Here is a 115,343-nt window from a genome sequence, read left to right as displayed (position 1 = left end):
TACTGTTAGTTGATGATGAACAAGCCATTTTACATATGCTCAAAACCGTCCTGCTCAAAGAGCAATTTGTAGACGTCGACACCGTTACCACTGGAGAAGAGGCGATTACCGCCTGCGAAAATAAAACCTATCACTGCATTGTGCTGGACATCATGCTGCCTGGCAAAAGCGGACTGGAGATCTGTCCCTTTCTGCGGCAAGTGACCGATGCACCGATTCTTTTTCTGACCGCCAAAACAACGGATTATGACAAGTTAACCGGATTCGCCGTTGGCGGCGATGATTATGTCGTTAAACCCTTTAATCCACTGGAAGTGGTCGCCCGGATCAAATCACTGCTGAAACGTTATTTACCTACCAAAATGGCGGCGACTACAACGGCGACTACACCCTCTTCTGACGTAACTTCGTCATCTCCTGCCGTGCAGGAAGGGGTATATGATTTTGGTCGTTTTCAAGTATTTGAACACGCCGGTGAACTTCAGGTTGAAGGCCAGCCTGTAACCTGTCCGGCTCTTGTCTATCAGCTGCTGCTCTTTTTCTGCAAGCATCCCAATCGTATTTTCACTAAATCTGAATTGTATGAGCGTGTATGGGGTTCGGAATCCATCAGCGATGACAACACCGTTATGGTTCATATTCACCGTATCCGTGAGCGGATTGAGGCTGATCCCTCTAACCCTACGTTTCTCGTCAACGTCCGGGGGCTGGGGTACAAACTCATTCAGCCTAACCAAGTGTCACGCGCATGAGTATTCGTCGCAGATTAATGACCCGATTTATCGGTATGCTTGCTGGCGCAGTCGTTCTCATCATCCTGTTGGGTTCTGCAGCCACCTATTGGGTCGTTCAAAAGGTGAATGAAGTAAGCCTGGTGGATGACTTCGCTACCAGTGGTCTTGACCAACTGATTAATACCGCAGAAATCATGCCCGATGGTACGGTTCGCTATGACCCCAGACTGCTGAAGCAGGTCGAGAAAAATCAGGGATGGCTTCAGGTTGTGGATGAAAAAGGCTACGTCATTGATGATTTTGATACACCGAATGACGTTCCGAAGCAATACATGCCTGGAGAGCTGATCGCATACTGGGAAGGCAAAAAGCCGTTCCCGTACCAGATCGTTATGCTGATCCGGGAGAAAAACGGCGAGATGTTCACCTTGCTGTACGGCGAACGCGATCAGGCCAAATCCTTACTCGATCAAGCCCGTGTGGATAGTCATTACACCAATGGAGAGCTTATGCTGCAGCCCAAACAAGAGGATGCCATTCGTTCCAAAGGTGCCTATCTGCAAATTTTGGATGCCTACGGTCAAGAGCTGGCTTCTTATAATAAACCTGCCATGGACATCCCTAGCAGTTACAACATACAGGAACTGGCTTTGCGTATTCGTTACCCCAATCGATATGGAATATCGATCGCAACCTTTTACGATGATCAGAATGGCACGACCTGGATGCTCAGTATACCTGTCGATCCAACTGCTACAGGGGATGAAAATCCCTATAACTTCATTTTGACCCCAGTGGTCATCGTGCTGATTTTATCCGTTGTCATTTTGCTAATTCTGCTGGCCCTATGGTACGCAAATCGTTTCGGTTCCCCCATGCTGCATATGCTCCAATGGCTCCAGCGCCTGGAACAGGGACATTATGAAGAGCCCAAAGGCATCGGCGGCGTACCTCGCAGCCAGCGACGAAATGGCAAATGGAAGCGGAAATACCACGTGTATGCCGAAGTGCTTCGCTCCATGCAGGCATTATCCGCAACATTGAAACAAGATGAAGAGCTTCGTAAACAGACCGAATCTCTGCGTGAGGAATGGATCGCCGGAATAACGCATGATCTCAAGACACCTCTATCCTCCATCCAGGGGTACGCCCATATGCTTGAAGCACAGAAATATAGCTGGTCCCCGGAAGAAGTGAGAGAATTTGCGGGCATTATGCTGGATAAATCCATGTATATGGATCGACTTGTGAATGACCTTGCCATGACGTACCGATTGCGAAGCGGTGGATACCAGCCACCGGTGGAAGAAACTGACGTAAATACGCTGCTGCATGATCTCGTCCAGCGTGCCGAACGCAATCCAGTATATGGCGAGGGGCGTATTGTATTCCGGCCTGCGAAAGTTCCGGTATACGGCCATGTGCATATTCCTTCGTTTGAACGTATTGTCGATAATCTGACTGCTAATGCCCTTCTACATAATCCAGCGGAGTCGACTCTGACCGTTAGTGTGCATCCGGGTAAGCAGACAGGTGAGTTCAGTGTTCATTTTGCCGATGACGGTCAAGGAATGGACCCGGAACTGGTCTGGAGGCTGTTTGAACGATATTACCGAGGGACGGATACAGGCACGTCCGATGTCGGATCAGGCCTTGGCATGGCGGTTACGAAAGGGTTAATTGAAGCGATGAAGGGCCGTATTGAAGTGCAATCGACTTCTGGTGAAGGTACTGTCATTCGATTAATATGGGATGGACAATCAGAACATGGATAAACAACATTCCGCTTGACCTTTTCATTTTCAGTCTATATAATCGACACTCAATAACACCTGTTCCAATATATTGATATGGACTTCAACGATATTAAGATCAATTTAATGGGTATCGATTTTGCATATTTGGCGATGACCAGAGACAAGATTCCGTTTGCGTGCTGCCCAGAGAGAGAAGGGATTGGTGAAACCTTCTTCAGCGAACGGACCGGAATTACCCCTCTGCAGCCGTGACCTCGAACTTCAGCTTTTCGGTCTTCTTCCCGGATTCCGAACAAAGCTGTCAGTAGAGTTCACCGCCTGATCCCCGATAACGGATTCCAATGAGGGTTATGATGTTCTTGTTTGCGGCGGCTGGTCGTGTTCAGGAGCATTCATAACCAAATTAGGGTGGAACCACGAGCTGAGCGCACTCGTCCCTTTTCCGGGACGGGTGTTTTTTGCGCTTCAAATATGAATATTGGAGAGTGGTTCACATGAGTAATCCGAATAATAACAGCCAATCCAGCAACCAATCGAATGACCAACAGCAACCTGGGCATCCAATTGAAATTCGCCTGCAAGGCGGAGCTGTACGTTCTTACAACGCAGGCATCACTGTAGGAGCGGTCGCCTCATCCATCAGCACAAGTCTGGGTAAACAAGCCATCGGCGGAATCGTAAATGGCAAAAATGTCGATCTCGACTGGCTGCTTGAGCAAGATTGCGAACTCGTCATCGTTACTTTGGACAGCGCGGAAGGTCTGTATCGCTACCGACACAGCACAGCTCATGTACTCGCGCAGGCTCTCAAACGCATCTACGGTGCGGAACAAGTGAAGCTGGGCATCGGACCTGTCATTGAAGATGGATTCTATTACGATGTCGATCTGGAGCATGCTCTATCCATCAGTGATTTGGCTTCCATTGAGCAAGAAATGAACAAAATCATAAAAGAAAATGAAAAGATTAGCCGCCGGGTAGTTAGCCGGGAGGACGCACTTCGCATCTTTGGAGAGATTCAGGACCCGTATAAGCTTGAACTCATTCAGGATTTACCAGAGGACGCTGAGCTTTCGATTTATGACCAAGGAGAATTTTTCGACCTCTGTCGAGGCCCACATCTTCCTTCCACTGGTCGGATCAAAGCATTCAAACTGCTGAATGTGGCTGGTGCATACTGGCGCGGCAACTCGGATAATAAAATGCTGCAACGCATCTACGGCACTGCTTTCCCGAGCAAAGCCCAATTGGATGAACATCTGCACATGCTGGAAGAAGCGAAAAAACGGGATCACCGCAAACTGGGCAAAGAGCTTGAATTGTTCATGTTCTCCGAAGAAGCACCCGGTATGCCGTTCTATCTGCCCAAAGGCATGACTGTGCGTACAGAACTGGAGCAATTCTCCCGTGAATTGCAACTACAGGAAGGCTATCAGGAAGTTCGCACTCCCCTCATGATGAACAACCGTCTGTGGGAGCAATCGGGGCACTGGGAACATTACAAGGACAATATGTATTTCTCGGAAGTGGACGATGCGACTTTTGCCCTGAAACCTATGAACTGCCCGGGACACATGCTGATTTTCAAAAATACACTCCATTCCTATCGTGAGCTGCCGATTCGTATGATGGAATTCGGTCAGGTCCACCGCCATGAATTCTCAGGAGCTCTGAACGGCATGATGCGGGTGCGGACTTTCTGTCAGGATGATGCCCATCTCTATGTGATGCCAGAGCAGATCGAGGAAGAGATTAACCAGGCGATTTCATTGATCGGACGTATGTACGACATCTTTGGATTTGAGTACAACATTGAGTTGTCCACTCGTCCGGAAGATTCCATGGGATCGGAAGAGCTGTGGGATCAAGCAGAGAGAGCATTGCAGAATGTACTTGATCGGCGCGGTGTGAAATACCGCATTAACGAGGGTGATGGTGCCTTTTATGGTCCGAAAATTGACTTCCACATTCTCGATGCACTGAAGCGCAGCTGGCAGTGTGGAACAATTCAACTCGATTTCCAAATGCCCGAGAAGTTCGATCTCACTTATATTGGGGAGGATAGCCTGAAACACCGTCCAGTCGTGATCCACCGTGCCATCTATGGTTCAATTGATCGGTTCATCGGCATCCTGACTGAACATTATGCAGGTGTGTTTCCACTCTGGCTCGCGCCCGTGCAAGTCAAGCTGCTGCCGGTGTCGGATCATTACGCAGACTATGCCCTTCAAGTTCAGAGCCAGCTGCGGGCTGCCGGAATTCGAGTAGAAACAGACTTGCGCAGTGAGAAGCTCGGCTACAAAATCCGTGAAGCTCAGATGGAGAAAGTGCCTTACTCGCTTGTACTGGGGGAAAATGAGAAAAATGCCTCATCCGCCTCTGTCCGTGCATACGGTCAGGGCGATCAAGGCATTCAGCGCATTGAAGCATTTATGGAGCTGATTCAGCAAGCTGTGAAGGCCAAAGCCTAAGCGCTTAATCAGGAATGGGCTGAAACTTAACGTTAGAGGCAGCCGTTAATATGGAAAACGGCTGCCTCTAATTCTGTTCCAAGAATGTCTCCCCTTCTGCTTCAAGCGGTCAGCAATTACAATTTTTCTTCAGGTCTAAGTCCGACTTGCTCTTCGCTCCATGTCCAGAAACGCTCAGCAGCTGCGACATCCAGCGCATGGGCTTTCAATTCCTGGTCCTTTTGTTGATAGAAGTAACGTCCGGTTACCCCGACGACTTCAGGACTTGTGGCGAGATAGATGGCCGTTTGTGCCCCTTCTTCAGGTGAAAGGAAAAACGGCAGCTTGCCCACCAAAGCCATAATGCGTGTGCCAAACCCCGTATTGCGGTCTACGCCAATACTTGTACCAACCGCACCGGGATGAAGGCAGTTGACCGTGATCCGGGTTTCCGCCAATTTGCGGGCCAGTACACGGGTGAACAACACATTAGCCAGCTTGGATTGAGCGTAACTTTTGATTGGATTGAAGCCTTTATGCAGATGGGGATCTTCGAAATGGATTTTGCCGGCTTTGTATGCACCAGACGAAACATTCACTATACGGCCCTGCTTGGCAGACTTCAACGGTTCGATCAGGAGTAAGGTAAGCAGGAAATGTCCAAGATGGTTAATACCGATCGCTTGCTCGAAACCATCGGAGGTTTCCTGGCGCTTCAACATGACGACACCCGCATTATTAACGAGAGCATCAAGTATATGGTAACGCTCACGGAAGGATTGGGCAAAATGACGGATGCTCTCCAGTGACCCCAGGTCACACAGCATCAGTTCAATCGCAGTAGAGCCGGACTGACGCAGCGCCTCCTCCAGTGCCTGCTGTCCGCGTTTCTCACTGCGGCACGCCATAATCACGTGATACCCTTGCCTTGCAAGTTCAATAGTGGTTGCCAGACCCATGCCTGAGTTGGCTCCCGTAACAATGGCTGTTGGAATGGTCATCAGGTACTTCCCTTCTGAACCAGAGGTTCTTCATATTTTGAGACAGTCATCCTCTTGTTTTTAAAGCACGGCTGACGTCAATATGAGATAATCAAAAGATCACATATTGGTCTTATAGGGAGGATACGTATGCTAACCAAAGAAGACTTCAAGAAACTGAAAAAAGAAGCGAAACATGAGATTGCACTCATCGAACAGGAAGTTCAAAATCTCCAGCAAAAGATAGACTCATCCCTGTATGAAAAAGATAAACTGTGGAACGATGAAGAGATTGGTGAGCTTACCCAAAAACGGAAAGAGCGAAAATATAGTTCATGGACGATTGAATTATGCTCGATCATTGAAGACCTACTGAATCAACTATACCAGCAAACGTATCAAAAAAAATTTAATTCGATTCAGCTGATGAAAACTCCTGCATACCGCTCATTATCCAATATCGAGATCCTTCAGTCTGAATTGAAAAATCAGCATCTGTCCCTGAAATCAGGAGAAGAGAAATTGGAAGAAGAAATGGCCAAAGTGTTTCAACTGAGAAATAAACTTATTCACTCCAACTTTTCTTATGCTTCCATCATTAGAGAACATCATGATGCAAATCAAGAGTTTGAATCTACCCTGGATACGGTGAAGAAGTATAGAAAATACTTGAAATATAATCAGCCAGAGAATTGACGAATGCATGATACATGCAAAATGGTCATACACGACAAAGGAGGTGCTCCGGATTCGCTCCGGAAACAAATATGAATAATCAACCCAGAGAAATTACGGTTCTAAATCTTCATATAGTTACACCTGCGGGTAAAAACCCAATCTACCCTGTTATGCTGCGCGATGAAGATGGTATTACGCTTGTGGATACAGGCATGATTGGCCAATTCGCCGAACTTCAATCCGCACTGGAGCACGAAGGCGTTCAGCTATCTGATATCAAGCGCATTATTGTAACCCATTCCGATATAGACCACATTGGTAATCTTGGTGCCCTGGTGAATGCTGTTCCCGAAGTGGAAATCTGGGCGCATAGCGATGAAATTCCGTTTATCACGGGAAAAGAGCCCATGATCAAGTTCACACCAGAACGCAAAGCGTTGCTGCCTGAACCTATAGCGGAGCTGGCGGAACAATTGATCTCACAACGGACTGAGTTCAAAATATCCAAAGTGCTAGAAGATGGTGACATGCTGCCTCTACAAGGCGGTATCCAGGTCATTCATACACCAGGACACACTCCTGGACATATCTGCCTGTACTTCCGGGAGCAACAGTCCCTGCTCGCTGCCGATGAATTGCGTGTGGTCGATGATGAATTAGTGGGTCCTGCTCCACCTGCAACACCGGACATGCCTGAAGCACTGCGCAGCTTGAAAAGGCTGCTTGGGCTGAAGCTGGAGAAGGTACTTTGTTACCATGGTGGCGAGTACACCGATGAGCCGAGTCGGCGCATTGCCGAACTCGCGGAAAGTGCGGACTAATTGGTACCTGCAACTAACTTAAATTTACGTAAATAATGAAGCGAAGGGGCTGTCCCATACGTCATGAACATGGCGGAACAACCCCTTTTCTATTGTAAATGTTACGGTTTCGGCGTCAGAACGATCAGTCGGTCATCTCCATCGCGTGGAGATCCCCGACCATCACGGTTGTTCGTCAGCACATATATTTTCCCGTCTTCTCCGGCAGTCACATTACGAATACGTCCCCACTCGTTCTTAAAAATCGGTTCCACCTGCGTTACTTGTGTACCATCTTCGGAAAGAGTAATTTTGAGCAGTTGTTCACCCCGCAGATTGGCAGCAAGCAGTGATCCGGCCCACGGACCTTCCTCTATAAAGGCTACACCTGATGGAGCCCATGTTTCATCTCCACTATGGGCAAGCGGAGCCTGATATGTGCCGTTGTCATCATCGTCTCCCTCTACCTCTGGCCAGCCATAATTCTCACCAGCTTCAATCCGGTTTATTTCATCAAAATTACGCTGACCATGCTCTGTGGCATACAGATAGCCATTGTCCAGGTTCCAAGCCAGGCCCTGTGCGTTCCGATGCCCCATGCTGTACACCGGTGAATTAGGCCAAGGGTTATCTTCTGGGATCGATCCGTCGAGACCAATCCGCAATATTTTGCCACCCAAGCTATCTTCGTTCTGAGCCAGCTCCGGCTCATAGCGTTCACCTGTCGTAATATAAAGCAGATTGTCCGGGCCAATCTTGATCCGTCCTCCATTGTGATTCACGCCGCCAGGAATGTCACTGAGCAGCTCCTTGTCTATGGTCGCCTTCCCATCACTCACTTTCAAACGCAACACCCGATTGGCAATGTCACCACCACCTTCCAGATAGGAATGGTATGCATACAGATAGCCATTATTGTCAAAGTCCGGATCAGCAGCAAGTCCAAGCAGGCCACCTTCCCCTTCTTCATTAAACGGTGCAGAAAATTCAATCAGAGGTTCAGATGCCAGCTCTCCGTTCTCGATGACCCGAATGGTACCCGGTCGCTCTGTTACAAACATCCGTCCATCAGGCACGCTTACCAACTCCCAAGGTACATTGAGTCCGTCGACCAGCACGGAAGCCTCGTAAGGAATTACAGCATTTTCATCTGTTTCCTCTTCCCCACCACCAGCAATGTTATTACCACCTTCCGCTGTCTGTCCCTGACCTGTACCCTGTCCTTGTGATGTCTGCTGCGATTCTGTCGCCGGGTCACCCGAAGCACAGGCTGTTAGCAAAGCCATACTGAGTAACGAAGCATATAACGGAACGCTTAGTCGATTATTCATGAATACATCTCCCTTCTAATTTTGTTATATCTTGTAATCCTAGTTTCAAGGACTGTCCATTTCCAAAGTAAGTCAATAAGTAAGTAAGCGAGTAAGCAAATTAGCAACCCTACGCGGTTTCGCCCTGTATTACCCTCCTCACCTACCACTCAAACGGGTAGTTAAAGCTAATTTTCGGTCATCATTCCTGCCTCCATTTGGATTTCCCCGACATTCTTCTATAATAGAAAGAAGATATATAAATTGAACTAAATATTTACACGAGAACGTAGAGGACAGAAATAACCTGAAGAAACGAAGTGTTCGCCTAAAAGCTTTCTGAAAGAAAGCTGCATCGGAAGCATACGCTATCCCCGGATTTTACCCCTTGAAAAAGATAATCCAAAAAATCTGGGGATAACAGCGATCGGAAGGTTGTTCTGTCATCGGAGTGGCAAGTGTAAATATTATTTAGTTCAATTTATATAGAACGAACTGAAAGGTGGACATATAACTAATGAATCAAACTCCTTTATCCCGGCTGGAAGCGGGTCTGTCTACACAAGGATTGGACGCCATGCTGATTACAGATCCGAAGCATATTTACTATTTAACAGGTTTTGCGAGTAATCCGCATGAACGTTTCCTTGGGCTTGTTCTTGCACGCGGCGAAGATCCGCTGTTGATCGTGCCTGCACTTGACGAGGAAGCTGCAGCAGCCGCTTCTTCGGTCTCGAACATTGCCACGCATTCCGATACGGACAATCCGTACGCCTTATTTGAGCGTTATCAAGGACGCCTGGGCCGTGTAGGTCTCGAAAAAGAATACGTGACTGTTGCACGTTATGAACAGTTGACCACCGCCCTTGGTGCTGTCAACTTTGAAGATGTCGGTCCTCTGCTTCGCACCTTGCGTGTGAAAAAAACACCGGATGAAGTCGCTCGCATTCGCCATGCCATTCATCTGATCGAGGAGACGCTTCGCCAAGGATTGTCCCACGTTCGTACGGGCGTAACCGAAATCGAACTGGTTGCCGAAATGGAATACCAGATGAAGAAACTGGGTGCAGACAGCCCTTCCTTTGATACAATGGTGCTCACTGGGCCCAAAACAGGCTTGCCACACGGCACACCGGGTGAACGCAAATTGCAGCATGGCGATCTGTTGATGTTTGATATGGGTGTCTATGCTGGTGGGTATGCATCAGATATTACGCGCACATTTGCCTTTGGTGACATTTCACCTGAACTTAAAACCATCTATAACACCGTGCTCGCAGCAAACGAAGCTGCCATTCGTGCAGTTAAGCCAGGCGTGACCTGTGCGGATATTGACCGTGCAGCACGCCAGGTTACGGAAGAAGCCGGATACGGCGAACGTTTCCTGCACAGAGTTGGACATGGCATGGGCATTGACGTGCATGAATATCCTTCATTGCATGGTCAGAACATGGACATTCTCGAGGAAGGTACAGTATTTACGATCGAACCGGGCATCTATACCGGCGCAGGCGGTGTGCGTATCGAGGATGATGTACTTGTGACAGAAACTGGTGTTGAGGTGCTGACGTCCTATCCGAAAGAGCTGCAAATTCTGACGGACTAATCCTTTTTGGCCATAACCAAAAGTCCCGCGTAACCATGAATGCATGGCTTTGCGGGACTTTTGTGTTTGAATTCAACATTTTCGGACGAATGAACTACGAATCTAGGCTTCGTCCTTGAATTTAAAGCTTCGTGCAGCATATAGAAACGGCGTTCCTACCGCAGTCAATACAAATTTGATCACATACGTCGTCAAGAAAATTTCAAGCCAGACGTCCCATGGATAGATGAAGGCAAACGCAATCGTGCAGAATACCAGCGTATCCGCAAACGAACTGATGATCGAGCTGCCGTTGGTACGTATCCACAACTGATTGCGCCCTGGTGCCACCTTGCGCAGCCAAGTGTACAGTCGCACGTCCAGGAACTGACTGATGAAATAAGCTGTCAGACTTCCGAGTGCCAGACGTGGCAGCAGACCAAACAGGGTTTTCATCGAATCCTGTGCAAAGTCCGTCGAAGCCGGTTCAAAGAACAATACCATCTGCATCAGCACTGTCGTCATGATCAATGTGAAGAACCCGAACCATACGGCTTTACGTGCCTCAGCTGGTCCATACTTCTCGTTGAGCAGATCACTGGTCAGGTACATGCTGACATACATCGTATTGCCCAGCGTTAGAACGATCCCCATAATATCTATCGTTTTGGTCACCTGTATATTGGCAATGACTGTTGCCACACCAATCCAGGCATAAAGACCCTTTTTACCGAACAAGCGGTAACACAAAAGAAAAAAGCCATACGTTACGAGAACGAAAAGCGCTCCCCATCCTAAATTAAACAATATAAATACACTGCCTTCCTAGTTTTGATTACGCGGGATGGTTACGAACCGCGGTTTGGCTCTGGGCCAAAACATGAATACTCTATCACATTTCCCCAAAGTTGAACAGCACTAAATAACTCCAGCTGGCTTCAAGTGATATTTACGGTATGCCGAGCGGATGCTAAAAGCAAAAAGCCGCCCTCCGGATTAACCCGAAGAACGGCTGCTCTTGCATGGCTTGTGGCTGTAACTGCCATCCGCCTATTATGAATCTGAATTACGCCTGAAGGGCGGAATCCAGATCACGGCTTTGATCATTGAATGTATCCTGATCGTTTTCTTTCAAAATTTTGCTGGATACGAGACCTGCGGTCATCGAATCGTTCACGTTCAGCGCTGTACGGCCCATGTCGATGAGCGGTTCAACCGAGATCAGCAAGCCTGCCAAAGCTACCGGCAGGTTCATCGTGGACAACACGATCAGGGAAGCGAAGGTTGCCCCGCCGCCTACACCGGCTACGCCGAATGAACTGATCACGACTACCAGGATCAGAGTAATGATGAAGTCCCAGCTCATCGGGTCGATCCCGACCGTAGGAGCAATCATGACCGCCAGCATGGCCGGATAGATCCCGGCACAGCCGTTTTGACCAATCGTAGCACCAAAGCTTGCCGACAGGTTCGCAATCCCGTCCGAAACACCCAATCTCTTCGTTTGTGTCTCCACGTTAAGCGGAATCGCTGCCGCACTTGAACGGGATGTGAAAGCAAAGATCAGCGTTGGGAGAACCTTTTTCACATACGTAATTGGATTGAAGCCAAACAGTGAAATAATAATCAGGTGGATGATGAACATGACGATCAACGCCACGTAGGAAGCAATGACGAATTTGATCAGCTTCAGAATCTCATCCGGGTTCGTTGTGGCGGTTACCTTCGTAATCAGCGCCAAAATCCCGTAAGGCGTCAGCCTGAGCACCAGCGTTACAATCCGCATAACCACCGCATATACCGCATCGACCATGCCGCGGAACGTTTCCGCCTGCTGTGGTTTTTTGCGATCCAATCCGAGCACTGCCACACCGATAAAGGCCGAGAAAATAACAACAGCCAGTGTGGAGGTACGACGTTCTCCGGTCATATCCGCGAATGGATTCGACGGAATGAACTCCAGTACTTGCTGTGGAATCGTCTGATCCTTCACGTCAACGAGACGTTCTTCCATCTTCTGCCCCTGTGCAAGCTCTCGGTCTCCACCTTCGATCTCAATGGACGTCAGGTTGAAGCTCAAGCTCGTCACAATACTCACGCTTGCGGCAATTGCCGTCGTGATGAGCAGGATTGCGATAATCGAAAGGCTCATTTTACCGAGATTCTGCTTGCCTTTCAGATTCATGATGGCCGAAATGATAGAAACCATAATCAATGGAATTACGACCATTTGTAACAAACGAACATATCCTGAACCGGCCAGATTAAACCAATCGACCGACTTGGTAATGATGTCAGAATCAGATGTGTAGATCAATTGCAGAATGACGCCGTATACGACCCCAATGCCCAAACCCGCAAACACACGCTTGGTAAACGAAACATGTTTCTTCTGCATCCAGAACAGGACACCCAGAAGAGCGAGCATGACCACGACGTTTAAAATGATTAAAAAGGTATTCATTTGTATAAATCCTCCTCAGTGTGAGTAACCGGATATCCCGGTTTTCTACTCGCTCAAAAGCGATAATCAACAATATATCATATATCAAACTATTCTGGTAGGTATTAATTGATATTATGTAATATGCGTGTAACAAATTCATCTATTTCTGAAAAAAATACACTGAATCGTGAAAATTATTGTATTCAACCTCCGGTTAATTTTGTAATATAGGTATATCCGCTTATTCCCAAGTTTTCTCAACGTGAAAATTAGGCCTTTCTTCGTTGGTATTTAGTCTTACGATAACGGAAAAGCGATAATGTTAATGAACTTGACGTGAAAGGATGATTCTATGTTTCGAAATCGCACCGTTGCCGGTAAAATCAGAGGCACTTTGTTCCTCGTACTGCTGGTTGCTTCCCTGTTGTTTAGTATCAGTTTCTATGCTGTCTCCATGAATATTATGCAGAGCTACGTGCTTCCACAGTTCGACAAGGTCCTGAGCACGTCCATTCAGGATATATACAAGAACACATCCGCTTCTAAAATTTTGCAAGTACAGAGTGGCGGGGCTGGCTCTGAAGGTGCTGCACTCACCGTGGAATCCTATTTGGCTGGCAAAGCCAAAGAGCATAATCTGGACGGAGCCTACGTCGTGGCCATTCAGGATGGTAAAGCTACCGTTGTCATCGCAAATACCTCCTCGGGCATGAAAGCCGGAGATGAGATTAAAGTAGAAGCAGCAATGAGTGCGGCCACTGAAAAAAAAGAAATGGAAATCAGCCAGGTTTATGCCGATTCCTTCGGTGTACATAAAGCAGCCTTTATACCGATCGCAGGAAGTAACATGATCATGGCTGTTAGCATGGATGCCCAATTCATTCAGGACAAAATTGCACAGATCTTCTGGTTGTGCCTCGGTATCACCGCATTGGTCATTGTGCTAGGATGGCTCATATCGACAAGCATGATCAAACGTGTAACCAAACCGATCATCAAGCTCGTTCAACATAGCAAACAGATATCACAAGGAGATCTGACGGCTGAACTTCAGATTAAAGGTAAGGATGAGATTGCACAGCTGGCTTCAAGCTTCCAGACGATGACTCATAATTTGAAAGAAATGATTAGCCGCGCCCTTTCCACGTCCAATGAAGTTGTAGAAGGCTCCAATGATTTGCTCAAACGGGTAGAATCCATGTCCGGTATGGTGAAAAACTCCAGTCGTTCTGCAGAAAGTGCAGAGAAAGGCAGCGTAAGTATCGCTTCCAGCGCAGCCGAAAATGCAAGAGCCATGGAAGAAATCACACAGGGCATTATGCATATTGCCTCCTCTTCTGCCGAAGTATCCGAGCAGATCGGAGATGCTGCGAACGAAGCTGTTAAGGGTAACCGTCTGGCTCAGGACGCCATTGAGCAAATGGAACGTGTCGGCCAGACCGCGAGCGAATCTCTGCGTTATGTCGAAACGATGAACGAGCGCTCGATCGCGATAGGGACCATCGTTCAATCCATTTTTGAAATCACGAAACAGATTAACATGCTGTCCCTCAACGCTTCCATTGAAGCAGCACGTGCGGGAGAACATGGACGTGGGTTCGCCGTTGTTGCCGGAGAAGTACGCAAACTGGCAGAGCAATCCAAGACAGCTACAGAGGAAATCTCCGATTACCTGGGTACTATCCGTGAAGATGCCGAACGTTCGGTTGATGCCATGAACCGTGTAACCCAAGAGATTGGATCAGGTACTCATGTAGTTCAACAGGCAGGCTCTGCGTTCCAGCAGCTTAACGAATTGATTCAGAACGTCAATCTAACCATTCAGACGGTATCGGCCTCAACACAGCAAGTATCTGCTGGAGCTGAAGAAGTCAGTGCTTCCGTGGAAGAAACGGCTCAAATTACATCTAAGTCCCGTCAAAGCATGCAAGAGATTGCTTCTACAGCGGATCTCCAACTGAATGAGATGGACTCCCATTCCAACACCGTACGTCATCTGCATGAGCAAGCGGTAGAACTGCAATCCGCCATGAAGAACTTCAAAATAAACTAACCGGAATACTTTAACCCATTATTTCCATTTTCGAATCAAACTTAACATTGGGTACACAAATACCCCCATGCTCAGCCTCGTTCCAGGTTCAAGGGAACGTTGCCACGCATGGGGGTATTCTTTTGGACTGCACACCAGATGCAGTTTTTTTATTCAGGTGCCTGAACGCCCATAATCTCGTACACACGCTGCATATCCAAGGAAGAACGTAATGATTCAGCTACACGATCGAACTCCATTTCCTTACGTTCACGTGCGCTGTACGTCTCCAGCAACGGAGCAAGTCCTTTTCCTTCACGCAGACCATTAAGCCATGAGCGCCGGAATGGATCACTTTCAAACAAACCATGCAGGTATGTTCCCCACACTTTGCCGTCAGTCGTGCCCCAGCCTTCATTGAAGGATTGACCTCCCGGATGGGCGATTTCGAATAAGGCCGTTAAACGTTCAGGCTCAATACACTCGGTAACACCCATATGAATCTCGTATCCATGGATGGGCAACGAGCTTGCTGCATCGCTTTCCTTGGGCAAACGAATTGGATGATGACTGTGTACATGCCCAGAGGCTCTCACCGTTTGTTTGTTCTGTAGGAATGTTGTCGATAGGGGCAGCCATCCCAATCCATAGGCTTCCTGGATCTGATTCGCTTCTACCGCAAATGGATCTTTGAGATGCTGACCGAGCATCTGGTATCCACCACATATCCCGACAAGCTGAACATTTTCACGCTCCGTCTGGCTGGCAATCGCTTGCTCGAGTCCCGACGCACGCAGAAATGCCAGATCCCCAATCGTATCCTTCGTACCCGGAAGCAGAATGGCATCGGGATGCCCCAGTTCAGCGGGAGAAGTCACGTATCGCACATTCACATCCGGTTCCCTGGAAAGGGCATCAAAGTCTGTAAAGTTGGAAATACGCGGATAACGAATTACCGCAAGGTCCAGCTCCTGCTGACCGGATTTGCCATGTCGCATCGAGTCCAGCACCACGGAGTCTTCCGCTTCAATCTGAATATCACTTACGTAAGGCAATACGCCCAATACAGGTATGCCTGTCCGTTCTTCAAGCCAGTCCAACCCAGGCTGCAGCAAGGACAGGTCTCCACGAAACTTGTTGATGATGAATCCTTTTACACGCCGAACCTCATGCGGCTCAAGCAGCTCCAATGTACCTACAATGGAGGCAAAGACACCACCACGATCAATATCCGAAATCAGAATTACCGGAGCATCCGCCCAGCCCGCCAAATTCATGTTAACGATATCCCGATCCTTCAGATTGATCTCAGCAGGACTGCCTGCACCTTCCATCAGCACAATATCATATGTCGCGCGCAACCGATTCAGTGCATCCATGACCGTTTGTTTGGCTTGGGGCAGGAAATGCTGCCGGTAGTCCCATGCACTCATCTGTGTAAGAGGCACACCGTGCACGACAATCTGGGAATGCATATCCCGAACCGGCTTGATCAGGATCGGGTTCATATCTGTCGTCGCTTCAATGCCGCATGCCTCGGCTTGCGCTCCCTGCGCTCTTCCGATTTCCTTTCCGTCTTCTGTGACGTAAGAATTCAGCGCCATGTTCTGTGATTTGAACGGAGCTGGCCTGAAGCCATCCTGCTTGAATATTCGGCATAAGGCCGTCGTAATTACGCTTTTCCCCACATCCGATGCTGTCCCTTGCAGCATTAATACTGCCGCCGTTTGTTCAGACGTTTGTGCAGAAGTATCTTCCACGTTCCCTCACCACCACTCTCCGCGTTATATCAAAAAGAATCCCTGCAACAGACTAAGTACCGTTAGCAGTGCGGCCTCCAGCAGCTCATTCATGGCTCCATACGTGTCCCCTGTAAGTCCACCCAGCCTTTCACTGATACGCCCGGCAACGAATTTGCCAATCACATAGCCAGCCAGCGGCACCACAATGATCGCTGCAACCGGATACAGCCACCATGGTAACGTCCCCAATCCATTCTCCGTCGCCAGTACCTGAAACATGGCTGTATCCGGCTGGAAGATCCATACAACTGCCCATGTGATCACACCTGCCAGAATGGATAGTCCTACCGCAGAGCTGCGTGCACGCTGGACTTCCCTCCGTTCACCCAATCCCTTGAACAGGACAGCGAGTCCGTCGTCCTTGCGGGCATTCGGCCAGGCCGCCATGGCATACACCATGAACCAGCGGCTCCAGATCATCGGCAGGATGAGCAAAGCTCCATACGCCCAGTTGCCACGTGCGATAAAGTCAGCAATTAATGACGCTTTCATCATCAGCAGCAGGACACAGGCGATCACGCCCATGGCCCCCACACGACTGTCTTTCATAATCTCCAGCATTCGCTCACGGGTGCGATAACTGAGCAGACCATCTGCCGTATCCATCCAACCATCCAGATGAAGGCCTCCGGTTAGCCATACCCATAACGTCAAGGTTAACACCGCAGCTGGAAACGATGGAAGCAGTGCACCGGTCAGGGCTCCACCCAGCCAGACGCATAATCCGATGATCGCACCAACCAGCGGGTAATACACTACACTCTCCCGCAGTAATGGCGGAACGAAATCAAGCTGCATTTTCACCGGAAAACGGGATAGAAATTGAAAAGCGGCCGCGGCCGCATGTTTTTGTTCAAAATCGCCTTTACTCATAAACGATACTCCCTGCTTTTCAGCTCAATGGCAATACCCACTGTCACCAGAAACACTTCGCGACAAATCGCGGCAATCCGCTGATTGAGAATGCCCGCCAGATCCCGATATCTTCTGCCCAGCGCATACTCCGGCACAATACCGTCCCCTACTTCATTGGTGACAAGCACGAGCAGACCCGGATACGAATGGATGGCCGCTACCAGCGCGTCCATATGATCGTACAGCACCTGCACCGGATCATGTTCATGCGCTAACAGCACATTACTGAGCCACAGTGTCAGACAATCTACCAGAACGGTTGGTGCAGACGTACCTGTATGGGACTCTCCCATTTGTGTAATTAACTCAGACAATGCCAGCGGTTCCTCCACCGTATGCCATAGATATCCTCCTTCATCCCGCTGGCTCTGATGCAGACGTATACGCTCACGCATCTCGTCATCATAAGCCTGAGCCGTAGCGATATACCAAGCCTCAGAGGATCGCTGCATACAGAGTCGCTCGGCAAATGAACTTTTGCCACTTCGTGCCCCGCCCGTCACGAGAACACTCATGAGGATACCTCTCCTTGAACAGATGAATCAGTAGAAACTGATGAAGACTCCGTAGGTTGAATCTCGTTCGTGCCACCAGATACCCCTGCACTTGCGAATGTCGCCATTTCGTTCAAAATACGGCATGACGCATCAATCAGATGAAGACTAAGAACGCCTCCGGTACCTTCACCCAGTCGCATGTCCAGATCCAGCATGGGCTTCAGACCAAGCTCACGCAGCAACGCTGCATGTCCACTTTCATGCGATGTGTGGGAAGCAATCATGTATTCTGTACTGAGCGGAGCAAGATGACTCGCAATCAACGCGGCAGCGGTGGAGATAAATCCATCCACGACAACCGGGCATCCGTTTGCAGCAGCTGCGAGAATCACGCCTGTCAGTCCGGCAATCTCCAGTCCGCCCACTTTGCACAGTACATCGAGTGCATCGTCTGCATTCGGAGCATTCACGCTGAGGGCTTGGCTGACCACTGCGGCTTTGCGCTGCAAACCGGCATCATCTACGCCTGTTCCCCGGCCAACCGCTGAAGCAGGTGCTGTTCCGGTTAATGCACACATCACCGCAGCGCTAGCAGTTGTATTCCCGATTCCCATCTCTCCGGTCACAAACAACTGCGTTCCCTTCGCAACCTCGGTGGAGACCACTTCAGCTCCTGCAAGAATGGCCTGAATCGCTTCGCCCCGGGTCATTGCAGCACCCTTCGCCATGTTGGCTGTTCCTTTGCGGACTTTGCGGGAGACCAGGTCTGGATGATCCAGATCCGCATTCACGCCGATATCCACACAAATCACATGAGCTCCAGCGTGGCGCGCAAGCACATTGACAGCCGCTCCCCCTGCTAGGAAATTCAGGACCATCTGCGGCGTTACCTCAGCAGGAAAAGCGCTAATCCCTTCTTCAACCACCCCATGATCCGCAGCCATAACGATGACAGCTCTTCGATCAAAGCAAGGCCGAGCCTCACCGGTGATCCCCGCCAGACGAATAACCAGCTGTTCAAGCTTGCCCAGACTGCCGGGGGGCTTCGTCAATGCATCCACATGCGCGGAAGCTTCAGCCGCAACTGCCTCATGTGGACCCACGATCCGACCCATTAACTGTTCCAACACCTGTTCATTATTCATACAGCCAGCACTTCCTTTATTAAAATATAGGGTATCCCCCGCTTCATTCATTTCTTCTCTCGTCTTAGCAAAAGCTGTGGCAATCCATTGTCGGGATGATTCACCATGGCCGGGCTCACCCGGAAAATCTCCCGGATGTTCTCTTCCGTCATCAACGAATGGGGTGTGCCACTACCTACACAAGTCCCGTCACGCAGCGCCAGAATATGATCGCAAAATTGTGCGGCCAGGTTCAGATCATGCAGCACCGCCACAATTGTAATATGATTTTTTTGACGCCACGCTGATAATAACTCCATGAATTGCAATTGATATTTGATATCGAGAAAGGTGGTTGGCTCGTCAAGCAATAATAGCCTGGGTTCCTGAGCCATGACTTTGGCAAGCGCAACCCGCTGCCGTTGTCCACCGCTAAGTGCATCCAAAGGTCGTTCGGCCATGTCACTCAGACCCAACTCCTCTAACACCTTATCAACTACCGCTGCCCCATCCGACGTTTCTTTGCCAAGCCAGTTCTGGTAAGGGTAACGTCCCATCTCGACAACATCTCTTACGGGATAAGAGATGGCTGGCAGACCATCCTGCTGCAAAACCGCAATCATACGTGACAAATCTTTACGGGTGTATGAGGAAATGTCGCGGCCATCAATCTGTATGCTGCCTGCGTTTGGCTGTTCGGTTCCGGCAAGTAGCTGAATCAGGGTCGATTTGCCACTGCCGTTTGGACCAACAACGCCCCACCATTCACCCTCTTTGACTTTCCAGTCCACTGCATGCAGAGCCCGATGGTTACCATACATTTTACCAGTTTCTTTGACTTCTATCATCGGCCGGCTCTCGGTAAGGTCTGTTTTCATGAATGCGCTCATGGCATCATCCCCTTCCGCAGCTTTTTGTTCCGGTGCAGCAGATACGCGAAGAATGGCGCTCCAACAAAAGCTGTAACCACACCCAGCGGAATTTCGGTTGGGGCCAGCAATGAGCGTGCAATCGTATCTGCCCAGACCATGAAGATGGCTCCCCCAATCGCGGACAAAGGCACCAGCAATCGATAATCAGGTCCGACGATGAGCCGAAGAATATGCGGAATGACCAACCCGACGAAGCCAATCACACCGGATACGGAGACAGCGCCTGCCGTAAGCAGTGTACCCACAGCTAACACCGACAGCTTCAATCCATCCACCTTAACCCCGATATGAGCAGCCTGTCGCTCCCCCAGGGCAAGTACATTCAACGAACGCGCACGGCTCCAGAGAAAAATCAGTCCCAGCACAAAATACGGGAAAAGGATGGCCGTATACGACCACCCACGCAGTGCTAGACTTCCCATCGTCCAGTATATAATTTCATTGATGGTCTGCTTCGACATGGTCGACAGGAAGGAGACTACGGCTCCCAGGAAACTTTGCATGACCACGCCAGCCAGAATCAGGCTGTGTGTCGGTATTTTACGTCCCTCCCGAGCGAGGGCCAGCACAAACCACAATGTGACTACTCCCGTCAGAAACGCGACCAGTGGCAGAGTCCAGATCCCAATCAGCGCATACTGCAATCCGAAAAAAATCAGAAAAGCCGCACCTACCGATGCACCAGACGATACGCCCAGGGTAAACGGATCAGCCAGAGGGTTACGAAGAACCCCCTGGAATCCAGTTCCGGCAATCGCCAGTGATGCACCTACAAGCACGGCAAGCAGTACACGTGGGAATCTGACCTTCCAGATAATCTGTTCTGCTGCTGTATTCCAGTCAGGAACAATCCAGTCGCCCAGCCAGGGAATGTGATGAAGCAAGATGCCCGCAATGTCCCGGACAGGCAGGGCAACCGAACCGATGCCCGTACAGATGAGCACGGTTAACACAAGCAGCACCATTCCGGCCGTTCCGTACACTACCAGCTTTTTACTCATTTGAACAGATCAGGGTAGATCGCTTTGGCTACAGCTTTCAAACCTTCCGTTACACGTGGTCCCGGACGACTCAGCAGGTTGCCATCCAGGCCAATGACTGCATCGTTTTTCACAGCCGTGATTTGATCCCATCCGCTGCGTGCTTTGATGATTTGATCCAATGTTTTGGAATTTTCATCAATGACATCGTTCGCATACAGAATGACGTCTGGATTAGAAGCAATAATGTTCTCTTCATTAATCTGGTTCCAGCCAGTCAAGTCGGAAGCTACGTTGTTTCCTCCGGCCAGTGTAATCAATTCATCCATGAATTCGCCTTTACCCACAGTCCAGCCTGGGGAGAATTCAACATATACTTTTTTCTTCTCTTCCGGTTTAACTGCCTTCACCGCTTCAGTTACATCAGCCACATCCTGTTTCATCTGGGTGATGATCTCCTGCGCTTTTTCCTGATGATCCGTGATTTTACCAAATGTTTCAATGTTGTTTATCACATCATCCACTGATTTAGGATCTGTTTTGAAAATGGTAATGCCCAGATCACGCAGTTTCTTCACCGACTCTTTGCTCATTGAAATGCCTGTAAATACGATATCAGCATCAGCTGCAATGATCGACTCTTCATTAGGCTTTGTTATGCCGCCCATTTTTGGTTTCTTTGTTGCTGCTTCCGGATAATCGTCATAGTCGGATACCCCTACGATCTGCTCGTCCAATCCGAGTGCGAACAGGGATTCCGTTTCAGCCGGAGATACGGATACGATTTTGGCTGGTGCTTTGTCAAACGTAAACGATTCTCCCGTAGCATCTGTAACCGTAATTGGATATTGTGTTTTGAGATCTGTCTGCGCCTGACCTTGGGATTGCTCCTGTGCAGGTTGCGAGGTTCCTGTACCCTCGTTCGTTGTTGTTGTACCACATCCGGCCAACGTCAGTGCCAGCATCGCTGCGCTCAGCAGTGACGCTACGCCTTTCCATGTCTTGAAATTCATTGTGTTCATTCTCCCCTTCTCTATCCATTCTAATGAGTAGTGCTCCTGTCCCAAATCCGCTTGAATTTGTGTTCCTATATAAGATGAACCAATAAAACTTTACACTAGGCCACTACGATTGCAGTACCATCTTCCGATCGCTGTTATCCCCAGATTTTTTTGATCCCCTTTTTGAAAAGGGAAAAATCCGGTTATAAAGGCGAACACTTCGTTTCTTCAGATTGGTTCTGCACTCTTCGTTCTCGTGTAATATTCGGTTCATCTTATATGAAAAAATAAAATCCCCAATCCTTGGGTCAGGATCAGGGATGACGTCTCGCATGTGGCGATCTGTACATGGTCAGCTTGGCGCTGTAAATGCACAGAGAACTGCCCGAAACGCTGTCCTTTCCTCGAAGGAACACCGGTTTATACGTCCAGGGCAGGTAACCTGACTTACAGGAATTCATCCTGATTTACAGTGGCGGGACCGTGCCGGATTTACACCGGCTTCCCTATTTCACCCGTTTGCCGTTCATCGCCTCATATAAAAGCATGAAACATTACTGCATGCACGCGGGACCCTTGGTCGCTAATATTGTTTAACCATTCAAGTGAGCATCCTGCATCGTTGGCAGGGCTTGTTGAACCTCCATCCGATGATGCACTTGCTAAGTCACACTTCTGTTGTGATTATAGGTTATATTGTACATCCTTACAACCCGATCTACGGAAAAGTCAATCGGGTTCCAACCCAGCTATCCCCATCGCCAGCCAGCCGGATCTTTATCGCTTGTCCTGGTACCACCTGCGTATCCCAGAAATCTTGATTCGGAATGAGACGTGACACAATATAACGAATAACACCGCCATGCGTAATCACCGCTACCTTTGGCACGTTTATGCTGGGAGAGTGAAGTATTGGTAAAAAGGACATCAGACTCTCTTCCATAAATGAATCAATACGCTCTGCAAATGCTTTCCAAGGCTCGCCATTTGGTGGCGTTACCTCCTGCGGCGCATCGATCCAGTCTCGGTACTGTGGATTGTCCTTGAGCTGATCATAGGTCAACCCCTCCCACTCACCAAAGTCGATCTCCCTTAGTCGGGCATCAAGCTTGGCCTGTCCCATTTGGGACGATGCAATGTATGTGAGTGTCTGCTGACAACGCAGCAGATCACTGCAATACAGGGCTTCGCATGTGATATTGCTAAACTGCTCACGCAGCGAAGATAGCTCCTGCTTTGCTTCAGGCAACAGTCCGATGTCAGTATGTCCAAGATACCTTTTTTCCAAGTTCCACGCCGTTGTACCATGACGTATCAAAATAATCTCGCGGCTTTGCATGCCACCATGTCCAGCTTCTATCTCCATAACAGTGCACCTCCAGCAGACCATATCCCTAAGGTGACCCACCAACATACTAAAACAAAAGAACCTGCCGACCAGAACATAAGCCGTGTTGTTCGTACGATATCTTCTGCTTCCATCCGTCTTGACGGCTCGCCCATATATGCGCGAAATGAAGCCACGCCGTGATATACGTTATGTCCGCCAAGTCTTATGCCCAGCGCTCCGGCCACCGCCGACTCGGGAAAACCGCTATTCGGGCTTGGGTGCAGTCGTGCATCCCGGGACACCATGCGTGCTGCCCCTCTGGCATCCATCTTCATGAACCAGGCTCCTATAATCAACAGCAAGGCGGTCAGCCGCGCGGGAATCCAGTTGGCCCAATCATCCAGACGGGCTGATGCCCAGCCGAGATGAAGATATTTTTCATTTTTATAACCCACCATGGAATCCAGTGTATTTACCGCCCGATAGGCCATGGCAAGTGGTGCACCACCAATCAGGGCATAGAACAGTGGAGAGACGATAGCATCCACGATATTCTCCGCCACAGTCTCTACCGTTCCTCGCACAATCTCCTTTTCATCCAGATGAGCCGTATCACGTCCTACAATCATACCCAGTGAACGTCTCGCCGCAGGCCAATCTTGTTGACTCAGATGGCGGTAAACTTCCATACCTGCATCCTTCAAACCTTTCGAGGCAATGGTGGTTGCGATTAACACCACTTCTGCCACAACCGCAACAACGGGATGTATAAGACCCAGCACATAGATTAATCCCCAAGTCAGTGCAAAAGAACCGCCTGCAATCAAAAGTGGAAATAAAACGCCAGCTCTTTGGAGAGCCTGGTTCGAATCCACCCGCGATCTTATCGCCCGCTCCAGTGCAGAGATGGCCTTTCCCATGCCAATCACCGGATGAGGAATCCAGCGTGGATCTCCGATGCAGCGATCCAATATGTATGCTCCTACAATAATCCAGGCTCCAGCCATTCCCGTCCAGATCGGCCAAGAAGCCCATTGAATCAGCAGAGATGTCATTGCTTGTTATTCCTCTCTTTCCACTCCTGCGCGGCTTGCAGGCTTTCCGTTATCGTGTCATACACCAGCCTGCCGATCGCTGCACCCATGACCGTAGCCGTCCCGGCGTAACTGATGAGCGGTTTATTTACTTCAGCCTGACTTACCGCGAGTACGATGGCATCCGTTGTTGTTCCGGTTGCGGTTAGACCATTCTCTGAATCGGCCACACCGAAATCAGCTAACGCAGCGGCCTTCGCCTCTACCGCAGTCTGAATGGCATTCACCATCGCTCCAGCAGTCATACGCCCATTCATCCACAACATGATATTGATCGTACCGGGAGTATAGGTTGAAGCCGAAACCTTCCCAATTTTCTGGGACACCGTCCCATTGCTCATCTCATTCCCCGCAGCATCAAACACGGTTCTTGCAGAACCCGCCCGTGCAGCATTGGATACCCCTGCTGTAGTGCAGCAAAGTAATCCGAACTCATCACTTTCGTATTCCTGGATCGCTGTGTGCTCCAATCGAACCGCAGTCAGAAGACCGGCACATTGATCCTGCTGCTCCTGCCATTCACTCAACAGATCAGCAATATCACGTGGGGGATCGTCACAGCGATAATGTCTGTCCACATAGATGTTGAATATGCGATCAATTTCAATCATGCCGCCCCCATACACGGCACTGGAAAGGGCTGTTACAGCAGAAGGACTGGACGCTTTAATATGCCGCTCATGTGCGGAGACGTGTAATCCAGGCCACACAGAAGATCTGTATTCGTTCTGGTCCTTTTGGTCCTTTTGTAAATGGGAGTAATAATTATAGAATGGCAGTGCCATCGCTTTGTCCCCCTGCCTCTAATCCGGTTGTCGGATTAGACGTAATTACATTTCCTATCGTTTCCAGCAAACGTCCGTTAGCCTCCGCGTCCTTGACCGCAAAACGTACATGTCGTTCCCCAAGTCCGGGATACATTGCGCAGCTTCGGATCAGTATACCGCGTTCACCGAGGGCAGCCTGGATGGACGTCGCTGTCCACGGCTCTGGCAGAGCTGCCAGTATAAAGTTCGCTTCCCCTCGCGTCACCTTACATCCCAAAGCCTTCAGGCCTTCCGTTAATCTCTCCCGCTCGTGTGACACCAGTGCTAATGTCTCCTGTTCAAAATTATCCCCACTGCGCAGACAGGCTTCTCCTGCGATCAGTGCAAGCCCGTTCACACTCCAGGTGACCTGTTTCTCTGTCATGGCACGAATCAGTTCAGGACGCCCCATCGCATAACCCAGACGCAGGCCTGGAATCGCATAAAACTTGGTCATCGAACGAATGATGATCACTTGAGGATACTCTTTCAAGCTGGGTGCAAGCGATTGCCGCTGTGATTCAGGAATAAAATCGATAAATGCCTCATCAACAACCAATATTGTACCTGTTGTCTCTGCTTTATGAGCAAGCTGTTGCAGAACGTCCACCGGATACTGTACCCCATTGGGGTTGTTGGGCTGTCCAAGGAAAAGCAGGTCCACCCGCTCCATCAGCTTCTCAATATCTTCCGGTTCTGCTCGCCAGTCCAGCTCTTCTCGTCCTTGAACATGGTGGACTTCTGCTCCAAATTGTCTGGATAATGCACTGTACTCTGAAAAACCGGGCTCTACTGTACCTACTCTACGCGGCGCGAGTCCAAGTAAGATTAGAGCCATGCTTTCCGCCGCCCCATTGCCAACAGATATGTGATCCGGGGTTAATTCCAGCCGGTCACTAAGCAACATTTTGAACGCACGATGCCCCGGATCAGGGTAACGAAGTACCGTATGTAAACCTTGCTCCAGAGCCTCCAACACTTCATGAGGTGGACCCAGAGGATTAATATTTGCGCTAAAATCGAGGAAATCCGCAGGATTCCCTCCAAAACGTGCCGCGGCTGTCTCCACATCACCGCCATGTCCGAAAACTTCAATTAAACCGGTCATCCTGTCCGTCATCCTTTCTGCATGTCCTTTTTATTATGGATGTCGTGGCAGGCAGGGGTCAATCCTGTTTTGGCTATTCATGCCCTTTGCGGCTTCAATTCCTTTGTGTCCTTTCGACAATTCGTTTACAATAGAGTAGGAATTTCGATTCCGTAAAGCATCACTATATAAGGGATATGCATCCCTCACATACATTAATGGAGGAATGACCATGCTGTTTGTTGATAACCAGGGCATTACAGATCCTTCTGTAAACCTCGCCATTGAGGAATACATTCTGAAGCATCTGCCGATGGATGACAGTTATTTGCTGTTTTACATCAACCGCCCGTCCATTATTATCGGAAAACACCAGAATACTATTGAAGAGATCAATATTGAGTATGTTCAGGATAACGGTGTTCAAGTCGTACGTCGTCTTTCGGGAGGCGGAGCCGTTTATCACGATCTGGGCAACCTCAATTTCAGCTTTATTACCAAGGATGACGGACAATCCTTCCATAACTTCCGTAAATTCACGCAGCCTGTGGTGGAAGCCCTGCAGGAGCTTGGCGTTAATGCCGAACTGACGGGACGTAACGATCTGCAAGTCGGAGAGAAGAAAATTTCGGGCAATGCCCAATTCTCTACACGTGGCCGTATGTTCAGTCACGGCACATTGATGTTTAACCTGAACCTCGACCACGTCCAGGCTTCACTCAACGTTAATCCGGAGAAGTTCAAGTCCAAGAGCACCAAATCCGTGCGCAGTCGTGTTGCGAATATTCGTGATCTGATCGACAGCAAGCTGACCATTGAACAATTCCGGGACGAGCTGCTCCGTCATATTTTCCGCATGGAGCCACAAGACGTCCCTCAATATGAACTCACAGAGAAAGACTGGGACAAGATCAACGAAATCTCTGCCGAGCGTTATAACAATTGGGACTGGAACTACGGGCTTTCCCCGGAAAGCAATGTGAAGCATACACGTAAATTCCCTGTTGGCATCATCGATCTGCGCATGAATATCAAAGATGGACGCATTGAAGATATCAAAATCTTTGGTGATTTCTTCGGCGTAGGCGATGTGGCGGATATCGAAGATATGCTGCGTGGCAAGCGTTACGAGGAATCTGAGGTGCGTACTGCACTTAAGGGTCTGGATGTAAAACATTACTTCGGTAACCTGGAGCTGGAGGACTTTATTGGCCTTATTTTCCTTGAGGAGTAGGTATATAAGTTCAACCCAAGAAAGTTTACACCTGCCACTCCGATGACAGAATAACCTTCCGATCGCTGTTATCCCCAGATTTTTTTGATTCCCTTCTTCAAAGGGAAAATCCGGTGATAAAGGCGAACGCTCCGCTTCTTCAGGTTTTTTCTGTCCTCTCCGTTCTTGTGTAAAACGTTTAGTTGAACTGATGTAGATTCAGTCAGGTATAGATACAGATAAAAAAAGGAGAGAAACAACACAGATGACCTACAAATTAATTGCAATTGACATTGATGATACCCTGATCAACGATAACAAGGAAGTAACGCCTGCAACACAGACTGCCCTGGAACAAGCGGTAGCACATGGTGTGGTTGTAACACTGGCAACTGGCCGTGCTTATGCTTCTGCCCAAGCACTCGCTCGCCAAACGAAGCTGAACGTGCCCATCATTACGTATCAAGGCGCTTTGGTGAAAAACTTGCTGGACGAAAAAGTACTTTACGAGCGCTACGTTCCACAGGACGCTTCCCGCAAATTGTACGACTACTGCCTGGAGCATAATCTGCACCTGCAAACGTACATTGACGACAAACTTTACGCCCGTGAAGAAAACGACAAGCTGCGTGACTACGCCAAACTGAATGGTACTCAGTACCATATCGAACCGGATTTCATCAAAGTGATTGAGCAAAAAACACCGAAACTGCTCATCATTGATGAGCCTGATTATCTCGACGAGGTTGCGATTGCCCTGCGCGAATTGCTCGGGCCTGAAGTACACATCACCAAGTCCAAGCCATACTTCCTTGAGATCATGCACAGCGAGGGAACGAAAGGCCATGCATTAACCTTCCTGGCAGATCACTTCGGTCACCAATTGAGCGAGTGCATTGCCATCGGGGATTCCTGGAATGACCATGAGATGCTGGAAGTTGCTGGTCTTGGTGTAGCGATGGGAAATGCCATCCCTGCTCTGAAAGAGCTGGCAGATTACATTACGGCGAGCAATAACGAAGACGGCGTGAAGCAAGTGATCGAGAAGTTTGTACTGAACGCAGAGTAAATAAGATCAACGAACAGCCCAGTCGGCGAATTTCGCTGTACAGGGCTGTTTTTTTGATTTTAAAAATATGTTCATTATCCTGTTTAAGCGATTATATTAGGTATATTTCTCTGTTATTTTTTATGTTTTGAGAGCAACAATGCGGTAATCAAGGATAATTGTAGTGAAATCGTAATCGCCATAGATAAAATGACACGATTTGTATCTGGGACATCGGTAAAAAATAAAACAATAAAAAATACAATAAATGAGATTACAATGCTAGCTATGAAATTTAAAATTATTCGTTTCATGTTTTGCCTACTTTCACGCACCACGATTTATTGTCTTACTTGCTCATGGCATGCTGGAAAGACTCCAGCAGTTTTTTGATTTGGCCATCAAATTCCAGTTGAAATGACGGAATAACTTCATCTATTCTTTGCTGGAACAATTCAGGATCTTGTACGCCCAGCTCTGCTCTTAATTCCATTTCTTCTTCAGAACTATTATCGTTCAGTATCATGTTCAAGATGTCACCTTTAAAATATTCACTTGGAGGAAGGATCAAGGCATTCATCAGGAACTGGGTGAAAAAGAGATGATTATTATGTTCCTGACTCGCCTTTTTCATCGCCTGCTTAGTAAACAAGTTTATATACTTCTGAGCAAACGCAACCCCTTTCATTCGGGAAGGCCCAACCTGTTCGACCCCTTTCCATCGCAGATCGGCCACAGAACTAAGCCACCAGGCCGGTTCAATCGCCTGCTGCATACGAAGCAGGACTTTGCGCTCAAACTGCGGCTCAGGATGTATTCGCTGCTCATCCAAACATTTTCCTATGGTCTCGGCTTCAATTGCGGCGACCGTCATTCCTTGTCCATGGATCGGATCGAAGCTGCAAAATGCATCGCCAAGGACGAGTAATCCGGAGGGCCAATTCTCCATGAGCTCAAAATGCTGGCGGATGGACTCCGAAATACGGTATCCCCGCGGGCCTTGAAAAGGCTCCAGTTGGTTTTCCAACTCTACGATCTCATCCGAAGCGAACAGATACTTGATTTGTTCTTGAAACTCATCCGCCTTTGTGGAAGGATATTCTTCTCCACCTGCGTTGAATAGTAAGAGTCCAGCAATATCATTTTCAATGCGCCACAACATGCCTGCACGAATTCCTTTCACAGGATCTGATTCTGTTATCACCGTTCCCCATTCTTTTTTAATAGCGGATGGTATTTTATAATATCGGGTGCTGTAACCAAGAGATACCTTGAGCACTTCCGGTTCCGGCACGGACAAACCTAGTTTATCGAGCCATTTGATCAATTTGGAAGAACGTCCTGCGGCATCAATAACCATATCTGCTGCAAGTATTTCTTCACGATTCTCTTGGCCTCTTTCTTTGGTGTAAACACCTGTAATTGAACGCTGATCTTCAGATATCAATAAACCGGTAACTTCCGTATTTGTTAAGAAGCTTATATGATCTATGTTCTGGACTCGCTGACGAAGAACCCATTCCAGAAGGGCTCTGCTACTCGACGCAATCTTGAATGAAGAAGCAGCATTTGCCTTATTAACTAATGTACCGTAGCGATTGGCAATCACAAATTTCTCTTCATGTGAAGGAATGGCGCCAAGCGCGACCAATTCGTCATTGTATCCGGGAAAGTAATGTTCCAGAATGAGTCCGCCGCGTGGTAATACACGATGTGGATGAAAGGATTGAGGTACACCCTGCCGATTCGCCGGCTCAGAAGGCAATTCATCTCGCTCAATGATACATACCTCATCATAATAATCAGATAACATTCTTGCAGTGATTAACCCTGCAATACCTGCCCCAATCACCACAGCTTTTTTCATGTCGGGCATCGCCACTTCATCCTCTCTATTCCGTCATATTTTATCTGCACTTGTAGAACCATCAAAAAATTACTTATAATACCAATATATACTCAGAAACTCGTATCAAGTAAGAATCAATATAAGGATACTATATAGCTAAACTACAATAAGGAAATGATGTAGATGAAAAATAATGGTAAAAAGATCGATTTAAGAGTTACCCGAACTCATAAATTGTTAACGATGGCGCTCGTCGATTTGTTATGTCAAAAAGGGCAACTTTTCAGCAACATCACGATCAATGAAATATGTGATAAAGCCATGGTCCATCGAACAACGTTTTACAAACATTTTGAGGATAAATTCGCTCTATTGTCGTTCACTTTAAATCAGAATCTCCAGGATTATTTACAAATGGATGTAGATGAGCGACTAAAGGAGCCTCTTCAAAGTGTGTCTAAAATACTATTCGGAAGTGTACTGGAGAAGATCGTTCAGAACCAAAAGAAGGATGAAGCATTTAACAACTTTCTGATTAAGTATATAGGAGAAATATTCAGACGAGATGTTCTGGAATTGAAGAAAAGGGGTAAAGGCTATTCGCTACCCATAGAACTTGTAGCAGAGTTTCACTCAGGGGTGATTAGTTTGCTTGTCACATGGTGGATACACCATATCGAGGATGATGTTACAGCAGAGCAGATGGATCAATATTATTACCAATTGGTTAACGAAAAAATATGGTTGGAATAGATTTTAGCTCAATCTAAAATCCGTTATTGATGTTTAGATTGAGCCTCTAAGGTTAATCAGAACGATTCGAATAAATTGAACTTCACCTATTTTAAAACAGATTCGGAAGCTTGCACGAACGCCCTCGCTTGCTTGCCTTTCTTTAGCCACCCCATCACTTTCTCATTCATCGCCAGCAAACCTGAAACGATCAGTGCAACGCCCAACCATGTAATCCAGCTTACATGTTCATTGTAGAGAACTGCCCCAAGCCCAACCGCAATCGGAGGGGAAATGTATAACCAGGTCGCCGGGAATAACGGGTTGGTACGAGACATGATCCAGTAGAACAAGCTGTGCCCGACCATCGAACCGATTACTGTCAGATAGATCAGGGATGATACCGCTGGTATCCAATCCAGTCCAGTTGTGCTCCACGATTCCGTAACCGCCGAAAGTGCAGATAACAGCAATCCTCCGTACATCATTTGCACCGCATTGATCGCTACAGGACTAGCCTCCTTAAACTGATTAATGACCTTTTTGGAGTACAACGCCCCTGCCGAATAACAGACTTCACCCACCAATACGGCAATACAGCCCCATAGCCACAGGGAATTGCCACCAATCGATACACCCGGCAATACCACAAGGATAACCCCTGCAAAACCGATCAGGCAGCCCGCAATCATGCGTGCAGACGTTTTTTGACGCAACAATGCTGTCTGCATCACCATAATCATCAGTGGACCTGTTGCTGACAGAATCGCACCAACACCCGAGCTCACATATTGTTCAGCCCAATATAAGGTCGCAAAGGTCCCGAATGTCAATCCGGCCCCGGTCAAGAGCATCTCTTTACGCCATAATAAAGACAGGTTCACTTTCCCTTTCATCCACATCCATGCAAACATTAGAGCACCTGCAATGATAAAGCGTAGTCCTGCCGATAGAAAAGGCGGCATGCCTGCCTCCACGCCAATTTTAATCGCTAGAAACGTTGTTCCAAAAATAAGACACATAACGGTAAATGCTACTGCAACCATGCTAGCCCCTCCTTCATCTGTTCTCCATCATAAAGCACTGTCTACAGAACAGAATGAATAAAACAGAACAGTTAGTTCCCGTTTGCTGTTACAATGGAGTTCAAAAGGAGCGTGAGCCGGGTGGGCAAAACCATGTTGATGACAGATAACAGCCTGAAACTATATGAGCAAGTGGTACATTATCTGGTTGTACGGATCGAAGCCGGAGAGTGGAAAGAGCATGAGAAGCTGCCGTCCGTGCGGAGCCTGTCCGAGCTGCTCGGTGTACATCGCCTCACTGTTTTTAAGGCCTATCAGGAATTAAAAGAACGCGGGAACGTTTACGTCAAGGATAAGTCCGGTTATTATGTCAGTCCTGCTGACCCATCTCCCGTGACAGATCAGGCCGATGACCCGGCCGTGTCTGCCTGGCTGCATTGGGATTCACTTGCCCGCGTGCAATCCCTTGAGGCGGAATACCAATTCTCCAAATCATTGATCGACCCCGCCCTGCTGCCCAACCGCTATTGGGGAGAACTGATGCGGGATTTGCTGGATTTATATCCCCGTCTGCTTGGGACATATTCCACGATTCAGGGAGATCTGGAGCTGCGTAGTGCCTTGGCAAGCCATCTGACGACGAGGGAACGTTTCTACATCTCGTCTGATGAAGTGCTGATCACTTCTGGTGCACAGCAGGCCATTGATGTGATCTCCCGCAGTCTCGTTAGACCCGGTGACCGTGTGCTCATGGAGAGGCCAACGTACGGCCCTGCGATGGAAATTTTCCGCAAACAGGGTGCCAAGTTGATTTTTACGGATATTCATCGTGATGGCTACGATCTGGAACAGATTGAACGCCTGATGAAGCAGGAAAAGCCAAGAGTATTTTATATGACGCCAACCTTCCAAAATCCTACGGGCATCAATATTCCGACCGAGCAGCGCAAACAACTGCCTGAACTGGCGGAACAGTACGGATGTTTCCTGGTGGAAGACGACAGCACGTATGATATCTATTTCAAGGAAAAACCTCCTGCGCCGATCTTCACATACGATACTACAGGGCATACACTCTATATTCGCAGCTATAGCAAATATGTCGTGCCGGGTCTGCGGATTGCCGCAATCATGTGCCGCCCCCGGTTTATGCCAGGATTACAGGCCGTAAAAGCACTGACAGATAACGGATCACCTCTGCTAAATCAGAAGCTTTTCCTCCGTTATTTTCAGTCTCCACGCATGCAACAGCACTTGTCCAAGCTGCGTACCGCCATTCAGCTACGGATGGAAGTAATGGAACAGTGCCTTCAACAAACCAATTGGACGTGGACTCGTCCTGAGGGTGGACTTAATATCTGGGCAGAGCTTCCGGAAGGTGTAGATACGGGGCGCTTGCTTCACCGATGCATGGAGCATTCCGTCGCTTTTGTGCCGGGAACGGTATTCGATCCTTCCGATGCGAACGCCAGTCGCAAGCTGCGTCTCTCCTTCTCCTATGCTCACGAGCAGCAAATCCGGGAAGGCATGAGCAGACTTATTGCGTTGGCTGAAAATACGTGATGATACGTTTGCAAAATCTGCATTTGCAGATTAACGACAGCTTGTCTGGCAGGTCACAAATTTTAAATCTTCTGTAACACAAAAAGTCGCCGTTTGGCGACTTTACTTTTTGGGCTGCTGTTCTGCTGTCCTCGACTGACAAAGTAAATTAGAAAGTTTTTTTTTGAAATCCTTCTTTATTCATCCTATAGATCTTTCCTTGCAAACAGTCGGACCGTTACAAAATAGGAGACAATGAACAACAGAAGAATGCAAACTGAAACAAAAACATAAACCGAAGCACGACCCATGCCGTTCTCGCCTGCCATATACAGGAGTGAAGCAACAGGCTGCGCTAAAATAATAAGAACGAACATGAAAACCGTATTAATTATTCCCGCTCCCTTTTTACTAAGGGCGTAAAAAAGAGGCATATAGATCGAAATTAAAACCAGCACCATTCCAATCGAAATCAGGATGTCCAGTACTGAAAAGTCCGGCTTGTTCAGTTCGGGAAAAAGAAAGTTAACCAGCCAGTGAGCGCCAGACGAAGCGAAAACTCCAAGAAGCGTATAGAGAATGGCGGACAGATACTTCGCTTGCACAATGTTTCTGCGGCTAAGCGGGAGCGTGACAAGAAATTTATGATTATGGTTTTTGATATCAATCATGGTTGCAAGCATAATCGAACCGAAAGCAGTATAGATCCCAACAAAATACATCGACATTTCCACTGTCGGGATAAATGCGACACTGAATACAACAAAATAAAAAAGGATGGCCCATAGCGAGCTTTTCAAAGCAATATAATCTTTGCGAAGCAAGTTAAGCATGATGCCGTTCCCCCTTGGCCGTAAAATAGATAAGGTCTTCAAGGGAGGGTCTATGTAAAAGAGCATCATTGCCAAATAATCGTTCTGCCTCCGCCCTGTTGTCTGATAAGCCTTCAAAACCAACCGCTGTCTCACGGATTCCGACGAATTGTCCTCGCGTGTCCGCATCAAGCAGCTTCATGTCCCCTTTTACTATAATGTACCTTTCAAGTACATCATCCTTTGCTTCATTAAACACAATCTTTCCTTTATTGATGAATGTAATATAATCTGCCATCCGCTCCAAATCGGTCGTGATATGAGTCGAGAAAATAATGGATCGAGTTTCGTCCTGTATTATATCTGCAAGCAAGTCAAGCAGTTCTCTCCGAAACACAGGATCAAGCCCGGATGTAGGCTCATCCATGATGAGTAGCTCAGCATCGTGAGATAAAGCGATAGCCAGTGAAAATTTGATTTTCATGCCTTTGGACAGTTCTTCAATCTTCTTTTTGGGAGACAATTCAAATTGCTCCAGGTAGTTGTTAAATTGCTTCTCATCCCATTTCTTATAAAAAGGAGCAATCATGCTTTTCATTTCACGGATCGTAAGATGCTCATAATAGAAACATTCATCTGAAACAATGCCAATGCGTTCTTTAACGTTAACTTCCTGAGCAGGCATCTCTTTTCCCAATGTTCTGATGCTCCCGGAGTCAGGACGAATCAATCCGGTAATCAGGCTGATCAGTGTGCTTTTCCCCGCCCCGTTTGGACCGATAAGTCCGGTAATATAACCTTGTTTAACATCCAAAGTGATCTGATCCAGCTTGAATAAGGGGTACGTTTTTGATAGGTTGCGCAACTCAATTGCGTTCATCAGGCGTCTTCCTCCTCCACTAGCAACGTAAAATGCTTAACTACATCTTGAACACTCATGCCCAGTTCCTTGCTCTCACGAAGGATATCGAGCATTTTATCTTCGATTCGTTTCAGCCGCTGTTCCCGAATAAACTCCTGATTGGCCCCGGAAACAAAACAGCCTTTGCCTACGACAGAATCAATCAGTTTCTCTTTCTCCAGTTCTTCATAGACACGTTTGGTTGTAATTACACTGACCTGCAGATCCTTCGCAAGTTGACGGATGGAGGGGAGGCTCTCCCCTGCAACCAGTTCCCCGCTTAAAATGCTCTGTCTAATCTGGGTCAAAATCTGCATATAGATCGGATCGCTTGATGCGTTTGATATTAGTATTTTGATGTTCTCTCACCTCACTCGTTTCAACAATCCATTCCATGTATAGTGTGTATATATAATATATACACTATACATGGAATTAGTCAAATAAGCATTCAATTTTTTCCCAATACAGACAAGACAGTAAAGTAGCCCGGAAAGTCGAATGACCTTCCGGGCTACTTTGCTGTGCATTTTTCTTGCTTTTCTTTTGTCGTGTTTCTTGACACGTATACGTATGGCACCTTTTTTCTTACGTACTGGATATCACCTTATCCACAAGACCATACTCGACGGCTTCCGCAGCGGTCAGGAAGTAATCTCTGTCTGTATCCTTTTCAATCCGATCCATCGGCTGTCCCGTATGATCGGCAAGCAGTTTATTGAGGCGCTGACGGTGCTGGATAATTCGGTTGGCGTGAATCAGCATATCCGAGGCCTGCCCCCGTGTTCCGCCAAGCGGCTGGTGAATCATGATTTCGCTGTTCGGCAACGCCAGCCGTTTCCCTTTTGTCCCACCAACCAGCAGGATCGTACCGAAGCTGGCTGCCATGCCTGTGCAGATTGTGGAAATGTCAGGCTTCACGAATTGCATCGTGTCATAGATGGAGAATCCGGCAGTCACGGAACCACCAGGACTGTTGATATACATCTGAATATCCTTCTCCGGGTCCTCTGCGGTCAGAAACAACAACTGGGCCACGATCGCATTGGCCATCTGATTCTCAATTTCCCCGGATACCATAATGATCCGATCTTTCAGCAAACGGGAATAAATATCATAGCTCCGCTCTCCGCGGGCTGTCTGTTCAACAACATAAGGTACCACGTTCATGCATTTTGCCTCCCTGGTTTACGCAACCATGTTGACCGTATATCCTCCCCCATACGACATTGAACTCATACCGGAGCTTGAATAACTGTACATCACTGGCTGCATCGATTGAGACGGCAGAGTCTGCTGCAAAATCGTTCCCGCCACAGCCATCGGATCATCGGTCTGACTCAGGCATAGATCAATTAAACGTGCTGTATCACCGCTGCGGAACGCCAGCAAATAACTGCGCAGTTCCTCCCTATTTTGCGGATGCTCTTCCAATGGATTGGTCTGATCAGCATCCGCTTCATGCAGGCTGTGCCTCACTTTCGCCAGAGCAGTGCGGGCACGACTCAGGGCAGCTTTGACCGCCCCTTCCGTCGTGTCCAACAGTTCAGCAGTCTCTACCGTCGTGTATCCCATTAAATCACGTAACATATATATCGCTCGCTGCCACGGTGGCAGTTCATCCACAAGGATTTGAACAGCGGACTCGACTTCCTCGAATCTCTCTTCTTCCTCAAATTCCTGCATAAATGGCTTCATGCTTTCCAATTTGCTTGCCAAGTTCTCACGCTTCCGTATGGCGTCAATCCAGGTGTTGCGTGCAACACGGATGAGATAGGCTTCCCAGTTCATGTCCGCTGTCATTCCCGTTCTTCGGGTAGCTGAAGAGGATAATGCTTTCACACATGTATCCTGAACCAGATCCTCCGTCTCCCAGACTGAACCAGTTAATGACATACAGTAGGCGTACAACGAGCCCAGCAGGTTCGGAAGCGCAGCTTCAATCGTTTGCTCTAACGTACATCCGGTTTGAACACCGGAATGGTTATAGGGTTCAACCTGTTTATCATCATGTGGTCTGTTGATTCTGCAATCCACGGACTTCACAAAGGCCATGTTTGGGGCCCCCCTTTGTTGGTTCCTGATTGATCTTGCTTCAATTCACTTGCTGTAATGGCCTTACACTATGTAAACGAAGAACCTCCGGTAAAGGATACGCTCTTCTGAATTTATTTTTAGCATTGTTGTCCTATTCTCCCAGCTTCACCTTCAGACCGGTAAGTGCCAGCGTAATCCCCTGATCCAGATCATAATTCTGGCGTACATCGACGTCGTGAGACATATGTGTAAAATAGGTCTGACCCGGCTTCAAATCCTGCAACAGCTCCTGCGCCTCAACCATATCGTACACCGAGCGTGTGGAGAATTCCGCAAGTTCATGAACAAAGCTCGTTCCAAGTACCAGCAGATCGAGCCCGTATAGCGGCTGCTTCTCCGCAGCTTTCAGATCAATGGCATCCGAGCAATACGCCCAGGTGTATCCTTCACGTTCCAATCGATACGCATACGAATAGCCATTATGACCGTGGCAAACTTTCCAGGAGTGCACCTTCCATCCACCGAGCTCGATATCCGCATCCGTTTCCAGGAAATTCATATGACGACCGAGCCATGGAAATTGACTCTGGATGGTCGCGATCACCTCCCGTGGTGCATACAACTGCCCTTTTACACCCAACCATCGACACGCATCTGCCCATTCGGGCAAGCCTCCAATATGATCAAAATGCGCATGAGTGATCAGCAGCGTCTGCACCATCCGCATCCCCTGGTCTTCCATCTGTGATCTCCAGTCCGGTCCGCAGTCAATCATGAAAGGTTCGTGCTCGCCATCACTATGAATCAAAACAGCAGCACGTTTGCGGCGATTGATCCCCGTAAGTCGGGCTTCTGTGCAAACGTCACAATCACAATACACCCGCGGAACACCCATCGCATCCCCGGTTCCCAGAAATGTTAGCTGATTCATTATGAAAGTCCCCTCTCTATCCCGGAAGCAATGCATCCCAAATTTATGTTCCATCCGATTAATGATATGTAAATTGTAATCTTCCACCTCTATTTTTGCAAAAAAAGACCATCCCGCCGCAGTTATTCACTGCAAACGGGACAGTCTGTTGTTTCATTAAACCAAAGCCCGCAGCTTCAACGTCAGCTCTTGGCCCTCAGGTACATCTTTGGATTCGGTAATCACCCAGTTTGATGCAAGGCGTTTTGCCAGCACATCTGCCTGCTCCGGTTTTAATTTCAACCCGGTTACGATGCCTTCACCCACAGTAAAGTCTTTCTCTGGCTGTAATCCGAAGGACTTTTGCAAGTAGATGCCCAGACCACCACGAGTGTTAAAGGTAATCCGGTAGCCGTCTTTAACCGCACCTTCCAGATTCTCGCCATGCTCGTCCGCATAGGAGAAAAGATCATCATATCTGTAGTGCTCCTCAGACACGGCATCAAAAGCAGCAACATTTTTGGCCTGTATCGCTTCCAACAAAGCTGCATCCGACATGCCTTTGCTACGAGCCTGTTCCAGCCGAATGGCTGTATTTTGGGACAACTTAAACTCAGCACTCATCCAACTCACACCTTCCTGTCACTATATATCGTTATTCCATGATATTCCTAATCCATTATATCCTGTCTCGATAGCCGGATACAAAGTGTCCTGGTGAAACTTCCATCCACTCCGGTTTTTCATCCCGTCCCCGAGCGGATGAGTCGGTATCCCCACTGTAAATCGGTGGCATCACGTTCCGTACCGTTGGATCAGGTACAGGAATTGCTGCCAGCAATGCCTGGGTATACGGATGTACCGGATTACGGTACAGTTCTTCTGTTGGTGCCACTTCCACCAGCTTACCGCGATACATCACACCGATTCGATTGGAGATGTGGCGTACCATCGACAAATCATGGGCAATAAACAAATAGGTCAGTCCCAGCTCTGCCTGCAAATCTTCAAGCATATTGACCACCTGTGCCTGTACGGACACATCCAGAGCGGACAACGGCTCATCACACAAAATGAACTCCGGGTTCACCGACAATGCACGGGCAATGCTGATCCGCTGACGCTGCCCTCCACTGAATTCATGTGGATAACGCTCCGCGTGCTCTGGCTTCAGGCCCACACGGTTCATCAGGTCAAGCGCTCGCCCCTTCATCTCTGCCTTGGAAGCATAATTATGAATTTCCATAGGTTCACTAATAATCTGCAGGACATTCATACCCGGATTCAGTGAAGAATAGGGGTCCTGAAAAATCGTCTGCATCCGTTTGCGAAAAGGCTTCAACTGGCGTTCATTCATCTTCGCAACGTCCTGTCCGCCAAACATAATGCTTCCGTCCGTCACATCATAGAGTCTTACGATGCTGCGTCCAGTCGTTGATTTGCCACAGCCGGATTCACCAACCAGTCCAAATGTTTCTCCCTTGTGAATATGAAAACTGACGTTATCCACGGCTTTCACGACGTCTTTGCCTTTGCCAGCACCACGTACCGGAAAATGTTTTTTCAAACCACGCACGTCCAGCAGCACTTCACGCTGATCGATTCCTGTACTCATTTCTCCACCTCCTCTGACGATGCTCCTGTTTGTACTTGATGTTGTTCCCGACCTTGATCGTCCAGCAACCAGCATAGCGCTCGATGACCGGGTGCAGTCTCGGTATACGCAGGCATCTGTTTGCATACTTCCATGGCGTGTGGGCAACGTTCCATAAACGGACATCCGGTTGGTGGATGAAGCAGATTGGGCGGTGTACCTTCAATGGTTGCCAGCCGCTGGCGTCCACCTTCCTCGCCGTGCTTCGGAATGGAGCGCAGCAATCCCTGAGTATACGGATGCTGCGGATGAGCGAAAATACGCTCCACTGGCCCCTCTTCCATAATGAGTCCACCATACATCACAATCACGCGGGTGCAGACCTGAGCAACGACACCCAGGTCATGCGTAATCATCAGAATGGATGTCTGCGTGGAATCTTTCAGTTCCTGCATCAGCTGCAAAATCTGTGCCTGAATGGTCACATCCAGCGCTGTCGTCGGTTCATCCGCGATTAATAACTCCGGCTTGCAGGACAGGGCAATGGCGATCATTACCCGCTGTCTCATGCCTCCGCTGAACTCGTGTGGATATTGGTCAATCCGTTCTTCCGGATAAGGAATGCCCACTTGCCGCAGCAACTCAATCGCTTCCTTGCGCGCAGCCGACTTGTCCATTTTCCGGTGACGACGAATGACCTCTGTCATCTGTTTGCCTACACGAACGACTGGATTAAGTGATGTCATCGGGTCCTGGAAAATCATCGAGATGCGATTGCCCCGGATTTTGCGCAGCTCCTTGTCCGACTTGGTTAGCAGATCCTCTCCACGGAACAAAATCTGACCATCCGTAATCCGGCCCGGCGACTGGATCAGCCGAATCAGCGAACGGGCAGTTACACTTTTGCCACTGCCGGACTCGCCGACCAGCCCAACCACTTCGCCTTCTTTTAACGTAAAACTCACACCCCGGACGGACTGTACCTCACCTTCCCGAGTTGCAAAGGACGTTTTCAGTTGTTTGACCGATAATAAATCTGTCATTGTATTCACCCCGCTGTGTAAGTTCAACCAAAGAATATTTACACTAGCCACTCCAAAGACAGAACAACCTTCCGATCGCTGTTATCCCCAGATTTTTTTTGATTCCCTTTTCGTAAGGGAAAATCCGGTGATAGCGTATGCTTCCGATGTAGCTTTCTTTCAGAAAGCTTTTAGGCGAACTCTTCGCTTCTTCAGGTTATTTCTGTCTTCTCCGTTCTCGTGTAAAATGTTTAGTCGAACCTATATTTAGTCGAAAATCATCTATCGCTTGTTCGCTTTGGGCTCGAAGGCTACGCGGAACACATCCCCCAGGAAGTTAAACGACAGCACCGTCAGCAAAATAAACAATCCCGGGAAAATTGCCATATACGGCGCTTCACTAATAAAGCCCTGTGCATCATTCAACATGCTGCCCCAAGAAGAGTTCGGTTGTTTAACACCCAGTCCGAGGAAGCTTAGTGACGATTCCATCAGAATCGCACTCGCGATGTTGATGGTTGCTGCGACAATAATGGTTGGAATAATGTTGGGAATAATGTGCTTCATGATGATCCGGCCAGGCTTTTGACCCGATACACGCGCATACAGTACGTATTCCCGCTGCTTGACCGACATCGCCTCAGCCCTGACAATCCGGGCAATATTCATCCAGCTCAGCACCCCGATAATGACAATAATCGTACCGATCCCCGGCTTCAGATATGCGTTCAGGATCAGCATCAGGAAGAAGGATGGAATCGACATGAGCACGTCAACAATACGCATCAACGTATTATCCACCCATCCGCCAAAATAACCACTAACCGTACCTACCAGTGTTCCCACAATAACGGCGATTGCCATCGACAGGAAACCTACGGCGAGAGACACCCGCCCTCCGTATAACGCCCGAGCCAAATAATCCCGTCCGTAATCGTCCGTACCAAACCAGTGATCTGCACTTGGCTGTTGAAGCCGCTCCATCACTACAATTTCATTCGGATCATGTGGGGACAGAAACGCAAACAGGGATGCGAGCACAAAGATGCCCAATATGATGACAGCCGCAAGGCCCAGTTTCTGCTGCCTTAACTGCGTCCGTAAATTACGCCAGCGCATTGAATTCATTTTTGTCTCACCCCGTTGTCTTGATTCGTGGATCTACCACGCCATATAAAATATCAGCTACCAGGTTTCCGACGACCAGCAGCACAGAGGACATCATCGTAATGCCCATAATAATCGGATAATCCAAACCGTGAACGGCCGAAATCCCGAGAGATCCCATCCCCGGCCACGAGAAAACGGACTCCGTAATAAATGCTCCCGCAATCAGCTCCGGCAAAGACATGCCGAGAATGGTGATTACAGGCAGCAGTACATTTTTGAGTACATGACGAAGTAGTACCGTCCCTTTGGTTGCGCCGTAGGCATACTGGATTTGAACATAGTCCTCTTCCAGCTGACTGATTGTATTCGAGCGAATGTACCGCATGTACACGGATACGTTCATGAAGGTCAATACGGTACATGGCAAAATGCCATGTTTGATAATATCCCATGCGGAGTCCATACCCACCGTTCGCATACCCATGCTTGGCAACCAGTGCAGCTCTACTGCAAAGAAATAGATCAGCATCATACCGAACCAGAAGCTAGGAATCGATATCCCGATATACGAGATTAGACTGAGTCCACGGTCAAACAGACTGTTCTGACGCGAACCGGCAATCATGCTCAGCGGAATGGAGATCAGCAAAGACAATAATAGCGATGCCCCCATCAATCCAAACGTAGCGGGCAAACGTTCAATAATCATCTCGGCAACCGGGCGATGGTTCACCAGTGAGTAACCAAGGTCGCCAGACAGTACATTTTTGAGCCATACGACATATTGCACGTACATCGGTTGATCAAGACCGAGGTTTTGCCGAATACGCTCCACATCTTCTGCCCCCATATTCGGGGTAACAAAGGAAAGCACCGGATCGCCCGGCGCCAGCTTGATCAAGGTGAACGATACGATGGAGATTACAAAAAGAAGAGGGATCGCTTGTGCGATCCTTCGGACAATATAGTTGTTCACTTGGGCACCTCCGAATCAACGCCGGCCTCGCGGCCGGCGTTATTGGCTTGTAACTTATTTTTTAAATAGTTTGGACAGATCTTCAAGCATCACGACTGGTTTTGGATTTGCATCTTCAACGCCGCCGTAGGTGTTGTCAATCGCCACTACAGCTTTCGTGTAGGCGATAGGGTATACTGTCATTTCATTGGCTACCGTTTGTTGGATTTGTTTGTACAAATCGCCACGTTTCGTTTCGTCAATTTGAACGGCTGCTTCATTCCACAGTTTGTCGAAATCGGCATTTTTGTAATGGGAGTAGTTGTATGCCGCATCACTCAGGAAGAGAGATTTATAAGCATCTGGCTCATAACCCATAATGTATCCACCAAAGGACAGTTCAAAATCTGTATTGTTCATATCCAATGTCCGGTTACCATAAGCTGTTCCGTCCATCGGCAGCAATTCTACTTCAATGCCCACGTCTTTCAGCTTTTGCTGAATGTACAGCGCTTGGCTTGTTTGTGGTTTGTTGGTGTTTGTGTAAGCAAGACGCAATTTCAGGTTGCTAACGCCTGCATCAGCCAGCAATTGTTTTGCTTTTTCCAGGTTGTAGTCGTATTTCTCAACATCATCCGTTTGGTACAACGTGTCCGGTGTAAGAATCGACGAAGCCGGTTCAGCAAAATCAGCTGAGGAATACGAAGCGGTGATCAGTTCATTTTTATCCAAAGCATAAGCAATGGCTTGACGAACTTCTTTCTTTTGCATCGAAGGCACGTTCAGGTTGAACACCATGTATTGCAAGCGGCCTTCCGGGTAAGTCAGCATGTTGAATTTGCCTGTGTCGTTCAATTTGTTGTAATCCTGTGTGTCGACCATACGCATTTGAATCTCGCCGTTTTGCAACGCCAGGTTCGCTGCATTTGGATCTTTCGCTACACGATATGTCACGCTATCCAGATGAGCTTTGCCTGCAAAGTAATCATCAAAACGTTCCAGGGTTACGTATTCGCCCGGACGGTATTCCTTGAACTTGAACGGACCGGAACCGATCGGGTTGTTGTTTTTGTCGCTTTTCTCAATATCGGCTTCGCCTTCGAAAATGTGTTTAGGGATTGGAGAGAACGAAACCAATGCTCCTTCAAAAGCAGCAGATACTTCCGGCAATTTGAATTCTACCGTCAGGTCATCGATCTTGGTTACTTTCACCGGTTTGCCATCAAAAACATACTGACTACGGGAAGAACTGTGTTGTTTCTCATCAAGGATGCTATCCATTGTGAACACAATATCATCCGCTGTCAAAGGCTGGCCGTCATGCCATTTCAGACCGTCTTTCAACTTCAATGTATACGTCAGGTGATCATCAGAGAAGCTGTCGCTTTCTGCGAGCACATACGTTTTTTTGCCATCATTCACATTGAACAGTGGAGCATATAAGGATTGATCAATCGTCAACGTTACACGGTCACCCGCGTAGATCGGATTCATCACTTTAGGATCATCCTGAACGGCAATAATGATGCTTCCGCCATCTTTCGGTTGCCCATCATCCGTTGTTGCTGTATTTTCTGCGGTATTAGACGAATTCGTTCCGTCACCGCTGCTTCCGCATGCACTCATGATTGCCACAACCAGAACCAGCATCAATGACAGCCACATTTTTTTTGATTTCATTATGATATTTCCCCTCGCTGTAATTTAACGTTCTGTTAGCTAGTATAGGCAAGGAATCGACAAATTGCAACGATTTTTTCCAACTTAACCTATCGGGTTTAAATGAAATAACATTAATGCCTAGCAATGCAAAAAACCTCCATATCACTTTTTTTCGTGAAATGAAGGTTTGAATCGCAATTGATCTTCTGAAATTCAATAACAGGACGATGCTCGTAAGGGGTTACAACCCGGCTAACACCTGGTACCACACGCCTCGTTTGGAATACAGTGTACTGCGTACCTTGTCCCATCCGCCCAAGTAGTTAATATCGAACAGACCTTCAGGCGTTGGGAACGAGGACTTCGTCTCTGCAAACACCTCAGGGTCTACCGAACGGAAACCGTGCTTGGCAAAAATGCGCTGTGCTTCCGGCGTACTTAGATAGGCTACAAACGCCTCCGCCAATTCACGATTGCCATGCTTATCCGCATATTTGTCTACGACAACCGCCGGATTCTCAATCAGGATTGTGTTTTTGGGAACTACGATATCATAATTGACACCCTTGGCAATCCGGGCAAGCAATTCATTTTCATACGTAACGATAACGTCACCCACGCCATATTCAAAAGCCGCCATGGAGGATCGGCCACTCTTATCCAGTGACTCGACATTCTCATGTACTTTTTCCAGAAAAGCTTTCGCCACGGAAGGATCTTTCTTCCCTTGCTCCTCCTCAGATAACTTCAACCCTGCACCATAGATGGCATTGATGTCCCACTGTGCTCCGCCTGACGTCTTGGGATTAGGATACAGCACCTTAACCCCCGGCTTGGTCAAATCTTCAAAATCGCGAATACCCAGCGGGTTGCCTGCTCTTGTACCCAGAACAACGATCGAGCGGGTGATCATGCCATCATTCGGTGCCTGTTTCCAGTTGGAGCTGACCAGATCGGCTTTGACCAACTTATCGATATCACTTTCCATCGCCAGAAGCGCAACATCAGCTTCGAATCCACCAACTATGGCTCTTGCTTGTGTCCCGGAGGCTTCATAGGATTCCTGAAAGTGAACCGTCTGTCCAGTCTTGGCTTTCCATTCCTCCTGGAATTTGGGCAGCAATTCTCCGACGGCGTCTTTGGCGACACTGTAAGCACCGATAACCAGCGTATTGGATTGGTCGTCTGTCGAGGTTCCGCTCTGTCCGCTTGCGTCCTCCTGCTTGCTACATCCAACGGTCATGCAGACGAGCAGAAGCATGAGGACAACATATAAAGGGTTGATTTTCTTCTTCATCGTCTGCATGGTAAGCACCTCTCTCCAAAACTCTAGAACAATTTTGAACCTAATGATCTTCTGATTAGATGATGACCGGCATTGGATCTTCCTTCAATCGGTTCTCAACAACCCAGCTATGGGTATCATTGAACAGATATGCCCGATGCACAAGCACTCGAATCTGTTGGCCGACTTGCAGCGTTGTTTTCTCCAGGGAACGATACGTTATGAGTTTATGGCCCTCAACTTCCACTTCTACCATCCATTCACTGCCACGGAAATGAAGGTGTTTGACGGTCCCCTTTTCAGTAGCGGACAGCATGCTAAACTCGTTCTTCAAACCGATCTCGATATACTCAGGCCGGATCAGCGCACGTGTGCCCTCCCCTTCCACTGCATGTTCGAAGCCCTTAAGCTGTGAAGCGTCCTCCACAACGGTCGATTCCCCGATAAATGTGGCAACAAAAGGCGTCTCTGGATTTTTGTAAATATCCCACGGCGTGCCCTTCTGCTCCAAGCGCCCTTGGCTGATAATCATGATTTCGTCGGCAACTTCAATCGCTTCATCCTGGTCGTGGGTTACAAAGATCGAAGTAATGCCTACCCGCTCAATCAGCTCTCTCAGCCACGAACGCAATTCCTGACGGATCTTGGCATCAATGGCGGCAAACGGTTCATCCAACAGCAGCAGCTGTGGCTCAGGGGCCAATGCTCTGGCAAAAGCGACACGCTGCCGCTGTCCACCAGACAACTGATGTGGATAACGCTGCTCGAAACCTTTCAGCCCCGTCAATTCCACCAGCTCCATGACCCGATCACGGATCTGGGCTTTGGGTGTCTTTTTGACTTTGAGTCCAAAGGCGATATTTTCAAATATCGTCATATGCTTGAACAAGGCATAGTTCTGAAATACAAATCCGATTCCCCGCTCCTGCGGAGGCAGATGGTTTACGACCTTTCCGTGAAATCGAATCTCTCCGGAACCCGGATTCTCCAGACCCGCCAGCATACGAAGAATAGACGTTTTCCCACCTCCGCTGGGTCCCAGCAAACCGATTAGATGGCCTTTGGCAATATCGAACGAGACATCTTTTACCGCATGAAAATCACCGAAATGTTTGTTCAGATCACGGACTTCCACATGCATCTCAATGCACTTCCTTTCGCTTCTTGGCCCATTCCATCATAAGCAGCAGCCCGACAGAAAAAGTAACCAGTACCAATGCCACACCATTTGCGGCAGCTACGTTAAAATTCTCAACATCCTGATATACAAGCGTTGTGGCCGTCTGCGTTTTGTTCATAATGTTACCCGATACAACCAGCACTGCACCGAATTCCCCAAGCGAACGGGCAACCGTCAGCACAAGACCGTACACAACCGCCCAGCGGATGGAAGGCCAGGTAACACTCCAGAACGTTCTCCAGCCGTATGCACCAAGCGTTGACGCAGCCTCTTCCTGCTGAGATCCAAGCTCCTGCAAGACAGGCATCACCTCTCGAACCATCAGTGGAAACGTGACAAACAACGTTGCAATGACCATGCCAGGGAAGGCATAGACCACATTGAATCCAATTCCTTCAAAAAAAGCACCCATAATGCTGTTGGGACCCAGCAGTAGTACAATCATTAATCCGCCAATGACGGGCGATACGGCATAGGGCAGATCCACAATGCTGTTCAGCAGCCCTTTCACCCGGTCACTCAGCCATCCGGCGCGAACCAGATAGATGGCCATCATAACGCCAAACAATGTATTTAACAGCGTGACAACAAGTACAACAAGTCCTGTCATCATCAAGGCATGCAGCGCCTCAGGGCGCAACAGCCCATCCAGGAATCCTCCTGCCCCGTCTTCAAATGCACCAATAAAAATACGTCCAAGCGGGATAATCAGCAGTACAATGAACACCGCAAACGTCAGTCCGATTAATAGTCGCCTCATCGTCTTCTCCCCCGCATCTGTACCAGATTAATGAGCCAGAGGATCAGGAAGGAGAGCGTTAAGAGCAGTACGGAAACGGCCGCGGCACCGGTTGGATTGTCACTTTCGATCTCGCCATAAATAAATACGGAAGCCGTCAGTGTTCTTCCCGGAATGTTGCCTGCCACCAGCACAACAGCCCCGAATTCGGCCAGTGCTCTGGAGAATGCGAGCATTCCCCCACTAATCATGCCCGGAGCCATCGACGGGAGAATGACCTGCCTGAATGTGCGCGCCTTCGATGCTCCCATCGTGTAGGATGCCTCTTCCTCTGAAGGATCGATCTCCTCGAGCAAGGGCTGCACCGCACGGATGACAAATGGAAACGTAACAAAGGTCATTGCGATCACAATTGCAGGCTGGTGAAACACAATTTCAAACCCCATGGACTCCGCCAGTTTCCCTATGGCACTGATCGGACCCAGGAGCAGCATAATCATCAGGCCACCAACGGCTGTTGGCAGTGCAAAAGGAAGATCTACCAGACTGTTAAGGAACGACCTCCCAAAAAAGCGATAACGTGTCAGCACCCAGGCAATCATAGTTCCCAGAATGACATTAATCACCGTGGCAATAACAGCCAGACGGATCGTTAACAGCACAGCTTTCCATGCGATTGGGTCCATAATGCTTTGGATAAAGTTGCTCCATCCTTCAGAGAAGGAATTGACGTACACACCGATGATTGGAAGTACAATGAGTACGATAAAATATAGCAATACGGTACTGCGGAATCCCCAAGTCCATCCCTTGTGACGAAGAACGGTATTCATTGCTGCATTCCCTCCCAGCCTCCGGTTCTATGTCCGGTCGGCAGTCTTCCTGCTTTGGTACAACCATTTTCCTAAGTTGGATTTTATTACTTTAATATTATTCCCATTAGTCTACTTGGTTTTTTGCTTATCTGATACTTTACCAGTTTGCAGTGCTAATCGTCAATGCTTTTATTGAATAAAATCGGCGTACATAAGATGATTTCATAACAATTACACTTGCCACTACGCGGCCAGAACAACCTTCTGATCGCTGTTATCCCCAGATTTCTTTTATTCCCTTTTCTAAAGGGAGAAATCCGTCGATAAAGGCGAACGCTTCGCTTCTTCAGGTTATTTCTGCCCTCTCCGTTATCGTGTAATTGTTATAACATCGTAATACGTGATTTGTTTGGTATGTAATGGTTAAGGTACAATCTAGAGGACATAATTCCGAGCAAAGGAGTGAAGTAGTATGTTATATACGAAGAATGTATCGACATCCCGACGGGATGAGATGAAGGATATTACGCGGGAGGTGGAGCAGGTTGTCCGTGACAGCGGTGTGCAGAATGGAACGGTATTGATATATTGTCCACATACGACAGCAGGCATTGCAATTAATGAAAATGCAGACTCGGATGTCAAACATGACGTGCTGCTTCGTCTGAACGAATTGTATCCTTGGGAACATCCCGAATATCGGCATGCTGAGGGAAATACGGCTTCTCACTTGAAATCGATCACAACCGGACCATCACAAACGGTGATTATACATGAGGGAAGATTACTGCTTGGCAGATGGCAGGGCATCTACTTTTGCGAATTTGATGGTCCCCGGCAGCGGGAATATTTCCTTAAAATCATGGAAGGTTAGCTCCATTTCAACCCTATTTCTATTGATTCGCCATTGATTGAAATAAAAAACAAACAGGCGGCCCACCCTATTTTAGGGATGTAATCCGCCTGTAATGATCTTCTTCACGCAAAAACTTTCGCGAGACAACGTTATAAAGAATTAATGTTATGACAATTCACCGCCCTGAAGTGTAGGAGTGCGACAAAAGCGCCTTATTGGACGCCAGGCTGGTGTTGGAGATTACGGCAGAGTACTTTGACATGAGATAACGCAGCCGATTCAATCTCTGCAAAGGTTAAACGGTCCTGAATATAATACGATATGAATCCGTGCATGGACAAAAACAGCGTACGTGGTACACATTGAATATCCTCTTCTGTACAGCCCTCTTCGTTCATGTATTGCCTAATAATGGAGGCGAACAATTCAAAGCATCTTCCTTGCTCTGTACGACAATACGATAACAATTCCTCATCACGAATCATGAACATAATCTCGTACTGATACGGATTCTCCAAACCAAAACGAATAAACTCCATCATGATATGTTCCACCTTGCTCACGCCGCCCATGACTGGCCTGACCATGGCTTGCAGCAGCAAATGCCCCAGATGATTGAAATCTTCAACCACGATGGCATAAAACAGCTCTGCCTTTTCCTTAAAATGATAATACAGCGACCCATGACTATAGCCCAGATGCTGGCCGATGCTTCGCATCGAAATGGCACGGTATCCTTTGGTAATAAAAAGATGCCTCGCCGCCTCCAGTATCCGCTCCCTCGACAACTCCTGTTCGACTGCTCTTCTAGCCATATATTTTATTCCCCTTCAATAAAATAAAGCCGCTGTCCCTCCGTGATCCGGGATTGCCCTTGCGTCAAATCTGTGATCCAAGCCACAAATGCCTCAGTTTCACTATCCGGCGGAAGACAAGTCAACGTAACCTTATCGGTGAACCCAGTTTCACCTGTACGGACTTCCCGGCTCCTTAATTCATTTTCCACTTTGCCCAGCCATGTATAATCCAGTTCAACAAACACTTCACGATGGAGCACTTTGGTAATCGCTTCCCCGGCTTCTATGGCTGCAACTGCTCCATCCGTATAAGCGCGTATTAACCCACCTGCTCCAAGCATAATTCCTCCAAAGTAACGTGTAACAACGATAGCCACATTTTTCAATTGCTGATTTTTGATAACTTCAAGAATCGGTTTGCCAGCGGTTCCGCTTGGTTCGCCATCATCGGATTGCTTCTGGATCTCATCCCGCTCACCAATCATGTATGCGGAGCAGTTATGAGTAGCATTCCAATGTTTTTTCTTGATTTCATCAATAAAAGCATTGGCTTCTTCTTCTGTCGTGACCGGCATAATATGACCGATAAATCGCGACTTTTTGATTACAATTTCCAGATTGCCCGGTCCTCGAACCGTGCGATAACGTTCAATCATCCCTATCCAACTTTCCACCAATTTGATCCATTTTACAAGAAAGCAGTTCCCCGCGCGTACGCGGACGAACTGCCTTGGTTTAACATCCGGGAAACCATTGCTTCACAATGACTCCCCGAATGTAATTACATTACCTTATTTAACTATATGAGCAGACCGATGAATTATTCGGAAAGTCTCGCTTCAAGCGCTGCTTTCTCTTCTTCAAAGCCTGGTTTGCCCAGCAAAGCGAACATATTTTTCTTGTAAGCTTCCACGCCTGGTTGGTCAAATGGGTTGACTCCCAGCAGGTAACCACTAATGCCGCATGCTTTTTCAAAGAAGTATACCAGATATCCGAAAGAATATGGAGACATATCTGGAATGTTCACAATCAAGTTCGGTACTTGACCATCTGTGTGTGCAAGCAGTGTTCCTTGGAACGCTCTTTTGTTAACGAAGTCCATCGTTTTACCTTCAAGGAAATTCAGACCATCCAGATCATCCGGATCCGCTTCGATCGAAATATGTTCCGATACTTCAGCAACCTGAATCACCGTTTCGAAGATGTTCCGGCTACCCTCTTGAATGAATTGACCCATGGAGTGCAAGTCAGTCGAGAAATCAACGGATGCAGGATAAATCCCTTTATAGTCTTTACCTTCACTCTCTCCGTAAAGCTGTTTCCACCATTCCGATACAAAGTGCAGGGATGGCTCGTAGTTCACGAGGATTTCTGTGCCTTTACCTTTGCGATACAGTGCATTACGAACAGCTGCATATTGATACGCTTCGTTCTCAGCTACGTTCGGGTTGCTGTATTCTTTGGAAGCGTCAGCCGCACCTTGCATCATTTCTTCGATGCTGATGCCAGCTGCTGCGATTGGCAGCAAACCTACAGCCGTCAGAACGGAGTAACGTCCACCTACATCATCCGGGATAATGAAGGATTCATAGCCTTCTTCATTCGCCAGTTTTTTCAGTGCGCCGCGCTCTTTATCTGTTGTTGCATAGATCCGTTTGCGAGCTTCTTCTTTGCCGTATTTTTTCTCCAGTGCTGCACGGAAGATACGGAAAGCAATCGCTGGCTCCGTTGTTGTACCAGATTTGGAGATAACGTTAACGGAGAAGTCTTTGCCTTCAACCAGATCCAACAAATGAGTTACATACGTGGAGCTGATGTTGTTTCCTGCAAAGTAGATTTCAGGCGTTTTGCGTTTGTCTTTAGGCAGATTGTTGTAGAAAGAGTGCGTAAGCATCTCAATCGCTGCACGTGCACCAAGGTATGATCCACCAATACCGATGACGATCAGCACTTCGGAATCGCTTTGGATTTTAGCAGCCGCTTTTTGAATACGGGAGAACTCTTCTTTGTCATAAGCGGTAGGCAGGTCGATCCAGCCCAGATAATCCGATCCGGTTCCCGTTCCGTTGTGGAGCTGCTCGTGAGCCAAACGAATCGGTTCAGCGAAATAGTCCACTTCATGTTGATTGACGAATTGCAGGGCAGTGCTGTAGTCAAATTTCACTTTTTTTGCCATGATCTATAAAACCTCCTGATATCGGTAGCGTATTTTTTTCCGTTTTCCATTCTAAAACAACTTAGCCTAAGGATACTTCAAATCCACAGGGCTGACAAGCTTGCAGCCCGAACTTTGTCGTTAGAGTTTAAGAAGCAAAAAGGGTTAACCGAATCCGCGAGTGGCGGTTCTGGTTACCCTTCTTGTATTATTTCGCCGGGTACGAACAGCAGTAGTCGGTAACGCTGCGTATCTCCAGTTTAAATTTGGATTCGGCAGGCACGTGGAACGTAGCTTGACCTTGAATCTCTTGCCAATCTTCTTCTCCGGGAAGTAATACTCTCAGATCGCCGGACAGAATCTCCATAATTTCACGGGAATCTGTACCGAACTCATAACTGCCTGGAAGCATAATGCCCAGAGTCACCTTGCTGCCATCCCCCAAAATAACTGTTCTGCTGGTTACCTGGCCCCCATAATAAATGTTGGCCTCTTTCACTACACTGACTTGATCAAACTGTGACATGCGTACCCGCTCCCCCTGAAGTTAATGAAAACAAAAGGCAAAACAGATCAGGGCGGTTGCCCGCCCATTCTCTGCCGGAATTCACTTTGCCGCCTGGACAGGACTCGCAGTTAAGCTCATCCCATTCACAGCAGCGCTTATGAAGCTATTACAGCAATGCTTTTACGCGGCTAACCACGTTTTCCACAGTGAAGCCGTACTCTTGGATAACACGGTCGCCAGGCGCAGATGCACCAAATGTGTTGATTCCGAGAATGTCGCCTTGATCGCCGACATATTTTTCCCAACCCATTGGGTGAGCCATTTCAATCGCCAGACGAGCTTTAACATCTGGAAGCAGGACGGATTCTTTGTATGCTTTGTCCTGTTTCTCGAACAGATCCCAGCTCGGCATGCTGATTACGCGAACTTGAATGCCTTGTTCAGCAAGTGCTGCTTGGGCTTTGACAGCCAGTTGCACTTCGGAACCTGTAGCAATGATTTGAGCAACAGCTTTGCCGTCTTTTGCATCAGAGACAACATACGCACCACGTTTCACGTTTTCACGTGAACCTTCAACGGTACCTTCCAGAATCGGCAGGTTTTGACGAGTGAGTACGAGTGCAACCGGATTGCTCTTGTTCTCAAGCGCGTAAGCCCATGCTGCAGAAGTTTCATTACCGTCAGCCGGACGAATAACTGTCAGGTTAGGAATGATACGCAGGGATGCCAATTGCTCGATTGGTTCGTGAGTAGGACCGTCTTCACCAACAGCGATACTGTCGTGAGTCAGGACGTACGTTACAGGCAGACCCATCAGGGCAGCCAGACGAACAGCTGGACGCAGGTAGTCTGTAAATACGAAGAAGGTACCTCCGAATACTTTCACACCACTGTGCAGTGCCATACCGTTCATTGCTCCAGCCATACCGAATTCACGGATACCGAAGTAGATGTTGCGACCGGAGTAATCTTCAGGTGAGAAGTTCTCCAGGTTGTTCAGGTGAGTCATTGTGGAGCTTTCCAAGTCAGCAGATCCACCTGTCAGTTGTGGCACGTTATGAGCCAAACCGTTCAGTGCATTACCGGATGCTACACGAGTGGATACAGCTTTGTCTGTTGCTGCATATTTAGGCAGATCACGATCCCAACCTTCTGGAAGGTCGCCATTGATTGCCGTTTCGAATTGAGCTGCCAGCTCAGGGAATGCTTTTTTGTACTCGGCAAATTTCTCGTCCCATGCTTTGTTTGCAGAGATACCACGATCTTTCACTTGTGCAAAGTGTTCGCGAACTTCAGTTGGAACGTGGAAATCTTCCTCGTAAACCCATTTGTAAAACTCTTTAGTCAATTTGGCTTCGTCTGCACCCAGTGGAGATCCGTGAGTACCGCCGTGGCCGCCTTTACCTTGTTTGTTCGGGCTACCGTAACCAATTACAGTTTTAACTTCGATCAGTGTAGGACGAAGCGTATCTGCTTGACCTTCTTCAATTGCTTTTTGAATTGCAGGCAGATCGTTACCATCTTCAACACGCAGCACTTGCCAGCCGTAAGCTTCAAAACGCTTCGCGATGCTTTCAGAAGAAGACAGATTCAATTTACCATCCAACGTGATGTCATTGGAGTCGAACAACATGATCAATTTGCCCAGGTGCAAACGTCCAGCCAGGGAAGCTGATTCATGGGATACGCCTTCCATCAAGTCACCGTCACCGCAGATTGCGTAAGTGTAGTGGTCGATTACGTTGAATTTGTCTTTATTATATGTTGCACCCAGTTGAGCTTCAGCCATAGCCATACCTACAGCCATTGCGATACCTTGGCCCAGTGGTCCTGTTGTTGCGTCAACGCCTGCAGTATGTCCGAATTCCGGGTGACCCGGCGTTTTGCTTCCCCATTGGCGGAACTGTTTCAATTGTTCCATAGGCAGGTCATACCCGCTCAGGTGAAGCAAGCTGTACAGCAACATGGAGCCATGTCCTGCGGACAGGACAAAACGGTCCCGGTTAACCCAAGTTGGGTGGTCCGGGTTATGTGTCATCGTTTTTGCAAAAAGTTGGTACCCCATTGGAGCGGAGCCCATAGGCATTCCCGGGTGTCCGGAGTTTGCCTTCTCAATTGCATCAATCGCCAGTGTACGTACGGTAGTGATTGACAGATTGTCGATGGTGTTGTTCTCTTCCTTTTGAATCGCTTCGTTCTTGTCAGTCATGGTTTGTCCTCCTCATGTCTTTAGATAAGTCGGGTTGCGCAAGCGAATCCCTCTCATCATACAAGCAAACCGAATTTCACAATAAGTGAATCCGCTTGAGTGTTTCATTTTGACTTATTCACTTTTGTATTGTAACACTTGGCGTGAAGGTTTTCCATAACCTTCTTTTAGAAGATCGGGAAAATTCGGCTGTTTATGACGAGGGATTTGTTTCCAGTTGCGCAAAAAGAGTGTCATACTGAGCATTTCAGCATATCTTCTAGCTCAGCCAGCATCGCAAATCCATCGGATGAAGTATAACCTTTAAGCGGAAAACCATACTCTTTTTAGATATTGAAGTTGATTTTGCATATAATGGTCCTTGATCATGATTGGAAAAATCGAACTTTTATGCACATCAGGCTGTACTTCATATGGAAAGGAGGGTTCGCATATGCCGGAACATTTGGCTAAGTCAACAAAGTCGCTAAAGCACATATTTCCCTGGAAGGCCGGGATTTTAACAGGTCTTACATCCGGACTGGTGCTCGGGTTCTTTTTAAAGGCGATTCAAACTTACACAGGTGACAAAGTCTATACCTTGCTGCTGAACATTGATTTTGTTCCATGGCTTCCGCCCATGCTACCTGAGTTCATTGAATTTGGGCTGCATCTTATCGTTTCCATAATCATTGGCATTTTCTACATATGGTGGATTCAGCGTTCAGGTCATCCGATATCCAAAGGCGTCCTGATCGGCGCTCTCTCTTCCCTGCTATATATCCCGCTCTCCCAACTGTCGAGTCGTGTACCTGATCTATATGATATCAAAGCCATACTTTACTGGCTGGCAGGGCATCTGTTATTTGGCGTGGTCGTTGGTTGGTGCGGTCATCTATGGAAGCACAACCAAAAAGGCGATCCCCCGGTCAGCCATGAATAGGGAATCGCCTTTTCTTTTTTTCGGAATAGAACTGAACTGTATCTTTCCGAATCAACCTTGCGCAGTATTAAAGCATTAGCTTAAAACACAACGGTTTTATTTTCATGAACCAGTACACGGTCTTCAACATGCCATTTAACAGCACGAGCAAGAACTACACGCTCAATGGTACGTCCAATACGTTTCAACTCGGTTACATCATCCCCGTGGCTTACACGCTGAACATCCTGCTCAATAATCGGTCCGCCATCCAGCTCCTCGGTAACATAGTGAGCCGTCGCACCGATAATTTTGACACCACGGTTGTACGCTTGGGCATACGGTTTACCGCCGACAAAGGCAGGCAGAAACGAGTGATGAATGTTAATAATGCGATTGCGGTAATGCTCAATGAACATTGGGGAAATGATTTGCATGTAACGCGCAAGAATAATTACATCGATATCATTGCCAATAACGTCCAACTGACGTTGTTCCGCTTCCTTCTTCGTATCCGCTGTAACCGGAATATGATGATAAGGAATGCCAAATGATTCTACATAGTCCTTCATATCCAGATGATTGCTCACAACAAGCGCGATGTCTGCATCCAGATCGCCAGCCTGCCATTGCCACAACAGCTCAACCAGACAGTGATCCTCCTTGGATACAAAGATGGCGAGTTTCTTCTTGCGGCTAACCGCAGAAAGACTCCAATCCATTTTGAAACGGTTTGCTACTCCTTCGAAATCAGCTTCCAGCTTAGGCAGGTTCACCAATAATTGTGGAAGATCGAACTCGATCCGCATAAAAAACATGCCGCCAGCCGGGTCCATTGTGTATTGGTCCGACTGTACAATGTTTGCACCATGCTGGTGCAGAAAATGGGATACTGCGGCAACAATTCCCGGTCCATCCGGACAGGAAATGAGCATCCGCGCCCGATCGGCGCGGTTTTTAACATCAGGACGTACTTGTTTAGCGTGAATCTCCATCGGGTTATTTTTCCTCCTTCAACTAGGCCGTGACAAAAATTTCTTTGCCTGCAAGCCAGGCGATCAAACGATGATTCAGTTGTTCTTCATTCAAATGCGGGAACAATGCGGCTTCAGCCACGAGGTCATACAGACGTTCCAACGGCTCACGTGGATCGGCTTTCTTCGCTTTGGCATCATTCTTGAGCAATGTCCAGATATCCAGAACATATGAACGGGACTCAATCTCTTTTCCTTTGAAGAAATGATGCAATTGTTCCACTTCTGTCAGGAACTCGGGACCAAATCGACCAGCAACATCCCCGCGAAGCAATGCAATCTCTACTTCATACATAGGACGCTGAGTTTTGGCTTCTTTACCAATCCAAGGCGTTTCCAAAATAAACGGACGTCCCTGAAGAGCCTCGTGATGCACGATGCGGTTAATCGCCTCAAAACCAATCCAGCCAGAGCCAATCGGTGTATGACGGTCCTTGTGCGCACCCACAGGGTTCTTACTATCATTAATATGCATTACGGCAATGCGGTCAAGCCCTACCGTACGATCAAATTGTTCAAGAACACCGTCCAGGTCGTTCACGATATCATAACCCGCATCGTGAATGTGACATGTATCCATACATACAGTAAGGCGTTCATTGTGTGTAACCTTCTCCATGATCTGAGCGATCTCTTCAAAGCTGCGGCCCATTTCAGTTCCTTTGCCAGCCATCGTTTCCAGAGCGATGTTCACATCCGTCTCTTTCACTCCGTCTAGCACTTCATTCAAGCCTTCAGCAATACGTCCGATGCCGTAATGAGCATCCTTGTCCGTAAATGCGCCGGGATGCAGCACGATATTTTTGACACCAATCGCATGTGTACGACGAATCTCTTCCTGAAGGAAACTCACGGCCAGCTCATACGTGTTTTCTTTGTAGGATCCGAGGTTAATAATGTATGGCGCATGGACAACGATATCTTCCATTCCGCCCTCTTGCATCGCAAGCTTGCCTTCCTCAATAAACATGGACTCAATAGGCTTGCGGCGGGTATTTTGCGGTGCACCTGTATATATCATAAACGAACTGGAACCGTACGAGGACGCTTCCTTCGTTGCACTCAATAATCCCTTGTCCGAAAAGGACACATGGGAGCCTATTTTAAGCATCATTAATCCCCCTTTTTCTGAATTATCCCTTATTCTAACGCGATTATCGAAATAAATCTAGAAATGCGCTATAATTCGGGATATAGGCTATTTTTTACAGCTGTAATTTGGAACATGGTGGGCGGAATCCGTCTTTCCGTGAAAATCAATAAACCGAGGTGACTCCGCAATGATTTTCGGCTCCTACGCTTGGACGTTGACTAGTAGTTCCCCCAGCAATTGGTTTATGAACACGATCGCATTCTGGACCGTTCTTTTGCTTGGAAGTATGTGTGTTGGCGGATTTTTTATGATGCGCAAGTTTTTGAAAGTGCTTCCGAAGGCAGACGGGAAGTCGAAACTCGATTGGCAGAACCACTGGGTTGAAACCAGCCGTCATTTATGGACAGATGAAGCAAAAGCTTTTCTCGACCAGCTTGTGGAGCCTGTTCCTGGCCCATTTCGAGATATCGCCAAACATTCCATTGCAGCAGAAATCGGCAAAATTGCGTACGAAAATAATGCACCTGAAGTATCCAGAGATCATTGCATTAAAGGATACATTATAGCCACACCGAAGCGGGATAATAAGTTTCTGGTGAAATTTTTGGAGAAGAACCAAATTGACTATTCGCCTTATAAACATTTGATGAATAAATAGAAAATGGAATACAGCCGAACATGCATTAGGCTTACATATTTGCAAACATGCTCCGTCAGGTAAGTCATTCCCAGCAAGGCAGTGCTTACCGCCCGGGGCTGTTTGTCGATCCAATATTACATGTCAGCATAGTCAAAATAACAAGGAGGTCGCCAAGATGAAGATTGCGATTTGCGGAGGTACCGGTTTTGTCGGAGGAGCGCTCGTTGATTACTGGCTTCAGGCAGGCCATCATGTGAAAGTTATTACACGCAAACTGCCGAATTTACATAATCCCAGCCAAAACCTTACTTATGTCTCATGGGAACAGGTAGAGGAACAGCCTCATTTGCTGGAGGGAATGGATGCCTTGGTGAATCTGGCCGGTGAAACGTTGAATCAACGTTGGACAACAAAAGCGAAACTGGAGATTGTTGAATCCAGAGTGACTACTGTAGCACGCGTAGCCAAATTGATAGATTCACTGGAACACAAACCGGAGGTGGTCGTACAGGCATCTGCCATGGCAATCTATGGCACCTCTCCTACAGAAACATTTGATGAGAACAGTCCTCAAAAATCGGTGAATTTCCCATCCCGCGTTTCTCAACAATGGGAAGTTGCTGCTGATGCCATCAAACATGTGAGACTCGTGAAAATCCGCGTTAGCCTCGTGCTTGGTCATAAAAAAGGTGCTTTTCCATTAATGAAACTGCCTTATATGCTTGGTGTTGGGGGCAGGGTGGGAAGTGGCAAACAGTGGACCAGTTGGATTCATATTATGGATATTGTGCGTTTGATTGATTTCACGATCCAAAATAAAGAAATCTCCGGTCCGGTGAACGCCTCTTCGCCCAACCCGGTAACCAACGATGAATTCGGACGCACGGTAGGCAAAGTGTATCATCGTCCGCACTGGTTCCCCGTACCCGGAATTCTGATCAAAACACTGGTCGGAGAACTCTCTGTCGTGCTGCTTCAAGGACAGCGGGTTATCCCGCAAAAAGCGTTGGATCACGGATTCCAGTTCACCTTTCCTACATTAACCGATGCACTGGAAGATCTAAAACACCGGGGTCTATCCGACTGATCGATACGTGTAAACAGACTCAGCTAACGTAAAGGTATCCCCATCTTCCAGTGGATATTCTTTGTACGGAGCAAGAACATCGCCCTTGAGAATGGTTCCATTCACAGAACCCAAATCCTTAATGACATAGCCCGATTTGTTCCGGCTCAATTCCACATGAGCACGGGACACACCGGTTGCTGAATCGACCCACTGGACCATGTCCGCCGATCGGCCAATAACAAACGATGCTCCTCGGACATCCATCCGTTCATTTTTGTCCCCTGTTGCTGATCTGCGTTCAAGATAAAAGGAAGGTACTACTAGACCTGCTCCCGTAATGCTTCCGCCAGCAACACTCTGCAAATTTACAGTTGCATCAGCCGCCGCATGATGACGCATGAGCTCCGATGTTGCAGCCATGGTTTCGATAGCATGCTGAGCGAAAGGTTCATCAGATACATCGGCTGGTATATGTAGATTTTTAAAGCGAGAATTTCCTGCTACAGATGACCTGGATTCAAAAGAATGCCCCCGTTCTGGTTGAGCACTTTGCATATCACCAGAGCTCTGTTGACTCGTGTAACCTTGTGCATACGTGTTACCTTCTGGTGACATCTCAGATGCATTCCAGCGCCAGCTCTCCTGAAACATCTCTTCTTCGCTTTCTTTCTGCTTATCTTTGCCTTTACCCAAGCCAAAAAAACCAGATCGCTTATTGGATGAGCCCTCCTCTAATTCGTCCTCTGTATATTCTTCATTCGGCATATTTTTACGTAGCAGATTGGATTTCGAATTTCCAAATTTTCCTTTGGTCACCCATGCCCAACCAGCAATCCCAAGCAACCCAGCACTTAATGCTGCGGATAGAATCATTGATGTCTGCCCCGGTTGTTCCATATAGATAAATCTCCATACCAGCGCCATGGCAATCATACAGCCCAGAATGATATAGGTCGTTTTGGAAGAATCCTGCTTCTCGTCCTTCTCGTCCTTTTCCATATCATTGTCCTGTATTGAATTAAACGTTTGGCGCTGTGACGGATTCGTAACACCTTTCGCTTGCAATGAAGAATCTATCGGTGAACGTCTGCCCGAAAATGTTGAAAAGGGTTTGTTAAGTGGTTTGTCATCCTCCGAATTAGATACTCTTGGTTGGTGAATTGATTTCAACTGCTGCCCAGCTTCGCCATTTCGATCCAATTGACGATACCGATCTTGCCCACTTCTATTGGAAAACGGCTCAACTCCCTGCTCTGGGATTGCAGAAAGTGGAATTCCAAATTGACTGTCCGTAGACCCGGATGACCCACGCGAAGACATAAACGATGCTTGGCCTGAACCACTCTGCTCATCTGCATATAATTCAAGCAAAAGTTCACGCAGTTGTCTGATATCCCATTGTTCACTGTCGCATAGTTGGAGGACACGCTGAATTCCTTCGCCCTGAAGTTCCTGAACATGGGCCATCAGCCTTATAACCAATTCGCGGAATTGCTGAGGCGTCGGATCAACCTCAACTGCATCGACAATTGGAATATATACTAAGCCAAGTTCTCCTATTTCAAGTGAACCATTGATAAATATGTATTCTTCCTGAATCTGTAATTGACGTGAATCCAACATATATTGTCTGCATTCCGTAAACGTGTCTGCCAGCTGAAACAATAGACCATATAACACACGCAGCTTAATTTTTCCTGACTTCAACATCTGAGGTAACATCTTATACCCTGAAATATCATATTGTAACGTTACATTTCGGTCTACCTCCCGAATATGAACAGGAAGAAGACGGGGAATTTGATTGGAAGACAACATGCCCATCTGCACACGGCTCAGTTCGTCCATTCGCAGCCCTTCCGCTTTCTCCAAAACCATAAACGATCCGCCGTTTCGAATGAAATCTCTCGTTAATCCATACATGCCAATCCTCTCTTTCCATTGCTTAGTTAAATCATGTAGATATAGGCGCTAATGAATCCTGGCAATACGGCCAGCATAAAAGGAAACTTCAATGTCTTTTCCTGATTGACCAGCTTGAGCGAACCAAGCATGAAGAAACCGGTAAGATTTCCTGCCATGCCGTGAATGCGCTTCGCAGAATCCTTGCGGAACAAGAGAATAATTATTCCAATTGCCCCTGCATACAAAACCGAGTAAATAATAACGTGAACGCCAAAAGCCAGCCCTGTCCAAGCTCCAATTCCTCCAAACAATTTCACATCTCCCGCACCCACTGCCCCGATCAAATACATTAGAAATAAGACACCGAACCCCATCGCGAATCCGGCTGCGGAGAACAGAACCCCCTCCCATCCTCCCCAGATGATATGGACCAGCACTCCCGCGACAGTCACTGGTAAAGTCAAACGATTTGGAATTTTCATCGAACGAACATCTGTAACAAAAGCTGCAATCACATACAGACCACAGGCCAGGTAAAACCACTCCACCTCCATCATCTCCTTCCTTATTTTCTGGAAGCCACATTAAACTCGGTCACCGTCTTGGCACCATCCGCAGTCTCTACAACAAATGTCCATGTGCCTTCCGTTGTACGTGTACCGACAAACCAGTTCCACTCAATCACACCGTTTTCATCGGCAGTCGCCCACCCTATATGTTTGGCTGAACTTTCACCCGACTTGTAAAATATCGTAAGATTTGCTGTTGCCCCAGGCTCCACTCTGACCTTAATGGTCGCATTGTTGCCTATGTATGCTGGCTCCGGCTTGGATAACACGGTTACTGTTCCTGCAGAATCGGCGTCTCCCCCACTACTATTGGAGCCTTCTCCGGTATCTCCGATCCATACCCGTTCTGCCGCAGCCGCTTGAATACGTAAAGATTTCCCTAGAAAGGGGACTTTAACAGGCAATTCATAGCTCAATTCAAGCCGAAAGTAAGGATTCGTTTTATTTTTGAGATCAGGTATGGAAACACCGTTAACATGCACACGCTCTACATCCAGTACAGAAGTATTAATAAATGGCTCAAGCAGCGGTTTAACGGTAGGATCAAGTACTGTCTCAAGAACGGATGTCTTCACCTCCTGTAACGGTTGTTCACCCCTGGCAGCAGCTGCACGTACCCAATCACTTAGCGGCTCTGGCAGTGAAGAGGCGTACTCTTCGGCCCATTCCGTCAGTGACAACTCCGGTATTTTCCACCCACCCTCCGAGCCTTCACCACCTGCGGAATCAGAGGGGCTGAATACAAGGGAGACCGGATATATTTTCGTGGATAACTGCTTTACTGCCTCTCCTGCCGTGCTATGTAATGCTGTTGATACCAACGTCATCTGTACGATGTAAATGAGGAACATGACAAAGAACAGGAATACAGGCAAAACCAGTGAGGCTTCCAAAACGATGCTGCCCATTTCCTTTTCTGATGAACCCGTCTTTTTTGGAGAACCTTCTTTTTTTGGAAAATGCACTTTGGAAATAGAATGTATCTGTTCAGTCAGAGACTTCAATCTTTCCAGTCTGCGCACTCGTGTAAGTCGATTCTGTAAACATGTCAATATTTTTTCCTGCTGATGCTGCTTATCCATAATCCCTCCATCGAAACAAACCGGATTATTCAATAGGAATAATCGGCCTTCCGATCTATGAAAAATCGCCCATCTTCTACTTGGTCTGCACTACCCATGACAGCACCTATACTTCTTGTGACTCCCGGTAAAAACCACAATTTGATACTACTGCGCATGTTTCCTGAAGCGTATGTCTGCTTCTCATCTGGATTCACGCCGGTATTTAATCGGATCAAAGCCAACATTCTGGACATTTTGCGTTCATTGTTGCTATGCATTAATAGAAACAAACGCAGATAGTCCCTGTATGTAAGCTTGACTTTGATATATTTGGACAATTCCACACTACCGTCTTTAGCCAATTTCACCATATCTGCTATAGCGTTTGTAATTCCGTATAAAATCGCAGCAGATAATACAAGTAGTGGATTCCCAAGCTTGCTGTTCTCAATCAATCCTTCCGCAGTTCGAATCGCCAGGCGCATACCAAAGATCTCCGCATATGCAGCAGCAATATTCCCCGAAGGATTATGAAAACCATAGATAATATACTCCAGTTCCTGATTTTCCAGTTTGAACACTTCACCAGCATCTCCACTACCTTCAGTCCAGCTCAGCAGCTGTCCATAATCCATCGAGCTGAAATATGCCAGTGCATACTCATTCTGAAACAATTCATCGCCAAGACTATCCAGCAAATTGGACATCCCGCTGAACAAACTGTCCATTCCGTTCATGGCATCACCACCAGAGTCATACGGATCGCCAGCAATCTCTGCCTTCTGGGCTTCCTCACGGCTCGCTTGGTTAAAAGCGATGTTGGCGTTGTAGTACTCCTCCAGTTGTTTAAAGGCTTCCATGGAGCCGGAGCTCCCCTTTTCGATTTGTGATAATATGCGTTTAACTTCCTTCAACTTCCCTTTGGATTCCTTATCATTCGCTTTGCGCTGGGCATCGGAGCCACGACCGCTCTCCAATAGCTGTTTGCTTTGAAGAATGACATTGGAGGGACCACTTCTTACATAAGTGTCCATGTAACGTTCCGTGACCTGACTAGCCTGTCTAACCGCTGGTTTAATCGAAACACCACTCATTACCGTAACCGAACGAAGCTGCGTATTAAGCTCCAGACTGTCATTTCTGACATTGGTAAAATCCGAATTTTGTGAGCGTACACGTGCATTTAACTGATCAAACAGCTCGTCAGCTCTTACAAGTTCAGAAGCAAGGGAACGTGTACTTTTGGCTTCACTTCCCGATCCGGTAGACGGAGGGCTCGACCCAGGCAGCGTTGAGTTGCCTACTTTTTCATAACTGGCATTCTGTGAACGGTTCTCCCCCTCAGCGATTACACGCTTCATTTCCTCATTGATCTTGCGAGCTTCTTCAATCTTGGCCTGTGCTTCCTCCAATTTTGTCTGGTGAGCCTGCAATGCTGGCTGTATGATCATGCTTATGCCTGTCGCCACATTCCCCACACCTGTTCGATAACGGGCCAGCTCTAGCATGTACTGTTGCTGGTTGAATGGCAGTCCCTCATCCATTTGTTTCTTGTTTAGATAGTCCGCGTAACGCGCCGCTACTTCGGCAGCTGTCTCTGGCGTCTCTCTTAACATCTCATCGTAAATGGCAGAGGAAAGCGGATTCATGATCAGTGCGGGCAGACCCTTCAGCTTATTAGCGGATTCCATCTGACTGGCTATTGCTTCGTCCAGCAATTCCTCACGTTGGTCATACAGTTTCTGTAATTTTTTGAGCAGATCCACGGTATGAGCAGCTTCTTTCATCTCTTCCGACATCGGCTTAAAACGATTGACCACTTCAAGGGTAAAATCAACCGGTGCTCGATATTTCATATCCTCCTGGATCTGGCGATTAAAAATATCGTATCTGCCCAGTTCACGCTCCATGCTTAGTGAAGTTGTATCCCATTGGATATCCAGAATGGGAAAACCATCTTTCACAGCCGAAGGCTTCACACTATCATTTAGCACCTTGGCCATGATGGCCTCACCACTGCTGTCACCGTATCCAAATAGACCATATTCCCGCAGGGACGGATCATAGGCTGACATTACAGATCTCATCGCCGCATGCGTCATTCGTTCTGCCTGTACTTTGAAAGCTGCAATACGTGCATAATCAATGAAAATGGAAACAAACATAAACATTCCAGCCAAAATCAAGATCAAGAACACGGTTACGGCTCCTGATTCACCGTCTTTTTTTCTGAACAGCGTTTCCTCCTCCTTTCCTCATTTTTTGGTTTTGCCAAAATGCTGTACAACCTGTCCCGCTTCAGCGGCAGTACTGGCTGCGGCTCCGCCCTTGCCTTTAAACTTGGCAGCGTAATAACGGACCAGATCCACCGTTCGGATAAATTCCGTCGGTTCTACAACTGCAGATGAACCTTGTGTTAGCACACTGTTACCTGAATCAAGCAAAAAAGAAGGCAGCGGTAAAGAAATCACCTGCTCCAGCTTGGTTGTAACTTTTCGCTGGATCAGCGAGTTCTGATATTCGATTGTCCCGTTCATGCCAGAAGGCATGCCTTGTGCTGCTTGGGACAGTTTCTTTTCCGATAGACTTCCGCCTTCTCCCGCAGGTACAGACACAATAACCTCATTGTCCGCTCCCGCCCAACCAAACAGCGCTCCGAGCAATCGATCATCAGTCAGTCTCCAATACAGGTTGTCATGTTCCCCAGCCACAACCTCACCTGTCATCGCCTGCTTGTGGCTGTTGTCCCAACTGTAGGCGGCACGTTCAGAAGCTGCATACGCATGTTGGTTCAGAAATGTTTTTTGATACATGTACATGGAGAAAAAGAGGATCAGGACGAGAATAAACAACACAATAGGGAAGACCAGGGAGGCTTCAATGGTGAAGCTCCCTTCTTCCTTTTTGAATTTTTTACTCAAAAAACTCATTACTTCTATTGCTCACATTGGTTAACAGTCTTTCTACCAATTTTTTAATTTGATCCTTGAATATTAATGCAATAATGATAATAACGCCGATGATCAGAATAAGCTCCAGCGTACCAAGCCCGTCCTCTTCCTTCCAAAATCCAGTTACCTTGCTTTTCATCAATTCCAGCATCCCCAATTCCTCCTACATATTCATCATCATAAAAGCCGGTGCCCCGATCATCACGACAATCGAAAAAAAGATCAGGACCATCGGAAACACCAATTTGGAAGAAGCCTGTTCTCCCTTAGCCCGACTAACGGCCTTGCGTTTCTCCCACAACACATGGGACAGATCACGCAGCGCCAATACAAAGTCACCTCCCCCTCGCCGGAAATTCAGCAGCACTGTTGTTGTAAAGATCGTCACTTCCTGTACACCACAGCGACGACTGAACTGTTCAAAGGATTGTTGAAACGAGTAACCGTTGTTCCAATCCCCAACCATCCTTCGTAGCTCGTTATAGAGGGGATGATTCCGTTCTCCCTGACTGGCTGCACAGTGGACAATGGCACGCTGCACCGTTTCTCCCGCACCAACCAGCAGCACAATCCGGTTCAATAACTCCGGCAACTCCATGAGTATGTCCTGATCTCTTCGCTGTACTTTGGTGTTAAGGTCTTTGTAAAGGGCGAAGGGCAGTGCAACCCCCAGTGCCAATCCCCCTACCATACCGCCAAGCCCCATGTCCCCAGCGAGCGCCAAAAGACAGCCTGCGAGCAACATCAACCATGAGTAAGTCAGCATTTCAGCAAAGTAGAGCATCGTTTTCTCACCACTATGCTGTATGCCATACATTTTCTGAATGGCATGCTGCATGCGGAACATGAGCACAGGCAATCTGCGGCCCACCTCGAACTTGTCCAGTAAAAACAAAAAGGGGCCATGCAGCTTCTTCAAACGTAATCCTTCCATATCCAGTTTGCGCAAATGTCGGTAGGTCTGCCCTCGCGTTCGATCCAGCACCAGCCACCCTGTTCCGAGCACCCCTCCGAAAATAACGGGAAGCAGCATCGTGTCAGCTCCTTATACTTTGATATCCATAATGCGTGTAATCCACAAATAACAGCAGGCGAGTAATGCCAATGCCCCGCTGGAGATCATATATCCCATCCCGCTGTATAACGGCTCCATGAAATCCTTGGCCGTAAAGTTCAGAAAAATCAGAAAAATAAATGGAGCGGCAAACATCACTTTGGATTCAAACTTTTTCTGTGCCACCGCTACCATGATGTCCTGCTGAATATCCAGCTTCTCACCAATCACCGCAGAGGTTCTCCTCACCACTTCGACCAGATCTCCACCCGTCCGCTTACATGTGATGAACACATCGGCAAAGTTTGTGATATCCTCAATTTTGGCCCGATCCGAGAAGTCTTGCAGCGCCTCTTCAATAGGCTGACCATATTCCATACGCGTCCTCAGAATGGTGAATTCTCGAATGAGATCTGTATCCGCCTCAGGATTCAGCATGCGCAGATCCTCCACGGATTCCTTAAATCCATTCTCTACTGATTTTCCCGCAGCCAGCGCGGAGGACAACGCATATAATGCCTGCTTAAAATGTAAACTTAGAGTCATTCTTCTTCGATCCAGCAGTACTTTTGTCCAGTGGTTGGGTACCCATATACACCCCGCAGCCAATATCAATCCGGCCAACCAGTGATGATAGAATAGAATACCGACACCAAAGAACAACAAACCACTAATCAGCATGCAGACCATCCGCTGCCTCCGGGATAGCGTAAATACGGTGTAGTCCGTTAACGCCTGTCTGGCCTCACCCAACTTCATCACCCACCCATAAAATCAACTTATTTTCGTTGTTATCTGATTCATTCAACTCATCGCTATTGCGTTCTATGTACTCGTTCAACCATTCCCCTAGCCCAGCCATCTGAATTTTATCCACTTGTCTCAGTGTTCCAACTTGCACGAGTCCGCCAATAATCTTGCCTTCTTTTTCTTCAATTTCCTGGAAACGAAACAGTGGATTGAGCAGTACTTCTCCGTCCTGCATGCCAATCACTTCGCTAATCTCGGTCACCCGACGTGAACGGTCCCGCAGCCGGGATAAATGTACAAAGATATCAATGGCCGAGCTGATCTGCTGCCGGACAACCACAATGGGCAGATCCGCTCCGCTGAGCACCATGGTCTCCAATCTGCTGATCATATCGGAGATCGTATTGGCGTGACCCGTGGACAACGAGCCATCATGTCCAGTGTTCATAGCCTGTAACATATCCAGTGCTTCTGCTCCCCGCACCTCACCAATGACAATTCGATTCGGACGCATCCGCAAGGATGACTTGATCAAATCACGAATAGATATTTGCCCCTTGCCCTCGGTATTCGCATTGCGCGTCTCCAGCGATACCAGATTGGGTACCGTGACAATCTGTAATTCAGCAGAGTCCTCAATCGTAATGATCCGTTCATCCGGAGGGATAAACTGAGATAATGCATTTAGGAACGTGGTTTTTCCCGACCCGGTTCCACCGCCGATAAAAATATTGTATTTGCTGCGTACCAACTGCTGCAGCAATTCTGCCGCTTCCTCATGCAGGGCACCTTTACCAATTAGATCGGACATCTTCATTGGTTCACTTGGGAATTTTCGAATCGTCATGGTCGGACCCTTCAACGCAATCGGAGGCAGCACGATATTGACCCGCGAGCCGTCTTTCAACCGCGCATCCACGATTGGAGAAGACTCATTCACAATCCGGTTCACCCCGGATACAATCATCTGGATAATGTCTTCCAACCGTTCCCTTGACTCGAACTCCAGCGTGAGCTGTCTGACTTCACCTTCCTGCTCAACGAAAATCTCCCGGTGGCTGTTGATCATAATCTCCGTAATTTCGGGATGATCCACCAATGGTTGCAGAATATCCAGCCCTCGAAAGGAATCAAATAACCGCTGCACCAGGGTATGACGCTCCCCGGAGGTCAGATCATCCAGCTTCGGATCAGAGAGCACTTTACGCTCAATTCCCTGCCACAGTTCTTCGTCTCCCGCAGAGGATGTTAAATCCAGGCCTTCTCTGACCTCCCGGCGCATGATCTGAAACTGTTCTTCACGGTCCAGTATCATCTTGGATGAATCCATCATGGTGACCACCCATCACCCTTCTGGATTCGTCCTGTCTGCTTCAGTTCTTCTTCCCCATCCTGTACAATCATGGCGCATAGCGTCTTCACTTCGCGTTGAAAAATAGGTGAGCTGAGCATCACTTCCTCCTGACTCAGCTGCTTCCAGGAAGGGATGTACGGCAGCACAGCATCCAGATGCAGATCAGACCTTGGCAGTCCATTGATGACGCTGTCCCGATACTTGTTGACAATGAAGCGGGCACGATCCAGTACACTTTCATGCAGATCCGGCCACGTACGCTCCATATGCTGCATCCATTGACCCCAGCGGTGCATGGAAGAGATGCCATCCTCAACCAGCCACACGAACACATCTGCAGCATCGAAAATCCCCTCACTGCGTCCATCCCAACCTGAGTCCCCATCGAGAATGAGCACATCATATTGCCCACAGTCAGCCAAATAACGGATCAGGCTCTTGGTATCTTCACGGGACATTTGCAGCAATTCCTTCCGATTCGATAACGGCCAGAATACATCCGATTTCAGCGCTTCGTGACGAAGCACATATCCGTCCACCCCTTTGGAGGAAGACAGCACTTGTCCCTGTTTGCCTGATTCCTTCCTGCCCACCTTCAAATCGTAAAGCAGACGTGATAGCCCTGTTTCTATGTCAGGTATACGCTGTCCACTTCTAGACAGACCCTTCTCCAGAAACGGCATCGAGCTATCCAGCGTCTCCAGATTGAGATACAGAACAGCGTATCCTGCAAGCCCCAGTTGCTTCGCCATATGCATCGCCACCGCAGTCTTGCCACTCCCGCCGGAGGCTGATACAATTCCAATAGAAAGTGTCTCCTGTCCTGGACGATGGGCCTTCTTCCGACGCGGCTGCCGACAAGCATTAAGAACAGCGTCCATCAGTGTAGGCAATGGTTGATATTTCATCAGCCGTTTATCCTCATCCACCACATCTAATCCTTCACTAAGCATCAGCCATGGAATACCTGAGGTTTCGCCACCGTTACCCAGCCAATGGTTCAGGAACTCCGGTTCCGCAATTACCAGATCCGGCAGTTCCCTGCCTTCCTGTTCATTCATGTAATCCCTGAACGGTTCCCATTGTGAAAAGGCGGTAAATCGTATACCTGAGCCGGAAGGGCTGCCTTGTACAAAATCAAGCCAGGCGCTGATATACTCTCTATCTTTGGAAGCCAGTACTGCCTTAAGAACAATCAATTCTTCTTCCCTCCCTGCAAAAAAAGCACAAAAAAGCACCGTCCAATAACCGCAAGAATATGCGATGTATGGACGGTGCTTCCGTCACGTGCTATGAATGTATGGATAATATAGCATACAATTTCTGGAGGAGCAAGGGATTTATTCAAACGCAAATCCGCTCAAGAATGATAAGGTGCATCAAACTCAACAATATTACGATCCGGATCAAGCACAAAAATCTGTGCAAACCCGGCAACACTATCCGGTCTCGCCTCATATTCAATTCCCTGCTGATCCAGCCAGGCCAAAGTCTCCTTGTAACTCTTCACCCAGATCGCAAAATGTCCATCTGTAGTATCGATCCCTGCCTCACGAAGAGTGTGTCCCTGCGGGTGCTGTAACAGATGAAGCTGTTGACTACCAATGGCATACCATGTGCCCGTAGAGTTGAACGGCGGACGTTCAATCTCCTGCATGCGGAGCAAACTAGAATAAAATTTTTTCGCAACTTCCAAATCACGTACAGCCAGACTCACATGATGTATATGTGCATATTCAATCATTTCTTTGACCTCCTGCCTGAAATAACCTTCCTTCAACTTCCCATCAACTCTAAATTCAATCGTTTACACGACTATACTATAACACCTTGGACTCTCACCACAACGGATACAAAAAAGAAAAACACCCCCGATTGAATCCGCCGAACCTGTCGATTCACACAAATTCATATCAGAAGTGCCTTCTCCAGAAGATCCACATCATAGCAGCTTTGACCAGGCTAAATTCTCAACAGAGAGAATGTCACCCGCTTATCCGCAAGCTTTTTTTTATTTTGAACTATCCAATGCTTCCTGCGGGATCTTGATCTCTTTCACGCCATTATGGTTGGAGAACATGCTGGTCATTTTCATGTCCATCGAGATTTTCTGTCCCTCCTGCTCCATTTCCATGACCATGTCGACATCCGTACTTGCAGGCAGGTAAGTTTCTTTGTTGATCATATATTTCATTTTCATGCTGGTAATATTCATTTGATCAAGCATCGCTTGAGTTTGGGCATCCGATCCGTTTTGCTCCATGACCGCTTTGGCCAGCTCCTTCACGTTATCACCGGATACGTCAGCGTTAATCACGTAGTTGTCGCCTTCTTCCGTAATTTTGGTGTCTTCGGCAATCTTTTTGAATTGCTCCAGCTCACCTTCCGGATTCATGCTTGCCTGCATCTGCTCAATCAGTGGTTTCGTTTGCTCGTCAGGAATTTTGACCCACTGGTCCCCCACCTGCGAATAAATCTTATCCGAAGTGATGTACTGCTTCACGTTCTGCGCTTCCTGTCCGGACATTTCCATCTTCATCTCCTGATAGATCATCATCGGATCTTTGATGATATCCATCTTCAGCGATGTTTTCACCTGTTGATCCTGGGACTGCTCGCCGTTCACCAGCTTCAAATTTTGATCAATATTGGCTTCCGTAGTGAAGCTTTTCATGTCTTTAGTCGCTGCATTCGTTTTGTCGATTAATTCGTCCAATGTAGGGAGTTTTGTCGCCTGCTCCGCAGTTGTATTCTCCTCATTCGACGTTTCGTTGCCAGCTGGCGGCGTTGCTGTACTGTTATCCGCAGCGTTGCTGCAAGCTGTCATGCTTACTGCTAATAATGCCCCAATCAATAATGTAGTCCATTTCTTCAAGTTATTTGCCTCCCAAAATAGAGTTGATCCGTACTCATTACCCAATTATTTCCGTTATTAATCAATCGTTACCGATACAAGATGTCATTCTTCAGCCTTTTAAAGGAATCGATCCTTAATGTCAGGTGTAGGCAGCATGCACGCTTCATCTTGACCAAACCAGCGATATCGGTTGCGAGCTACCGTGTTATATATGGCATTCCGAATAAATTTCGGTACAATAATTAACCCGTACAATAATGGATAGGGGAATTTCAATCCTTTGGCCAGACGCAGCGCAGCGGTTGAACGTGTATAATATTTTCCATCCTCAATAAGTACAAACGTATCCATGCTGTCCGTGGACAGATTGCCCTGCTCCAGCAATTTTTTCGCTACATCCGATTGAAGTGATGCAAAATGATATTTCCCCTCAGGGTCACGCTTGATAATCCACTTCGTTAATCCTTGGCAGAAATGACAGACTCCGTCCACAAGCACAATCGGGTGTCCCTGATGCTGATCCGTTTGATTTACTGTCATAATCGTGGCCTCCTCATGTGTGCTATTAGCATAACTTACCCGTTTTGAGTCATCTCGGTCGCTTTTTCACATTTTATTTAAGTATAACGGAAAATAGAAAAAGAGCGCAGGCTCTATGCCCACGCTCGTATCTGTTTTGGCAATTACTCGGCAATTGCCTTTTCCATCCATTGGTCGTCGATCATCTGTTGGTGCAGGTCACCAGCCCACTGGTCCATGCATTTGCAAATGAAATCTTTGCGACATACCGGACAAGGTGTTTTCTGTAGACGGCTGATATTGGTCAGCTTCCATTCCGGGGAATGGGAGTAGAATACACGGCATTGTGTACCGTCTACCAATTTCATTTTAAATTCATACAATCCGTCTTCCTTGTTGCCACTAGCTAATTCTAAATTTGCAATACGCGGTCTATAAGACATGGATATCACCTGTTAATTCAAATTTGGTTCATGCAATGACACTTCTTAGTACTAAATCATATTAAAGAAATTTTAGTTCGATGTCAACTCACGCACATTTACCCGCCAAATAGAATATCAAGAATGGTACCCACCTGACCCTGTTTTTTCCCTTTCAACACATCCGGATCGAATACTTCTACATATCCACAGGAAGAACAGGCGACGAAGAGATAATGATTGTGCTGAATATCAAACATTTTGCTAAGTCCCGCTCCTGACATGGATACTTCCTTAATATTACAATCCGTACCCCTGCATTTGGTGCATACAAATCGTCGTTCTATCATCTCTTCAATACTCATTGTCATTCCCCCTTATTCGAATGTATGACTTCAAGCAAGAGTAGATTATGTAAAATAGTACGCTGTTCAACATGCAATCTCCTGCATCTCATCTGTATTATAAAATACAAAACCCTGCCGAAGGCCAGCAGGGTCTTGTACTCGAACATCAGGTATCCAAAGATACCCTGCTCTATATGTTCCCTTTACTCCTACGAGTCAGGTCTTAAACTACATTAAGTACCACATCAATATTGCCGCGTGTTGCTTTGGAGTAAGGACAGAAATCATGTGCCTTGCGTGCAAGATCCTCTGCTTGACTGTGATCCACGCCAGGCATGCTCACATCCAAACGTACAGACAGTTGGAAACCATCATCTGCCGGATCTTTGCCGATGGATACATTACTTGTGACCACCACATTCTCCAATTTCACGCCTGCTTTGCGTGCCACATTGGCAAGAGCACTTTCATAACATGCACCGTATCCCGCTGCAAAGAGCTGCTCAGGATTGGTTCCTTCACCACCGGAGCCTCCAAGTTCTTTTGGCATTTTCAGATCATGCTTGAGCACGCCATCCGAAGAAGCCACCGAACCTGTACGTCCACCTTTAACTGTCGCTGTTGCTGTATATAAAGCTTCCATTAAGAATCTCTCCTTCACCTTTAAGTTTTTTGTTGCCTACAATTCAATTTAAACTTCTGGCTCATTTTGAAACGTTGTTGCTCCTTATTCAGCTTTTACATCTTTATCTTTTTCATGCATTGGGGATGAACACAGGTAATTTATCCAGGGTTGGGTAATATACTAAGGCACAATTCACTCTCCGGTAAATTTTGTCCTCATACACAAAAGTTGCACTAGACAAAAATAATTGAAGGAGTACAATGTAAGTATCAACATAAACGTTTAGACATATGTGAAGTCGTTTAATTACGCTTTTAAGATTTTGGTTTCAAGGTTCAAATGTAATCAAAGGAATGACACCGTTCCTCTTCATATAGAATATCAATACTTCAAAGTCGGGTGATTATATTATGAGTAAAAAAAATCCGTTCAACACTCCTTCAAATGAGCCATTAGCTGCGGGTATGGCCCCATCTCTCGGGGAAGCCCACAGCTCCATGAAGGTGCCTCAGAACGCTGCTTGGTGGAGAAAGTTCCTCGCTTTTGTTGGACCTGGTTACCTGGTTGCCGTTGGATATATGGACCCTGGGAACTGGGCAACGGATATTGCCGGTGGTTCACAGTTCGGTTATACGTTATTGTCCGTTATTCTGATATCAAATCTAATGGCTGTGGTATTGCAGTCTCTCGCTGGCAAGCTCGGGATTGTCACAGGACGGGATTTGGCGCAAGCCTGCCGCGAACGATTCAGCATGCCTGTAGTCATGATGTTATGGATTTTGTGTGAGCTTGCGATTGCAGCCACCGACCTTGCCGAGGTTATTGGTTCAGCCATCGCGCTCAAGCTGCTGTTCAACATTCCCATGTTATACGGCGTCATTGTTACCGCTGTCGATGTACTGGTCATTCTTTTGCTGCAAAATAAAGGCTTCCGCGCATTGGAATCGCTCGTTATCGTGCTGATGGCTACCATCGCCCTCTGCTTCGGGATTGACCTGTTTCTCGCCAAACCGGATATGGGCGGTGTCATGCATGGTTTTGTACCCAGTACCGAGATTTTGCAAAATCCAGCCATGCTTTATATCGCCATCGGAATTATTGGAGCAACTGTGATGCCCCATAATCTATATCTGCATTCTTCCATTGTGCAGACCCGTCAGATTGAACAGACACCTCAGGGTAAAAAAGAAGCGATTCGTTATACCACCATGGATTCAACCATCGCTTTAACGCTGGCCCTGTTTATCAATGCAGCCATCCTGATTCTGTCAGCTTCCGTGTTCCATAGTGTAGGCATGACCCAGGTCGCGGAAATTACAGATGCATACCATCTGTTGACACCACTTCTGGGTACCACCATTGCAAGTATCTTGTTCGGTGTAGCCCTGCTGGCTTCAGGCCAGAACTCAACACTCACCGGCACGTTGTCCGGACAGATTGTAATGGAAGGCTTCCTGAACATTCGTATTCCGGCGTGGCTCCGTCGACTGGTAACACGTCTGATTGCGATCATCCCGGCCGTTATCGTAACAGCCATTGCCGGTGAGCATGGAACAGAGGAACTGTTGATTCTGAGCCAGGTTGTGCTGTCGCTGCAGCTCCCCTTTGCCGTCATTCCACTGGTGATGTTTACGAGCGACAAAAAAAGCATGGGGGCTTTTGCCAACAAGCTATGGCTTAAAATTACCTCCTGGATCATTGCTGGAGTTATCGTTGTCCTGAATGTGTATCTGATTATCCAGACCATTATGTTGTTCTAGGTTAAATAGATCTATGCGATATTTTATCTAACTCAAAAAGGCTGATCATCTCAAGTAACCTATCCCTTGAGACGATCAGCCTTTCCTTTGATATGTTTGAGCAGCAGCCTAATCCATACCGATCAGATCTTAAATACCGCACTTCATTTAGTTGTCCGAATTTTGAGTTACCATCAACAATGGAAGAAGTTCCTCCAGTGATTCAATCGTCCAGTCCGGACGCTCTGCATCCGCAAGCTCCGGCTGGAATCTGCCATAACCCTGCAAAATCCGGATCGTGTGCATACCCAGCTTCTTAGCTGGAATAATATCATTATCAATCCTGTCGCCGATCATGACCGCTTCCTCAGGTTTGCATCCCGCCTGTTTCAACGCTACAGCATACAATTCAGGATCAGGCTTGGACACTCCTTCTTCAGCCGAACAGGCCAGCACATCCACATACTTGCGCAAGCCGTAGCTATCCAGCCGATTTTCCGTCCCCGGGCTCTGATTGGCAATGATACCAATTTTATAGTGCTGCGACAACGTCTGGAGAACAGTGTCGGCTGACGCGAAGGGGCGTTCAAGCTCTTTGCGGAACTTCAGCTTCTCCTGTATCTGTTCCCGGTGCCCCTCGTCGCTAATCAGGGTACGAATAGCCAATTTCATCGGCCATTGCTCATAATTTCGGTAGGAGGCGGCAAATAGTTCTCGCACCGTCTGCTTCTCCACCTGATAACCAAGCGCACACGCTTCACGAACGAACTGTCCGATAATATCATCTACCGGCTCCCATTCATCCACAAGCGTATCCCCCACATCAAAGAACAACCATTGTATTCCACGTACATCCGGCACGCTTATTCCTCCTCGTTAGCCACAGGAAATTCATATCTCCATTTCCCAAACCATAAAAAAAGAAGACCCACCATCATGCATGAGTCTCCTCAAGATTCCGTTTATTTATGATTTCAATTATAACAGGCAGCTGACACCGGATCAATCACAGGAATAGTACTAGTCATTAGCCATTAAGCAGAAATCCAACTTCCCCATTCAAGGAATATACAATACGGTCTGCTCCCATTCCCCGATAGATTCCTTTGGGATGGCTTTGTTCGGTAATGACACAGAGGGACTTGGATGTCCAGGAGCGGCAAATCTGCAAATATCGACAGGTCAGGTTTAGGCTATTCTCAAAAATAAAAACATTGCCGACACTGCCTTGCGGCAAAAACCATTTCTGAGCTGCAGCCGTGTTCATGCGAATGACATGCTCCACACCGATTCTCCGGAGCCTGCGCTCTTCCCCTGCACTGTTGGTCAGAACGGCAAACGGCATTTTTTTGTACATCAGCAATTTGATAAATTTACGTCCTGCTTCATTTGGAGCAGTCACTAAGATCATCTCTTTATCCATCATTCGTTCCTCCCTTGGCGTGAAAAGACAACAAAAAAGAAGCGTGGGGGACCAAGGCCTCCCGGACGCTTCTTCAATAATCCATAGCAAAAAGACACTATGAACCAGCGTACGGCTTGTTGCCTCTCCCTTTAACGCTTACGAGGTTAGCTGACGGATTCGGGCGCGAGAGTCGCCCTATTTCCGGCTGTCACCGGAAAATTCACCCCATGGATGCCTACTGTCCTGGACAGTTCATCCTGTTGGTTCCCCCGTTTCCCACCCATGAATGAATGGAAACTCAGCGATTAAAACATCGTTCCTTTAGTATCATTAATCAGAGCGATATTATCGTTTGTTTCGTTTTTCATGTAAAATTTAATTTAAATTGGAATTACGATATGAATCATACACCCGTGCCATATTGGTGTAAAGTCTGTGCAGATCACCGAATCGACGGATTTTTGCCATTTCACATCAATAATAGCGCTTACAACATATCCATTCTCTACCCATCTCTTCAAAGCTCTCTAATTCTCTCTTTAGCGAAAATTAGGTAGCAAATCGGTCACAGATCATACACGACAGCTTGAAATGGAGTTAAAAAAACAATATAAATTTTGCATTATTTAATTGTAATCAATATAATAGAAGAAAGAAGAATATGAAATGGAGGCGATTTTCATGTCAGTCTACGACTACAAAGTAAACACCCTTCGCGGTCAGGAAGTTGAAATGTCCAACTATCGTGACAAAGTACTGCTTATCGTGAATACAGCAAGCCAATGCGGCCTTACACCTCAATTCAAAGGTCTGCAAGAGCTTCAGGACAAGTTTAAAGACTCCCCGTTTGAAGTTCTTGGTTTTCCAAGCAACCAGTTTGCACAGGAAAAGGGCTCTTCTGATGATATTGCCGAGTTCTGCCAGATGAACTATGGCGTTAGCTTCACGATGTTTGAGAAGATCGATGTGAATGGTTCAAGCGCTCACCCTCTATTCCAGCATCTTACCAAAGAAGCACCGGGTGTACTCGGCTCCAAAGCCATCAAATGGAACTTCACCAAGTTCCTTGTGGATCAGAACGGACGTGTTGTGAAACGGTATGCTCCCAAAACAACACCTGATAAAATTGAAGCAGACATCAAAGAATTGCTTAAATAACAAGTGAAGGCCATCCGCCCCCGGCAGACAGAATGAGCATGCATTCAGGGGAATCGGATGACCTTTTTTTGTCTTTTTGTCTGGACCCATCTGTACTATAAAAAAACATAAAAAAAACATAAAAGAAGAAGCTTCCCATACGGGAAGCTTCTTCTTAATCGTTCTTATGATGCGGTCGAGAGGACTCGAACCTCCACGGGTATACACCCACTACCCCCTCAAGATAGCGTGTCTGCCATTCCACCACGACCGCATGTCGTAAATAATCGGCAACAGAATTGATTATACCCGGTTCATGTTTAAAAGTAAAGCATTTTTATTAATATCATTTTAAATGCGCTTTCCCTTCCATAAATCGTATAATCTCGTCATTTTCTCCTACGAAGTGCATATGATTAAATTTGATCTCCTTTGTATACCCGATAAGGCTGATCACTCTACTTTCTTTATATTACCATCCTTCAAATCCTTTTAGTAGAATATAACTTTTAAAGTTATATAAAATAACATTAAATAGATTTAATATTTAAAAAACCAAGAAACTATTGACAAAAAGCGGATATTTATGTGAATATATATATCATATAATTCGGATTTACAAACATAAAGCGAACCAAAAAGGAGTATAGATGTTATTTAACATAACATTTAACGAACGTAGGAGGCGAAAGATTGTGAACCGTGGGAATAAGCTGCTCGATTACGTCAAACTGCTTGATTCCTCTATCCATGTCGGAGGCTTCACCCATTCCTTCGGAATGGATGCCCATATCGCGGAAGGTACCATTCGTAGTGCTGAAGATCTCGAATCATTCATGCGCTGCCAATTGCATCCCAGCATCGTGCGTCTGGAAGGCATGGCGATTAAAGGCATATACACCGCCGCAGATCACAATGACGCGTGGCGTACAGCCCTCATCGACAAGCTCGTCCATGTCCAGCGCACCCCAGTCAATCTTAGAGAACATGCGTCCACCATGGGCAAACGACTGATTAAGCTGGCTCGTGCACTCCACCCCTGGATTGATTTTAGCCACCTCGAACACACCCTGGCTAAGTATGAATCCGTCGGCTGCCTCTCCACCGTTCACGCCTGGATTAACCACCACCTCGAAATCCCTGTCGAGGAGGCGGTCCTTGGTTATCTGCATTCAGCAATGAGTGCCTGCATAACCGAAGCCTCCAAAGTGATTCCCCTCAATACCGACACAACCCAGGACCTGCTGGTTCGCCTGGCCGCAGACCTGGAGCATGAATGGCATACCATCAGCGCCTCCGCTGCAGATGGACTGGTACAACCAGCCTCAATGTCCATGCAAACGTTGTTCCCAAGCTTTCACATGCTTGGAGCAGGACTTCACGCCTACAGAGCCTGATCCATCCTTTTTCCCTTCATAACCCACCTCCTCACACAGTAAAATAGTAAAAAACACGCCGCAACCTCATTGCTGGCGTGTTTTTTATGTCATTTATTTTGTATATTTAACGTATTTACGCCAATTAACATATTATAATACACTTATTTCCGTCTTTTTTAATTGTTAGATGACGTAAATACGTATATAATAAAACATACAGCTCGCATATCTATCTATTTTACACCCAGAATAACCAGCTGAACACTACATTCCAACGAGGGGTGAACCCTTTTGAACAAAAAGAAACCTGTGACTCCTTTCGGATGGGCCATCAAACGACGACTAACCGAACTCCAGGTCGACCAAAAGACATTTTGTGAACAGTATGGCATTCCACCGTACCGTCTGTCCAATCTCATTCACGGTACACGCAAAGCAACCCGGTTCAGGAACCAGGTCGCAGATATTTTGGAAATACCAGATGATTTAAGATAAGATTTCTGCCAAGGAGGAGCTCATTTCATGAGATACTTAATATCCGATCTGGAGAGATTATCGTTCCAGTCCATGCAACACCAGCTTATCATCGTCGACCACAACTGGATCATCCGAAGCTGCAACACGGCATGGCAACGCGGACTCGGGCAACTGCTTCTCAAATCGAGCGTATCAAGCCCCTCCAGAACATCACCTGAACTACCTCATTACCTTCATCTTATAGAGGGGTGGACATTACGCGAGGAGAAAGCAAAGAATGCGAAGATTGTTCAGGAGTTAAAAAGTATTACTGCACCTTTTAAAGACAGTTATACATACGACATCTCCGTTCAAACTGTCCACAACGAACAACGGTGGTTCCGTCTCGAGCTCACCCCATTGATTCAGGCCGACCCATCCCTGCTGTCTGATCTCGCATTAATTGCACACACGGATGTTACCGAACAGAAACAGACAGAGCGCCAATTGAAGAAGGCACTGTCCGAAGTACGTACTTTGCGTGGACTGCTCCCCATCTGCGCTGTCTGCAAACAGATTAAGGATGAACAGGACAGCTGGAACTCTGTTGAGAGTTATTTGGAGAAGCACACTCATGCCGAATTCACCCATGATATCTGCCCGGATTGCATCCGAAGGCTATATCCGAAATACTCCAACATTCTGGACAAGCGTTCCTGAACCCACCCTACACCAAGAACTTAAGCTACACAGACAGATGGTGCTCAAACTGCGACATATCCAGCTCTCGCGGTGTTCCTTGCAGTGCAATTGCCCCTTTGTCCATTACATAGATATAATCTGCAGCACCGCGTACAAAATCAATGCTTTGCTCCACCAGCAAGATGGAGATTTCACCCTTTGCCTTAATTTGCAAAATGACCTGCCGGATGTCCTCTACGATAGAAGGCTGGATGCCTTCTGTCGGCTCATCCAGAAGCAATAATCCGGGCCGGGAAGCCAGCGCGCGGGCAAATGCCAGCTGCTGTTGCTGCCCGCCACTCAGATCACCACCCTGCCGTCCATACATCGTGGCAAGCACCGGAAACATCGCCAGCACATCCTCCGGGAACGTCTTTACCCCTGCGCTACTGGTCTCCAGACCCAGCAGCAGATTTTCCTTCACCGTAAGCTGTGGGAAGATCTCCCGCCCCTGTGGCACATATCCAATCCCCGACCTGGCCCGCTTGGCCGGATCGAGGGTGGATAATTCCTGACCTTTCCACTGAATATGTCCCTTGCGCGTTTTAAGAAGCCCCATCAACGTCTTCATCAAGGTGGTTTTCCCAACACCATTACGTCCCATCAGGCATACCACCTGACCTGGCTCGACATCCAGATTCACACCGCGCAGCACATTGCTCTCCCCATAGCCGGACTCAATTCGTTGCAGCGACAGCATGGTCATCCCTCCTTTTGCCCAGATACACTTCAGCCACTCTTGGATCTTCCTGCACTTCCGCCATCGTACCTTCCTTTAGAAGCTTGCCTTCATGCATCACCGTCACTTTGGCTGCATACTCGCGAACGAATTCCATATCATGCTCCACTACCACAACAGACCTTTCTCGCGCAATGTCCTGCAGCAGGCGCCCCGTCTTATGTGTTTCTTCGTCCGTCATCCCCGCTGCCGGTTCATCCAGCAGCAATACACGGGGTTCCTGCAGCAGCAGCATGCCAATCTCAAGCCACTGCTTTTCCCCGTGTGATAGCGCCCCTGCACGTGCGTCCACTCGGTCCTGCAGACCAATCTGGAGCGTAATCCGCTCCATGGCCGGACTTATTTTTGAATACCGTTGAATACCCAGAGCCTGTAAAGGAGAACGACGAGTCTCCGCAGCCAGCGTCAGGTTCTCCTGCACGGTCAGACCAGCAAAGATCGATGGAGCTTGGAACTTGCGCCCTACCCCTTTTCGAACAATCTGGTGCTCCTTCAAACGTGTCAGATCCGTACCATCCGCCATCTTCACTGTACCGGACAAGGGCTTGGTTTTGCCGCAAATCACATCCAGCATCGTTGTTTTTCCCGCACCATTGGGACCGATCAGAAAATGCAGATCATGTTCATGCAGCTTCAGATTCATGCCTTTGACCGCAACAAAACCGCCAAATGCCACCGTAATTTCCTCTGCGACCAGGACTACCGGAACGTCAGTAGACTTTTGGCTTTTCCTGACTGACTGGAACATGCACAACCTCTCCTCTCCGTTTCAACAAGCGCACCACATGACGGTATACACCAACAAGCCCATTCGGCATGAATAAGACCACCGTTACAAAGAGTCCACCAATGACAAACAACCAACCTTCCGGATACGCTTCACTGATGCCCGTTTTGGCTGCGTTCAGTACCACAGCTCCGATTACCGCACCAATCAGCGTTCCACGACCGCCCAAGGCAACCCATAATACCATTTCAATTGATGGCACAATCCCCATCATGGAAGGTGAGATGATCCCTACCTGGAGCACAAATAACATACCTGCGATTCCCGCCAGCGCTCCGGAAAGGGCGAAAGCCAGCGTCTTGAACCCTGCCGGGTCATAGCCAAGAAAGCGAACCCGATTCTCCCCATCCCGCGCAGCTTCAAGCACCTGACCAAACCTGCTGTTCACAACCCGGCGACAAAGCAGGTAGGCGAGCACTAGAACGGCAAGCGTTATATAGTAGAGAGCAATCGTTGTCCCTGCCGAATGAAGCGCAAAACCAAAGATCGCGTTATACCCCGTTATACCGTTGGTCCCTCCCGTCCATTCCTGTTTGCCCACAAATAACGTTACTACAATGAGGACTAAAGCTTGGGTCAGGATTGTAAAATACACACCGGTGATCCGGTTACGGAATGTGAACCAGCCCAGGGCAAAGGCCAGCAATGCCGGAAGGGCAATGCCTAGCAATAGCGCCACCGGGAATGACCTAAATGGTTCCCAGAACCATGGCAGACCGCTAAGACCACTCCATCCCATAAAGTCTGGAAGTGTTGCACCGCTCGCCTGCAGCTTCAGATACATCGCCATGGCGTACCCGCCAAGCCCAAAGAATACGCCATGCCCCAAACTAAGCACGCCTCCATATCCCCAGATCAAGTCCAGACCGATTGCCAGAATGGCCAGGGCCAGGAATTTCGCCAACAGACTAAGCCGGAATTCCGTGGAAATGAGTGGAGCCAGACACATCATGATCAGGACAACCGCCCAGATGATCTTCATTTTCAGACTACCCGTCTTGAGAAGTGCCGACATCATATAACCCCCTTCTTCACATTAATCCAGACTCCGGGTCCGTATGGCAACGAGCCCGCGGGGCTTCCATTGCAGAAAAGCTACAATACAGACAAATACCAGCACCTTGCCGATCGAGGCTGAGGTATATGTTTCGAATAACGTATTGAACATGCCAATTCCAAGCGCACCACACACGGTTCCCACCAGTTTCCCCACACCGCCCAGTACAACCACCATGAACGCATCCACGATATAATACGTCCCCAGCGAAGGGCCAATCGGGCCAATGAGTGTCAATGCACATCCGGCGATGCCGGCAATACCCGAACCAATCGCAAAGGTCATGCCATCCACTCGTCTGGTGGAAATCCCGAGACAGCCCGCCATGCTTCGATTCTGCATCACGGCCCTCATCCGTCTCCCGGAAGAAGTGCGATAGATGTACAGATACATGCACAGCAGCACAACAGCAACCAGCGCGATAATGAAAAGACGTTTATACGGAAACACAATACCATCCGCGATGGTCAGACCTCCGTTAAGCCAAGCCGGACTGGACACCCCTACATTCGGCGCCCCAAATATCGTTCGGGCCAATTGTTGCAGCATCATGCCTACGCCCCATGTAGCAAGCAGACTGTCGAGCGGCCTCCCATACAGATGCCTGATCAGCACTACTTCCAGCAACCAGCCTATAAGAGCCGCCACACCAAAGGCGATAGGCAGAGCCACAATAAAGTAGACATCGAACCACGCTTGCGGAGCATACGAAATGAACAGGTTTTGCGTCACATATGTAGCGTAAGCGCCGATCATGATCAATTCACCATGCGCCATGTTAATGACATTCATCAATCCAAATGTAACCGCGAGTCCCAACGCAATCAGCAGCAGGATGGAACTGATGCTTAACCCATTGAACATTTGCAGGACAAACATATCCATCGCCTTTCCCTCCTCATGCTGTGAACATCTGAAATTTTATACAAGACATCATTTACGTTTCGCATCAACGCTTTACCGTAATGTTGTAAGAGGGTGTGTTGTCGCACCCTCGTCTGTTATTCAGCAGTTGTGACGTGAGATGCCCATGTTATTTGGTACTAAGGGAAGCTCCCCACTCGTACGTTTTCAGATACGGATCAGGTTTGACGGGTGCGCCGGAGTTCCACAATTCCTTGAACTGTCCATCTTCCTGCACTTCACCAATTCGCACCGTTTTGTAGATATGCTGGTTCTCTCCGTCCACCGTCACTTTTCCTTCCGGCGCATCGAATTCCAGACCTTTAGCGGCCTCCTTTACCTTTTCAACATCGGTCGATCCGGCTTTTTCAACGGCTGCTTTCCACAGATAAACGGCTACATATCCCGCTTCAATCGGATCGGCCGTCACCCGGTCAGCTCCATATTTTTCTTTATATTTCTCTACAAATGTTTTATTTTCAGGTGTATCTGTCGTTTGATAATAGTTCCAGGAAGCCAAATGTCCTTTCAGTACATCCGCACCAACCCCTCGAATTTCTTCCTCCGCCACACTCACGGACAGAGTTGTCAATTGTTCCGAAGAGATCCCGGCATCCTTTAATTGTTTGAAAAAGGCGACATTGCTGTCTCCGTTCAGCGTGTTGTATACAATATCCGGCTTGGCAGCCTTGATTTTGCTGATAATCGTACTGTAATCCGTATGTCCCAGCGGTGTATATTCTTCGCCTACGACTTCGCCACCCTCAGCTGCAAGCTGAGCTTTGATGACCTGATTGGCCGTTTTTGGGAAAACATAATCGGAACCGAGCAGGTAAAACTTCTTGCCCCTGTTCTCCAGCAACCAGGTTACGGACGGTACGATCTGTTGATTCGTTGTGGCTCCTGTATAAAAAATGTTGGGTGATGATTCCAATCCTTCATATTGCACCGGGTAAAACAACAGACCCTTGTTCTGCTCAAACACCGGCAGCATCGCCTTCCTACTCGCAGAGGTCCATCCGCCGAATACAGCAGCAACTTTATCCTGCTGCAGTAACTTCCCTGCTTTCTCCGCAAATGTAGGCCAATCGGAAGCGCCGTCCTCAACCACTGGCTCGATTTGTTTACCCAGCACTCCGCCGGTTGCATTGATCTCTTCAATGGCAAGCATCTCCGCATCCTTAACCGACACTTCACTGATCGCCATCGTTCCACTCAGGGAGTGAAGAACACCTACCTTAATCGTTTCTCCGGACGAAGCTGACTCTCCCGCCCCACCGGAACTCGTCGTTTCAGGCGGCGTGCCACCCTCCACACATCCCGTCAACGCAATGACCGTACCGAGCAAAACACTCCATAACTTGACCGACCTCTTCTTCAATAGCCTACACTCCCTTTTTTTAGTCTATTGACGAACATTAAGGTCATATATGTCCGAAATGTTCGTTGATCCAAATTATGGAGGGTCACACTCACCGTGTCAATAATGCTTACACAATTTTATTTTATGCATACTCGTTTCATGCATGCTGCTAATATAATTGGAACCATATTGACAAAGGGTCCACCCTGTGTGAGTATATTTAACATATAACATGATCCATGGCGACATAGACTATCTAAGGGAAAGGTCGGATTACCTTGCACTGGACTGAGCAGGAAAAAGAAAAACTCCTGATTACCGTGGCTGCTAACCTCGCCCGGGAACGCAGAGGACGCGGACTTAAACTGAATGTTCCCGAAGCTATCGCATTGTTGACCTCCGAGCTCATGGAACGTGCACGCGATGGCATGAGTGTTGCAGAGTTGATGAGATACGGCGGCACGATCCTGACACGCGAAGACTGCATGGAAGGTGTACCCGATATGATTCCCGAGGTACAGGTGGAAGCCACTTTTCCTGACGGAACAAAACTGGTCACTGTCCATGAACCTATACGCTGAGAAAGGCAGGAGAACTCTATGATCCCTGGTGAATATCGCTTAAAAGAGGATGATGAAATCATCTGTCATCCCGATCGCTTAACCGTGCTTCTGATTGTACTGAACCGAGGCGACCGTCCGGTTCAGGTCGGCTCTCACGTTCACTTCTATGAAGTCAATGCTGCGCTGGACTTTGATCGCCCTTCCGCTTTTGGGCACCGCCTGCATATTCCGGCAGGCACCGCTGTTCGTTTTGAACCTGGTGAGGAAAAACCGGTCGAACTCACCACATTTGGCGGCAAACGTCAGATTTATGGATTTAACGGATTAACCGAAGGATCGGCAGATCAGCCACCTGATCCACAGAAACTGGAAACATTTCTGAAGGCATTTGCACCCCCTTTGCAGGACGGAGGGGAACCTTTATGAAACGAATGAGCCGCGAACAATACGCATCCATGTTCGGACCCACCACCGGGGATGCTGTCAGACTGGCGGATACGGAACTATGGGCAGAAATTGAGCATGATTATGCTGTCTACGGGGATGAAAGCAAATTCGGCGGTGGCAAAGTTATTCGGGACGGTATGGGCCAGTCCACATCTGCCCTTCGCAGTGACGGAACGCCTGATACAGTCATCACCAACGCCGTCATCATTGATCATTGGGGGATTGTCAAAGCGGATATCGGCATCCGCGATGGCCTCATCTGCGCAATCGGCAAATCCGGTAACCCGGATACGATGGACGGAGTCGATCCCGCGCTGGTTATTGGCGCATCGACCGAAATCATTGCCGGGGAAGGCATGATTGTGACCGCAGGAGGCATTGATACCCATATTCATTTTATTTGTCCACAACAGATTCAAACGGCATTATCTTCAGGAGTAACAACCATGATCGGCGGCGGTACAGGACCTGCAACCGGAACCAAAGCCACCACCTGTACACCCGGTGCCTGGCATATCCACCGGATGCTGGAGTCCGCTGAGGCATTTCCCATGAATATCGGTTATCTCGGCAAAGGCAACAGTTCCAGCACCGCTCCATTAATTGAACAGATCGAAGCCGGTGTCATTGGACTGAAGCTGCATGAAGATTGGGGCACAACGCCAAGTGCGATCGATGCCTGTCTGACCGCAGCCGGAGAACATGATGTTCAGGTAGCCATTCATACCGATACGCTGAACGAAACCGGATTTCTCGAAAATACATTGGCGGCCATTAACGGACGCACGATCCATACCTATCATACGGAAGGTGCTGGCGGCGGACACGCGCCGGATATTATCCGCGCTGCCGGAGAGTCTTACGTCATCCCCTCTTCAACCAACCCAACACGTCCTTACACACGCAATACCGTAGAAGAACATCTTGATATGCTGATGGTTTGTCACCATCTGGACCCGTCGATCCCGGAAGACGTTGCCTTTGCTGATTCCCGGATTCGTCCCGAAACGATCGCGGCCGAAGACATTTTGCATGATCTTGGCGTATTCAGCATCATCAGTTCCGATTCACAGGCGATGGGCCGGGTTGGCGAAGTTATTATTCGCACCTGGCAAACCGCCGACAAGATGAAAAAGCAGCGAGGCAAGCTCGAACTGACCTCAGGCTCACCATCCGATAACGATCGGATCAAAAGATATGTCGCCAAATATACAATTAATCCGGCAATCGCTCACGGCATAGGCCATCTCGTCGGTTCCGTGGAGGTTGGCAAGCTCGCAGACCTGATCGTCTGGAACCCGGCCTATTTTGGTGTTAAGCCCGAGATCGTCATCAAGGGCGGCATGATTACCTTTGCTCAGATGGGTGACCCCAACGCATCGATCCCTACGCCGCAGCCCGTATTCGGCAGACCGATGTTCGGTGCTTACGGCGGCGCACTTGCCAAAGGGTCAATCACCTTTGTCTCCCAAGCCGCGGCAGATGCGGGAATCAAGGAGGCGCTAGGTTTGAACAAGCGCGTGGAACCTGTCAAAGGCTGCCGTTCGGTGAGCAAAAAGGACATGATTCACAACGACGTAACCCCCCTCATTGAAGTTGATCCTGAAACCTATGAGGTACGGGCTGATGGCGAGCTTCTCACCTGTGAGCCCGCAGACGAATTACCGATGGCACAACGCTATTTCATGTTTTGAACATCTAATATAAAAAAGCGAAATATAAGTTGAACTGTTCCGTTTACACTTGATCACTCCGCTGGCAGAACAACCTTCCGATCACTGTTATCCCCAGATTTCTTTGATCCCCTTTCTGAAAGGGAGAAATCTTGTGATAAAGGCGAGCGCTACGCTTCTCCAGGTTTTTTCTGCCCTCTCCGTTCTCGTGTAAACCGCTTGTTCATCTTATATTTCCAAAAATTTATATTAGATTTGATTTGTAAATTGTAAATTAAACACACAAGAGGGGGCCACGCATGATGATGCACAGCGGCACGAAACTGCTCCGTTATGTTCAACTGCTGGATTCGGCCCTGCCCATTGGCGGGTTCTCCCACTCGTTCGGTCTGGAGGCATACACTCATGATGGCCGGATACGGACCACCGCCCAGCTTGAACAATTCATTCGAGGGCAGCTTCATTCCAGCCTCGTGCGGCTCGATGGTCTCGCCATCAAAGGTGTCTACCAAGCCATTGAGCAACAAGATGCCGCCCTTCTAGCCCTTTACGACAAACGTGTACACGCCCAGCGGACCCCCAGAGAACTGCGGGAAAGCGGGCACAAGATGGGGAAACGATTACTCAAACTCGCGAGATCACTTTACCCGTGGATGGACTTTTCCCTAATCGATGAAGCCGTACAGGAACACGGTGCCTTTTGCGGCATTACAACGATTCACGGCTACATCAATTATGAGCTGGAAATCGGACTGGACGAAGCCGTCACCGGACATCTGTACACCTCAGTTAACGCTTATGTTAATAGCGCTCTGCGTCTTCTGCCCATCGGGCAAACTGAAGCACAGATGCTTATTCAAAAACTTTTGCATGATATTGATTCTGAATGGTCTCAAATTCGGGATGACGACCCGGAAGATATGCACAGCTTCGGTATTGCCCAGGAAATCTATGCTATGCGGCACGAGAGCCTGCCAGCCCGTCTGTTCATGTCCTAACTACTACAATAATTCAAAACCAAGGAGGAATTTGTTATGTGTGGAGGAGCTAATCATACGCATCATGCGGAGTGGGAACGTAAGGTATTTGATCGGAGTCGCCCGATGCGCATCGGAATCGGTGGGCCGGTAGGTTCAGGAAAAACAGCCCTAGTGGAGAAGCTGTCCAAGGCACTGCGCACACGTTACAGCCTGGCTGTTATTACTAATGATATTTACACAAAGGAAGATGCCGAGATTTTGCTGCGTCAGAATGCGCTCGCACCGGAACGTATTATCGGAGTAGAAACAGGGGGATGCCCGCATACCGCTATCCGAGAGGATGCCTCCATGAATTTTGAAGCCGTTGATGAATTGATTGAACGCTTCCCGGACCTGCAGCTGATCTTTATCGAAAGCGGTGGCGACAACCTTTCTGCCGCGTTCAGTCCGGAACTGGCGGACGTATTCATTTACATTATTGATGTAGCTCAAGGGGAAAAACTGCCTCGCAAAGGTGGTCCAGGTATTACGCGTTCAGATCTGCTGTTGATAAACAAGACCGACCTTGCCCCTTATGTAGGCGCTAGTCTGCAAGTAATGAAGGATGATACTGAACGGGTGCGCGAAGGACGACCTTATGTGATGTCGAACCTGATGAGCGGTGAAGGGGTATCCGAAATCGTCCATTGGCTTGAACATCAATATATGGATGACGATGCTTCCGCTGCGCATCTGCATACACACACTCATGAGCACGGAACGACTCACAGCCACTAATTCATCTTCCTCTTTACATGGAGTTGAACATGGACTGAACCGCAGTACCGGAGAGGCCGTGATACGCCGCAGCGAGCTTCGGGCCACTTTCGCCCTCCAAGGCGGGCGCACCGTCATGACCGATCGGTATTACAGCGCCCCTCTCCGGTTCAGTCGATCCTTTCGACCTCCGGGTGGCGGAGATGAATTATGTGTATACACTTCAGACGTCTCTCCAGGCGTACTGAACGGTGATCATTATCGATCCGAGTGGCAATTAGGCCAGAACACTCACTTGATGCTAAGCAGCACATCAGCGACAAGGCTTCATCCCACACCTACTGCTCCATCGTCTGTGAACCATCACTTTCGACTGGAGCAAGGAGCGGTGCTGGAGTACTTCCCTGAATGCGTTATTCCGTTCAAAGGCAGCTCATCCTCACTGACCACGACCTTTGAGCTGGGTGAACAAGCAGTGCTTGCGTATGCGGATATCTGGTCCGCTGGACGAATTCATCGGGGAGAGACCTTTCAGTTCAAACGTTATCGCAGTCTGACAGAAATATGGCAAGGGAAGCAATTGGCCGTATGGGATCGCTTCGGACTTGAACCAGAATCGGGCGATCCAAAATCATCCGCAGCGTTGTTAAACTATACTCACACTGCGGCTTTATGGATGATTGCTCCTGGATTGGGCGCAGCACAGCTGGAGTCTGTACGGTCCATTTTGCCCCCAGATGGTCGCATGCTTGCCGGGGCCAGCTTGCTCGCTACAGGTGGGATTGGTGTTCGTTTGCTCGGAATGGCTGCCTGGGAACTTCAGGAGCAATGCCTTCAGATCTGGAACACCCTTCGCTCCGATCTTTTGGGTAAACCCAACCTCATATTCCGCAAGTGAAGGCTATACGTCTATCGGAGCAACTTTCAGAATTGCGTGTTCATTTGTTCATGTTGCAATGAGTTTCAAAGAAAAAACCTCTGAACAACTCTCCGACGGTTTTCGGATTGTTCAGAGGTTTTATATATATCCAGATGATTCAGTCAAGTTGCAGCTTTCAATAACTTACACTACAACAGCTCATCTCCTTCGGGATTATCTTCTCCCTTGTAACGAAAGTCGCCTGAATCTCTGCTTTCCTTCGATTTGCGATAACGGGTAAATTCAATATATTCACTGATAAAAGACTGTTCCACAGTCGATAATTCGTTCTCTTGGCAATCCAATTGCCGCAGCACGTCAAAAAAATAATCCTCCCGTTTTTCCCGTACCATCGCTTCCTTGGATGGACGCCCAATCATGAGCCAGTCGAGGCTCACATCAAAAAACGAAGCAATCTCAATTAGTTTATTCGTACTCGGCGTAGATTTACCGCGTTTCCAGTCACCCAGATTACCCGTGCTAATCTTCAGTTGCTTACAGAACACTTTCTTAGTCATTCCTCGCTCGGCAATTAGATGTTCAATTCGCTCATAGATCGACTGCATACAGAACCGCCTTCCATCCGAAATAATGTAAACCATCCACTTGTCTCCACCAATTAATTGCCGGACAATTCGTATACCCAATATCACCATTAGAGTATGTCTAGACGTTGTTACTATAAAGCATTCGAGAAGACCAAACGTCCATGGATTCGAGTTGTGTAGAGAACTGCACGATCTTGCTGCTACACCGACTCATCTGCCTCAGGTTTATCTTCTGCCTTGTATCGAAACGCGTTTGAATCTCTGCTTTCCTTCGATTTGCGATAACGGGTAAATTCGATATATTCACTGACAAAAGACTGTTCCACAGTCGATAATTCGCTCTCTTGGCAATTCAATTGCCGCAACACGTCAAAAAAATAATCCTCCCGTTTTTCCCGTACCATCGCCTCCTTGGATGGACGCCCAATCATGAGCCAGTCGAGGCTCACATCAAAAAACGAAGCAATCTCAATTAGTTTATTCGTACTCGGAATAGATTTACCGCGTTTCCAGTCACCCAGATTGCCCGTGCTGATCTTCAGCTGTTGACAGAAAGCCTTCTTGGTCATTCCTCGTTCGGCAATCAGGTGTTCAATTCGCTCATAGATCGACTGCATACAGAACCGCCTTCCAACCGTAATAATCAATACATGCACCTAAATTATACCACAACCTTCCTGAATCCTCAGCCTTTTAATCCCAGGAATACGTTCAGGTATTTTTCTCATAACACAAAGATAGACTCCCATGAACAATCATGAGAGTCTATCTTATAACGTTTGTTGCTGTGATGCGGTCGAGAGGACTCGAACCTCCACGGGTATACACCCACTACCCCCTCAAGATAGCGTGTCTGCCATTCCACCACGACCGCATATTCAATTGTAAAAATGGTGAGCCATGAAGGGCTCGAACCTTCGACACCCTGATTAAAAGTCAGGTGCTCTACCAACTGAGCTAATGGCTCTTGCTGTAACTTCACCGAATGTGCCATGCGTAACTCTTTTGTATAGGAGATATGACTTTTTGAGGATTCCTCATCAGGATTATACATCCCTGAGATGGTGAAGATAATGACCCGTAGGGGATTCGAACCCCTGTTACCTCCGTGAAAGGGAGGTGTCTTAACCCCTTGACCAACGGGCCTTGTAAACAAGTTGTCTTTCTTGGCGACAAGAATGAGTATACCATAGGCCAGCTTAAATGTGCAACACTTTTTTTATTTTTTTTATTTACACCATAATTGCCCCTCTGTATGCACCCAAATCCTGTTCGGCACTCGCTCCTGCTGCTCTCACGTTCACATATTTATCACCGCAATCATCGTAATTTGTAAAATTTGCATCAAAAAACTTAAATACACTTACATTCACTTATAATATTGCAAATTTCATTATTAGTACTTATAATTAATCTATCAGATATACACGGTCAGCTACGTATAAGGAGGCGGCACGTTTGTTTCAGGAAGAACGAATGCAGCTGATTATTGAACATTTGCGCAAACACAATCGCATCTCGGCTGATGATATAGTATCCCTCTTTGACGTTTCCCGGGACACAGCACGAAGGGATCTGATCAAGCTTGAAGAGCAGGATGCCATTATCCGAACGCGCGGCGGTGCAATTCTCCCCGTTCCACCAGATGAGCGCCGATCCTATAAAGATCGTTTGCTCCACATTTCCGATGAAAAAAGAGCTATTGGCAAGCTAGCAGCTGCTATCGTCCGCCAAGGCGAACACATTATTCTGGATTCTTCCACTACAGTGCAGACTTGTGCCGAAAATCTAAATGGCAAGTCCTGTACTGTCATCACCAATTCCATTTATTCTGCTGATCTTCTCTCCAATCATACCGCTGTCGAGATTCGTTTGCTGGGCGGCAAAGTCGACAAGGAGCAACGTTACGTCTATGGTACTTCAGTGATTGAAACTCTTTCCCATTATTATGTAGACAAAGCCTTTATTGGCATTGGCGGAATTACGATGGACGGCTTCAGTGCCTCTGAAGAAGAAGGAAAGATCAAGCACAAAATGATGCAGGCTGCAAAACAGGTTATTGTACTTGCTGACCATTCCAAGTTTGATAAGCGTTATGGTTATCGTTTTGCGGACTGGTCACTCGTTGATATGTTAATTACAGATCAATGGCCTTCCCAAGAATGGCGGACTTTTCTGGCAGAACAACAAGTCGAGATTCTCATTCCTGAACCTACAATTGAAAAGGAGTTGTAACATATGAAATTATTTGCTACCGATTTAGATGGAACCCTATTGAACAGAGACAGTCAGATCAGCCCGGAAAACGCAGCTGCAATCCATAAGGCGCAACAAGAAGGATTGAAAATTACGATTGCTACAGGACGGGTCTATTCCGACGTATTAACGATAAGCAGCGAAGGCGGAATTAACACACCAGTCATCGGCTCCAACGGAGCTACCATCCACGATGCCAACGGTGAACGCCTATTCCATCTTCCACTTGAGCGTGAAACTGCCGCATCCGTCATGCAGTGGCTGGAAGATCATCATTGCTACTACGAGGCCTCCACACAACAGGGTATTTACGCTCCTATAAGCAGCCACGAGGCGATGCTCGCTGAGATGGATCGCATCCTGGGTTCGAGTCCCGGGGAGGATATTGAACGCCTTATTCGAGCTGTTAAGAAGCACTATGACAAGAAAGACTATCACCGCGTAAACTCCCATCAGGAAATCCCTTCCGAAGCTTACATTTACAATATTATGGCCTTTTCAATGGATCCGGCTCAATTGCAGCAGGGACGCGAATACTTTGCTTCTCGCTCCGATGTAGCCATGGTGGTGTCCTCTGAACACAACTTCGAAATGCAGCATCCTGATGTATCCAAAGGTAACGCCTTAAGCAAACTGGCTGCCCATCTGAACATTTCCATGGAAGATACAGCAGCCATTGGTGATAACTTCAACGATGTGTCCATGCTCAAAATGGCAGGACTCGGTATTGCCATGGGCAATGCTGAACCGGAGATTAAGGCGATTGCCAAGGCTATCTCTTTGACCAATGTCGAGCATGGTGTCGCACATGCCATTCAGTGTGTTCTTGAAGGCAAGCCCGTTTCCCGGCCAGAGACCGTCATTGAAGGCGGTCAGTAATCGATTGTCGTGATAGCTCGGCATTGCGCGACATAACGAACCAGCGATAGCCTGGGCTCACCTCATATCAACGGATCGAACGTGAGGCACATCCTGCAATAAAACAATTAATTGCTCGGCCCGATATGATCCAGGCAGTTGCAGAGTGAATTCAAGTACAGTCTCCTCCCCGGAGTCTGTGCTTATTTGCTGTTCTGTTTTGAATCCGACCACCGAGATTTTCTCCTGTCCCAGCAAAGCCAAAACGGTTTTGAGGGTGTCCCCTTCCTTTAGCAGTCGAATAGTCAACGTCTCTGTTCGCGCAGACACCAACCAGCGTGTCGGCCGATGCAGCAGCATCTGGGCCAGAACAATAAGCAGCGTCACCCCCGCACCTGTCCAATACAATCCCGAACCCACAGCCAGTCCCATTCCTGCAGTCGCCCAGATTCCCGCCGCTGTTGTCAATCCTCGGACCGTGTGGCGTTGTGTGAAGATCATCCCGGCTCCAATGAAGCCAACCCCACTGACCACCTGTGCGGCAATCCTGGATGGGTCAAGCGAGAGATTCGCCCACCCTGCCTGATCCTGAAAGCCATACTTGGAAACAATCATCATCAATGCTGCACCCACTGCAACAACAAAGTGTGTACGTATCCCCGCTTCCTTCATTCGGTTCTTGCGCTCATATCCGATCAACACGCCGCATATGCCAGCTATGAGTACACGCATTAAGTATTCCATTTCCATGCTCATCACCTCTCTTATGTATATGCTTACATGTCTCTTTCTTTACTATTTACCCAATCCCTGCCTAATAAAATAACCATATACATCACTTCTCTGCCCGAAAACTCTCCCCATGCCTTTTTCCTAGTCCATAATAATGTCGGAAATTATAAATTAAAGGATTCCACTTCTCTGGGTTAATCTTGTTCAAACCTGCAATCAGTCGGGTATGTGTGTGTACCTTCAACGCTTTCACTTCCACAATCGCCATGAAAGGTGTATGTTCGGGAATACGAATGTGTTGTACCGCGGCTTCAATCTGGAGCGGACATTCCGCTATTTTATCCGGCTCAACCTGAATTGAACCTTGGGGTGTCAGTCCAGAGACAGCAAATTTATCATGGCAAAACTCAAATCCCATCCTCCTTTTCTCCTCAGGAACGGGATATATTCCGGTATAACGCCCCAGTCCCTCAACCTGCTCCCACATGGATGCATCCGGCAGATTAATCACACATTCGGGATGACGACTCAGGTTCTCAAAGGCTTTGCCCTGAATACCGACTCCAAGTACCAAGCAGTCTCCAAGTGCCCATGATGAAGAAAGGGGGGACAAGTTTGTCGTTCCATCTTCATTTAACGTGCTCAGCAGCAATACCGGTGTGCCATAGTACAAAACACTTGGATTTATCACCTCGTGCTGTATCAATTCGCTGGTCCAGCCCACTTGATGCTCTGATCCAAACTCTTCTTGCGATCTATCATTGGTATACATTGTTTCTTCCTCCATTCTTCAATCCATCCCTTCCATCTCTTGGGTTCTAATTCATGCATGATTAATTGTAATACACCAATAGTTAAGGTATCATCGAAGTATGAATACCTATCCGAATATTTCTGTGATTGCATCGTTAATTGCTGATCCCAGTCGTGCTATTTTTTTGGAAGCTTTGTTGGATGGTCGTGCGCTTCCTGCCGGCGAACTTGCATACATGGCGGGTGTTACTCCTCAAACAGCAAGCAGTCATCTCGCCAAGCTGGTCGAAGGCGGGCTGCTCGTCGTTGAACAGCAGGGACGACATCGATACTATCGTCTCGCAAGCAAAGAGGTTGCTTTTCTGATTGAGACGATGGGAAGTATCGCCGCACCAGTACAAGTGAGATCCCTCAAACAGTCCAACCAGCTTCAACATCTAAGCTTTGCTCGAACCTGTTATGGGCATCTTGCCGGAAAATTGGGGATATCGTTGTGTGAAGCTTTATTACGGGAAGGTTATCTCGAAGAACCTGAGGATGAGCAGGCCAAGGATTACCACATTACAGAGAAAGGGATTCAATGGTTCACTTCTTTTGGCATTATGCTTGAAGGGAAAGCCGGATCACGCCGCGCTGTGGCTCGCAAGTGTCTGGATTGGAGTGAGCGTCGTCACCATATCTCCGGAGTACTGGGAGACGAACTGGGACGCCGCTTGTCTGAGCTGGACTGGACCCGCCAGAAGGCAGGCAGCCGTTCGGTGGAAGTCACGGAAGCTGGCAAGAAGGGTTTGTACGAGGTATTGGGCATTTCATTATAGGGACGCAATCGGGCATTCTTTCTTGTACATTGGCAAAATGACGATACATCAAAAATCCCCCTCCTCAGTATCCGTTAAAGGTTGCTGAGGAGGGGGATTATGTTTTGTTCAGAACGGAGAGAGAGGGATACTCTCACTTCATTCGAGACTGCGATGTTTTGCTTACGAAGCGTATGCTCCGACGAACCTTTAGGGTTCTCATCCCTTATACAGAGAAGTAAATCAGAACGGAGAGAGAGGGATTCGAACCCTCGCACCGCTTACGCAGTCTAACCCCTTAGCAGAGGGTCCCCTTATAGCCACTTGGGTATCTCTCCAAGAATGGCTCCCCGAACAGGGCTCGAACCTGTGACAACTCGATTAACAGTCGAGTGCTCTACCAACTGAGCTATCAGGGAATAATAATCTTGAATAACCTAAATTTATCATGATTAATATTCCAAGTCAACATGCCTCCGGTGACTTTCTTAATAAGCTTTAGATACTCTTATTAATAGTCACCACGAGCACAGTACACATGGCTCTGTGGTAACAAGTGGCGCTGCCATAAACCATTCACCTTAGATTGTATGAATCCCTAACTTGCCCGCACATCGACCACAGCGGTAACGCTTCGGATCAACTTTGCGTTTACGCAAATATTCCGTGCCACAGCTCTTACACACCAGCTTATAGCGATACGGTAATGGCTTTCTGCCCTTTCCATCCGGAAGGGACTGACAGAACCGCGAACCGCCCACCTTCTGCAACAGAGCCTTGAATTCAGGGTCCCGGTGTTGGTAGCCGCGTCCACGAATGTGCAGATGATAGTGACAAAGCTCATGCTTGATGATTTTCTCAACCTCTTCCCGCCCATAGGCTTCGAGCTGATGAGGATTAATCTCTATCCGGTGACTCTTGAGCATATAACGCCCACCTGTAGTGGTCAGACGACGGTTAAACAGCGCCTCGTGAGTGAACGGAACCCCGAAATGATCGAGTGACACCTGCTCAATCCATTGCTGCAATTCCTCATTTTCCATCGGTTTGTCCTCCTTTCACACCCCTTGGGCCATTTGTTTTTCCGCCATAATACTTGAATTTTAACCGTTTCGTAGGCTACACTGTCAAGTAGAATGTATGAGGGGAGATTATTACTCGTTATGCCTACAATGCGCTACGTCATCCTACAGCAGGAGCAGCAATTGCAGTTTGTGGAAATGCCTGCCGATTACGCTTATCAACTCAGTGCGCTCAACCTGCGTCTGCACAAAGAGATTGACAAACTTACCGCAGCAGATGTACCTGCTCTGCCTTGGGCAATCGCCGAATGTGACAATCTTGATCTTCTGGACGAGCAACTCTCCATCATCGGAGGCCTTGATTATATCAATGCGCTTGAACAAAGCTTTGCAGCACTAAGAGAGAGTGAATATCCTTTGATTTCCCTGCTCACTGAGATCCGGGCGCTTCAGGCTCAATTAGAGCAATGGTATGAAGAAGAGATGGAATCACTCTAATCCACCTATGGACTTATTAATCATGCAGGATGGAACTAAAAGCGCATCTCCTAAAAACAGGGGCTGCGCTTTTTTTCATTTTCTTTCAACCCTACATTCATACGCCCCGCTCTTCAGTACATATCCGTATAGATATTGAATTTTCCGAGTTCATCACGGGTAAATCCGCACAGTCCAGGCTATTGCCACATATGCTAACGTACAGATGAATTATGCAAGAGGAGGAGATACCTTTGCCTCAATGGCTTTGCAATCAACTGATGCGTGCATTTCACAAAAAGGACAGCAGACAGATCAAGCTGCTGAACGAATGCTGGTTCTTTTACCGAAATAAACCGACAAGTGGCACCCCGCGCAGCGCGGACAGCGAACTCTAGAAATCTGACGCCACTCTCTCCGTCCACTTCAAGCTCTCACTTCATTCATAAAATTCCTTCGAACAATACAGTACGGGCAACAGTACTATTATAACTGACAACAAACAGCCTTCCCATTACAGGGAAGGCTGTTCTCCAATCATTGTGTTGGATTAGGAAGACTGCTTAGAAGAAGCAGGTTTCTTCATCGTGAGGCCGACACGGCCTTTTTTGGTATCCACGTTCATCACCCAAACCGTTACATTATCCCCGACAGATACAACATCCATCGGATGTTTGACGTAACCGTTGCTCAGCTGTGAGATGTGGACAAGCCCGTCACTCTTGATGCCGATGTCAACAAAAGCACCAAAGTCGATCACGTTACGAACCGTACCTTGCAGCTCCATGCCTTCCACCAAATCTTCAATTTTGAGCACATCCGTGCGGAAGATCGGTAGCGGCATTTCCTCACGCGGGTCACGACCCGGACGCTGCAAGCTGTCCAGAATGTCACGCAGTGTAGGTACACCCACATCCAGCTTCACAGCCAGCTGTTCCGGTTGTTGCTCCGACAGGAGAACAGACAGTTCCTTGCTGCCCAGCTTGTCCAGCGCAACCTGAAGCTCCTTAAAGAGCTGGTCTACGACCTTATACGATTCAGGGTGAATCGGTGTGCGATCCAGCGGGTTCTCGCCTTCACCAATCCGCATAAAGCCTACGCATTGCTCATAGGTTTTGGCACCCAGACGCGGCACCTTCTGCAACTGGCGACGATTCGTGAACCGGCCGTTCTCTTCACGGTATTTCACGATATTTTTAGCAATCGTGGCATTTACACCCGCAACGTATGACAGCAGTGAAGGCGAAGCCGTGTTCACATCTACGCCCACATGGTTAACTGCGGATTCCACAACAGCCTTCAAGCTTTCTTCCAATATTTTTTGAGATACATCATGTTGGTATTGGCCTACACCAATGGCTTTTGGATCAATCTTAACCAGCTCAGCCAGGGGGTCTTGCACCCGGCGAGCAATCGAAGCAGCACTCCGCTCAGCAACGTCAAGATCCGGGAATTCTTCCTGGGCCAGCTTGGATGCAGAATATACACTCGCTCCAGCTTCATTGACGATCAGATACACAAGACTTTCGTCCCCATTCTCCTGAATAATCTCGGCAACAAACTGTTCCGTTTCACGGGATCCGGTACCATTACCGATAACAATCAACCCGATATCATATTGCTTGATCATCCGATGGAAAACCTCAGCAGCTTCACGCTTCTTGTTGTGTGGTGGCGTTGGGTACGTAACAGCCACTTCCAGCAGCTTGCCCGTATCGTCGACCACAGCCAGCTTACAACCGGTACGATAGGCAGGATCGACACCAAGCACACGTTTCCCATGAATTGGCGGCTGAAGCAGCAGATTACGAAGATTAGCCGAGAATACAGATATCGCCTGGTTTTCACCTTTTTCCGTCAGCTCTGCACGAACCTCACGCTCAATCGAAGGGGCAATCAATCGTTTGTAAGCATCTTCAATAACAGCACGCAAAACGTCCTGTACCGCAGATGTACCCTTGATGATCTGTCCTTCCATATGACGGTGAGCCGGTTCAGGCTGTACGTCCAGACCCACTTTCAAAATGTTTTCACGTTCACCGCGGTTAATGGCGAGAATACGGTGAGGAGGCATTTTTTTGGCTAATTCACGATAATCATAGTAGTTCTCGTATACAGACTCCTGCTCAGCATCCTTCGCTTCCGAAGTCAGCATGCCATGATCGAGCGTATAACGACGAATCCATGCACGAATAGCAGCATCATCTGCAATATTCTCAGCCAAAATATCTTTGGCTCCCTGAAGTGCGATCTCTGCATCTTCTACCCCAAGTTCAGCATTGATATAACGCGCAGCTTCCTCCATAACATTGCCTTGCTTCGGTTGACCCCAAATCCAGACAGCGAGTGGTTCGAGACCTTTTTCCTTCGCTACACTGGCACGGGTTTTCCGCTTCTGACGAAACGGACGGTACAAGTCCTCCACTTCCTGCAGCTTAACTGCCTGCGTGATGGACTGTTTCAGTTCTCCGGTCAGCTTGCCTTGTTCCTCTATAATACGGATGACTTCCACTTTGCGGTCTTCCAGATTACGCAAGTATACGATGCGTTCTTCAATGAGCCGCAGCTGGTTCTCATCCAGCTCTCCAGTCATTTCTTTACGGTAGCGGGCGATAAATGGAATCGTATTGCCTTCGTCCAGAAGCTCCGACGTGGTGCGGACCTGCTTCAAGGACAGTGACAGTTCCTTGGCTACCTGTTTGATGATTCGTTCATGGCGTTCTGCCTTTATTGTTTCTTCATTGGGTTCCAGAACCGTTTCCTGTTCAGACAAATAAATCCCTCTTTCCTTCCTGAATCGTTCAGTTGAAGCTTGTTCAGGGCAGCTTTGCTGCTGTAATCACAGTATCGAACCTGCATTCATGCAGATTCCTCTCCCCTATATTATCACAAAATCCCGTTCAGATTTCCAGCATTCGTCCAGGTTACAAGTTCTTACAATTGAGATTACGTATCAAGCCTTAGCCTCAGCCATAAGAAAAGACCGAAAACCGTCTCCCCGACGTCTTCCGGTCTCCCCTGACAAACACGGCAATCACGCCAGTTTATTATACCCGTTCGAAGCGGAACATTTCACTCCAATAGTCTCCCGATGCACGACCTACAGAGATCCCACCATACATCAGCGCATCGCCGGTATACGTCTCCGAGCCGCCTTTCAGGCGGTAATCCGCATTAGGATCCAGGCCCTTCAGCTTCAGACGTTGGAGCGGTGCATTCGGTTCAGACAGCACACGGAAGTAGAATACAACGGCTTCGCTGCCATCTGGTGAAATAAACATCCAGGCCGTTTCATTTCCCTCAAACGGACTTAGCAAGCGGCGGAACGTTCCGTACTGGATGGTTCCCCGAATTTCTTTGTACAGCTCAACCTGCGCTTTTACAATGGCATTCTCTTCCTCTGTGAAACGAGTTAAATCCAACTCGTATCCAAAGTTACCGGACATCGCGACATGTCCACGAATCTCTAGAGAAGTAATTCGGTTGACCTGATGGTTAGGTACAGCTGAGATATGCGACCCCATTGAGCTTACCGGATATACCAGGCTTGTACCATACTGAATCCGCAGACGGGATATCGCGTCGGTATTATCGCTGGTCCACGTTTGCGGCATGTAATACAGCATACCTGGATCAAAACGGCCGCCACCACCTGAACAGCTCTCGAACAGGATATTCGGGAACGCTGAAGTAATACGTTCCATGACTTCGTACAATCCCAGCATATAACGATGCGCCGTCTCACGCTGTCTGTCTGCCGGCAGCAATGCAGAACCCACTTCCGTCATATTCCGGTTCATGTCCCATTTCACATAAGTGATTGGCGCAGATCCAAGCACATCGCTTAGCATGCGTACAATCTCATCGCGCACATCCTGACGGGAGAAATCGAGTACCAATTGTTGGCGCCCTTCCGTGCGGCGGCGATCCGGCACATGCAGACACCAGTCCGGATGAGCACGGTACATGTCGCTGTCAGGCGAAATCATCTCAGGTTCGAACCATAATCCGAACTGCATGTCCAGACTGGTCACCCGATTTGCCAAATCATCCAGCCCTTGTGGCAGTTTGTTCTTGTCCACAATCCAGTCACCGAGTGACGAGTTATCGCTGTCCCGATGTCCAAACCATCCGTCATCCAGTACGAACAGTTCAATACCAAGCTTTTTGCCTGCCTGGGCGATCTGCTCAATCTTATCTGCATTGAAGCCGAAATAGGTCGCTTCCCAGTTGTTGACCAGAACCGGACGCTCTGCATTGCGGAACTTGCCCCGTGCAAGGCGCTCCCGATACAGTTTATGATACGACTGAGACATGCCATCGAGACCCGCATCCGAGTACACCATGACCGTCTCAGGCGTCTGGAATGACTCCTGCGAATCCAGCTTCCAGCTGAACTCAAACGGATTGATTCCCAGAGATACACGCGTGGTGTGGAACTGATCCACTTCCGCCTGTGCTGTGAAGCTGCCGCTATATACAAGGCTGAAGCCGTAGACTTCACCCTGATCTTCGTCTGTACCCGGTGTCATCAGGGCAATGAACGGGTTCTGCTGGTGACTGCTTGAACCCCGACGGCTCTCGATGCCTTGCAGGCCGGAAGCAAGTGGTCTGCGAACGATGTCCCGTTCACGCGTCCATGCTCCTGACAGTTGCAGCAATTCGTAATCGGCATGTGGGAAATCTACAGAAGAGCTGAGCGCACGTGCAATATTCACCGACGTAGGGCTCTCATTAATGATACGCATGGAACGCGTAATCGCATTAAAGGACGTAAAGGCCGTGTAGCTAAGTTCAATCCTGATTCCTGCAACACGGTCCTCCAATTCAACGATAAGTGTCTCGGCTTCATCGTCAGACTCAACATAAGTTGCAGGCAGTCCGGTAAGCGCTGCCTTTCCTTTGATCAGTCGATGGCCTGTATACGTAAACTCCGAAACGGTTGAACCATTCTCAAGCTCCAATTGGATTGCCGGATTACGGAAATCACTTGTACCATACACCGGCAGTTCTACTGCCAACGTGTCAAAGGAGATCGTCCGATCGTCCGGCACCGGATTTGGGCTGAACGAGGCACGTTCTGTACGCACATGAAGCCAGCTCAGATCGGTATCACGCAGTTTTTTGCCATAATATAAATGTACCAAATATCCCGAAGGCAGAACCTGAAATACATAGCTTGCCTTTTGAGTCTGTAGATGAAATTGAAGCTTCTCCTGATCAATATAAATGCTCATATGTCTCCTCCACCTCTATATATGTCAATTGACGTAAACGGTTTCTCAGGTATCATTATAACGAAAAGCTTCACAATGTTCTACGCTTTCATGAAGCTTTAATCAAAAGAGCGTACTCCGGCCGTTAGGCTGTTGTACGCTCTTTTGATTGCTGTCTGAAATTGTGTGTTCCTGCAAGGAACATCCATTGTCTACGGATGGCACGGCAGAACAAAGAAACAATTGCCTGGTGCCTTAAAAATCGATTAAACCCAGGCTGATCTGTAAGGCTTCGTTGACCAGTTTCATGGTCTCCTCGTCCAGATGGGTAATCTTGTCGGTCAGCCTCTGCTTATCAATCGTCCGTATTTGTTCGAGCAAAATAACCGAGTCCCGGTCAAAGCCGTGTGCCGCCGCATCAATCTCCACATGCGTCGGCAGCTTTGCCTTTTGGATCTGGGCGGTGATCGCCGCCACAATACAAGTAGGACTAAACCGGTTGCCGATGTCATTCTGGATGACCAGAACCGGCCTGACTCCACCTTGCTCGGAACCAACAACGGGAGAAAGATCCGCAAAAAAAACGTCACCGCGTTTTACGATCAATGTCTACACCCCGCTAACTAAGCGGTCCAGAGTGCTGTCCGCATCTTCCTCCGCGTGAAAGGCCTCGGATGCCATGGTGAGGTTAATCTTCGCCATCTCCATGTACCCTCGCTGCATCGATTCACGGATGTAACGTTTCTTACGCTCCGTCAAATACAGCTTCATGGCCTGCCTAATCAATTCGCTGCGGTTGGAATTCTCCAGCGCTACGATGCCATCCACTTCTTGCAAAAGATAATCAGGCAAACTGATCATGATCCGCTTGGTGTTCTGCAAGTTGGCCACCTTTCTTCCACCCCCACAAACCTTTCGCCATTGTGAACCAGTATTACGTTTTTCCAGAACTTTTATACAAAGGAATATATATGCCCCGAGTATATCAAGTATGCTGTACTCCATTATAAACACGGGGAACAATATTCGTACAGACCAAACATCTCTTTTCAGGATTTTTCATCCCAGTCATCATTCATAATTCGAGATGCTCCGACAGTTTTCCTTCTGTTCTGAAAAAAAGTTTATTGGTAATAGCGTCCAGTCGAGCTATCAGGATGTCAAAAGAGGGTTGATTCTGGCGACTACTGCTCCATTACGGGTATAAACCCGCGGGATTCGATGCGCCATCATGCAGATCACTTCGTAGGGAATCGTACCGAGCTGAGATGCCACTTCGTCTGCAGTTATGACTGCACCCGATTGGTGACCGATGAGAACAACCTCTTCGCCGACTTGAATTTCTTCTGCTTCTGCTGCAAAAGATTGTAGCGACACCATACACTGATCCATGCAGATCGTACCGACGACGGGAACGCGGCGGCCGCGCACAAGTACTTGTGCTTTACCTGACAGCATTCTTGAAAATCCGTCTGCATAGCCTATAGGCAGGGTCGCTATTCTTTCGTTCCCTTGAGTTACATAACGGGTTCCGTAGCTGACACCCCAATGAGGTGGCAACGTTTTGACCAGAACCGCCTTCGTCTTCAGTGTCAATACCGGGGACAGCTTCACTACCTGATGATTCACCTCTCCCGAAGGATACAATCCGTACAGACTAATTCCCACACGTACCATATCGTAGGACAACTCCGGTGTATCAATGGTAGCGGCGCTGTTCGCCGTATGTATAATCGGGATGACACATCCCTGATCCCGCAGCGCATCAACCACGCCTCGGAACCGTCGATACTGCTCCAGTGTATAGGTCTTGTCTTTTTCATCCGCCTTGGCAAAATGGGTAAACATGCCTTCAAGCATCACCTGCTTCAGCTTGGCTGCTTCCTGAATAAAAGCAACTGCCTCTTCGCCAGGCAACAGGCCAAGTCTGCCCATGCCGCTGTCGATTTTGATGTGAACTTTGAGCTTACGAGAGGATGTGCCCGTCTCCAGATGTTGAATGGCTTCGAGTACTTCCTTACTGAACAGCGTAATGGTTACATCATGTTTCCATGCTTCAGCGATGCCTTCTGGCGGCGTGTAGCCCAATACCAGAATCGGAAGGGTAATTCCGTGTTGTCGCAATTCAAGCGCTTCGTCAAGAAAAGCTACACTTAAGTAATCCACGCCAACTCGTTCCAGTTCTCTGGCCATCTCCACTGCCCCATGTCCATAGGCATTAGCCTTCACACAAGCGAGCAGTTTCTTGCCTTGCGGCAATGTTTCACGGAAAGCGTCTACGTTGTTGCACAAATGATCCAAATTGATTTCCGCTTGGGTCGGCCGATATTGTTCTTGCACGTTAAGTCACCTTCTCTAATCATCTTAATCCGGCTCACGTCAGACTCCATCGTAATGCTCAAGCATGTGACTGTCAAATGAACGGAAGATCTGTAGTCCAAAACACATACAGGAGCGCTATCCTGAAGTCGGGAGCAAACGCGGAATAAGACCTATAAGCCAGACCATGAATGAGATATTTATCTCTCCATAACGTAACTCATCTGCTTATATCGTATTATTTACCCGGTTCCTCCCGCGTAGAAGCGTGTTTTGCATTATTGAGTACACTGGACCTAATCCTTGCTTATCTTACGCAGGATCATTGGCTGTTGATACACATAGCTTCAACTGAAAATCAAATCCTGCGAATCACTGATATAAAACAGGAACGAAGACCTGTATATGCAGCAAAGCACCGGAGAATTCATCTCCGATGCTTCTTAGCATTCCTTATGTTAGGACGACTATACTTTGCAAATCATTTCCCTGACTCTTCCTGCATCGATGTCGCAATCTGTACCATCTCATTCTGTGGAAGATCTGCACTTGTGATCCGGTACTCCACTCCATCTGTCATCCATGTAAGTGTCTGTAAGGCATCTCCACTCAACATACCCAGCGTGAATCCAAGATCCACGACACTGGATGGCGCAAGTGATACCGCTCTGTCCTGCGGCCGCGCTTCAAAAATCGTGTAATTATATGTTCCTTCGTAGCGAAGCATAACCGAATAGTCTCCTGATCCTTCCACGATCTGATCGTCTTTCAGCTTGACGCCTTCCGGTGCATAGGTCGGCTGAATAACCCCGAAGCTGCCTGTACCTTCCGGCTCGGCCGATGTCGGTTCTTCGGTTCCTTTCCCACTGGCTGGATCTTCAGAACCTTGCTGCTCGGCGTTATCACTCACACCCGTCTGTCCATCACTAACGGTTCCGCTTGGATTGGATGCAGAACCTTCCTCTGTTGCAGCTTGAGGATTGGTAGTCTCTTTACCCTCCCCAGCAGGAGCCGCGCCTGAGTCAGTACCAACCTTGCCACCATTTTCATTAGCAGCAGTCATATTACGCTGCATATCAAAAGCGTCTTTCTCAAATTCGGTACCAAATTTGAAGCTATCGAACTTCACATCGACCACCACATTGGCATTCGAGTCGGATACTTCTACCTGTTTTGGAGCGTAATCGCTTTTGTTTAACCATATTTTCTGTCTGACCAATGCATGTGTATTGTAGTTGGCAGCTACATCGAATACATAGCTTTCCTTCTCATCGGCAAACTGGCGGGTCGAATCACCTGTTATGCTGCGGATCAGCGTCTCGTAGAGGTAAACCTGGCCTTGGTTATCCGGCCAGTTACTCTGGAAACGGAAGCTTTTGTTCTGACTCGGTGTCAGGACAAATACGCCCTCATCATTGCGCAGTACAATTTGTGTTACATCCTTTTTGGCATTCGTTAACGCGATACGATAATATGAAGGCTTTTGATGCCATACCTCGACCTTGTACTGCTGCGGCGTATCTCCGGTATGCAGCGTCATAACGCCTGCCCCCTGATAACTTTCCATTTCTCCTACGACTTCGTTCAGATCTTTGACCACGGCTGCCGCATCCTTCTTCCCGCAGGCGGCAAGTAAGGTCGATAAGACCAATACCATGGCAAGCATCCATGATATTCGGCGCATGACATCATCCCCTTTAGCACATGTTTTCACTTCAGGATTGTGCGTACAGCAGAACCCCTACTTGATTAGTACATGTTATGAGGGACTTGTTCGATATATGCGGACTAGTTTGACAAGCATTCCATTGTACATTGCCGCAATACTCTATTTGGTTACAAAATCAGTCTCGGGTAGGATGTAAAATCCAACCTGATTCTTCATAGTAAATACAGATAACAACCCAACCAAAGTATCTACATACTCATATTTTTAACCAGAATCAACCTGACTTCGCCTTCCCTTGTTTGGCTTGAAAATCACTTTTACGTTTAAGACGGATGAACAGGATACCATAAGCTCTCTCTCCGTTCCGCTGCTGCTGGAACCTGGTACGAATCCAATTGAATTTGTAAAGACAGCTTCAGTATAAAAGCATCCCCACCGGCCTATCCCATTGTAGTAATTACATTCTTACCACAATGGGATGTACGCCGGATAACTCGCAGTATCTTCTTCTGTATTTGGACTTCTCTTCACCCACAATCGACGCAGATCAGGCATGCCGTATGCTACGACACGGTAATCCTGAAGTGAAACGTGGTGTGCATGTTCTTCCCTGAAGCTGTATGTAGGCAAGAGTAAGGCCTCTTGAATGAGTCGCCCCTCCAACGTCATTAGCGTACGCAACCGCTCAGCACTATCCTGAATCATAACGACGTGTCTGCATTCCCGTTCCAACTCGCTTTTTCGCTCGTCATCCATTGCCATAAGGAACAGCGTATTCTGGAACGTATACATCGTTAGTAGACTCAGCGTCACATGCTCATCGAACACTTCACCCGTGTAAATCAAATCATAAGAGGCGAATTCATCATGGTATACGGCATCTACCGGATTACCTGGCGTAACACTCACTTTCAGTCCAATAAGTGCACAACGCTGTGCGAACCAGGCCATGTCTGTCTCCATTTTCTCGCCTTCCTCTACCCACACATTCATGATCTGGCCTGCGTAGCAGCTGCGTTGTAACAGCTCCGAAGCTCTTACGAGAGAAGAGTCAGCAGAGGGGGCTGTTGGGATTGATACCTGCTGCAATAGATGGGGTTGCTCTATTTGCTCCGGGGACTCCAGCTTTTCCTGGGACTTGTCCCGAACCAGACTATATGCAGCCTGTACACCTGTGTGTGCCAATGCTCCCATCAACTCCTGTGGGTCCATCAATTGCTGAACAGCCTGGCGAAAGTATACATCCTGCTGTGGGCCTTCTTTTCGCATATTAAAAGTCATAAACACACCGCCCTGAACCTCATGTTGAATCAAGCGAGCCTGTCCGTCTGGAAACAAATCCTGTTTGATCACTGATTCTACAAGACCCGTCTGGGGAAGCTGCCATATTTCAACCCGATCAATAAAAGCCCGCCCCCTGAAATAAGAAGGGAACACCTCCAGCACAAGCAGCTTGGGATGATTGCGTGTCAATCGGTAAGGTCCCGTACCGATCGGATGCATCGGGTCAAGCTCCACATCACGGGGTAAAACGGATGCATTCATGCTGCTCATCAGGTCCGGGAACATAAAGTTGGGAAAATGTAACTCAAAGCGCACCGTTAGCTCGTCGAACGTTTCTATGTGATGAATGGAGCCAAACAGTGACCTGCAAGGGTTCTCCTGATCCGAAATAATCCGTTCAAACGTATATCTTACGTCCGCTGCATCAAGTATCCTGCCATGGTGAAAGAGTATGCCTTTGTGCAAATAAAAGGTCCACTCCGTTCCTTCAGGGTTGCTCTCCCATGCAACGGCAAGACTCGGTTCACAGACTTGGCGCTCAGCGTTGTACTGCACCAAGCGATCAAATACCTCCGCAACAATCCCAACTTCTCCCCACATGTAAGCCTGGGTCGGGTCCAATGTCTCAAAGGCAGTCTCCTGTGGAATTCGCAGCGTATCAACTCTTCCTCGAGCACCGTGATCGGAACGTAGCCCGAACTGGCCTTGCAATCCTTGCATCAATATTTCTCGCATCGAGAACGGCATTGCCGAAGCCAGCGCATAGGCCTCTTCCAGCTTGTTTCCCTGCAACAGTCGATCAAATCGTTCCTGAACAGCCTGTAACAGAGGATGGCAAAAAACGAGCACCGATGTCTTCCCTCTGCCGCGTTGCGGGCTCCATCTGATCCAGCCATGATCCATAAATTTGTTCATAATCAGATTCATATTGCGCATCGTACAACATAAATGATTCGCCAGCTCACCAATCGTTGTGTGTATTTCTTCCTCTTCGTCCACGCCCGAAAAGGCTATGCGAAGCTGAATATAATGATCCATGACCTCCACAACCATCCCTGCCTTTCCTTCCCCTGATTAAAATACGAAATTGACCCGTGCGCTTCTACAGTTTTTCTTCAGGTTTTCCTCCATTATACTCAGGTACATCAACAACACCAGCGGGAAGGAAGAGAACTGCACATGAAATATACTGATTTGCACCGCAACATCAAAATTCGTATCATTACTGATTTTTTTACGGATCTAACTCAGAAATCCATTATTCCTTTTATGGCGATTTATCTGAGTGTCCAGATTGGTGCAGGCTGGGCAGGTATACTGTTAACCGTTAACATTGTGGCATCCATGATCGTTGGCTTGGGCGCAGGATACTGGTCTGACCGAGTCGGACGCAAGAAACTGATGGTCATCGCCCAACTGCTGCAGGTATTCGCCCTGTTCTGGCTGGCTGCCGCCAACTCCCCATGGATGAATTCCGTTCCTTTAACTTGTGCCATGTTTCTGCTTAGCAGCATCAGTTCGGGTATCACCGGGCCCATTGCCAATGCCATGATTGTAGACGTGAGCAGTGAACATGAACGTCAGTATGTCTATGGGCTGCAATATTGGACCACCAACGTTGCCGTTACGATTGGTGCGCTGATGGGCGGGTTATTATTCGAGTCCTTCCGCTTCATTTTGTTCAGTCTGGTATGCGTGGAGAGCCTGGTTACACTATTTATTCTCTTATTCTATATTCATGAAACAATGGATAAGAAACACCACAATCAGCTTAATGCCCCGATAAATAGGAATATCCTGAAAACGTATGTCGGTGTATTTAGGGACAAACGTTTTATGGTATTTTTCACCGCAACAGTGCTGGCTGTCTCTCTGGAATTCCAAATGGATAAATACATTGCCGTTCGTCTGAAAAGTGAATTCAACGCCCAACTGTTCCGTTGGGACATCTCAGGTCTGCAGATGTTCAGTCTGATCATGGCGATTAACACTGTACTTGTCGTAATCATGGCCATTCCATTCTCCAAATGGATGAGGCGTTTCCAATCCAGATTTATCATGACCGTCGGCCTGTGTCTGTACACTACTGGTTTTGCCGTGCTCGCTTTCAGCAATTGGGCCTGGCTGCTTATTACATCCGCTGTACTGCTAACCATTGGTGAGCTCATGTATGCGCCTGTACGTCAGGTCATGCTTGCTGGCATGATTCCTGACTCCGACCGTGCTGCCTATATGGCTGCTGACGGCATGAGTTATAATGCAGCCGCTCTGCTGGGTAGTCTTGGGCTGACGATTGGAGCCTTTCTGCCTTCTTATGCAATGGCTGGCCTGTATGTTTTGATGGGGATCGGCGCTCTCGTATTTTTCCGGCAGTCGCTTCGGCCGTCAACGGTTCAAAGTGAACCACAGCCCTGTGCAGATGCCTCCTAAATTTTCGACTTTTCTATGCTGGATTTCAACCTGGTAGTTTTGAGTTCTATTGGAAATGTCTATCACAATCTACTATCTTGAAACCTATCGGGCCATTAATCAGTAATAACAGGAGTGTGCTTTTTACAAAATTTTCTTTTGAAGGAGTGTTTGCATGCATTTATCCAATCGAAGCACCCGCTTCAGGCTCACCTCCATAACGGGGGCGTTCATGGCGTTTGTCCTGTCTCTCAGTCTATGGGCACCAGCCGTGCAAGCGGAGACCACACCCGCTGCGGCCAATGAAAAAGGGAACGCGACAGCGCTGAACAATGAATCGGCCACCGCCTTTCTCGATACATTTTTCAACTCTCCCCAAGCCAAGGCCCAATATGTTGGAGCTTCCGTGGTCGTGGTCAAAGATGGAAAAGTCGTGGCAGAGAAAGGGTATGGATATTCCGATCTGGAGAGTAAAACGCCCGTTGACCCGAAAAGCACTACCTTTCGTGTAGCCTCTGTCTCCAAAACGTTCACAGCAGCAGCTGTTATGCAGCTTGTGGAGCAAGGCAAGGTGAATTTGAAAGCTGATTTTCAAACCTATGTGAAAGGACTGACATTCGATAATCCTTTCGACAAACCTGTAACGGTAGAGAATCTGCTCACACACACCACCGGATTCGAGATCCGCGACCCTGAGCAGGAAGATGTGCATGATGACTTCGACAAAATGGTATCGATGGAGGATTATGCAACGTTACATATGCCACCTGTCGTCAGAGAACCTGGCAGCGCTTATATGTACGACAACTTCGCCTTCCTGCTGCTGGGCATGATTGTGGAGATTGTGAGCGGAGAACCGTTCGAAACGTATATGCAGCAACATATCTTCCAGCCTCTGGGCATGGATAACAGCAGTTTTATGCTGGATGGCAAGTTCAAAAAACAGCTGGCAACAGCCTATGATGCGGCACATAAACCAATTGATCTGTACACGATCTCTCCAACGCCTTTGCCTCAAGGTGGCATGTTGTCTACCACAGAGGACATTGGGAATTTCATGCTTGCTTTCCTGAACGATGGTGTGAAGGATAACGAACGTGTTTTCAAGGAATCGACTGTGAAAAGCATGGAACAGTATCGTTCCTCCATTCATCCCTTGTTACCAGACACCACGTATGGATTTGAAGCCGCTTACCAGCTTCCTGGCGCGGGTAGCAATTCCAAAATCATTACCAAAGCAGGCGACATGCCCGGGTTCAGCTCTTATCTCTTCCTTATTCCTGAGCAAAACACTGGTGTCTTCCTAACGTATAATCAGGCTGGAGCACTTCGCAATATGTTCTATCCAGCCTTTATCCAGACGTTCTTCCCGCAATATGCCGAGCCGATTAAGTTCAAGGAATACACGCCGCAATCGGCAGATGAATTGCAACGGTTCAACGGACTTTATGCGGATCTGCGGATTAGCACGCTTGTCAGTTCCTTGAAAGAAGGCAGCAAAGAGCCCGGACAATTGAGCATTTCAGATGCTTTCATAGGCCCACGTAATCTGATCCAGGTTGAAGATCATCTATTCAAGGATGAATTAACAGGCCAGTTCACAGCGTTCAAGGAAAATGCAGATGGAACCATCTACATGAAAGAACCTTATCTTAATCCTTTTGGATATGAGAAAAAAGGACAGAAACCCAACGGCTTCCGAGATGTGCGGGCAGATAGTCCTTATGCTGAAGCCATCTATGGATTGCAATCCCTTGGATACTATACCAATGATGCAAATGAAGCTTTTCAACCCAAAATTGCCGTTACTCGCGCTGAATACATTGAAGATATGCTAAAAATTAGCGGGCTGAAGGCCAGCAAAACGACTCCACCTGCGGATACGGACTGGGCCTCACACCCTTCCGCCGGTTATATTCAGCTTGGTTATGAATTAGGCATGATCACAGGTGCAGATTCAAAACAGTTCAAACCGGATCAGGCCATTACTCGCCAAGAAGCCATGGTGATGATCTGGAGAACCTTCCAGCTGAAATACCCGAACGAACTGTTCGAAGATGTGAAGCTGGCCGGACAGACGGATGCCTGGGCGGTGCCTGCGATCCAAATGATGGTCAAGTTGGGCATTCACGGCCCGGAAGTGAAGGTGCTGGAGGATGGGTCGGTTGACTTCCTCTCCCGCAAACCACTGATCCGCCAGGAAGAGGCAGCCATTATGTATAAATTGTTCACGCAGCCAACCGATAAAATCGTAGCTGAGTTGAGGGCAAAACAGTCAAAAGCGGAGGCTTCCCCTGAAGACGAAAAACCTGCTGAAGATGCTTCGGCTGCACCTGCAACCGTGAATCCTGAATAACCTGAACACCAGATTGCAATAACAGTATTATTCTCGCACTCATGACACAAAAAAATTAAACAGGCTTGTTCGAAGGAGGAGCTTCCTCCCTCTGAACAAGCCTGTTTTGGTTTGTACGCTGACCATTTGTAGCCGGAATACTCTGCTGTCTTCCTCTTCTCCTATACCTCGCTTAACATGGAAGAGACATGTTGATTGCCATTCCGCTGGTCATACTTGTCAGCGGATGCCTTGGCAAAAGCTGCAAAATAGTCGGCCAGTTTAAGCAAATCTCCCGGATCTCCTTCATAGGGAAATGAGGCAGGAAGCCGCAATCGGTATCCTGGAGATTCATCAGCCCAGCGGCGCAACAGTTGTGCTGATCTAGCATAGAACATCATTTTGGCAAACGGATCTTCATGATCCATCGCGAGCACTATATTTTCTTCCAGTACATCGATGCCCTTCGCCGGGTTCGTGCGTGCAAGATAATCCATCTGCTCAGCAAAGCTCTTCACAAAATCATTATGTCCTTTGATCATGCGATAGCCTTTGGCCTGATGTTTGTCAGCTTCATCAATCTTGCCAAGCCGGTATAATGGCATCAAAATCTCCGATAAGGTCAGGTGCGGAATTTCGGCACAACTCATTCTCCCTTTCAAAATGGGCTTCGCCGCTTCCAATACCTTCTCATCATCACCTGCCAATAACCAGTAGCGCATGATCTCGTCCTGTTCACAGGCTTCACAATCACTCATAAAGTCACGATCCATACTTCTGAACTTCGTATAGCTGGTACCCGCCTCCTCCAGATCTCCAAGGTCCATGGATATGCGGAATCGATAATACCAATACGAACGTTCACTGTACCCAAATGATTTGAAGCGACGTCCAAAGTCCTCCAGCAGTTCCATCATTTTATCGCGAGACACTTCCGGGAAGCTGGATAATTCACCCAAAATCCATTTATACGACCACATTAACGTTTCTTCGTCATAGCGTTCTGGCTGTTGATCAAACTTGCCCAGCTGCCAGGAAAAAGCAATCAGTGCTTTCATCGGATAACCGCAGAATGTCGCGGTTTCCACGATCTCTGAACGCGCTTCGTACGCTTCCTCCTCCATACCATTCACATCGGCGACTCTTGCCGCTTCCTCCAGCATGCCCAGCTTCG

The 115,343-nt window shown here is 47.8% G+C and carries 109 protein-coding genes, 6 tRNA genes, 1 pseudogene and 2 riboswitches (2 of these 118 running past the window's edge); of the genes and pseudogenes, 33 read left to right on the top strand and 83 right to left on the bottom strand.

Going from position 1 to position 115,343, the window contains the following annotated elements:
- From BMW94_RS13190 to thrS, 3 genes are all read left to right on the top strand, one after another.
- Positions 1 to 752, top strand: partial view of a response regulator transcription factor gene (locus tag BMW94_RS13190; RefSeq protein ID WP_090998934.1) — the 3' portion only. 16 nt of this gene lie to the left of the window's left edge; only the last 752 of its 768 coding nucleotides appear in the window; the start codon falls outside the window, past its left edge; it ends in the stop codon at positions 750 to 752.
- The gene (locus BMW94_RS13185) at positions 749 to 2,509 is read left to right on the top strand and encodes a sensor histidine kinase (protein WP_090998932.1); all 1,761 of its coding nucleotides are present in this window, start codon (positions 749 to 751) and stop codon (positions 2,507 to 2,509) included. Before BMW94_RS13190 ends, BMW94_RS13185 begins: the two co-directional genes overlap by 4 nt.
- A gap of 476 nt (positions 2,510 to 2,985) precedes the next feature.
- On the top strand, positions 2,986 to 4,962 hold the full coding sequence (thrS, locus tag BMW94_RS13180) for a threonine--tRNA ligase (protein ID WP_254790223.1): 1,977 nt from the start codon (positions 2,986 to 2,988) through the stop codon (positions 4,960 to 4,962).
- Between the two features lie 116 nt (positions 4,963 to 5,078).
- On the opposite strand, the gene BMW94_RS13175 is transcribed toward thrS, so the two are convergent.
- Entirely contained in the window at positions 5,079 to 5,942 is an 864-nt protein-coding gene (locus BMW94_RS13175; RefSeq protein WP_090998930.1) for an SDR family oxidoreductase, read from the bottom strand.
- 129 nt (positions 5,943 to 6,071) lie between these two features.
- Here BMW94_RS13175 and BMW94_RS13170 point away from each other — a divergent pair, with 129 nt between their 5' ends.
- Positions 6,072 to 6,617 carry a hypothetical protein gene (locus BMW94_RS13170; RefSeq protein ID WP_090998928.1) on the top strand — a complete coding sequence of 182 codons (546 nt, stop codon included), beginning with the start codon at positions 6,072 to 6,074 and terminating at the stop codon, positions 6,615 to 6,617.
- 71 nt (positions 6,618 to 6,688) lie between these two features.
- The gene (locus BMW94_RS13165) at positions 6,689 to 7,420 is read left to right on the top strand and encodes an MBL fold metallo-hydrolase (RefSeq protein WP_090998926.1); all 732 of its coding nucleotides are present in this window, start codon (positions 6,689 to 6,691) and stop codon (positions 7,418 to 7,420) included.
- A gap of 101 nt (positions 7,421 to 7,521) precedes the next feature.
- Here BMW94_RS13165 and BMW94_RS13160 read toward each other — a convergent pair whose 3' ends face one another.
- Entirely contained in the window at positions 7,522 to 8,730 is a 1,209-nt protein-coding gene (locus BMW94_RS13160; protein ID WP_090998924.1) for a PQQ-dependent sugar dehydrogenase, read from the bottom strand.
- Between the two features lie 496 nt (positions 8,731 to 9,226).
- Here BMW94_RS13160 and BMW94_RS13155 point away from each other — a divergent pair, with 496 nt between their 5' ends.
- Positions 9,227 to 10,315: a M24 family metallopeptidase gene (locus BMW94_RS13155; RefSeq protein WP_090998922.1), complete on the top strand. Its 1,089-nt coding sequence runs from the start codon at positions 9,227 to 9,229 to the stop codon at positions 10,313 to 10,315.
- A gap of 102 nt (positions 10,316 to 10,417) precedes the next feature.
- Here the strand turns inward: BMW94_RS13155 and BMW94_RS13150 are convergent, their stop codons facing one another.
- Both BMW94_RS13150 and BMW94_RS13145 read right to left on the bottom strand, forming a co-directional pair.
- Complete coding sequence (locus tag BMW94_RS13150) at positions 10,418 to 11,101, bottom strand: queuosine precursor transporter (RefSeq protein WP_090998920.1); 684 nt, start codon at positions 11,099 to 11,101, stop codon at positions 10,418 to 10,420.
- 259 nt (positions 11,102 to 11,360) lie between these two features.
- Positions 11,361 to 12,758, bottom strand: a complete 1,398-nt coding sequence (locus BMW94_RS13145; protein WP_090998918.1) for an L-cystine transporter — start codon at positions 12,756 to 12,758, stop codon at positions 11,361 to 11,363.
- A gap of 334 nt (positions 12,759 to 13,092) precedes the next feature.
- Here BMW94_RS13145 and BMW94_RS13140 point away from each other — a divergent pair, with 334 nt between their 5' ends.
- The gene (locus tag BMW94_RS13140; protein ID WP_090998916.1) at positions 13,093 to 14,793 is read left to right on the top strand and encodes a methyl-accepting chemotaxis protein; all 1,701 of its coding nucleotides are present in this window, start codon (positions 13,093 to 13,095) and stop codon (positions 14,791 to 14,793) included.
- Positions 14,794 to 14,942: 149 nt separating this feature from the next.
- On the opposite strand, the gene BMW94_RS13135 is transcribed toward BMW94_RS13140, so the two are convergent.
- The 11 genes from BMW94_RS13135 to cobD form a co-directional block, all read right to left on the bottom strand.
- Positions 14,943 to 16,484 carry a cobyric acid synthase gene (locus BMW94_RS13135; protein ID WP_090999091.1) on the bottom strand — a complete coding sequence of 514 codons (1,542 nt, stop codon included), beginning with the start codon at positions 16,482 to 16,484 and terminating at the stop codon, positions 14,943 to 14,945.
- A gap of 72 nt (positions 16,485 to 16,556) precedes the next feature.
- On the bottom strand, positions 16,557 to 17,447 hold the full coding sequence (gene cobS, locus BMW94_RS13130; RefSeq protein ID WP_090998914.1) for an adenosylcobinamide-GDP ribazoletransferase: 891 nt from the start codon (positions 17,445 to 17,447) through the stop codon (positions 16,557 to 16,559).
- A complete protein-coding gene (cobU, locus tag BMW94_RS13125; RefSeq protein WP_090998912.1) occupies positions 17,444 to 18,004 on the bottom strand; it encodes a bifunctional adenosylcobinamide kinase/adenosylcobinamide-phosphate guanylyltransferase in 561 nt (186 codons plus the stop codon). Before cobU ends, cobS begins: the two co-directional genes overlap by 4 nt.
- Positions 18,001 to 19,131, bottom strand: a complete 1,131-nt coding sequence (cobT, locus tag BMW94_RS13120; RefSeq protein WP_090999089.1) for a nicotinate-nucleotide--dimethylbenzimidazole phosphoribosyltransferase — start codon at positions 19,129 to 19,131, stop codon at positions 18,001 to 18,003. The genes cobU and cobT overlap by 4 nt, the downstream gene beginning before the upstream one ends.
- Before the next feature lie 47 nt (positions 19,132 to 19,178).
- A complete protein-coding gene (locus BMW94_RS13115; protein ID WP_254790231.1) occupies positions 19,179 to 19,958 on the bottom strand; it encodes an ABC transporter ATP-binding protein in 780 nt (259 codons plus the stop codon).
- 38 nt (positions 19,959 to 19,996) lie between these two features.
- Positions 19,997 to 21,043 carry a FecCD family ABC transporter permease gene (locus BMW94_RS13110; protein ID WP_090998910.1) on the bottom strand — a complete coding sequence of 349 codons (1,047 nt, stop codon included), beginning with the start codon at positions 21,041 to 21,043 and terminating at the stop codon, positions 19,997 to 19,999.
- Positions 21,040 to 22,035 (bottom strand): ABC transporter substrate-binding protein, encoded by a 996-nt coding sequence (locus tag BMW94_RS13105; protein WP_090998908.1) that lies wholly within the window; start codon positions 22,033 to 22,035, stop codon positions 21,040 to 21,042. The genes BMW94_RS13110 and BMW94_RS13105 overlap by 4 nt, the downstream gene beginning before the upstream one ends.
- 402 nt (positions 22,036 to 22,437) lie before the next feature.
- Positions 22,438 to 22,575: riboswitch (cobalamin riboswitch) on the bottom strand.
- Between the two features lie 166 nt (positions 22,576 to 22,741).
- Positions 22,742 to 23,389 (bottom strand): histidine phosphatase family protein, encoded by a 648-nt coding sequence (locus BMW94_RS13100; RefSeq protein WP_175480674.1) that lies wholly within the window; start codon positions 23,387 to 23,389, stop codon positions 22,742 to 22,744.
- A complete protein-coding gene (gene cbiB / locus BMW94_RS13095; protein WP_090999084.1) occupies positions 23,380 to 24,360 on the bottom strand; it encodes an adenosylcobinamide-phosphate synthase CbiB in 981 nt (326 codons plus the stop codon). Before cbiB ends, BMW94_RS13100 begins: the two co-directional genes overlap by 10 nt.
- A gap of 44 nt (positions 24,361 to 24,404) precedes the next feature.
- Positions 24,405 to 25,232 carry an adenosylcobinamide amidohydrolase gene (locus BMW94_RS13090; protein WP_090998904.1) on the bottom strand — a complete coding sequence of 276 codons (828 nt, stop codon included), beginning with the start codon at positions 25,230 to 25,232 and terminating at the stop codon, positions 24,405 to 24,407.
- Positions 25,213 to 26,361, bottom strand: a complete 1,149-nt coding sequence (gene cobD, locus BMW94_RS13085) for a threonine-phosphate decarboxylase CobD (protein ID WP_244192682.1) — start codon at positions 26,359 to 26,361, stop codon at positions 25,213 to 25,215. The genes BMW94_RS13090 and cobD overlap by 20 nt, the downstream gene beginning before the upstream one ends.
- A gap of 211 nt (positions 26,362 to 26,572) precedes the next feature.
- Between cobD and BMW94_RS13080 the strand changes: the two genes are divergently transcribed.
- Together BMW94_RS13080 and BMW94_RS13075 are read left to right on the top strand one after the other, a co-directional pair.
- On the top strand, positions 26,573 to 27,574 hold the full coding sequence (locus BMW94_RS13080; RefSeq protein ID WP_090998900.1) for a lipoate--protein ligase: 1,002 nt from the start codon (positions 26,573 to 26,575) through the stop codon (positions 27,572 to 27,574).
- Positions 27,575 to 27,818: 244 nt separating this feature from the next.
- A complete protein-coding gene (locus tag BMW94_RS13075; protein ID WP_064639937.1) occupies positions 27,819 to 28,622 on the top strand; it encodes a Cof-type HAD-IIB family hydrolase in 804 nt (267 codons plus the stop codon).
- Between the two features lie 328 nt (positions 28,623 to 28,950).
- Here BMW94_RS13075 and BMW94_RS13070 read toward each other — a convergent pair whose 3' ends face one another.
- Positions 28,951 to 30,477, bottom strand: a complete 1,527-nt coding sequence (locus BMW94_RS13070) for an NAD(P)/FAD-dependent oxidoreductase (RefSeq protein ID WP_090998898.1) — start codon at positions 30,475 to 30,477, stop codon at positions 28,951 to 28,953.
- Positions 30,478 to 30,633: 156 nt separating this feature from the next.
- On the opposite strand from BMW94_RS13070, the gene BMW94_RS13065 reads away from it, so the two are divergent.
- On the top strand, positions 30,634 to 31,203 hold the full coding sequence (locus BMW94_RS13065) for a TetR/AcrR family transcriptional regulator (RefSeq protein WP_090998896.1): 570 nt from the start codon (positions 30,634 to 30,636) through the stop codon (positions 31,201 to 31,203).
- Between the two features lie 86 nt (positions 31,204 to 31,289).
- Here BMW94_RS13065 and BMW94_RS13060 read toward each other — a convergent pair whose 3' ends face one another.
- Complete coding sequence (locus BMW94_RS13060; RefSeq protein ID WP_090998895.1) at positions 31,290 to 32,228, bottom strand: DMT family transporter; 939 nt, start codon at positions 32,226 to 32,228, stop codon at positions 31,290 to 31,292.
- A 120-nt stretch (positions 32,229 to 32,348) separates the two neighbouring features.
- Between BMW94_RS13060 and BMW94_RS13055 the strand changes: the two genes are divergently transcribed.
- A complete protein-coding gene (locus BMW94_RS13055; RefSeq protein ID WP_254790222.1) occupies positions 32,349 to 33,770 on the top strand; it encodes an aminotransferase-like domain-containing protein in 1,422 nt (473 codons plus the stop codon).
- A 185-nt stretch (positions 33,771 to 33,955) separates the two neighbouring features.
- Here BMW94_RS13055 and BMW94_RS13050 read toward each other — a convergent pair whose 3' ends face one another.
- From BMW94_RS13050 to cysT, 16 genes are all read right to left on the bottom strand, one after another.
- Entirely contained in the window at positions 33,956 to 34,582 is a 627-nt protein-coding gene (locus BMW94_RS13050; RefSeq protein WP_090998891.1) for an ABC-2 transporter permease, read from the bottom strand.
- The gene (locus BMW94_RS13045) at positions 34,575 to 35,441 is read right to left on the bottom strand and encodes an ABC transporter ATP-binding protein (protein ID WP_090998889.1); all 867 of its coding nucleotides are present in this window, start codon (positions 35,439 to 35,441) and stop codon (positions 34,575 to 34,577) included. The genes BMW94_RS13050 and BMW94_RS13045 overlap by 8 nt, the downstream gene beginning before the upstream one ends.
- Positions 35,441 to 35,821: a GntR family transcriptional regulator gene (locus tag BMW94_RS13040; RefSeq protein WP_090998885.1), complete on the bottom strand. Its 381-nt coding sequence runs from the start codon at positions 35,819 to 35,821 to the stop codon at positions 35,441 to 35,443. Before BMW94_RS13040 ends, BMW94_RS13045 begins: the two co-directional genes overlap by 1 nt.
- A gap of 229 nt (positions 35,822 to 36,050) precedes the next feature.
- Positions 36,051 to 36,632 carry an ATP-dependent Clp endopeptidase proteolytic subunit ClpP gene (clpP, locus tag BMW94_RS13035; protein ID WP_090998882.1) on the bottom strand — a complete coding sequence of 194 codons (582 nt, stop codon included), beginning with the start codon at positions 36,630 to 36,632 and terminating at the stop codon, positions 36,051 to 36,053.
- An 18-nt stretch (positions 36,633 to 36,650) separates the two neighbouring features.
- A complete protein-coding gene (locus tag BMW94_RS13030) occupies positions 36,651 to 37,517 on the bottom strand; it encodes an RNA polymerase sigma factor (protein WP_090998880.1) in 867 nt (288 codons plus the stop codon).
- A gap of 133 nt (positions 37,518 to 37,650) precedes the next feature.
- On the bottom strand, positions 37,651 to 38,430 hold the full coding sequence (locus BMW94_RS13025) for an MBL fold metallo-hydrolase (protein WP_063564389.1): 780 nt from the start codon (positions 38,428 to 38,430) through the stop codon (positions 37,651 to 37,653).
- 156 nt (positions 38,431 to 38,586) lie between these two features.
- Positions 38,587 to 39,033 (bottom strand): hypothetical protein, encoded by a 447-nt coding sequence (locus BMW94_RS13020; protein WP_090998878.1) that lies wholly within the window; start codon positions 39,031 to 39,033, stop codon positions 38,587 to 38,589.
- Positions 39,034 to 39,088: 55 nt separating this feature from the next.
- Positions 39,089 to 40,024, bottom strand: a complete 936-nt coding sequence (locus BMW94_RS13015; protein WP_090998876.1) for an ABC transporter ATP-binding protein — start codon at positions 40,022 to 40,024, stop codon at positions 39,089 to 39,091.
- Positions 40,021 to 41,046: an ABC transporter ATP-binding protein gene (locus BMW94_RS13010; protein WP_090998874.1), complete on the bottom strand. Its 1,026-nt coding sequence runs from the start codon at positions 41,044 to 41,046 to the stop codon at positions 40,021 to 40,023. The genes BMW94_RS13015 and BMW94_RS13010 overlap by 4 nt, the downstream gene beginning before the upstream one ends.
- 261 nt (positions 41,047 to 41,307) lie before the next feature.
- Positions 41,308 to 42,153 (bottom strand): ABC transporter permease, encoded by an 846-nt coding sequence (locus BMW94_RS13005; RefSeq protein ID WP_090894485.1) that lies wholly within the window; start codon positions 42,151 to 42,153, stop codon positions 41,308 to 41,310.
- A 7-nt stretch (positions 42,154 to 42,160) separates the two neighbouring features.
- A complete protein-coding gene (locus tag BMW94_RS13000) occupies positions 42,161 to 43,111 on the bottom strand; it encodes an ABC transporter permease (protein WP_062326882.1) in 951 nt (316 codons plus the stop codon).
- Positions 43,112 to 43,165: 54 nt separating this feature from the next.
- On the bottom strand, positions 43,166 to 44,770 hold the full coding sequence (locus BMW94_RS12995; RefSeq protein WP_090998871.1) for an ABC transporter substrate-binding protein: 1,605 nt from the start codon (positions 44,768 to 44,770) through the stop codon (positions 43,166 to 43,168).
- Positions 44,771 to 44,993: 223 nt separating this feature from the next.
- Entirely contained in the window at positions 44,994 to 46,058 is a 1,065-nt protein-coding gene (locus BMW94_RS12990; RefSeq protein ID WP_175480673.1) for a sulfate ABC transporter substrate-binding protein, read from the bottom strand.
- A 55-nt stretch (positions 46,059 to 46,113) separates the two neighbouring features.
- Positions 46,114 to 47,178: a sulfate/molybdate ABC transporter ATP-binding protein gene (locus tag BMW94_RS12985; RefSeq protein ID WP_090998868.1), complete on the bottom strand. Its 1,065-nt coding sequence runs from the start codon at positions 47,176 to 47,178 to the stop codon at positions 46,114 to 46,116.
- A gap of 1 nt (position 47,179) precedes the next feature.
- A complete protein-coding gene (locus tag BMW94_RS12980) occupies positions 47,180 to 47,977 on the bottom strand; it encodes a sulfate ABC transporter permease subunit (RefSeq protein ID WP_064639962.1) in 798 nt (265 codons plus the stop codon).
- Positions 47,974 to 48,789, bottom strand: coding sequence for a sulfate ABC transporter permease subunit CysT (cysT, locus tag BMW94_RS12975; protein ID WP_063564398.1), 816 nt, complete (start codon positions 48,787 to 48,789; stop codon positions 47,974 to 47,976). Before cysT ends, BMW94_RS12980 begins: the two co-directional genes overlap by 4 nt.
- A gap of 454 nt (positions 48,790 to 49,243) precedes the next feature.
- Between cysT and BMW94_RS12970 the strand changes: the two genes are divergently transcribed.
- Positions 49,244 to 49,645, top strand: coding sequence for a secondary thiamine-phosphate synthase enzyme YjbQ (locus BMW94_RS12970; RefSeq protein WP_090998866.1), 402 nt, complete (start codon positions 49,244 to 49,246; stop codon positions 49,643 to 49,645).
- 194 nt (positions 49,646 to 49,839) lie between these two features.
- On the opposite strand, the gene BMW94_RS12965 is transcribed toward BMW94_RS12970, so the two are convergent.
- The 5 genes from BMW94_RS12965 to tkt form a co-directional block, all read right to left on the bottom strand.
- Positions 49,840 to 50,442, bottom strand: a complete 603-nt coding sequence (locus tag BMW94_RS12965) for a TetR/AcrR family transcriptional regulator (protein WP_063564400.1) — start codon at positions 50,440 to 50,442, stop codon at positions 49,840 to 49,842.
- Between the two features lie 5 nt (positions 50,443 to 50,447).
- Entirely contained in the window at positions 50,448 to 51,080 is a 633-nt protein-coding gene (locus BMW94_RS12960) for a YigZ family protein (protein WP_072734274.1), read from the bottom strand.
- Positions 51,081 to 51,244: 164 nt separating this feature from the next.
- Positions 51,245 to 52,600 carry a glucose-6-phosphate isomerase gene (locus BMW94_RS12955; protein ID WP_090998864.1) on the bottom strand — a complete coding sequence of 452 codons (1,356 nt, stop codon included), beginning with the start codon at positions 52,598 to 52,600 and terminating at the stop codon, positions 51,245 to 51,247.
- A gap of 187 nt (positions 52,601 to 52,787) precedes the next feature.
- Positions 52,788 to 53,105, bottom strand: coding sequence for a pyrimidine/purine nucleoside phosphorylase (locus BMW94_RS12950; RefSeq protein ID WP_090998862.1), 318 nt, complete (start codon positions 53,103 to 53,105; stop codon positions 52,788 to 52,790).
- 148 nt (positions 53,106 to 53,253) lie between these two features.
- A complete protein-coding gene (tkt, locus tag BMW94_RS12945; protein WP_090998859.1) occupies positions 53,254 to 55,296 on the bottom strand; it encodes a transketolase in 2,043 nt (680 codons plus the stop codon).
- Positions 55,297 to 55,729: 433 nt separating this feature from the next.
- Between tkt and BMW94_RS12940 the strand changes: the two genes are divergently transcribed.
- Positions 55,730 to 56,218 (top strand): hypothetical protein, encoded by a 489-nt coding sequence (locus BMW94_RS12940; RefSeq protein ID WP_090998857.1) that lies wholly within the window; start codon positions 55,730 to 55,732, stop codon positions 56,216 to 56,218.
- Positions 56,219 to 56,298: 80 nt separating this feature from the next.
- Here BMW94_RS12940 and purU read toward each other — a convergent pair whose 3' ends face one another.
- Both purU and BMW94_RS12930 read right to left on the bottom strand, forming a co-directional pair.
- Positions 56,299 to 57,192 carry a formyltetrahydrofolate deformylase gene (gene purU, locus BMW94_RS12935; RefSeq protein WP_090998856.1) on the bottom strand — a complete coding sequence of 298 codons (894 nt, stop codon included), beginning with the start codon at positions 57,190 to 57,192 and terminating at the stop codon, positions 56,299 to 56,301.
- 22 nt (positions 57,193 to 57,214) lie between these two features.
- On the bottom strand, positions 57,215 to 58,342 hold the full coding sequence (locus tag BMW94_RS12930) for a deoxyribonuclease IV (RefSeq protein ID WP_063564407.1): 1,128 nt from the start codon (positions 58,340 to 58,342) through the stop codon (positions 57,215 to 57,217).
- Between the two features lie 169 nt (positions 58,343 to 58,511).
- Between BMW94_RS12930 and BMW94_RS12925 the strand changes: the two genes are divergently transcribed.
- Entirely contained in the window at positions 58,512 to 58,982 is a 471-nt protein-coding gene (locus BMW94_RS12925; protein ID WP_063564408.1) for a DUF2621 domain-containing protein, read from the top strand.
- A 157-nt stretch (positions 58,983 to 59,139) separates the two neighbouring features.
- Positions 59,140 to 60,051, top strand: coding sequence for a TIGR01777 family oxidoreductase (locus BMW94_RS12920; protein WP_090998854.1), 912 nt, complete (start codon positions 59,140 to 59,142; stop codon positions 60,049 to 60,051).
- On the opposite strand, the gene BMW94_RS12915 is transcribed toward BMW94_RS12920, so the two are convergent.
- From BMW94_RS12915 to BMW94_RS12840, 16 genes are all read right to left on the bottom strand, one after another.
- Positions 60,040 to 61,956 (bottom strand): DUF6382 domain-containing protein, encoded by a 1,917-nt coding sequence (locus BMW94_RS12915; protein ID WP_090998852.1) that lies wholly within the window; start codon positions 61,954 to 61,956, stop codon positions 60,040 to 60,042. The two genes, BMW94_RS12920 and BMW94_RS12915, sit on opposite strands and share 12 nt — an antisense overlap.
- A gap of 26 nt (positions 61,957 to 61,982) precedes the next feature.
- Positions 61,983 to 62,492, bottom strand: coding sequence for an A24 family peptidase (locus tag BMW94_RS12910; RefSeq protein WP_090998850.1), 510 nt, complete (start codon positions 62,490 to 62,492; stop codon positions 61,983 to 61,985).
- Positions 62,493 to 62,503: 11 nt separating this feature from the next.
- Complete coding sequence (locus tag BMW94_RS12905; RefSeq protein ID WP_090998848.1) at positions 62,504 to 63,589, bottom strand: pilus assembly protein; 1,086 nt, start codon at positions 63,587 to 63,589, stop codon at positions 62,504 to 62,506.
- 29 nt (positions 63,590 to 63,618) lie between these two features.
- Entirely contained in the window at positions 63,619 to 65,769 is a 2,151-nt protein-coding gene (locus BMW94_RS12900; protein ID WP_090998846.1) for a hypothetical protein, read from the bottom strand.
- A 57-nt stretch (positions 65,770 to 65,826) separates the two neighbouring features.
- A complete protein-coding gene (locus BMW94_RS12895; protein WP_090998844.1) occupies positions 65,827 to 66,501 on the bottom strand; it encodes a TadE family protein in 675 nt (224 codons plus the stop codon).
- Positions 66,485 to 66,673, bottom strand: coding sequence for a Flp1 family type IVb pilin (locus BMW94_RS12890; RefSeq protein WP_090998841.1), 189 nt, complete (start codon positions 66,671 to 66,673; stop codon positions 66,485 to 66,487). Before BMW94_RS12890 ends, BMW94_RS12895 begins: the two co-directional genes overlap by 17 nt.
- Before the next feature lie 12 nt (positions 66,674 to 66,685).
- Positions 66,686 to 67,555, bottom strand: coding sequence for a type II secretion system F family protein (locus tag BMW94_RS12885; protein ID WP_090998839.1), 870 nt, complete (start codon positions 67,553 to 67,555; stop codon positions 66,686 to 66,688).
- Positions 67,556 to 67,567: 12 nt separating this feature from the next.
- Entirely contained in the window at positions 67,568 to 68,335 is a 768-nt protein-coding gene (locus BMW94_RS12880) for a type II secretion system F family protein (protein WP_090998837.1), read from the bottom strand.
- The gene (locus tag BMW94_RS12875) at positions 68,322 to 69,659 is read right to left on the bottom strand and encodes a TadA family conjugal transfer-associated ATPase (protein WP_254790221.1); all 1,338 of its coding nucleotides are present in this window, start codon (positions 69,657 to 69,659) and stop codon (positions 68,322 to 68,324) included. The genes BMW94_RS12880 and BMW94_RS12875 overlap by 14 nt, the downstream gene beginning before the upstream one ends.
- On the bottom strand, positions 69,656 to 70,879 hold the full coding sequence (locus BMW94_RS12870) for a nucleotide-binding protein (RefSeq protein ID WP_090998835.1): 1,224 nt from the start codon (positions 70,877 to 70,879) through the stop codon (positions 69,656 to 69,658). The genes BMW94_RS12875 and BMW94_RS12870 overlap by 4 nt, the downstream gene beginning before the upstream one ends.
- 161 nt (positions 70,880 to 71,040) lie before the next feature.
- The gene (locus BMW94_RS12865) at positions 71,041 to 71,424 is read right to left on the bottom strand and encodes a VOC family protein (RefSeq protein WP_090998833.1); all 384 of its coding nucleotides are present in this window, start codon (positions 71,422 to 71,424) and stop codon (positions 71,041 to 71,043) included.
- Positions 71,425 to 71,691: 267 nt separating this feature from the next.
- Positions 71,692 to 72,555 carry a DUF6612 family protein gene (locus tag BMW94_RS12860; RefSeq protein WP_090998831.1) on the bottom strand — a complete coding sequence of 288 codons (864 nt, stop codon included), beginning with the start codon at positions 72,553 to 72,555 and terminating at the stop codon, positions 71,692 to 71,694.
- A gap of 99 nt (positions 72,556 to 72,654) precedes the next feature.
- Complete coding sequence (locus tag BMW94_RS12855) at positions 72,655 to 73,077, bottom strand: thiol-disulfide oxidoreductase DCC family protein (protein WP_090998828.1); 423 nt, start codon at positions 73,075 to 73,077, stop codon at positions 72,655 to 72,657.
- A gap of 143 nt (positions 73,078 to 73,220) precedes the next feature.
- On the bottom strand, positions 73,221 to 73,499 hold the full coding sequence (locus BMW94_RS12850) for a hypothetical protein (protein WP_024629327.1): 279 nt from the start codon (positions 73,497 to 73,499) through the stop codon (positions 73,221 to 73,223).
- Between the two features lie 98 nt (positions 73,500 to 73,597).
- A complete protein-coding gene (locus BMW94_RS12845) occupies positions 73,598 to 73,843 on the bottom strand; it encodes a zinc ribbon domain-containing protein (RefSeq protein ID WP_024629326.1) in 246 nt (81 codons plus the stop codon).
- Positions 73,844 to 74,048: 205 nt separating this feature from the next.
- Entirely contained in the window at positions 74,049 to 74,468 is a 420-nt protein-coding gene (locus BMW94_RS12840) for an organic hydroperoxide resistance protein (RefSeq protein ID WP_063564421.1), read from the bottom strand.
- Positions 74,469 to 74,914: 446 nt separating this feature from the next.
- Between BMW94_RS12840 and BMW94_RS12835 the strand changes: the two genes are divergently transcribed.
- The gene (locus BMW94_RS12835; protein ID WP_090999081.1) at positions 74,915 to 76,210 is read left to right on the top strand and encodes an Nramp family divalent metal transporter; all 1,296 of its coding nucleotides are present in this window, start codon (positions 74,915 to 74,917) and stop codon (positions 76,208 to 76,210) included.
- A 147-nt stretch (positions 76,211 to 76,357) separates the two neighbouring features.
- Here the strand turns inward: BMW94_RS12835 and BMW94_RS12830 are convergent, their stop codons facing one another.
- Positions 76,358 to 77,050 carry an HAD family hydrolase gene (locus tag BMW94_RS12830; RefSeq protein ID WP_175480672.1) on the bottom strand — a complete coding sequence of 231 codons (693 nt, stop codon included), beginning with the start codon at positions 77,048 to 77,050 and terminating at the stop codon, positions 76,358 to 76,360.
- 166 nt (positions 77,051 to 77,216) lie between these two features.
- Complete coding sequence (locus BMW94_RS12825; protein ID WP_228469185.1) at positions 77,217 to 77,615, bottom strand: HAD family hydrolase; 399 nt, start codon at positions 77,613 to 77,615, stop codon at positions 77,217 to 77,219.
- Positions 77,616 to 77,732: 117 nt separating this feature from the next.
- Positions 77,733 to 77,908: riboswitch (cyclic di-AMP (ydaO/yuaA leader) on the bottom strand.
- Between the two features lie 367 nt (positions 77,909 to 78,275).
- Between BMW94_RS12825 and BMW94_RS12820 the strand changes: the two genes are divergently transcribed.
- Positions 78,276 to 78,752: a glutathione peroxidase gene (locus tag BMW94_RS12820; protein WP_090998824.1), complete on the top strand. Its 477-nt coding sequence runs from the start codon at positions 78,276 to 78,278 to the stop codon at positions 78,750 to 78,752.
- Here BMW94_RS12820 and BMW94_RS31285 read toward each other — a convergent pair.
- A pseudogene (locus tag BMW94_RS31285) lies at positions 78,725 to 78,796 on the bottom strand (hypothetical protein); the annotation flags it as partial. The gene BMW94_RS12820 and the pseudogene BMW94_RS31285 overlap by 28 nt on opposite strands.
- 126 nt (positions 78,797 to 78,922) lie before the next feature.
- Positions 78,923 to 79,005 (bottom strand) — tRNA-Leu (locus BMW94_RS12815).
- Between the two features lie 421 nt (positions 79,006 to 79,426).
- Between BMW94_RS12815 and BMW94_RS12810 the strand changes: the two genes are divergently transcribed.
- The 3 genes from BMW94_RS12810 to BMW94_RS12800 all read left to right on the top strand — a co-directional run bounded on the left by BMW94_RS12810 (position 79,427) and on the right by BMW94_RS12800 (position 81,286).
- Complete coding sequence (locus BMW94_RS12810; protein WP_175480671.1) at positions 79,427 to 80,128, top strand: urease accessory protein UreF; 702 nt, start codon at positions 79,427 to 79,429, stop codon at positions 80,126 to 80,128.
- Between the two features lie 273 nt (positions 80,129 to 80,401).
- A complete protein-coding gene (locus BMW94_RS12805) occupies positions 80,402 to 80,605 on the top strand; it encodes a hypothetical protein (RefSeq protein WP_063564423.1) in 204 nt (67 codons plus the stop codon).
- A gap of 27 nt (positions 80,606 to 80,632) precedes the next feature.
- Complete coding sequence (locus BMW94_RS12800) at positions 80,633 to 81,286, top strand: nitrogen regulation protein NR(II) (protein ID WP_090998821.1); 654 nt, start codon at positions 80,633 to 80,635, stop codon at positions 81,284 to 81,286.
- Between the two features lie 25 nt (positions 81,287 to 81,311).
- Here the strand turns inward: BMW94_RS12800 and urtE are convergent, their stop codons facing one another.
- From urtE to urtA, 5 genes are all read right to left on the bottom strand, one after another.
- Positions 81,312 to 82,007, bottom strand: a complete 696-nt coding sequence (gene urtE, locus BMW94_RS12795; protein ID WP_090998818.1) for an urea ABC transporter ATP-binding subunit UrtE — start codon at positions 82,005 to 82,007, stop codon at positions 81,312 to 81,314.
- Positions 81,985 to 82,794 (bottom strand): urea ABC transporter ATP-binding protein UrtD, encoded by an 810-nt coding sequence (urtD, locus tag BMW94_RS12790; RefSeq protein WP_090998816.1) that lies wholly within the window; start codon positions 82,792 to 82,794, stop codon positions 81,985 to 81,987. Before urtD ends, urtE begins: the two co-directional genes overlap by 23 nt.
- Positions 82,757 to 83,851, bottom strand: coding sequence for an urea ABC transporter permease subunit UrtC (gene urtC / locus BMW94_RS12785; RefSeq protein WP_090998813.1), 1,095 nt, complete (start codon positions 83,849 to 83,851; stop codon positions 82,757 to 82,759). Before urtC ends, urtD begins: the two co-directional genes overlap by 38 nt.
- An 18-nt stretch (positions 83,852 to 83,869) precedes the next feature.
- Entirely contained in the window at positions 83,870 to 84,775 is a 906-nt protein-coding gene (gene urtB, locus BMW94_RS12780; protein WP_076291709.1) for an urea ABC transporter permease subunit UrtB, read from the bottom strand.
- Positions 84,776 to 84,923: 148 nt separating this feature from the next.
- The gene (gene urtA / locus BMW94_RS12775) at positions 84,924 to 86,174 is read right to left on the bottom strand and encodes an urea ABC transporter substrate-binding protein (protein WP_090998811.1); all 1,251 of its coding nucleotides are present in this window, start codon (positions 86,172 to 86,174) and stop codon (positions 84,924 to 84,926) included.
- A 260-nt stretch (positions 86,175 to 86,434) separates the two neighbouring features.
- Here urtA and BMW94_RS12770 point away from each other — a divergent pair, with 260 nt between their 5' ends.
- The 6 genes from BMW94_RS12770 (at position 86,435) to BMW94_RS12745 (ending at position 91,473) form a co-directional block, all read left to right on the top strand.
- Entirely contained in the window at positions 86,435 to 86,737 is a 303-nt protein-coding gene (locus BMW94_RS12770; RefSeq protein ID WP_076291707.1) for an urease subunit gamma, read from the top strand.
- Positions 86,738 to 86,755: 18 nt separating this feature from the next.
- Positions 86,756 to 87,145, top strand: a complete 390-nt coding sequence (locus tag BMW94_RS12765; RefSeq protein ID WP_090998809.1) for an urease subunit beta — start codon at positions 86,756 to 86,758, stop codon at positions 87,143 to 87,145.
- A complete protein-coding gene (gene ureC / locus BMW94_RS12760; RefSeq protein WP_090998807.1) occupies positions 87,142 to 88,860 on the top strand; it encodes an urease subunit alpha in 1,719 nt (572 codons plus the stop codon). The genes BMW94_RS12765 and ureC overlap by 4 nt, the downstream gene beginning before the upstream one ends.
- A gap of 278 nt (positions 88,861 to 89,138) precedes the next feature.
- Entirely contained in the window at positions 89,139 to 89,837 is a 699-nt protein-coding gene (locus BMW94_RS12755) for an urease accessory protein UreF (protein WP_090998805.1), read from the top strand.
- 36 nt (positions 89,838 to 89,873) lie between these two features.
- Positions 89,874 to 90,596, top strand: a complete 723-nt coding sequence (gene ureG, locus BMW94_RS12750) for an urease accessory protein UreG (RefSeq protein ID WP_053781689.1) — start codon at positions 89,874 to 89,876, stop codon at positions 90,594 to 90,596.
- Positions 90,568 to 91,473 (top strand): urease accessory protein UreD, encoded by a 906-nt coding sequence (locus BMW94_RS12745; protein WP_175480670.1) that lies wholly within the window; start codon positions 90,568 to 90,570, stop codon positions 91,471 to 91,473. The genes ureG and BMW94_RS12745 overlap by 29 nt, the downstream gene beginning before the upstream one ends.
- Positions 91,474 to 91,643: 170 nt before the next feature.
- Here the strand turns inward: BMW94_RS12745 and BMW94_RS12740 are convergent, their stop codons facing one another.
- The 5 genes from BMW94_RS12740 to BMW94_RS12720 all read right to left on the bottom strand — a co-directional run bounded on the left by BMW94_RS12740 (position 91,644) and on the right by BMW94_RS12720 (position 93,188).
- Positions 91,644 to 92,060, bottom strand: a complete 417-nt coding sequence (locus BMW94_RS12740; RefSeq protein WP_090999079.1) for a helix-turn-helix domain-containing protein — start codon at positions 92,058 to 92,060, stop codon at positions 91,644 to 91,646.
- A gap of 182 nt (positions 92,061 to 92,242) precedes the next feature.
- Positions 92,243 to 92,659 (bottom strand): helix-turn-helix domain-containing protein, encoded by a 417-nt coding sequence (locus BMW94_RS12735; protein ID WP_090998800.1) that lies wholly within the window; start codon positions 92,657 to 92,659, stop codon positions 92,243 to 92,245.
- 174 nt (positions 92,660 to 92,833) lie between these two features.
- Positions 92,834 to 92,916 (bottom strand) — tRNA-Leu (locus BMW94_RS12730).
- Between the two features lie 17 nt (positions 92,917 to 92,933).
- Positions 92,934 to 93,009 (bottom strand) — tRNA-Lys (locus BMW94_RS12725).
- A 107-nt stretch (positions 93,010 to 93,116) separates the two neighbouring features.
- A tRNA-Glu gene (locus BMW94_RS12720) sits at positions 93,117 to 93,188 on the bottom strand.
- 312 nt (positions 93,189 to 93,500) lie between these two features.
- Here BMW94_RS12720 and BMW94_RS12715 point away from each other — a divergent pair.
- Together BMW94_RS12715 and BMW94_RS12710 are read left to right on the top strand one after the other, a co-directional pair.
- Positions 93,501 to 94,277, top strand: a complete 777-nt coding sequence (locus tag BMW94_RS12715) for a DeoR/GlpR family DNA-binding transcription regulator (protein ID WP_090998798.1) — start codon at positions 93,501 to 93,503, stop codon at positions 94,275 to 94,277.
- A gap of 3 nt (positions 94,278 to 94,280) precedes the next feature.
- Positions 94,281 to 95,177, top strand: a complete 897-nt coding sequence (locus tag BMW94_RS12710; protein WP_090998796.1) for a Cof-type HAD-IIB family hydrolase — start codon at positions 94,281 to 94,283, stop codon at positions 95,175 to 95,177.
- A gap of 57 nt (positions 95,178 to 95,234) precedes the next feature.
- Here the strand turns inward: BMW94_RS12710 and BMW94_RS12705 are convergent, their stop codons facing one another.
- Positions 95,235 to 95,906: an MgtC/SapB family protein gene (locus BMW94_RS12705; protein WP_090998794.1), complete on the bottom strand. Its 672-nt coding sequence runs from the start codon at positions 95,904 to 95,906 to the stop codon at positions 95,235 to 95,237.
- An 85-nt stretch (positions 95,907 to 95,991) separates the two neighbouring features.
- Positions 95,992 to 96,660, bottom strand: a complete 669-nt coding sequence (locus BMW94_RS12700) for a flavin reductase family protein (RefSeq protein WP_090998792.1) — start codon at positions 96,658 to 96,660, stop codon at positions 95,992 to 95,994.
- 100 nt (positions 96,661 to 96,760) lie between these two features.
- Here BMW94_RS12700 and BMW94_RS12695 point away from each other — a divergent pair, with 100 nt between their 5' ends.
- A complete protein-coding gene (locus tag BMW94_RS12695; protein WP_090998789.1) occupies positions 96,761 to 97,459 on the top strand; it encodes an ArsR/SmtB family transcription factor in 699 nt (232 codons plus the stop codon).
- 228 nt (positions 97,460 to 97,687) lie between these two features.
- Here the strand turns inward: BMW94_RS12695 and BMW94_RS12690 are convergent.
- The 3 genes from BMW94_RS12690 to BMW94_RS12680 form a co-directional block, all read right to left on the bottom strand.
- Positions 97,688 to 97,776, bottom strand: a tRNA-Ser gene (locus BMW94_RS12690).
- Positions 97,777 to 97,781: 5 nt separating this feature from the next.
- Positions 97,782 to 97,857: transfer RNA gene (locus BMW94_RS12685), tRNA-Asn, on the bottom strand.
- A 162-nt stretch (positions 97,858 to 98,019) separates the two neighbouring features.
- Entirely contained in the window at positions 98,020 to 98,481 is a 462-nt protein-coding gene (locus tag BMW94_RS12680) for a SprT family protein (protein ID WP_063564440.1), read from the bottom strand.
- A gap of 120 nt (positions 98,482 to 98,601) precedes the next feature.
- On the opposite strand from BMW94_RS12680, the gene BMW94_RS12675 reads away from it, so the two are divergent.
- Together BMW94_RS12675 and cmpA are read left to right on the top strand one after the other, a co-directional pair.
- Positions 98,602 to 98,958 carry a hydrolase/acyltransferase gene (locus BMW94_RS12675; RefSeq protein WP_090998787.1) on the top strand — a complete coding sequence of 119 codons (357 nt, stop codon included), beginning with the start codon at positions 98,602 to 98,604 and terminating at the stop codon, positions 98,956 to 98,958.
- A gap of 233 nt (positions 98,959 to 99,191) precedes the next feature.
- Positions 99,192 to 99,335: a cortex morphogenetic protein CmpA gene (gene cmpA / locus BMW94_RS12670; RefSeq protein WP_090808144.1), complete on the top strand. Its 144-nt coding sequence runs from the start codon at positions 99,192 to 99,194 to the stop codon at positions 99,333 to 99,335.
- 152 nt (positions 99,336 to 99,487) lie between these two features.
- Here the strand turns inward: cmpA and BMW94_RS12665 are convergent, their stop codons facing one another.
- The 7 genes from BMW94_RS12665 to BMW94_RS12635 all read right to left on the bottom strand — a co-directional run bounded on the left by BMW94_RS12665 (position 99,488) and on the right by BMW94_RS12635 (position 110,463).
- On the bottom strand, positions 99,488 to 101,710 hold the full coding sequence (locus BMW94_RS12665; protein WP_090998784.1) for a Tex family protein: 2,223 nt from the start codon (positions 101,708 to 101,710) through the stop codon (positions 99,488 to 99,490).
- A gap of 274 nt (positions 101,711 to 101,984) precedes the next feature.
- Positions 101,985 to 104,174, bottom strand: coding sequence for an alpha-galactosidase (locus BMW94_RS12660; protein ID WP_090998782.1), 2,190 nt, complete (start codon positions 104,172 to 104,174; stop codon positions 101,985 to 101,987).
- Positions 104,175 to 104,408: 234 nt separating this feature from the next.
- Positions 104,409 to 104,759 carry a type II toxin-antitoxin system PemK/MazF family toxin gene (locus tag BMW94_RS12655; RefSeq protein WP_024630714.1) on the bottom strand — a complete coding sequence of 117 codons (351 nt, stop codon included), beginning with the start codon at positions 104,757 to 104,759 and terminating at the stop codon, positions 104,409 to 104,411.
- A 3-nt stretch (positions 104,760 to 104,762) separates the two neighbouring features.
- Positions 104,763 to 105,044: a CopG family ribbon-helix-helix protein gene (locus BMW94_RS12650; RefSeq protein ID WP_024630715.1), complete on the bottom strand. Its 282-nt coding sequence runs from the start codon at positions 105,042 to 105,044 to the stop codon at positions 104,763 to 104,765.
- A 261-nt stretch (positions 105,045 to 105,305) separates the two neighbouring features.
- Positions 105,306 to 106,493 (bottom strand): alanine racemase, encoded by a 1,188-nt coding sequence (gene alr / locus BMW94_RS12645; RefSeq protein WP_063564444.1) that lies wholly within the window; start codon positions 106,491 to 106,493, stop codon positions 105,306 to 105,308.
- 460 nt (positions 106,494 to 106,953) lie between these two features.
- A complete protein-coding gene (locus BMW94_RS12640; RefSeq protein ID WP_090953168.1) occupies positions 106,954 to 108,156 on the bottom strand; it encodes an outer membrane lipoprotein-sorting protein in 1,203 nt (400 codons plus the stop codon).
- A 450-nt stretch (positions 108,157 to 108,606) separates the two neighbouring features.
- Positions 108,607 to 110,463 (bottom strand): ABC transporter substrate-binding protein, encoded by a 1,857-nt coding sequence (locus BMW94_RS12635; RefSeq protein ID WP_175480669.1) that lies wholly within the window; start codon positions 110,461 to 110,463, stop codon positions 108,607 to 108,609.
- Between the two features lie 141 nt (positions 110,464 to 110,604).
- Between BMW94_RS12635 and BMW94_RS12630 the strand changes: the two genes are divergently transcribed.
- Both BMW94_RS12630 and BMW94_RS12625 read left to right on the top strand, forming a co-directional pair.
- A complete protein-coding gene (locus tag BMW94_RS12630; protein WP_090998778.1) occupies positions 110,605 to 111,855 on the top strand; it encodes an MDR family MFS transporter in 1,251 nt (416 codons plus the stop codon).
- Between the two features lie 154 nt (positions 111,856 to 112,009).
- Positions 112,010 to 114,190 carry a serine hydrolase domain-containing protein gene (locus BMW94_RS12625; RefSeq protein WP_090998775.1) on the top strand — a complete coding sequence of 727 codons (2,181 nt, stop codon included), beginning with the start codon at positions 112,010 to 112,012 and terminating at the stop codon, positions 114,188 to 114,190.
- Positions 114,191 to 114,351: 161 nt separating this feature from the next.
- On the opposite strand, the gene BMW94_RS12620 is transcribed toward BMW94_RS12625, so the two are convergent.
- On the bottom strand, positions 114,352 to 115,343 hold the 3' portion of the coding sequence (locus BMW94_RS12620) for a hypothetical protein (protein ID WP_090998773.1). 64 nt of this gene lie beyond the right edge of the window; the window shows 992 of its 1,056 coding nt (coding positions 65-1,056); its start codon lies off the right edge, out of view; the stop codon is at positions 114,352 to 114,354.

This window comes from Paenibacillus sp. OK003, assembly GCF_900109515.1.
GTDB classification, from domain to species: Bacteria; Bacillota; Bacilli; order Paenibacillales; family Paenibacillaceae; genus Paenibacillus; species Paenibacillus marchantiae.
This window is presented reverse-complemented; position numbering and strand designations above follow the sequence as displayed.

Bases quoted from the DNA above. Each gene is read 5' to 3' on its own strand.
- BMW94_RS13145 (WP_090998918.1), bottom strand. From the start codon at position 12,758: ATGAATACCTTTTTAATCATTTTAAACGTCGTGGTCATGCTCGCTCTT.
- BMW94_RS13100 (WP_175480674.1), bottom strand. From the start codon at position 23,389: ATGGAGATAGAAGCTGGACATGGTGGCATGCAAAGCCGCGAGATTATT.
- BMW94_RS13170 (WP_090998928.1), top strand. From the start codon at position 6,072: ATGCTAACCAAAGAAGACTTCAAGAAACTGAAAAAAGAAGCGAAACAT.
- BMW94_RS12930 (WP_063564407.1), bottom strand. From the start codon at position 58,342: ATGCTTAAAATAGGCTCCCATGTGTCCTTTTCGGACAAGGGATTATTG.
- BMW94_RS13030 (WP_090998880.1), bottom strand. From the start codon at position 37,517: ATGGCCTTTGTGAAGTCCGTGGATTGCAGAATCAACAGACCACATGAT.
- BMW94_RS13060 (WP_090998895.1), bottom strand. From the start codon at position 32,228: ATGGTTGCAGTAGCATTTACCGTTATGTGTCTTATTTTTGGAACAACG.
- cysT (WP_063564398.1), bottom strand. From the start codon at position 48,789: ATGAATACCGTTCTTCGTCACAAGGGATGGACTTGGGGATTCCGCAGT.
- BMW94_RS12925 (WP_063564408.1), top strand. From the start codon at position 58,512: ATGATTTTCGGCTCCTACGCTTGGACGTTGACTAGTAGTTCCCCCAGC.
- BMW94_RS13090 (WP_090998904.1), bottom strand. From the start codon at position 25,232: ATGGCACTGCCATTCTATAATTATTACTCCCATTTACAAAAGGACCAA.
- purU (WP_090998856.1), bottom strand. From the start codon at position 57,192: ATGGAGATTCACGCTAAACAAGTACGTCCTGATGTTAAAAACCGCGCC.
- BMW94_RS13105 (WP_090998908.1), bottom strand. From the start codon at position 22,035: ATGAATTTCAAGACATGGAAAGGCGTAGCGTCACTGCTGAGCGCAGCG.
- BMW94_RS13185 (WP_090998932.1), top strand. From the start codon at position 749: ATGAGTATTCGTCGCAGATTAATGACCCGATTTATCGGTATGCTTGCT.
- BMW94_RS13015 (WP_090998876.1), bottom strand. From the start codon at position 40,024: ATGAGTACAGGAATCGATCAGCGTGAAGTGCTGCTGGACGTGCGTGGT.
- ureG (WP_053781689.1), top strand. From the start codon at position 89,874: ATGTGTGGAGGAGCTAATCATACGCATCATGCGGAGTGGGAACGTAAG.
- BMW94_RS13050 (WP_090998891.1), bottom strand. From the start codon at position 34,582: ATGCTTAACTTGCTTCGCAAAGATTATATTGCTTTGAAAAGCTCGCTA.
- BMW94_RS12920 (WP_090998854.1), top strand. From the start codon at position 59,140: ATGAAGATTGCGATTTGCGGAGGTACCGGTTTTGTCGGAGGAGCGCTC.
- BMW94_RS13160 (WP_090998924.1), bottom strand. From the start codon at position 8,730: ATGAATAATCGACTAAGCGTTCCGTTATATGCTTCGTTACTCAGTATG.
- BMW94_RS12970 (WP_090998866.1), top strand. From the start codon at position 49,244: ATGTTATATACGAAGAATGTATCGACATCCCGACGGGATGAGATGAAG.
- urtC (WP_090998813.1), bottom strand. From the start codon at position 83,851: ATGATGTCGGCACTTCTCAAGACGGGTAGTCTGAAAATGAAGATCATC.
- BMW94_RS12850 (WP_024629327.1), bottom strand. From the start codon at position 73,499: ATGTCTTATAGACCGCGTATTGCAAATTTAGAATTAGCTAGTGGCAAC.
- cobD (WP_244192682.1), bottom strand. From the start codon at position 26,361: ATGACCGGTTTAATTGAAGTTTTCGGACATGGCGGTGATGTGGAGACA.
- BMW94_RS12890 (WP_090998841.1), bottom strand. From the start codon at position 66,673: ATGCTGGAATTGATGAAAAGCAAGGTAACTGGATTTTGGAAGGAAGAG.
- urtE (WP_090998818.1), bottom strand. From the start codon at position 82,007: ATGCTGTCGCTGCAACGAATTGAGTCCGGCTATGGGGAGAGCAATGTG.
- BMW94_RS12895 (WP_090998844.1), bottom strand. From the start codon at position 66,501: ATGAGTTTTTTGAGTAAAAAATTCAAAAAGGAAGAAGGGAGCTTCACC.
- BMW94_RS12985 (WP_090998868.1), bottom strand. From the start codon at position 47,178: ATGCATGTGGAAGTCCGTGATCTGAACAAACATTTCGGTGATTTTCAT.
- BMW94_RS13135 (WP_090999091.1), bottom strand. From the start codon at position 16,484: ATGCTGCAAGGGACAGCATCGGATGTGGGGAAAAGCGTAATTACGACG.
- BMW94_RS12960 (WP_072734274.1), bottom strand. From the start codon at position 51,080: ATGATTGAACGTTATCGCACGGTTCGAGGACCGGGCAATCTGGAAATT.
- BMW94_RS12680 (WP_063564440.1), bottom strand. From the start codon at position 98,481: ATGGAAAATGAGGAATTGCAGCAATGGATTGAGCAGGTGTCACTCGAT.
- BMW94_RS12865 (WP_090998833.1), bottom strand. From the start codon at position 71,424: ATGATTGAATATGCACATATACATCATGTGAGTCTGGCTGTACGTGAT.
- BMW94_RS12965 (WP_063564400.1), bottom strand. From the start codon at position 50,442: ATGGCTAGAAGAGCAGTCGAACAGGAGTTGTCGAGGGAGCGGATACTG.
- BMW94_RS12915 (WP_090998852.1), bottom strand. From the start codon at position 61,956: ATGTATGGATTAACGAGAGATTTCATTCGAAACGGCGGATCGTTTATG.
- urtD (WP_090998816.1), bottom strand. From the start codon at position 82,794: ATGTTCCAGTCAGTCAGGAAAAGCCAAAAGTCTACTGACGTTCCGGTA.
- urtB (WP_076291709.1), bottom strand. From the start codon at position 84,775: ATGGATATGTTTGTCCTGCAAATGTTCAATGGGTTAAGCATCAGTTCC.
- BMW94_RS12765 (WP_090998809.1), top strand. From the start codon at position 86,756: ATGATCCCTGGTGAATATCGCTTAAAAGAGGATGATGAAATCATCTGT.
- BMW94_RS13045 (WP_090998889.1), bottom strand. From the start codon at position 35,441: ATGAACGCAATTGAGTTGCGCAACCTATCAAAAACGTACCCCTTATTC.
- BMW94_RS12880 (WP_090998837.1), bottom strand. From the start codon at position 68,335: ATGAAGTTGGGTGAGGCCAGACAGGCGTTAACGGACTACACCGTATTT.
- BMW94_RS12635 (WP_175480669.1), bottom strand. From the start codon at position 110,463: ATGGATCATTATATTCAGCTTCGCATAGCCTTTTCGGGCGTGGACGAA.
- BMW94_RS12885 (WP_090998839.1), bottom strand. From the start codon at position 67,555: ATGCTGCTTCCCGTTATTTTCGGAGGGGTGCTCGGAACAGGGTGGCTG.
- BMW94_RS12990 (WP_175480673.1), bottom strand. From the start codon at position 46,058: ATGCAGACGATGAAGAAGAAAATCAACCCTTTATATGTTGTCCTCATG.
- BMW94_RS13025 (WP_063564389.1), bottom strand. From the start codon at position 38,430: ATGAATCAGCTAACATTTCTGGGAACCGGGGATGCGATGGGTGTTCCG.
- BMW94_RS12940 (WP_090998857.1), top strand. From the start codon at position 55,730: ATGCCGGAACATTTGGCTAAGTCAACAAAGTCGCTAAAGCACATATTT.
- BMW94_RS12735 (WP_090998800.1), bottom strand. From the start codon at position 92,659: ATGCAGTCGATCTATGAGCGAATTGAACACCTGATTGCCGAACGAGGA.
- BMW94_RS12840 (WP_063564421.1), bottom strand. From the start codon at position 74,468: ATGGAAGCTTTATATACAGCAACAGCGACAGTTAAAGGTGGACGTACA.
- BMW94_RS12740 (WP_090999079.1), bottom strand. From the start codon at position 92,060: ATGCAGTCGATCTATGAGCGAATTGAACATCTAATTGCCGAGCGAGGA.
- BMW94_RS12700 (WP_090998792.1), bottom strand. From the start codon at position 96,660: ATGTATACCAATGATAGATCGCAAGAAGAGTTTGGATCAGAGCATCAA.
- BMW94_RS12630 (WP_090998778.1), top strand. From the start codon at position 110,605: ATGAAATATACTGATTTGCACCGCAACATCAAAATTCGTATCATTACT.
- BMW94_RS13165 (WP_090998926.1), top strand. From the start codon at position 6,689: ATGAATAATCAACCCAGAGAAATTACGGTTCTAAATCTTCATATAGTT.
- BMW94_RS13155 (WP_090998922.1), top strand. From the start codon at position 9,227: ATGAATCAAACTCCTTTATCCCGGCTGGAAGCGGGTCTGTCTACACAA.
- cbiB (WP_090999084.1), bottom strand. From the start codon at position 24,360: ATGGCTGGAGCCTGGATTATTGTAGGAGCATACATATTGGATCGCTGC.
- BMW94_RS13005 (WP_090894485.1), bottom strand. From the start codon at position 42,153: ATGAATTCAATGCGCTGGCGTAATTTACGGACGCAGTTAAGGCAGCAG.
- BMW94_RS12660 (WP_090998782.1), bottom strand. From the start codon at position 104,174: ATGAGCATTTATATTGATCAGGAGAAGCTTCAATTTCATCTACAGACT.
- BMW94_RS12695 (WP_090998789.1), top strand. From the start codon at position 96,761: ATGAATACCTATCCGAATATTTCTGTGATTGCATCGTTAATTGCTGAT.
- clpP (WP_090998882.1), bottom strand. From the start codon at position 36,632: ATGAACGTGGTACCTTATGTTGTTGAACAGACAGCCCGCGGAGAGCGG.
- BMW94_RS12800 (WP_090998821.1), top strand. From the start codon at position 80,633: ATGAGATACTTAATATCCGATCTGGAGAGATTATCGTTCCAGTCCATG.
- BMW94_RS12910 (WP_090998850.1), bottom strand. From the start codon at position 62,492: ATGGAGGTGGAGTGGTTTTACCTGGCCTGTGGTCTGTATGTGATTGCA.
- BMW94_RS12625 (WP_090998775.1), top strand. From the start codon at position 112,010: ATGCATTTATCCAATCGAAGCACCCGCTTCAGGCTCACCTCCATAACG.
- cobT (WP_090999089.1), bottom strand. From the start codon at position 19,131: ATGAATAATGAACAGGTGTTGGAACAGTTAATGGGTCGGATCGTGGGT.
- BMW94_RS12950 (WP_090998862.1), bottom strand. From the start codon at position 53,105: ATGTCACAGTTTGATCAAGTCAGTGTAGTGAAAGAGGCCAACATTTAT.
- BMW94_RS13140 (WP_090998916.1), top strand. From the start codon at position 13,093: ATGTTTCGAAATCGCACCGTTGCCGGTAAAATCAGAGGCACTTTGTTC.
- BMW94_RS13010 (WP_090998874.1), bottom strand. From the start codon at position 41,046: ATGACAGATTTATTATCGGTCAAACAACTGAAAACGTCCTTTGCAACT.
- BMW94_RS12955 (WP_090998864.1), bottom strand. From the start codon at position 52,600: ATGGCAAAAAAAGTGAAATTTGACTACAGCACTGCCCTGCAATTCGTC.
- cobS (WP_090998914.1), bottom strand. From the start codon at position 17,447: ATGAGTAAAGGCGATTTTGAACAAAAACATGCGGCCGCGGCCGCTTTT.
- BMW94_RS13110 (WP_090998910.1), bottom strand. From the start codon at position 21,043: ATGAGTAAAAAGCTGGTAGTGTACGGAACGGCCGGAATGGTGCTGCTT.
- BMW94_RS12640 (WP_090953168.1), bottom strand. From the start codon at position 108,156: ATGCGCCGAATATCATGGATGCTTGCCATGGTATTGGTCTTATCGACC.
- BMW94_RS13080 (WP_090998900.1), top strand. From the start codon at position 26,573: ATGCTGTTTGTTGATAACCAGGGCATTACAGATCCTTCTGTAAACCTC.
- BMW94_RS13115 (WP_254790231.1), bottom strand. From the start codon at position 19,958: ATGATAGAAGTCAAAGAAACTGGTAAAATGTATGGTAACCATCGGGCT.
- BMW94_RS13070 (WP_090998898.1), bottom strand. From the start codon at position 30,477: ATGCCCGACATGAAAAAAGCTGTGGTGATTGGGGCAGGTATTGCAGGG.
- tkt (WP_090998859.1), bottom strand. From the start codon at position 55,296: ATGACTGACAAGAACGAAGCGATTCAAAAGGAAGAGAACAACACCATC.
- BMW94_RS13065 (WP_090998896.1), top strand. From the start codon at position 30,634: ATGAAAAATAATGGTAAAAAGATCGATTTAAGAGTTACCCGAACTCAT.
- BMW94_RS12675 (WP_090998787.1), top strand. From the start codon at position 98,602: ATGCCTACAATGCGCTACGTCATCCTACAGCAGGAGCAGCAATTGCAG.
- BMW94_RS12980 (WP_064639962.1), bottom strand. From the start codon at position 47,977: ATGAGGCGACTATTAATCGGACTGACGTTTGCGGTGTTCATTGTACTG.
- ureC (WP_090998807.1), top strand. From the start codon at position 87,142: ATGAAACGAATGAGCCGCGAACAATACGCATCCATGTTCGGACCCACC.
- thrS (WP_254790223.1), top strand. From the start codon at position 2,986: ATGAGTAATCCGAATAATAACAGCCAATCCAGCAACCAATCGAATGAC.
- BMW94_RS12745 (WP_175480670.1), top strand. From the start codon at position 90,568: ATGAGCACGGAACGACTCACAGCCACTAATTCATCTTCCTCTTTACAT.
- BMW94_RS12905 (WP_090998848.1), bottom strand. From the start codon at position 63,589: ATGGATAAGCAGCATCAGCAGGAAAAAATATTGACATGTTTACAGAAT.
- BMW94_RS12845 (WP_024629326.1), bottom strand. From the start codon at position 73,843: ATGAGTATTGAAGAGATGATAGAACGACGATTTGTATGCACCAAATGC.
- BMW94_RS12855 (WP_090998828.1), bottom strand. From the start codon at position 73,077: ATGACAGTAAATCAAACGGATCAGCATCAGGGACACCCGATTGTGCTT.
- BMW94_RS13075 (WP_064639937.1), top strand. From the start codon at position 27,819: ATGACCTACAAATTAATTGCAATTGACATTGATGATACCCTGATCAAC.
- cobU (WP_090998912.1), bottom strand. From the start codon at position 18,004: ATGAGTGTTCTCGTGACGGGCGGGGCACGAAGTGGCAAAAGTTCATTT.
- BMW94_RS12710 (WP_090998796.1), top strand. From the start codon at position 94,281: ATGAAATTATTTGCTACCGATTTAGATGGAACCCTATTGAACAGAGAC.
- BMW94_RS12835 (WP_090999081.1), top strand. From the start codon at position 74,915: ATGGCCCCATCTCTCGGGGAAGCCCACAGCTCCATGAAGGTGCCTCAG.
- BMW94_RS13175 (WP_090998930.1), bottom strand. From the start codon at position 5,942: ATGACCATTCCAACAGCCATTGTTACGGGAGCCAACTCAGGCATGGGT.
- BMW94_RS12820 (WP_090998824.1), top strand. From the start codon at position 78,276: ATGTCAGTCTACGACTACAAAGTAAACACCCTTCGCGGTCAGGAAGTT.
- BMW94_RS12825 (WP_228469185.1), bottom strand. From the start codon at position 77,615: ATGATGGATAAAGAGATGATCTTAGTGACTGCTCCAAATGAAGCAGGA.
- BMW94_RS12875 (WP_254790221.1), bottom strand. From the start codon at position 69,659: ATGATGGATTCATCCAAGATGATACTGGACCGTGAAGAACAGTTTCAG.
- BMW94_RS12705 (WP_090998794.1), bottom strand. From the start codon at position 95,906: ATGGAAATGGAATACTTAATGCGTGTACTCATAGCTGGCATATGCGGC.
- BMW94_RS13020 (WP_090998878.1), bottom strand. From the start codon at position 39,033: ATGAGTGCTGAGTTTAAGTTGTCCCAAAATACAGCCATTCGGCTGGAA.
- BMW94_RS12995 (WP_090998871.1), bottom strand. From the start codon at position 44,770: ATGAAATCAAAAAAAATGTGGCTGTCATTGATGCTGGTTCTGGTTGTG.
- BMW94_RS12755 (WP_090998805.1), top strand. From the start codon at position 89,139: ATGATGATGCACAGCGGCACGAAACTGCTCCGTTATGTTCAACTGCTG.